This is a genomic window from Robiginitalea rubriflava, from assembly GCF_052540725.1.
The window spans coordinates 369,573-482,771 of record NZ_CP199309.1 but is presented as its reverse complement, the minus strand read 5'-3'; the positions used below and the strand labels follow the sequence as shown (position 1 = coordinate 482,771).

The 113,199-nt window shown below is 46.9% G+C and carries 113 protein-coding genes and 5 tRNA genes (2 of these 118 running past the window's edge); 59 read left to right on the top strand and 59 right to left on the bottom strand.

Annotated elements, in window-relative coordinates; all coding sequences use genetic code 11:
* Both trkA and ACT6NU_RS02180 read left to right on the top strand, forming a co-directional pair.
* Positions 1–648 carry the final stretch of a Trk system potassium transporter TrkA gene (gene trkA, locus ACT6NU_RS02185; protein WP_445382824.1) on the top strand. The gene continues 702 nt to the left of window position 1, outside the view, so 648 of the gene's 1,350 nt are visible here — the last part of the coding sequence; its start codon lies beyond the left edge, outside the window; its stop codon occupies positions 646–648.
* Between the two features lies 1 nt (position 649).
* A complete protein-coding gene (locus ACT6NU_RS02180; RefSeq protein WP_445382823.1) occupies positions 650–2,140 on the top strand; it encodes a TrkH family potassium uptake protein in 1,491 nt (496 codons plus the stop codon).
* 21 nt (positions 2,141–2,161) lie between these two features.
* On the opposite strand, the gene ACT6NU_RS02175 is transcribed toward ACT6NU_RS02180, so the two are convergent.
* Both ACT6NU_RS02175 and ACT6NU_RS02170 read right to left on the bottom strand, forming a co-directional pair.
* On the bottom strand, positions 2,162–3,352 hold the full coding sequence (locus ACT6NU_RS02175) for a pyridoxal phosphate-dependent aminotransferase (RefSeq protein ID WP_445382822.1): 1,191 nt from the start codon (positions 3,350–3,352) through the stop codon (positions 2,162–2,164).
* 13 nt (positions 3,353–3,365) lie between these two features.
* A complete protein-coding gene (locus ACT6NU_RS02170) occupies positions 3,366–4,469 on the bottom strand; it encodes a fatty acid desaturase family protein (protein ID WP_445382821.1) in 1,104 nt (367 codons plus the stop codon).
* Between the two features lie 97 nt (positions 4,470–4,566).
* On the opposite strand from ACT6NU_RS02170, the gene rsmG reads away from it, so the two are divergent.
* Positions 4,567–5,199 carry a 16S rRNA (guanine(527)-N(7))-methyltransferase RsmG gene (gene rsmG / locus ACT6NU_RS02165; RefSeq protein ID WP_445382820.1) on the top strand — a complete coding sequence of 211 codons (633 nt, stop codon included), beginning with the start codon at positions 4,567–4,569 and terminating at the stop codon, positions 5,197–5,199.
* 36 nt (positions 5,200–5,235) lie between these two features.
* Here the strand turns inward: rsmG and pruA are convergent, their stop codons facing one another.
* From pruA to ACT6NU_RS02145, 4 genes are all read right to left on the bottom strand, one after another.
* A complete protein-coding gene (gene pruA, locus ACT6NU_RS02160; protein ID WP_445382819.1) occupies positions 5,236–6,864 on the bottom strand; it encodes an L-glutamate gamma-semialdehyde dehydrogenase in 1,629 nt (542 codons plus the stop codon).
* Positions 6,865–6,950: 86 nt separating this feature from the next.
* Positions 6,951–7,337 carry a Co2+/Mg2+ efflux protein ApaG gene (gene apaG, locus ACT6NU_RS02155; protein ID WP_445382818.1) on the bottom strand — a complete coding sequence of 129 codons (387 nt, stop codon included), beginning with the start codon at positions 7,335–7,337 and terminating at the stop codon, positions 6,951–6,953.
* A gap of 6 nt (positions 7,338–7,343) precedes the next feature.
* A complete protein-coding gene (locus ACT6NU_RS02150) occupies positions 7,344–8,486 on the bottom strand; it encodes a DUF3667 domain-containing protein (protein WP_445382817.1) in 1,143 nt (380 codons plus the stop codon).
* 12 nt (positions 8,487–8,498) lie between these two features.
* Positions 8,499–9,743 carry a type IX secretion system plug protein gene (locus ACT6NU_RS02145; RefSeq protein WP_445382816.1) on the bottom strand — a complete coding sequence of 415 codons (1,245 nt, stop codon included), beginning with the start codon at positions 9,741–9,743 and terminating at the stop codon, positions 8,499–8,501.
* A 152-nt stretch (positions 9,744–9,895) separates the two neighbouring features.
* Here ACT6NU_RS02145 and ACT6NU_RS02140 point away from each other — a divergent pair, with 152 nt between their 5' ends.
* From ACT6NU_RS02140 to ACT6NU_RS02105, 8 genes are all read left to right on the top strand, one after another.
* Positions 9,896–11,248: a Na(+)-translocating NADH-quinone reductase subunit A gene (locus ACT6NU_RS02140; protein ID WP_445382815.1), complete on the top strand. Its 1,353-nt coding sequence runs from the start codon at positions 9,896–9,898 to the stop codon at positions 11,246–11,248.
* 2 nt (positions 11,249–11,250) lie between these two features.
* Positions 11,251–12,528 carry an NADH:ubiquinone reductase (Na(+)-transporting) subunit B gene (locus ACT6NU_RS02135; protein ID WP_445382814.1) on the top strand — a complete coding sequence of 426 codons (1,278 nt, stop codon included), beginning with the start codon at positions 11,251–11,253 and terminating at the stop codon, positions 12,526–12,528.
* A 2-nt stretch (positions 12,529–12,530) separates the two neighbouring features.
* Positions 12,531–13,280: a Na(+)-translocating NADH-quinone reductase subunit C gene (locus ACT6NU_RS02130; protein ID WP_445382813.1), complete on the top strand. Its 750-nt coding sequence runs from the start codon at positions 12,531–12,533 to the stop codon at positions 13,278–13,280.
* 1 nt (position 13,281) lies between these two features.
* Positions 13,282–13,929, top strand: a complete 648-nt coding sequence (locus ACT6NU_RS02125) for an NADH:ubiquinone reductase (Na(+)-transporting) subunit D (RefSeq protein ID WP_445382812.1) — start codon at positions 13,282–13,284, stop codon at positions 13,927–13,929.
* A 28-nt stretch (positions 13,930–13,957) separates the two neighbouring features.
* Complete coding sequence (gene nqrE, locus ACT6NU_RS02120; protein ID WP_445382811.1) at positions 13,958–14,722, top strand: NADH:ubiquinone reductase (Na(+)-transporting) subunit E; 765 nt, start codon at positions 13,958–13,960, stop codon at positions 14,720–14,722.
* Positions 14,719–16,026, top strand: coding sequence for an NADH:ubiquinone reductase (Na(+)-transporting) subunit F (nqrF, locus tag ACT6NU_RS02115; RefSeq protein WP_445382810.1), 1,308 nt, complete (start codon positions 14,719–14,721; stop codon positions 16,024–16,026). Before nqrE ends, nqrF begins: the two co-directional genes overlap by 4 nt.
* 65 nt (positions 16,027–16,091) lie before the next feature.
* The gene (locus tag ACT6NU_RS02110) at positions 16,092–16,448 is read left to right on the top strand and encodes a Na(+)-translocating NADH-quinone reductase subunit F (protein ID WP_445382809.1); all 357 of its coding nucleotides are present in this window, start codon (positions 16,092–16,094) and stop codon (positions 16,446–16,448) included.
* A 16-nt stretch (positions 16,449–16,464) separates the two neighbouring features.
* A complete protein-coding gene (locus tag ACT6NU_RS02105; RefSeq protein WP_445382808.1) occupies positions 16,465–17,463 on the top strand; it encodes an FAD:protein FMN transferase in 999 nt (332 codons plus the stop codon).
* Here ACT6NU_RS02105 and ACT6NU_RS02100 read toward each other — a convergent pair.
* From ACT6NU_RS02100 to ACT6NU_RS02050, 11 genes are all read right to left on the bottom strand, one after another.
* Entirely contained in the window at positions 17,420–18,205 is a 786-nt protein-coding gene (locus ACT6NU_RS02100) for a class I SAM-dependent methyltransferase (RefSeq protein WP_445382807.1), read from the bottom strand. The genes ACT6NU_RS02105 and ACT6NU_RS02100 overlap by 44 nt on opposite strands.
* Before the next feature lie 21 nt (positions 18,206–18,226).
* Entirely contained in the window at positions 18,227–19,042 is an 816-nt protein-coding gene (gene map / locus ACT6NU_RS02095) for a type I methionyl aminopeptidase (RefSeq protein ID WP_445382806.1), read from the bottom strand.
* Positions 19,043–19,098: 56 nt separating this feature from the next.
* A complete protein-coding gene (locus tag ACT6NU_RS02090; RefSeq protein ID WP_445382805.1) occupies positions 19,099–19,647 on the bottom strand; it encodes a thioredoxin family protein in 549 nt (182 codons plus the stop codon).
* A gap of 1 nt (position 19,648) precedes the next feature.
* Complete coding sequence (gene gpmI, locus ACT6NU_RS02085) at positions 19,649–21,166, bottom strand: 2,3-bisphosphoglycerate-independent phosphoglycerate mutase (RefSeq protein ID WP_445382804.1); 1,518 nt, start codon at positions 21,164–21,166, stop codon at positions 19,649–19,651.
* Positions 21,167–21,545: 379 nt separating this feature from the next.
* On the bottom strand, positions 21,546–21,713 hold the full coding sequence (locus ACT6NU_RS02080) for a DUF6747 family protein (RefSeq protein ID WP_445382803.1): 168 nt from the start codon (positions 21,711–21,713) through the stop codon (positions 21,546–21,548).
* 121 nt (positions 21,714–21,834) lie between these two features.
* Positions 21,835–22,596, bottom strand: a complete 762-nt coding sequence (locus ACT6NU_RS02075; RefSeq protein ID WP_445382802.1) for a M48 family metalloprotease — start codon at positions 22,594–22,596, stop codon at positions 21,835–21,837.
* 32 nt (positions 22,597–22,628) lie between these two features.
* Positions 22,629–23,363 carry a M15 family metallopeptidase gene (locus ACT6NU_RS02070; RefSeq protein ID WP_445382801.1) on the bottom strand — a complete coding sequence of 245 codons (735 nt, stop codon included), beginning with the start codon at positions 23,361–23,363 and terminating at the stop codon, positions 22,629–22,631.
* A gap of 87 nt (positions 23,364–23,450) precedes the next feature.
* Positions 23,451–24,632 (bottom strand): gliding motility-associated C-terminal domain-containing protein, encoded by a 1,182-nt coding sequence (locus ACT6NU_RS02065; protein WP_445382800.1) that lies wholly within the window; start codon positions 24,630–24,632, stop codon positions 23,451–23,453.
* A gap of 47 nt (positions 24,633–24,679) precedes the next feature.
* Entirely contained in the window at positions 24,680–26,794 is a 2,115-nt protein-coding gene (locus ACT6NU_RS02060) for a spore surface glycoprotein BclB (RefSeq protein ID WP_445382799.1), read from the bottom strand.
* A 126-nt stretch (positions 26,795–26,920) separates the two neighbouring features.
* Positions 26,921–28,063, bottom strand: a complete 1,143-nt coding sequence (locus ACT6NU_RS02055) for a gliding motility-associated C-terminal domain-containing protein (protein WP_445382798.1) — start codon at positions 28,061–28,063, stop codon at positions 26,921–26,923.
* Between the two features lie 3 nt (positions 28,064–28,066).
* Positions 28,067–33,034 carry a beta strand repeat-containing protein gene (locus ACT6NU_RS02050; RefSeq protein ID WP_445382797.1) on the bottom strand — a complete coding sequence of 1,656 codons (4,968 nt, stop codon included), beginning with the start codon at positions 33,032–33,034 and terminating at the stop codon, positions 28,067–28,069.
* A gap of 341 nt (positions 33,035–33,375) precedes the next feature.
* On the opposite strand from ACT6NU_RS02050, the gene ACT6NU_RS02045 reads away from it, so the two are divergent.
* From ACT6NU_RS02045 to ACT6NU_RS02020, 6 genes are all read left to right on the top strand, one after another.
* Positions 33,376–34,116: a hypothetical protein gene (locus ACT6NU_RS02045; protein WP_445382796.1), complete on the top strand. Its 741-nt coding sequence runs from the start codon at positions 33,376–33,378 to the stop codon at positions 34,114–34,116.
* A 70-nt stretch (positions 34,117–34,186) separates the two neighbouring features.
* Positions 34,187–34,903, top strand: coding sequence for a hypothetical protein (locus ACT6NU_RS02040; protein ID WP_445382795.1), 717 nt, complete (start codon positions 34,187–34,189; stop codon positions 34,901–34,903).
* A 69-nt stretch (positions 34,904–34,972) separates the two neighbouring features.
* Positions 34,973–35,482 (top strand): DUF6702 family protein, encoded by a 510-nt coding sequence (locus ACT6NU_RS02035; RefSeq protein ID WP_445382794.1) that lies wholly within the window; start codon positions 34,973–34,975, stop codon positions 35,480–35,482.
* A 62-nt stretch (positions 35,483–35,544) separates the two neighbouring features.
* Positions 35,545–37,851 carry a M1 family metallopeptidase gene (locus tag ACT6NU_RS02030; RefSeq protein WP_445382793.1) on the top strand — a complete coding sequence of 769 codons (2,307 nt, stop codon included), beginning with the start codon at positions 35,545–35,547 and terminating at the stop codon, positions 37,849–37,851.
* Positions 37,852–37,937: 86 nt separating this feature from the next.
* Complete coding sequence (locus tag ACT6NU_RS02025; protein ID WP_445383820.1) at positions 37,938–38,210, top strand: Sec-independent protein translocase subunit TatA/TatB; 273 nt, start codon at positions 37,938–37,940, stop codon at positions 38,208–38,210.
* A 5-nt stretch (positions 38,211–38,215) separates the two neighbouring features.
* Positions 38,216–38,776 (top strand): phosphatase PAP2 family protein, encoded by a 561-nt coding sequence (locus tag ACT6NU_RS02020; protein WP_445382792.1) that lies wholly within the window; start codon positions 38,216–38,218, stop codon positions 38,774–38,776.
* Here the strand turns inward: ACT6NU_RS02020 and ACT6NU_RS02015 are convergent.
* Positions 38,754–39,395, bottom strand: a complete 642-nt coding sequence (locus ACT6NU_RS02015; protein ID WP_445382791.1) for an O-methyltransferase — start codon at positions 39,393–39,395, stop codon at positions 38,754–38,756. The genes ACT6NU_RS02020 and ACT6NU_RS02015 overlap by 23 nt on opposite strands.
* A gap of 63 nt (positions 39,396–39,458) precedes the next feature.
* On the opposite strand from ACT6NU_RS02015, the gene ACT6NU_RS02010 reads away from it, so the two are divergent.
* The 3 genes from ACT6NU_RS02010 (at position 39,459) to ACT6NU_RS02000 (ending at position 42,457) form a co-directional block, all read left to right on the top strand.
* The gene (locus ACT6NU_RS02010; RefSeq protein ID WP_445382790.1) at positions 39,459–39,920 is read left to right on the top strand and encodes a GNAT family N-acetyltransferase; all 462 of its coding nucleotides are present in this window, start codon (positions 39,459–39,461) and stop codon (positions 39,918–39,920) included.
* Between the two features lie 70 nt (positions 39,921–39,990).
* Positions 39,991–41,271 (top strand): kynureninase, encoded by a 1,281-nt coding sequence (gene kynU / locus ACT6NU_RS02005; RefSeq protein WP_445382789.1) that lies wholly within the window; start codon positions 39,991–39,993, stop codon positions 41,269–41,271.
* A 40-nt stretch (positions 41,272–41,311) separates the two neighbouring features.
* Positions 41,312–42,457 carry an MFS transporter gene (locus ACT6NU_RS02000; RefSeq protein WP_445382788.1) on the top strand — a complete coding sequence of 382 codons (1,146 nt, stop codon included), beginning with the start codon at positions 41,312–41,314 and terminating at the stop codon, positions 42,455–42,457.
* A 10-nt stretch (positions 42,458–42,467) separates the two neighbouring features.
* Here ACT6NU_RS02000 and ACT6NU_RS01995 read toward each other — a convergent pair whose 3' ends face one another.
* Complete coding sequence (locus ACT6NU_RS01995) at positions 42,468–43,154, bottom strand: hypothetical protein (RefSeq protein ID WP_445382787.1); 687 nt, start codon at positions 43,152–43,154, stop codon at positions 42,468–42,470.
* 204 nt (positions 43,155–43,358) lie between these two features.
* Here ACT6NU_RS01995 and ACT6NU_RS01990 point away from each other — a divergent pair, with 204 nt between their 5' ends.
* The gene (locus ACT6NU_RS01990) at positions 43,359–43,907 is read left to right on the top strand and encodes a ClpP family protease (RefSeq protein WP_445382786.1); all 549 of its coding nucleotides are present in this window, start codon (positions 43,359–43,361) and stop codon (positions 43,905–43,907) included.
* Positions 43,908–44,064: 157 nt separating this feature from the next.
* Here the strand turns inward: ACT6NU_RS01990 and ACT6NU_RS01985 are convergent, their stop codons facing one another.
* The 3 genes from ACT6NU_RS01985 to ACT6NU_RS01975 are packed head-to-tail and all read right to left on the bottom strand — an operon-like array spanning position 44,065 to position 47,092.
* The gene (locus ACT6NU_RS01985; RefSeq protein ID WP_445382785.1) at positions 44,065–45,597 is read right to left on the bottom strand and encodes a cryptochrome/photolyase family protein; all 1,533 of its coding nucleotides are present in this window, start codon (positions 45,595–45,597) and stop codon (positions 44,065–44,067) included.
* A gap of 9 nt (positions 45,598–45,606) precedes the next feature.
* Positions 45,607–46,905 carry a DASH family cryptochrome gene (locus ACT6NU_RS01980; protein WP_445382784.1) on the bottom strand — a complete coding sequence of 433 codons (1,299 nt, stop codon included), beginning with the start codon at positions 46,903–46,905 and terminating at the stop codon, positions 45,607–45,609.
* Positions 46,906–46,954: 49 nt separating this feature from the next.
* Entirely contained in the window at positions 46,955–47,092 is a 138-nt protein-coding gene (locus ACT6NU_RS01975) for a DUF2256 domain-containing protein (protein WP_445382783.1), read from the bottom strand.
* A 132-nt stretch (positions 47,093–47,224) separates the two neighbouring features.
* Between ACT6NU_RS01975 and ACT6NU_RS01970 the strand changes: the two genes are divergently transcribed.
* Positions 47,225–48,589, top strand: a complete 1,365-nt coding sequence (locus tag ACT6NU_RS01970; protein ID WP_445382782.1) for an FAD-dependent oxidoreductase — start codon at positions 47,225–47,227, stop codon at positions 48,587–48,589.
* 50 nt (positions 48,590–48,639) lie between these two features.
* Here the strand turns inward: ACT6NU_RS01970 and ACT6NU_RS01965 are convergent, their stop codons facing one another.
* Both ACT6NU_RS01965 and ACT6NU_RS01960 read right to left on the bottom strand, forming a co-directional pair.
* Positions 48,640–49,422, bottom strand: coding sequence for a zinc ribbon domain-containing protein (locus ACT6NU_RS01965; RefSeq protein ID WP_445382781.1), 783 nt, complete (start codon positions 49,420–49,422; stop codon positions 48,640–48,642).
* 2 nt (positions 49,423–49,424) lie between these two features.
* Complete coding sequence (locus ACT6NU_RS01960) at positions 49,425–50,519, bottom strand: Nif3-like dinuclear metal center hexameric protein (RefSeq protein WP_445382780.1); 1,095 nt, start codon at positions 50,517–50,519, stop codon at positions 49,425–49,427.
* Between the two features lie 51 nt (positions 50,520–50,570).
* Between ACT6NU_RS01960 and lpxK the strand changes: the two genes are divergently transcribed.
* Positions 50,571–51,563 (top strand): tetraacyldisaccharide 4'-kinase, encoded by a 993-nt coding sequence (gene lpxK, locus ACT6NU_RS01955; RefSeq protein WP_445382779.1) that lies wholly within the window; start codon positions 50,571–50,573, stop codon positions 51,561–51,563.
* Here the strand turns inward: lpxK and ACT6NU_RS01950 are convergent.
* From ACT6NU_RS01950 to ACT6NU_RS01910, 9 genes are all read right to left on the bottom strand, one after another.
* Positions 51,560–53,776, bottom strand: a complete 2,217-nt coding sequence (locus ACT6NU_RS01950; protein ID WP_445382778.1) for an ATP-binding protein — start codon at positions 53,774–53,776, stop codon at positions 51,560–51,562. The two genes, lpxK and ACT6NU_RS01950, sit on opposite strands and share 4 nt — an antisense overlap.
* Positions 53,773–54,786 (bottom strand): type I glyceraldehyde-3-phosphate dehydrogenase, encoded by a 1,014-nt coding sequence (gap, locus tag ACT6NU_RS01945; protein ID WP_445382777.1) that lies wholly within the window; start codon positions 54,784–54,786, stop codon positions 53,773–53,775. Before gap ends, ACT6NU_RS01950 begins: the two co-directional genes overlap by 4 nt.
* Before the next feature lie 23 nt (positions 54,787–54,809).
* Positions 54,810–55,685, bottom strand: coding sequence for a lipoyl synthase (lipA, locus tag ACT6NU_RS01940; RefSeq protein ID WP_445382776.1), 876 nt, complete (start codon positions 55,683–55,685; stop codon positions 54,810–54,812).
* Positions 55,686–55,756: 71 nt separating this feature from the next.
* On the bottom strand, positions 55,757–56,314 hold the full coding sequence (locus ACT6NU_RS01935; RefSeq protein WP_445382775.1) for an RNA polymerase sigma factor: 558 nt from the start codon (positions 56,312–56,314) through the stop codon (positions 55,757–55,759).
* Between the two features lie 74 nt (positions 56,315–56,388).
* Entirely contained in the window at positions 56,389–56,589 is a 201-nt protein-coding gene (locus tag ACT6NU_RS01930; RefSeq protein ID WP_445382774.1) for a membrane or secreted protein, read from the bottom strand.
* 73 nt (positions 56,590–56,662) lie between these two features.
* Positions 56,663–57,421, bottom strand: a complete 759-nt coding sequence (locus tag ACT6NU_RS01925) for an anti-sigma factor domain-containing protein (protein ID WP_445382773.1) — start codon at positions 57,419–57,421, stop codon at positions 56,663–56,665.
* Positions 57,418–57,984 (bottom strand): RNA polymerase sigma factor, encoded by a 567-nt coding sequence (locus ACT6NU_RS01920; protein WP_445382772.1) that lies wholly within the window; start codon positions 57,982–57,984, stop codon positions 57,418–57,420. Before ACT6NU_RS01920 ends, ACT6NU_RS01925 begins: the two co-directional genes overlap by 4 nt.
* 236 nt (positions 57,985–58,220) lie before the next feature.
* Positions 58,221–59,234 carry a UDP-N-acetylmuramate dehydrogenase gene (gene murB, locus ACT6NU_RS01915; protein ID WP_445382771.1) on the bottom strand — a complete coding sequence of 338 codons (1,014 nt, stop codon included), beginning with the start codon at positions 59,232–59,234 and terminating at the stop codon, positions 58,221–58,223.
* Positions 59,234–60,424 carry a pyridoxal phosphate-dependent aminotransferase gene (locus tag ACT6NU_RS01910; protein ID WP_445382770.1) on the bottom strand — a complete coding sequence of 397 codons (1,191 nt, stop codon included), beginning with the start codon at positions 60,422–60,424 and terminating at the stop codon, positions 59,234–59,236. Before ACT6NU_RS01910 ends, murB begins: the two co-directional genes overlap by 1 nt.
* A gap of 150 nt (positions 60,425–60,574) precedes the next feature.
* On the opposite strand from ACT6NU_RS01910, the gene ACT6NU_RS01905 reads away from it, so the two are divergent.
* On the top strand, positions 60,575–61,924 hold the full coding sequence (locus ACT6NU_RS01905; protein WP_445382769.1) for an aspartyl protease family protein: 1,350 nt from the start codon (positions 60,575–60,577) through the stop codon (positions 61,922–61,924).
* A 47-nt stretch (positions 61,925–61,971) separates the two neighbouring features.
* Here ACT6NU_RS01905 and ACT6NU_RS01900 read toward each other — a convergent pair whose 3' ends face one another.
* Positions 61,972–62,358 carry a DUF1573 domain-containing protein gene (locus ACT6NU_RS01900; protein ID WP_445382768.1) on the bottom strand — a complete coding sequence of 129 codons (387 nt, stop codon included), beginning with the start codon at positions 62,356–62,358 and terminating at the stop codon, positions 61,972–61,974.
* 196 nt (positions 62,359–62,554) lie between these two features.
* On the opposite strand from ACT6NU_RS01900, the gene ACT6NU_RS01895 reads away from it, so the two are divergent.
* From ACT6NU_RS01895 to ACT6NU_RS01875, 5 genes are all read left to right on the top strand, one after another.
* Positions 62,555–65,185 (top strand): valine--tRNA ligase, encoded by a 2,631-nt coding sequence (locus tag ACT6NU_RS01895; protein WP_445382767.1) that lies wholly within the window; start codon positions 62,555–62,557, stop codon positions 65,183–65,185.
* 29 nt (positions 65,186–65,214) lie between these two features.
* Entirely contained in the window at positions 65,215–65,871 is a 657-nt protein-coding gene (locus ACT6NU_RS01890) for a hypothetical protein (protein ID WP_445382766.1), read from the top strand.
* A 323-nt stretch (positions 65,872–66,194) separates the two neighbouring features.
* Positions 66,195–67,472 carry a sensor histidine kinase gene (locus ACT6NU_RS01885; RefSeq protein ID WP_445382765.1) on the top strand — a complete coding sequence of 426 codons (1,278 nt, stop codon included), beginning with the start codon at positions 66,195–66,197 and terminating at the stop codon, positions 67,470–67,472.
* Positions 67,459–68,157 carry a response regulator transcription factor gene (locus ACT6NU_RS01880; RefSeq protein WP_445382764.1) on the top strand — a complete coding sequence of 233 codons (699 nt, stop codon included), beginning with the start codon at positions 67,459–67,461 and terminating at the stop codon, positions 68,155–68,157. The genes ACT6NU_RS01885 and ACT6NU_RS01880 overlap by 14 nt, the downstream gene beginning before the upstream one ends.
* 65 nt (positions 68,158–68,222) lie before the next feature.
* On the top strand, positions 68,223–69,491 hold the full coding sequence (locus ACT6NU_RS01875) for a sterol desaturase family protein (protein WP_445382763.1): 1,269 nt from the start codon (positions 68,223–68,225) through the stop codon (positions 69,489–69,491).
* 39 nt (positions 69,492–69,530) lie between these two features.
* Here the strand turns inward: ACT6NU_RS01875 and ACT6NU_RS01870 are convergent, their stop codons facing one another.
* Genes ACT6NU_RS01870 through rsfS form a run of 6 tightly spaced genes read right to left on the bottom strand, consistent with a single transcriptional unit; the run spans position 69,531 to position 74,291 of the window.
* Positions 69,531–69,797, bottom strand: a complete 267-nt coding sequence (locus tag ACT6NU_RS01870) for an acyl-CoA-binding protein (protein ID WP_445382762.1) — start codon at positions 69,795–69,797, stop codon at positions 69,531–69,533.
* On the bottom strand, positions 69,787–70,455 hold the full coding sequence (locus tag ACT6NU_RS01865; RefSeq protein WP_445382761.1) for a phosphatidylserine decarboxylase family protein: 669 nt from the start codon (positions 70,453–70,455) through the stop codon (positions 69,787–69,789). Before ACT6NU_RS01865 ends, ACT6NU_RS01870 begins: the two co-directional genes overlap by 11 nt.
* A complete protein-coding gene (locus tag ACT6NU_RS01860) occupies positions 70,445–71,248 on the bottom strand; it encodes a phosphatidate cytidylyltransferase (RefSeq protein ID WP_445382760.1) in 804 nt (267 codons plus the stop codon). Before ACT6NU_RS01860 ends, ACT6NU_RS01865 begins: the two co-directional genes overlap by 11 nt.
* Positions 71,249–71,250: 2 nt before the next feature.
* Positions 71,251–71,862, bottom strand: a complete 612-nt coding sequence (locus ACT6NU_RS01855) for an LUD domain-containing protein (RefSeq protein ID WP_445382759.1) — start codon at positions 71,860–71,862, stop codon at positions 71,251–71,253.
* A 46-nt stretch (positions 71,863–71,908) separates the two neighbouring features.
* Positions 71,909–73,912 carry an ATP-dependent zinc metalloprotease FtsH gene (ftsH, locus tag ACT6NU_RS01850; RefSeq protein WP_445382758.1) on the bottom strand — a complete coding sequence of 668 codons (2,004 nt, stop codon included), beginning with the start codon at positions 73,910–73,912 and terminating at the stop codon, positions 71,909–71,911.
* 4 nt (positions 73,913–73,916) lie between these two features.
* Positions 73,917–74,291: a ribosome silencing factor gene (gene rsfS / locus ACT6NU_RS01845; protein ID WP_445382757.1), complete on the bottom strand. Its 375-nt coding sequence runs from the start codon at positions 74,289–74,291 to the stop codon at positions 73,917–73,919.
* Between the two features lie 88 nt (positions 74,292–74,379).
* On the opposite strand from rsfS, the gene ACT6NU_RS01840 reads away from it, so the two are divergent.
* Positions 74,380–75,114 (top strand): biotin--[acetyl-CoA-carboxylase] ligase, encoded by a 735-nt coding sequence (locus ACT6NU_RS01840; protein ID WP_445382756.1) that lies wholly within the window; start codon positions 74,380–74,382, stop codon positions 75,112–75,114.
* Positions 75,115–75,122: 8 nt separating this feature from the next.
* On the opposite strand, the gene ACT6NU_RS01835 is transcribed toward ACT6NU_RS01840, so the two are convergent.
* Entirely contained in the window at positions 75,123–75,518 is a 396-nt protein-coding gene (locus ACT6NU_RS01835; RefSeq protein WP_445382755.1) for an SRPBCC family protein, read from the bottom strand.
* 1 nt (position 75,519) lies between these two features.
* Positions 75,520–76,161: an orotate phosphoribosyltransferase gene (gene pyrE / locus ACT6NU_RS01830; RefSeq protein ID WP_445382754.1), complete on the bottom strand. Its 642-nt coding sequence runs from the start codon at positions 76,159–76,161 to the stop codon at positions 75,520–75,522.
* Between the two features lie 7 nt (positions 76,162–76,168).
* Here pyrE and ACT6NU_RS01825 point away from each other — a divergent pair, with 7 nt between their 5' ends.
* Positions 76,169–76,765: an NUDIX hydrolase gene (locus tag ACT6NU_RS01825; protein ID WP_445382753.1), complete on the top strand. Its 597-nt coding sequence runs from the start codon at positions 76,169–76,171 to the stop codon at positions 76,763–76,765.
* Positions 76,766–76,768: 3 nt separating this feature from the next.
* Here the strand turns inward: ACT6NU_RS01825 and ACT6NU_RS01820 are convergent, their stop codons facing one another.
* The 5 genes from ACT6NU_RS01820 to ACT6NU_RS01800 form a co-directional block, all read right to left on the bottom strand.
* Positions 76,769–78,514, bottom strand: a complete 1,746-nt coding sequence (locus tag ACT6NU_RS01820; RefSeq protein ID WP_445382752.1) for a M14 family metallopeptidase — start codon at positions 78,512–78,514, stop codon at positions 76,769–76,771.
* Positions 78,515–78,565: 51 nt separating this feature from the next.
* On the bottom strand, positions 78,566–78,970 hold the full coding sequence (locus ACT6NU_RS01815) for a response regulator (RefSeq protein ID WP_445382751.1): 405 nt from the start codon (positions 78,968–78,970) through the stop codon (positions 78,566–78,568).
* On the bottom strand, positions 78,957–80,849 hold the full coding sequence (locus tag ACT6NU_RS01810) for a PAS domain-containing sensor histidine kinase (RefSeq protein ID WP_445382750.1): 1,893 nt from the start codon (positions 80,847–80,849) through the stop codon (positions 78,957–78,959). Before ACT6NU_RS01810 ends, ACT6NU_RS01815 begins: the two co-directional genes overlap by 14 nt.
* 141 nt (positions 80,850–80,990) lie before the next feature.
* Positions 80,991–81,443: a pantetheine-phosphate adenylyltransferase gene (gene coaD, locus ACT6NU_RS01805; protein ID WP_445382749.1), complete on the bottom strand. Its 453-nt coding sequence runs from the start codon at positions 81,441–81,443 to the stop codon at positions 80,991–80,993.
* A gap of 27 nt (positions 81,444–81,470) precedes the next feature.
* Entirely contained in the window at positions 81,471–82,454 is a 984-nt protein-coding gene (locus tag ACT6NU_RS01800; RefSeq protein WP_445382748.1) for a D-alanine--D-alanine ligase, read from the bottom strand.
* Between the two features lie 97 nt (positions 82,455–82,551).
* Here ACT6NU_RS01800 and ACT6NU_RS01795 point away from each other — a divergent pair, with 97 nt between their 5' ends.
* The 3 genes from ACT6NU_RS01795 (at position 82,552) to yaaA (ending at position 85,028) form a co-directional block, all read left to right on the top strand.
* Positions 82,552–83,139, top strand: a complete 588-nt coding sequence (locus ACT6NU_RS01795; RefSeq protein ID WP_445382747.1) for a PASTA domain-containing protein — start codon at positions 82,552–82,554, stop codon at positions 83,137–83,139.
* Between the two features lie 2 nt (positions 83,140–83,141).
* Positions 83,142–84,173, top strand: a complete 1,032-nt coding sequence (locus ACT6NU_RS01790) for an RluA family pseudouridine synthase (RefSeq protein ID WP_445382746.1) — start codon at positions 83,142–83,144, stop codon at positions 84,171–84,173.
* A 93-nt stretch (positions 84,174–84,266) separates the two neighbouring features.
* On the top strand, positions 84,267–85,028 hold the full coding sequence (gene yaaA, locus ACT6NU_RS01785; RefSeq protein WP_445382745.1) for a peroxide stress protein YaaA: 762 nt from the start codon (positions 84,267–84,269) through the stop codon (positions 85,026–85,028).
* A gap of 51 nt (positions 85,029–85,079) precedes the next feature.
* On the opposite strand, the gene ACT6NU_RS01780 is transcribed toward yaaA, so the two are convergent.
* Complete coding sequence (locus ACT6NU_RS01780; RefSeq protein WP_445382744.1) at positions 85,080–85,208, bottom strand: 30S ribosomal protein THX; 129 nt, start codon at positions 85,206–85,208, stop codon at positions 85,080–85,082.
* A gap of 107 nt (positions 85,209–85,315) precedes the next feature.
* On the opposite strand from ACT6NU_RS01780, the gene ACT6NU_RS01775 reads away from it, so the two are divergent.
* From ACT6NU_RS01775 to ACT6NU_RS01765, 3 genes are all read left to right on the top strand, one after another.
* A complete protein-coding gene (locus tag ACT6NU_RS01775; RefSeq protein WP_445382743.1) occupies positions 85,316–85,984 on the top strand; it encodes a uracil-DNA glycosylase family protein in 669 nt (222 codons plus the stop codon).
* 147 nt (positions 85,985–86,131) lie between these two features.
* Positions 86,132–88,678, top strand: coding sequence for a phosphoenolpyruvate carboxylase (locus ACT6NU_RS01770; protein WP_445382742.1), 2,547 nt, complete (start codon positions 86,132–86,134; stop codon positions 88,676–88,678).
* 62 nt (positions 88,679–88,740) lie between these two features.
* Positions 88,741–89,181 carry a BLUF domain-containing protein gene (locus ACT6NU_RS01765; protein ID WP_445382741.1) on the top strand — a complete coding sequence of 147 codons (441 nt, stop codon included), beginning with the start codon at positions 88,741–88,743 and terminating at the stop codon, positions 89,179–89,181.
* Between the two features lie 11 nt (positions 89,182–89,192).
* Here the strand turns inward: ACT6NU_RS01765 and ACT6NU_RS01760 are convergent, their stop codons facing one another.
* From ACT6NU_RS01760 to ACT6NU_RS01710, 11 genes are all read right to left on the bottom strand, one after another.
* Positions 89,193–90,689 carry a M20/M25/M40 family metallo-hydrolase gene (locus ACT6NU_RS01760; protein ID WP_445382740.1) on the bottom strand — a complete coding sequence of 499 codons (1,497 nt, stop codon included), beginning with the start codon at positions 90,687–90,689 and terminating at the stop codon, positions 89,193–89,195.
* A gap of 25 nt (positions 90,690–90,714) precedes the next feature.
* Positions 90,715–91,497, bottom strand: a complete 783-nt coding sequence (gene trpA / locus ACT6NU_RS01755) for a tryptophan synthase subunit alpha (RefSeq protein WP_445382739.1) — start codon at positions 91,495–91,497, stop codon at positions 90,715–90,717.
* 15 nt (positions 91,498–91,512) lie between these two features.
* On the bottom strand, positions 91,513–92,700 hold the full coding sequence (gene trpB, locus ACT6NU_RS01750; RefSeq protein WP_445382738.1) for a tryptophan synthase subunit beta: 1,188 nt from the start codon (positions 92,698–92,700) through the stop codon (positions 91,513–91,515).
* 10 nt (positions 92,701–92,710) lie between these two features.
* Positions 92,711–93,370 (bottom strand): phosphoribosylanthranilate isomerase, encoded by a 660-nt coding sequence (locus ACT6NU_RS01745; RefSeq protein ID WP_445382737.1) that lies wholly within the window; start codon positions 93,368–93,370, stop codon positions 92,711–92,713.
* On the bottom strand, positions 93,367–94,152 hold the full coding sequence (gene trpC, locus ACT6NU_RS01740) for an indole-3-glycerol phosphate synthase TrpC (RefSeq protein ID WP_445382736.1): 786 nt from the start codon (positions 94,150–94,152) through the stop codon (positions 93,367–93,369). The genes ACT6NU_RS01745 and trpC overlap by 4 nt, the downstream gene beginning before the upstream one ends.
* Before the next feature lie 3 nt (positions 94,153–94,155).
* On the bottom strand, positions 94,156–95,148 hold the full coding sequence (gene trpD / locus ACT6NU_RS01735; protein ID WP_445382735.1) for an anthranilate phosphoribosyltransferase: 993 nt from the start codon (positions 95,146–95,148) through the stop codon (positions 94,156–94,158).
* A complete protein-coding gene (locus ACT6NU_RS01730) occupies positions 95,145–95,714 on the bottom strand; it encodes an anthranilate synthase component II (protein WP_445382734.1) in 570 nt (189 codons plus the stop codon). The genes trpD and ACT6NU_RS01730 overlap by 4 nt, the downstream gene beginning before the upstream one ends.
* Position 95,715: 1 nt before the next feature.
* On the bottom strand, positions 95,716–97,113 hold the full coding sequence (locus tag ACT6NU_RS01725) for an anthranilate synthase component I family protein (protein WP_445382733.1): 1,398 nt from the start codon (positions 97,111–97,113) through the stop codon (positions 95,716–95,718).
* Between the two features lie 238 nt (positions 97,114–97,351).
* Positions 97,352–97,930 (bottom strand): YceI family protein, encoded by a 579-nt coding sequence (locus tag ACT6NU_RS01720; protein WP_445382732.1) that lies wholly within the window; start codon positions 97,928–97,930, stop codon positions 97,352–97,354.
* 48 nt (positions 97,931–97,978) lie between these two features.
* Positions 97,979–98,635 carry an NAD(P)H-dependent oxidoreductase gene (locus tag ACT6NU_RS01715; RefSeq protein ID WP_445382731.1) on the bottom strand — a complete coding sequence of 219 codons (657 nt, stop codon included), beginning with the start codon at positions 98,633–98,635 and terminating at the stop codon, positions 97,979–97,981.
* A 10-nt stretch (positions 98,636–98,645) separates the two neighbouring features.
* Positions 98,646–99,092 (bottom strand): MarR family winged helix-turn-helix transcriptional regulator, encoded by a 447-nt coding sequence (locus ACT6NU_RS01710; RefSeq protein WP_445383819.1) that lies wholly within the window; start codon positions 99,090–99,092, stop codon positions 98,646–98,648.
* 175 nt (positions 99,093–99,267) lie between these two features.
* Here ACT6NU_RS01710 and ACT6NU_RS01705 point away from each other — a divergent pair, with 175 nt between their 5' ends.
* The 22 genes from ACT6NU_RS01705 to rpoB form a co-directional block, all read left to right on the top strand.
* Positions 99,268–99,576, top strand: coding sequence for a rhodanese-like domain-containing protein (locus tag ACT6NU_RS01705; protein ID WP_445382730.1), 309 nt, complete (start codon positions 99,268–99,270; stop codon positions 99,574–99,576).
* An 84-nt stretch (positions 99,577–99,660) separates the two neighbouring features.
* Complete coding sequence (locus ACT6NU_RS01700; RefSeq protein WP_445382729.1) at positions 99,661–99,888, top strand: PspC domain-containing protein; 228 nt, start codon at positions 99,661–99,663, stop codon at positions 99,886–99,888.
* A gap of 2 nt (positions 99,889–99,890) precedes the next feature.
* The gene (locus ACT6NU_RS01695) at positions 99,891–100,898 is read left to right on the top strand and encodes a potassium channel family protein (protein ID WP_445382728.1); all 1,008 of its coding nucleotides are present in this window, start codon (positions 99,891–99,893) and stop codon (positions 100,896–100,898) included.
* An 81-nt stretch (positions 100,899–100,979) separates the two neighbouring features.
* The gene (locus tag ACT6NU_RS01690) at positions 100,980–103,046 is read left to right on the top strand and encodes an amino acid carrier protein (RefSeq protein ID WP_445382727.1); all 2,067 of its coding nucleotides are present in this window, start codon (positions 100,980–100,982) and stop codon (positions 103,044–103,046) included.
* 28 nt (positions 103,047–103,074) lie between these two features.
* Positions 103,075–103,923 (top strand): helix-hairpin-helix domain-containing protein, encoded by an 849-nt coding sequence (locus tag ACT6NU_RS01685; RefSeq protein WP_445382726.1) that lies wholly within the window; start codon positions 103,075–103,077, stop codon positions 103,921–103,923.
* A 55-nt stretch (positions 103,924–103,978) separates the two neighbouring features.
* Positions 103,979–105,118, top strand: coding sequence for an acyl-CoA dehydrogenase family protein (locus ACT6NU_RS01680; protein WP_445383818.1), 1,140 nt, complete (start codon positions 103,979–103,981; stop codon positions 105,116–105,118).
* A gap of 67 nt (positions 105,119–105,185) precedes the next feature.
* Entirely contained in the window at positions 105,186–105,380 is a 195-nt protein-coding gene (rpsU, locus tag ACT6NU_RS01675) for a 30S ribosomal protein S21 (protein WP_445382725.1), read from the top strand.
* A gap of 86 nt (positions 105,381–105,466) precedes the next feature.
* Positions 105,467–106,357: a tyrosine-type recombinase/integrase gene (locus ACT6NU_RS01670; protein WP_445382724.1), complete on the top strand. Its 891-nt coding sequence runs from the start codon at positions 105,467–105,469 to the stop codon at positions 106,355–106,357.
* Between the two features lie 32 nt (positions 106,358–106,389).
* Positions 106,390–106,707 (top strand): ribosome hibernation-promoting factor, HPF/YfiA family, encoded by a 318-nt coding sequence (gene hpf / locus ACT6NU_RS01665; RefSeq protein WP_445382723.1) that lies wholly within the window; start codon positions 106,390–106,392, stop codon positions 106,705–106,707.
* 86 nt (positions 106,708–106,793) lie between these two features.
* Positions 106,794–106,867 (top strand) — tRNA-Thr (locus ACT6NU_RS01660).
* Between the two features lie 25 nt (positions 106,868–106,892).
* A tRNA-Tyr gene (locus tag ACT6NU_RS01655) sits at positions 106,893–106,975 on the top strand.
* Between the two features lie 386 nt (positions 106,976–107,361).
* A tRNA-Gly gene (locus tag ACT6NU_RS01650) sits at positions 107,362–107,434 on the top strand.
* A gap of 91 nt (positions 107,435–107,525) precedes the next feature.
* A tRNA-Thr gene (locus ACT6NU_RS01645) sits at positions 107,526–107,597 on the top strand.
* A gap of 141 nt (positions 107,598–107,738) precedes the next feature.
* Positions 107,739–108,926: an elongation factor Tu gene (tuf, locus tag ACT6NU_RS01640; protein ID WP_445382722.1), complete on the top strand. Its 1,188-nt coding sequence runs from the start codon at positions 107,739–107,741 to the stop codon at positions 108,924–108,926.
* Positions 108,927–109,001: 75 nt separating this feature from the next.
* Positions 109,002–109,074 (top strand) — tRNA-Trp (locus ACT6NU_RS01635).
* Positions 109,075–109,155: 81 nt separating this feature from the next.
* On the top strand, positions 109,156–109,344 hold the full coding sequence (gene secE / locus ACT6NU_RS01630; RefSeq protein ID WP_445382721.1) for a preprotein translocase subunit SecE: 189 nt from the start codon (positions 109,156–109,158) through the stop codon (positions 109,342–109,344).
* Between the two features lie 9 nt (positions 109,345–109,353).
* Entirely contained in the window at positions 109,354–109,905 is a 552-nt protein-coding gene (gene nusG / locus ACT6NU_RS01625; RefSeq protein WP_445382720.1) for a transcription termination/antitermination protein NusG, read from the top strand.
* A gap of 129 nt (positions 109,906–110,034) precedes the next feature.
* Complete coding sequence (gene rplK, locus ACT6NU_RS01620) at positions 110,035–110,472, top strand: 50S ribosomal protein L11 (RefSeq protein WP_445382719.1); 438 nt, start codon at positions 110,035–110,037, stop codon at positions 110,470–110,472.
* A gap of 21 nt (positions 110,473–110,493) precedes the next feature.
* The gene (gene rplA, locus ACT6NU_RS01615; protein ID WP_445382718.1) at positions 110,494–111,183 is read left to right on the top strand and encodes a 50S ribosomal protein L1; all 690 of its coding nucleotides are present in this window, start codon (positions 110,494–110,496) and stop codon (positions 111,181–111,183) included.
* A gap of 17 nt (positions 111,184–111,200) precedes the next feature.
* Complete coding sequence (gene rplJ / locus ACT6NU_RS01610; protein WP_445382717.1) at positions 111,201–111,716, top strand: 50S ribosomal protein L10; 516 nt, start codon at positions 111,201–111,203, stop codon at positions 111,714–111,716.
* A 56-nt stretch (positions 111,717–111,772) separates the two neighbouring features.
* Complete coding sequence (rplL, locus tag ACT6NU_RS01605) at positions 111,773–112,156, top strand: 50S ribosomal protein L7/L12 (protein WP_445382716.1); 384 nt, start codon at positions 111,773–111,775, stop codon at positions 112,154–112,156.
* Positions 112,157–112,286: 130 nt separating this feature from the next.
* On the top strand, positions 112,287–113,199 hold the 5' end (the start) of the coding sequence (rpoB, locus tag ACT6NU_RS01600) for a DNA-directed RNA polymerase subunit beta (protein ID WP_445382715.1). The gene runs 2,897 nt beyond the window's last position; the window shows 913 of its 3,810 coding nt (coding positions 1–913); it begins with the start codon at positions 112,287–112,289; the stop codon falls past the right edge of the window.

Here is a 113,199-nt window from a genome sequence, read left to right as displayed (position 1 = left end):
GTAATGATTCTCGGGGGGAGCAAGGTTGGAACCAAAGCTGCCCGGGATTTATGCGAAAGCAGGTTCAATGTAAAAATAATTGAAAAGGATAAAAACAAAGCCTTTGAAATTGCAGATCAATTACCCAATGCGCTGGTAATAAACGGGGATTGCCGCAACGTGGAGTTGCTGGAGGAAGAGAGCCTGGAATCTATGGATGCCTTTATTGCGGTTACCGGAAATTCCGAAACCAATATCATGTCCTGTCTGGTGGCTAAGTCCAAGCACATTAAAAAAACAATAGCCCTGGTGGAGAACATGGATTATTTCCAGCTCTCACAGTCCATCGGAATAGATACGCTGATAAATAAAAAACTACTGGCCGCCAATAATATATTCAGGCACATCCGCAAGGGAGAAGTAGTAGCACTTACACGGCTGAATAACCTGAATGCTGAAATCCTCGAATTTGTGGTGAAGGCTACCTCCGAGGTGAATGGAGAATTGATCAGGGAATTGGATTTTCCGAGATCAGCAATTATTGGAGGGGTTATTCGCGATGAGGAGGGCATTATTGCATTGGGGAATTTCAAGATCAGGGAAGGAGACCGCGTAGTGGTTTGTTGCCTGCCATCGGCCATTCCTAAGATTGAAAAATTATTCCTGTAATATGGGACTGAACTCCAGGATTATCTTTCATCTGATGGGGCTGCTGCTGCTCTTCAACGGGGGGTTTATGCTCCTGGCGGCACTGGTAAGCGGAATATACAAAGACGGCGCCACCCTGGGGATTACACTAGCCGCGGTAACCACAATGTTCGTAGGGATCATTGCCATGTTTTTTACCCGTGGCCACAAGAAGGAGGTTAAGCGGAAGGAAGGTTATATCATTGTTACCTTCGGATGGATCATTATGGCGGCTTCGGGCGTATTGCCGTACTTAATTACCGGAGCCATCCCCAATATTACGGATGCTTTCTTCGAAACCATGTCGGGCTATACGACAACCGGCGCTTCCATCCTGAATGATATAGAAGTGATGCCCAAAGGGATTCTGTTCTGGAGGAGCCTCACCCACTGGATAGGGGGGATGGGTATTATTGTGCTGGCGATAGCCATTCTGCCACTGCTGGGGATAGGGGGTATGCAATTATTTGCCGCTGAGGCCCCCGGGCCGGGCGGGGACAAACTACATCCGCGGATAACAGATACCGCTAAAAGGCTTTGGTTTATCTACGTGGGCTATACCCTGGCCGAAACATTGCTGTTAAGGCTGGCAGGAATGTCTTTCTTTGATGCAATAAACCATTCCCTGGCTACCCTTTCCACTGGGGGTTTCTCGACTAAAAATGCCAGTATCGCTTTCTGGAATGACCAGCCGGTGATACAGTATATCATCATTCTGTTTATGTTTTTGGCCGGGACCAACTTCGTACTGAGTTATTTTGCATTTAAGGGCAGGGTTCAGAAAATCTTAAAGGACGAGGAGTTCCGCTATTACTCCTTATTCATTGTCTTACTGACCCTTTTAGCGGCTGTGGTGGTCTATTTTCAGGCCGATGTTGCCGTGTCTGCATACCACCCTCAGGTGCTTGGGGATATGGAGAGTTCCTTCAGGCATGCCCTCTTTCAGATTATCGCCGTAGTTACGACAACCGGATTTGTAACCGCTGATTTTACTGCCTGGACCCCTTTTCTAACCGTCTGTTTTTTCGGTTTGATGTTTGCCGGGGGCTCGGCAGGTTCTACAGCCGGGGGGATTAAGATCATGAGGCACATCCTGATCATCAAAAACGGCTTGCTGGAGTTTAAACGCACCCTGCATCCAAGCGCTATTATCCCTGTGCGTTACAATGATAAAACGGTTACAGAACACATTGTTTACAACATCATTGCCTTTTTCGTGCTCTACATGCTGCTCTTTATAATCGGGGCTCTGGTACTTGGGTTTCTGGGTCTGGATTTTGTTACGGCTATAGGAGGGGCTGCCTCTTCCCTAGGTAACGTGGGCCCGGCTTTTGGAACCCTTAGCCCGCTAAACAACTTCAGCGGTCTTCCGGCTCTGGGAAAATGGTGGTGCGGGTTTCTGATGCTGGCTGGCCGGCTGGAATTATTTACAGTGCTGATACTGATTACCCCTTACTTCTGGAAACGCACCTGAGGCCTTTTGATTATTCTGGCTTCAGGAACTTACCGCTTCGCGGATGCGCGCTATGGCTTCACGAATTTCGGCTTCTGAAGCCGCATAGGAAATACGTATGCAATTCGGATTGCCGAAGGCTTCACCGGTTACGGTCGCCACATTGGCTTCTTCCAATAGATACAGGGCAAAATCGGATGCATTCGTAATGGTTTTGCCCCTGAGCGTCTTCCCAAAGAAATTTGAGATATCCGGAAATACGTAAAATGCTCCTTCGGGTACATTTACCTGAAATCCCTCTATTTCCCTGAGTAATTCCAGGATAATATCCCTCCTCTTGTGGAATTCATCAATCATAAAGCGGATCTTTTCAACCGGGGCTTGCAGGGCAGCTATAGTAGCCCGCTGTCCAATGGCATTGGCCCCGCTGGTAATCTGCCCCTGAAATTTGGTACAGGCCTTGGCGATCCAGCTGGCTGCTCCAATATAGCCAATACGCCACCCGGTCATCGCAAAGGCTTTGGAAACCCCGTTTACCGTAATGGTTCGCTCATACATCCCGGGGATACCTGCAATGCTCACATGCCCTTCCCTGAAATTAATATGCTCGTAAATCTCATCTGATACGATGAAAATATCCGGGAATTCGCGCAGTACGTCAGCCAGGCCCTCCAGTTCTTTTTTACTGTAAACCGAACCGCTGGGGTTGCAGGGGGAGCTGAACCAAAGCATTTTGGTTTTAGGGCCGATGGCCTTCCGCAGTTGTTCGGGTGTCATTTTAAAATCCGTCTCAATACTGGTAGGTACTTCAACCGGTACTCCTTCGGCCAGCTTTACAATGTCACTGTAACTTACCCAGTAGGGTGCCGGTAAAATCACCTCATCCCCTTTGTTGAGCATTACCATGGCAACATTGGCCAGGGATTGTTTCGCCCCGGTTGAGACCACAATTTGATCCAGCCCGTACTGCAGACCATTGTCCCTGCTGAATTTCTTTGATATCGCTTCCTTTAAATCCCCATAACCATCAACAGGGGAATAACTGCTATAATTCTCATCTACAGCTTTTTTGGCAGCTTCTTTTATAAAATCAGGAATATTAAAATCAGGTTCCCCAAGGCTAAGGCCGATAATGTCTTTGCCGGCCTGCCTGAGTTCTCTGGCTTTTGCAGCCATAGCCAGGGTGGCCGAAGTAGACATGTTGTTTATTCGGTCAGACAAATAGTGCTTCATAGGAGTGGAGGCGTTACTGTAATTGCAGGCTGGGTTCTTTCCCCAGCTCCTTCAAATGTTTAAAATGCGAAATTATAGCTTTCCGGGTAGTTTTATACTCATTGTAGGGCAAATTAAACTCCTTTGCCGTTTGTTTCACAATTTTGGAGATTTTTGTGTAGTGAATATGAGAAATATTCGGAAAGATATGATGTTCTACCTGATGGTTCAGCCCACCTGTAAACCAGTTAACGATCCTGTTTTTCGTCCCGAAATTCACAGTGGTAAGTAACTGGTGTATTGCCCAGGTATTTTTCATACTTCCATCCTCCTGGGGCAGGGGGGTCTCGGCATGGTCCACCACATGGGCTAACTGAAAGACAACCGAGAGGATCACCCCGGCAACATAGTGCATAATAAAGAAGCCCAACAAGACTTTCCACCATGCAATATCGAGCACCAGCATGGGGATGACAATCCAGATGGTTATATAGATAAGCTTCGTAATCAGCAGTACGCTCCAGTTTACAACCGGGTTGGGGAATTTCCCATAAGCCAGTTTTCGCTTGGTATAACGGTACATCTGCATAAAATCTGTGGTAATGGCCCAGTTAAAAGTGAGCAGGCCATATAGCAATACGGAATAGTAATGCTGGAATTTGTGGAAGCGATGCCATTTGGCGTGTTTTGAAAAACGAAGTATCCTTCCGGCTTCCAGGTCTTCATCGTGATTGTGAATATTGGTATAGGTATGGTGCAGGACATTGTGCTGCACCTGCCAGTTATAAACATTTCCCGCCAGGATATAAATGGAACTTCCCATGAGTTTGTTGACCCACTTTTTGGACGAATAGGAGCCGTGGTTTCCGTCGTGCATCACATTCATTCCAACACCTGCCATGCCTACCCCCATTAGCATGGTAAGCATCAGATTCGCCCAGTTGGGCATATTCAGGGTGAGGATCAGAAAGTATGGGGCAAGGAAAAGCGCAAACATAACTGCAGTCTTCGCATACAGTTTCCAGTTGCCTGTTTTTTTGAGTTTATTTTCTTTGAAATAGGTATTTACCCGTTTATTCAGGGTTCTGAAAAATTGGGCGGAGTCGGTTCGTGAAAACCGGATAGTTTTGGATTGCATATTGTAAACGTACTGATTATAAAGTAATAACGATTTATTTTCGACTTTAATACCTGAACTAAAATAGTATTTTTGCCGCTAAAGGACAAAGATACGCATGACAGCCCAAACAGTATTCCAATATTTTCCCAATTTATCCGATACCCAAAAAGCCCGCTTTGAAGCTCTGGCTGCATTATATCAGGATTGGAATGCAAAAATAAATGTGGTTTCCCGCAAGGATATCGATGAACTCTACCTGCGCCACGTACTGCATTCCCTTGGAATTGCCAGGGTCATGCGTTTTGAGCCGGGGGCTGCCGTACTGGATGTAGGCACGGGCGGGGGTTTTCCCGGAATCCCCCTGGCCATCCTCTTTCCGCAAACCCATTTTACCCTTGTGGATGCCATCGGAAAAAAAATCCGCGTGGTGGAGGAGGTCATTTCCGGCTTGGGTCTCGAAAATGCAAAAGCCCGGCAAATAAGGGTGGAGCAGCTAGATGATCAATTCGACTTTATTGTGAGCCGCGCCGTGGCGGCTATGCCCACCTTTGTCCGTTGGACTGAGGGTAAAATCAAGGCAAAATCGGTGCATTCGGTGCCCAATGGAATCCTTTACCTCAAGGGAGGTGACCTCAGTGAGGAATTATCAGGCTTCCCTCAGGCAGAGGTTACGGAATTGAGTCGCTTCTTCAAGGAGCCCTTTTTTGAAACCAAAAAAGTAGTTTACCTCCCACAAGCATCCCTATAAATAAAAAGCCCCGGAATTTCCGGGGCTTTTTTTAGCTTATCCTAAAAACGGATACCGGTAATCTTCGGGGCTCACAAAAGTTTCTTTGATCAGCCTCGGAGACACCCAGCGCATCAGGTTCTGGGCAGAGCCAGCTTTGTCATTTGTTCCCGAAGCCCGGGCTCCTCCAAAGGGTTGTTGTCCTACAACCGCCCCGGTGGGCTTGTCATTGATATAGAAGTTACCCGCACAATTTTCAAGTACCCGTGTGGCCTCTTCAATGGCGTAGCGGTCCCTGGAAATAACAGCCCCAGTGAGGGCGTAAATAGAGGTTTGGTCTATCAGCTCCAGGGTGCTGCTCCAGTTCTTGTCTTCATAGACATAAACGGTAACCACTGGCCCGAATAATTCGGTTTCCATGGTTTCGTAATGCGGATCGGTAGTGAGAATTACCGTTGGGTCCACAAAATATCCCTTGCTCTTGTCGTATGACCCCCCTGCAATTATTTCGGCATTGGGATGTTCCTTGGCCCGGTCTATATACGAGGCCAGTTTGTCAAAAGAACCTTCGTGTATTACAGCGGTTACAAAATGGGTCATATCCTCTGGAGAACCTGGTTTTTTAAGGGACTCGATGTCTTTTTTGACCAATTTCAGAATCGCTTCAGCCGTAGATTTGGGAAGATAAACTCTGGATGCAGCGCTGCACTTCTGGCCCTGGAATTCAAAGGCTCCCCTGGTGATAGCAGTTGCTACCTGCTGGGGAACGGCAGAAGGATGGGCAATAATAAAGTCCTTTCCGCCAGTTTCTCCAACTATGCGCGGATAGGTTTTATAGTTGTGGATATTATTTCCTATTTGTTTCCAGAGCGACTGGAAAATCTGAGTCGAACCTGTAAAATGCAGGCCGGAAAAATCGGGGTGTGAAAGCAGCGTATTGGTAATCATAACGGGATCCCCAAAAACCACATTAATTACGCCATCCGGCAGGCCAGCCTCCCGGAATACCTCGATAATTACCTGGGCTGAGAAAATCTGATGGTCGCTGGGTTTCCAGACTACAACATTTCCCATCATGGCAGCACTGGCCGGCAGATTTCCGGCGATGGCTGTAAAATTAAAAGGGGTAATAGCGTATACAAAGCCTTCCAGCGGCCTGTATTCAACCCGGTTCCAGATGCCTTCGGCAGATTCAGGCTGCTCCTGGTATATCTGGGACATGAATTCCACATTAAAGCGCAGGAAATCTATCAGTTCACAGGCTGCATCAATCTCGGCCTGGTGAATGGTTTTGGATTGCGCGATCATGGTGGCTGCATTGATTTTTGCCCGGTAAGGCCCTGCAATCAGGTCGGCTGCTCTGAGAAAAATGGCGGCCCGCTGCTCCCAGGAAAGTGCTGCCCATTTTTTGCGGGCTTCCAGGGCTGTGGAGACGGCCTGATCTACTTCTTTCTGGGAGGCCAGGTGATATTGCCCTACCTGGTGCTGGTGATCGTGTGGAGGTGCAATTTTTCTGGTCTGGTTGGTGCGGATTTCTTTCCCATCTATATACATGGGGATATCTGCATTTCCGTTGAAGTATTCCTTGTATTGTTTCAGTACAGCTTCCCGTTCGGGAGAACCCGGAGCATACTCTTTAACCGGTTCGTTTATCGCCGTTGGGACCTGAAAAAATCCTTTACCCATAATGCGTTTTTTTCTTTGATTAAAAATTCCATCAAAGGTACGAAAAGGGAGTTCCTTTTAAAAGGAAAAGAAGTTTAAAAGCCAGATTAATTCAGGGCAAAGGGCGCACTGAATTTAAAAGTGGGGACGTAAACCCTGAATTTCTCAGTGGAAGAAAAGTTCACCATGTTGTAATGCCCTTTCATTGCCCCTATGGGAGAAGCGAGCAGGCAACCTGAACTGTAGGTGTGAGACTCTCCGGGTTTGATAACCGGTTTTTTCCCAATGACCCCTTCCCCGTCCAGGACCTCAAAATCATTCAGGGAATCGAATATTTTCCAGTGTCGGGAGGTGAGCTGCACCGAGTCTTTGCTCTGGTTTTCAATGGTAATGGTATAGCCGAAAGCAAAGTGCATTTTGTAGTTCTTGAAGAAAGTCCCTTCAAAACTGGTATCTACCGATATTTTAATCCCTTTGGTTACCTGTGTGATCATTTGCTGCTAATAGGTAATGGCACTGCCCACAAAAAATGCTACCCCGGCCATCAAGGCTAAAATAAAAAAAATTGTGTTCAGTATGAGAAACTTTATGATAGTTTTAAAACGACCCTGTTTATAAAAATTCCGCATGGCTTTATACAGGTAAAATCCAAAAACAAGCAGGAAGATCCCCGAGCTGTCAATCTTCAGTAAGAGGTCGATTAAAAAACTAATAATGAGCAAGATAAATAATAGCGACTGATTGTGGAAACTAAAAATAAGATTATCGGTGTAGGTGTAGTTTTTTCTGATATACACCCCCCAGACAAAGACGGTAAACAGGGGAAGGAAGAAAAAAGTTGCAAAGGGAAGCTTCGTCATAAAGTCAGACAAAAATGATCCTGGCCTTTGCAGGGCGCGTTGTACACTTTTGGCCATATCAAAGGCAACACGGTTTTCGTTCTTGTCATCCAACTTGTATTTCTTCGCGGCATCATCGTAGCTAAAGAGGGTGTCTTCATGAATCAGTTTGAAAAAAAGGTTGCTTTTTCCAATAAACCGTTCTGTAAAACCCTTTCCTGATAAACCGCTGAGGTACCCCTTAGGGTCTGCGATCATGGCAGAGTCTTTTTTGCGTTGTGCCTCAACAATAGAATTGGCCAGTTTCTTGGAATCAATCTTTCCTTCCGTCTCGAGGGAATCCATTACTTGTTGAGCGGCATCGGAGAACTGATCTGTGCCTAAACCCCAGGAGAATTCGCTGTCCGGGTCGGAGCTGATTTTACTGTCCAGGTTCACATTGTCCAGATCCCCCAGGTTACCGGCAAATCCGAGTAACAAAAAATAAACAAATGCCAGGCTGAGCAGAAAGCGAAAAGGGTTGGAATAGGATACCCGTTTGCCGGCTATGTAATCCAGCGAAATACGCCCCGGGCGGGTCAATAGCGAAACCAGGGACTTCCAGAGCCGTGAATCATAATCGATCAGGCTGGAGAGAAATTCGTCCAGGAAGTCCTTTATTGTTAATTTCTTGGTACTGTTGGCCTGGGAACAGTTCGGGCAATACTTGTCACTCATGTCCAGGGGATGGCCACAATTAAGACACTCCGTACCCCTGAAACGCAGTTGGTAACGACCCGCGGTTTTGGCTGGTTTGGTCTCCATTGGAGAGATGGATTAGTTGCTGATGTTCCTGGAATTGGTACTCCCGATTCCGATAACGCTGTCGTAAATATCCCCAAAATTCCGGTAATAAACCAAAATGGTGTAGGTGTTTTCCGTGAAATGGAAATTCCCGCAAACTTCATTGAGGGCTACAGGGCCATCTTCCCCTGCGATAACGTATTTAAAATTGTAAAAACCCTGTTTCAGCAGCAGGGCGGCTTCCATATATCCCGTATCCGGATTGTATTCCATCCTATTGAGGTCTTCCAGGGCATAATTGTTGTATTTTCCAAAAATGTAGACCTGATCAAAACCGATTTCATCGGTATAGGGCAGGCTGAAATGCACCCAGGTATACTCCGCTTCCCGGGAGGGATCCCGACCCTGGAGGGTTCTAATTACAAAATCCCCGTTGATATCCGGAAAATAAGTGTACTCCTGGTTGAAGCGCCAGCGGTTGGGAAAGAGATAGTGGTGGTAAAGGTCTTCAAATCCGATGCTGGAAATGGCGGCCGTGGGGGCCCTCAGATCGCTGCTGTCAAAGTTCAGGTATTCGTTACCGCCGAAAAAGGCTGTTTCTTTGTCGTACTTGTATACCAGTTCACTCCCTATGGTAAACTGAGGGGGGATGTTGTACCGGGTTGTGGGCCAGTGATAATTTTGCAGGATGGCAATTTTAACCTCTTTCTTGGGGTTGATTAGCTGAATGCCTGCGGGAATCACGCTGAACTGAACCGACTGCTTTTCCATCAGGTACTCGAAATCCCTTGAGCGACGGACAATGGCGGGAACTTTTACCTGGTCCTGATATACCACAAAGCGCCTTGAAAACTGTAAGACGTTATTGGCATTGTAGATTTCCAGGATATAATTCCCGCTGACCCTGAGGCTTACCTGATTATTAGGGATCGTGAGCTGATAATTGGAGTAGGGCTGCAGGGTAGTGTAGCTGTTTTCGTAGTTGATAATCCTTTGGTTGTCTACTCCTCTCAAATACTGTGATTTGAGTAGCTGTGAGGGTTGCCAGTCATAGTCGCAATGCAGCAGGCGGTAATAGTAATCCTGTTCACTGGCCGATAAATCGTCAAATTCAAGGTATATGGATTCCCCCAATTGGACAATGGGGAACTGGTCCTCAGTGGGGCCTCTGAAAATGATGCTTTTGATGTTTTCGGGTGGATCAACTTCCAGCTGTACCTGAGCCAATGAAGTCAGGCTGCAGAACAGCAGTAAAAAATGTTTAAGATCTGGGCGCATTAAAAGCCTTTTTTCGGGTTAAAGGTAAACAAAAACCATGCCCCTGAAATTCCGACCGGTATAAAGCCTAAAAAAAGGGTTAATAATTATGAAAACGTTGTTAGATGTGCTATTTTTGGGCGGTATTTTTATAACCTAAGGTCTACGATAATATGTCAACTGACATCCGAATAAAAAAAGGATTGAACATCAATCTTGTCGGTGCTGCAGAACCTTCTACTTCCAAAGCTGTTTCCAGCAATGTTTATGCCATTAACATGGACGATTTTCACGGGATCACCCCGAAAATGTTGCTCAAGGAAGGTGGAGAAGTAAAGGCAGGTGAAGCACTTTTTTACAGCAAGGATAACGAAGAAATGCTTTTTGCCTCCCCGGTAAGCGGTGAGCTGATCGAAATAGAACGGGGTGCGCGAAGGCGGATATTAAATGTGAAAATCCTGGCAGACAAGGAGCAGAAATATCTGGAACACAAGCCACTTGATATTCAGAAAGCCGATGATGCAAGCATTCGCGAATACCTGTTAAAGACGGGATGCTGGCCTTTTATCAAGCAACGGCCTTATGATCGCATAGCAGATCCGAAAGCAACTCCAAAGGCTATTTTTGTTTCGGCATATGTTACGGCTCCCCTTGCAGCTGACATCAATTACAGCCTGAAAGGAAAAGAAAAAGAATTACAGGCGGCCATAACGGCCCTCGGGAAACTCAGCCCGGGAAGTTTTCACGTGAGTATGGGCAAAGGAGAAGATTCTCCGTTTTCAGGATTACAGGGTATTGTGGAGCATCGCGTAAGCGGGCCGCACCCTGCAGGTTTGGTCGGGACCCAGATCAATAAGATTGACCCTATCAACAAGGGGGAGGTTGTATGGACGCTGAGCCCGCAAGATCTGGTACTGATAGGGGAAACCTTACTGAGCGGAAAATATAATGCAGAGCGTATTGTCGCCCTGGCAGGTTCCTGCGTGAAGTCTCCTCAGTATTACAAAACAAAAATAGGAGCTGAAATTTCCACCTTCCTTTATGCCAGTGGGGTAAGCAATGAGCATTTCAGGCTGATCAACGGGGACGTGCTTACTGGCCGTAAGACCCGCCCGGAAGGACACCTTGGGTATTACAACAATACCGTTACTGCAATCCCGGAAGGGGATGATTATGAGTTCTTCGGATGGAATAAACCCGTCTTTGACAAGATTTCCACCACTCGTGCCCTTACATTCTCATGGCTGCAGCCCAAAAAGAAATACGACCTGACTACCAATACCAACGGGGAACACCGCGCCTTTGTGGTTACCGGGACATATGAGGAGGTCTTTCCTCTGGATATTTACCCGATGCAATTGCTGAAGGCCTGCATGGTTAAAGACCTGGACGAAATGGAGCAGTTGGGGTTATACGAAGTGATTCCTGAGGATTTTTCCCTCACTGAATTCATATGCATATCCAAACAACCTCACCAGCAAATAATCCGTGAAGGATTGGATTTACTTTATAAAGAAATAGGATAAATATGAGCGATAAGAGACTTACGTTTAAAAAACGCCTGCACATTATCAAGCATCGACTGAGGGGTAAAAAAGTAGCCCCCGCATTCAATGCTTTCCATACGTTTTTGTTTACCCCCGATGAAACAACTCATTCAGGGTCGCATATCCGTGGGGCAGACGATTTGAAACGAACAATGAACACGGTAATTATGGCACTTTTGCCGGTGCTGTTATTTTCTTTTTTCAACACCGGTTACCAGCATTATGCAGCCATAGACGCAGCTAATGGAATGCCAAGGGAACTGGCGCTATGGGAAAATTTCCTTACCTGGGAGAATTTCTGGTTGGGTTTCACACAGGTGATGCCCCTGGTTATTATATCCTACGGAGTCGGGCTTTTGGTTGAATTTATCTTTGCGGTGATCAAGGGTCATGAAGTGGAGGAAGGCTACCTGGTTACAGGGATGTTGGTTCCGCTTATTGTACCGGTTGATACACCACTATGGATGCTGGCCGTTGCCGTGGTATTCGGAGTGGTAATAGGAAAAGAAGTATTCGGCGGTACTGGAATGAATATTCTGAACCCTGCCCTTACCATACGGGCCTTTTTGTTCTTCGCCTATCCTACCTGGATGAGTGGGGATAAGGTCTGGGTACACCAGGCCGTAGAGCGGGCGGGCACCCCGGATGCAATTTCAGGTGAAACTATTCTGGGTTACCTGGCACAAAACAGCAGTTATGACTACAGCGTGTCTGATATGTTCTTTGGCTTTATCCCGGGTTCTGTGGGAGAGACGTCGGCTTTTTTGATTTTGCTGGGCGGTTTGTTCCTGATTTTCAGCAAAATTGCCAGCTGGCGGATTATGGTTAGCGCTGTTTTGGGCGCTCTGGTCATGGGACTGATCTTCAATGGTGTTGTAGACCAGGGATGGATAACAGAGACCAGCCGGTTTTACGGATTAATGAGTTTTGAATTCTGGAAGCACCTCATTGTGGGTGGATTGGCGTTCGGAATTGTATATATGGCAACAGACCCGGTGACCGGATCTCAGACCAACCGCGGGAAATGGATTTATGGATTTTTGATCGGATTTATTTCGGTAATGATCCGGGTTTTCAACCCTGCCTATCCGGAAGGGGTATTCCTGGCCATTCTCCTGATGAACGTCTTTGCACCAACCATTGATCATTACGTGATTCGGGCAAACGTTAAAAAACGACTGAAACGATTAAAAACGGCCACCATCCTGCCAAAAACCACGGATGGTAAGGCTCAGGAACTTAAAGCAGAAACAGTTTAATTATGGCGGTTAATACAGACAAAAATGTCTACACAGTAGTATTTGCAGGCCTGATGGTTGTAGTTGTAGGTTCATTGCTGGCGTACCTGGCATCTGCCCTTAAGGGCAGAATACAGGAAAACGAGCGCTTTGAAAAGCAGCAGAACATCCTTTATGCCATGGGCGTGAACGAGAATGTCGATGAAGGTTCCGTAAATTTTGTCCCTACAGATAGGGTTGAAGAGACCTTCGGACAGTACATCAAGGAGCAAATGGTCATCAGCGGGGATCAGATCACCCAGAACGATGAAGCCTACCTGATCGATATGAAAAAACAGGTTGCTGCCGCCAAGGCAGGTGAAACTCCACAACTCCCCTTGTTTATAGGAGAAAAAGACGGGGAAACCTTTTATATCATTCCGATGTACGGAAAGGGCCTCTGGGATGCTATCTGGGGATTTATTGCCCTGGATGACGAAATGGTGGTACAGGGGGTTTATTTTGACCATAAAGGGGAAACACCCGGCCTAGGAGCCAATATAAAAATGCGATATTTTATGGATGACTTCAAGGGAGAATCCATTCTGGATGGAACGCGCTATGCAGGCATCAATGTGGCCAAAGGAAACAACGACCCGATAAATGAAGATAAGACAGACAATGAAGTGGACGCCCTTGCCGGGGCAACCATTACCGGTAACGGGGTTTCCGCAATGATCTCCCAAAGCGTCAACCTGTATAAGGATTATTTAGAAACCATTAGAACACAATAATATGGCACTGCTTTCCAAGAAAGATGCAAATCTTATTTTAGATCCCCTGGCGGACAACAACCCCATTACCATTCAGGTGCTGGGAATTTGTTCGGCCCTGGCGATTACGGCTGAGTTAAAAGCATCCGTGGTAATGGCCCTTTCGGTAATCTTCGTACTGGGTGCAGGAAATGTGGTTATTTCCCTGATGCGGAATATCATCCCCTCCAAGATCCGGATCATTGTGCAGCTTATAGTGGTAGCTACCCTTGTAATTGTGGTAGACCAGGTCCTCAAGGCATTCGCCTATGAACTGAGCAAAACCCTTGCCGTTTTTGTAGGGTTGATTATTACCAACTGTATCATCATGGGACGCTTTGAAGCTTTTGCGCTGGGTAACGGCCCCTGGAAGTCTTTTCTTGATGGGATCGGAAATGCCCTTGGATACGGGGTTATTCTGATCATAGTAGGATTTTTCCGCGAATTGCTGGGGTCCGGAACGCTTTTCGGCATCCCCGTACTTGGAGATCCTATTGCGAAAACCGGGCTATACGCCACCGGATATGAAAACAACGGCTTTATGATTATCCCTCCGGCTGCCCTGATAGTGGTTGGGATTATTATATGGGTACAGCGGTCGCGAAACCCCGCCCTGATAGAAGAGAACTAAGCGGTCTGAAATCTTATAAAGAGCTATTATGTTAGAACATGTAGAATTATTTTTTAAGTCCATTTTTATAGATAATATGGTCTTTGCCGTATTCCTGGGAATGTGCTCCTACCTGGCGGTTTCCAAGAAGGTTGCAACTGCCGTGGGTCTGGGTGCAGCAGTAATATTCGTATTGGCGGTAACCGTTCCGTTGAACTGGTTGCTGGATCAGTACTTGCTGCAGGAAGGTGCCCTGAGTTGGCTCGGACCAGAGTACGCAGAATACGACCTGAGTTTTCTTTCCTTTATCCTGTTCATTGCAACCATTGCCACCATGGTGCAGCTGGTAGAGATAGTAGTGGAAAAATTCTCGCCATCCCTGTATAACTCCCTGGGGATTTTCCTCCCGCTGATCGCAGTAAACTGTGCAATCCTCGGAGGCTCCCTGTTTATGCAGGCCCGGGAAATCCCTAATCTGGCTCTCGCTTTCAATTACGGCGTTAGTTCGGGAATTGGCTGGTTCCTGGCTATCCTGGCCATTGCAGCCATACGGGAGAAAATCCGGTACTCCAATGTTCCACCTCCGCTTCGCGGTCTGGGAATCACTTTTATTATCACCGGCCTGATGGGGATTGGCTTCCAGAGTTTTGGAGGGATGCTTACAGGCGGAGATGAAGGTGTTGGTGAAGTGGAAGAAACCGTACAAACCGAGCAAAAGGCTCCGGAGGCGGAATTGACAAAAACTAAAGATGATACGGAAACGGCAGAACAAGACGCCGTATCCTATAACGACGTAACAATCAACAAGCAATGATTTTAGCTACAAGCACTGTTGGAACTATAACGATCACCATTATCGCATTTCTGATTCTGTTAATGGCCCTTGTTGCCCTTTTACTTTTTACCAAGGAAAAGCTATCGCCTTCAGGACCAGTGACCATTACCATTAATGGCGAAAAACAACTGGAGGTGGCTTCAGGTAGCTCCCTGCTGTCTACCCTTGGAAACAAAAAGATATTTCTGCCCTCTGCCTGCGGGGGAGGGGGAACCTGTATCCAATGTGAGTGCCACGTACTTGCAGGAGGAGGGGAGGCACTGCCTACTGAAACCCCGCATTTTTCAAAACGGGAACTCACCGAGGGGGCACGCCTGGCCTGCCAGGTAAAGGTTAAGCAGGATATGGAAATCACCATTCCTGAAGAAGTTTTTGGGATCAAGAAATGGGAGGCAACCGTAGTTAGAAACTTTAACGTGGCTTCCTTTATCAAGGAGTTTGTAGTGGAGATCCCGGAAGATATGAACTACAAGGCCGGGGGATATATTCAAATTGAAATCCCGCCCTGTGAAGTGCCTTACAAGGATATCGACATTACGGCCCACCCCGAAGAACACGAAACCCCGGACAAATTCCAGGCAGAGTGGGATAAATTCAATTTATGGCCACTGGTGATGAAGAACCCGGAAACCGTTGAGCGGGCATATTCCATGGCCTCATACCCTGCGGAAGGGAGGGAGATTATGTTGAATGTGCGTATCGCAACACCGCCGTGGGACCGTTCCAAGAACGGCTGGATGGATGTTAACCCCGGGGTTGCCTCGTCTTATATTTTTGCCTGTAAACCAGGCGATAAGGTGACTATATCCGGGCCTTATGGTGAATTCTTTATCAATGAGTCCGAGTCGGAAATGCTCTATGTGGGCGGGGGAGCCGGGATGGCACCTATGCGCTCTCATTTGTACCACTTGTTCAAGACCCTGAAAACCAACAGGAAGGTGACCTATTGGTATGGGGGGCGCTCCAAACGGGAATTATTCTACATAGACCATTTCAAACGTCTGGAAAAGGAATTTCCGAACTTTAAGTTTTACATGGCCCTGTCGGAACCCCTGGAGGAAGACAACTGGAAGGTTAAGGAAAACCTGGATGCTCCTGGGGATGGCTTTGTGGGCTTTATCCACAATTGTGTGATTGATCATTATTTGAATCACCATGAAACTCCTGAAGATATCGAGCTGTATTTCTGCGGACCACCGCTGATGAACAAGGCCGTACAGAAAATGGGAGAAGATTTCGGCATCCCGGATGAGCATATCCGCTTTGACGATTTCGGAGGCTAATCTCTGCAAACCATATAACAAACCGATATTCCTGAATATCGGTTTTTTTTACTATGAATAGTAGCATGAAACCATTGAGCAGTCAGGAATTACACAACCTGGCCATGAATATAGTGGGACGGGAGCTGGAAAGCGACGGTTTTGAATTTATGGCCGTAAACAGTAAACCGGGTAAAAACCCTCAATTCGTTTGCCTGAAAGCAAAGGAATTGCATTTTATTGTGGTCCGGCCGGTTGCCTTTCCGGATGACCCAAGGGATTACGATACCAAATTGCTGAAAAAGGTCAAGGATCACGCCTTAAAATTCGAAGCCAAAACCTATTACGCAGGGGTTCGGCTTTCCAATGCTACAGACCGGAACCTGCCGGTTTATCTCAATGAAGAATACTTAGTGGAATATGAGGGGCTTTTGGAAATATAGTACCGTAATCAGCTGTTTGTGGCTAGGTATTAGCGGGTGTTCACCAGTACCCCTGGCAGAACAAACCTATCAGGGAGCGGCCCTGGGTACTTCCTACGCTGTAAAGCTGTTTTCTGCAGAACTAGCAGATTTGCAGCCCGGGATTGATTCTGTATTCCAGGTGATCAATCAGTCCATGTCTACCTACTGGCCGGATTCGGATATCAGCAGGGTCAACCAAGGGGATACAACAGTGGCGGTAGATGAGCAGTTCAGGGAAGTATTCAATACTTCGAAAACCATATATAGGAAAACCGGGGGTTATTTTGATCCAACCGTTGGTATCCTTGTAGATGCCTGGGGCTTTGGCCCGGGGAGTTCTCTGGAAATGGACAGCATAGTAGTCGATAGCCTGTTGCACTATGTGGGCTTCAACAAGGTGTCCCTCAGGGCAGATAACCGTATTGAGAAGGCTGATCCTGCCATTCGATTTGATTTTAATGCAATAGCAAAAGGATATGCCATTGACCGATTGGCAGTGTTTCTGGATAATAAAGGCATCACAGATTATCTAATAGAGGTGGGCGGTGAATTGCGCAGCCGCGGTATGAACCAGGCCAGGAAACAGCCCTGGACGGTCGGGATTGACGATCCCCAGGTTACGCAGGGCAGGGCTATAAAGCAGATTGTCCGCCTGACCGACCAGTCAATGGCGTCCTCCGGGAATTACAGGAAATTCCGTATCGATTCGGTAAGCGGGCAGAAGTACGTTCATACCATAGATCCGCTTACCGGATACACCCGGAATTCCAATATCCTGGCTACTTCCGTGCTGGCTGCTGAATGCATGGTAGCTGATGCCTATGCCACAGCCTTTATGGCCATGGATTTGAAACGGTCCAAAAAGATTCTGGCTGACAGCCCGGAACTGGAGGGGTATATCATCTACCTGGACCAGGCGGGGAATACCCAGGAGTTTATGACTCCTGGTTTTATGAAGGCTCTTGGCGGGGCTGCTTCCGAACCAGAGGAATAAGCTCTCCTTCTGCGAGGCGGTAGCGCTCAATAAGTTCAGGCTTCAGGCTGCGCCCAAAGTCTGCAGCTTCTACCTTAAATCCGGCAGAACTCAGGATATCGAAATAATCCTGCCCGTATATCCGAACATGGTCGTATTGACCAAAAACCCTTTGCCGTTCTTTTTTATCCGTAATGGAAGCATCTTCAAAGGTTTTTTCCCGTTTCAGGTCCTGAGGCACCTGAAAAATACCCCAACCTCCGGGTTTCATTACCCTGTACAGCTCAGAAAGGGCCTTTTCCTGGTCCGGAATATGTTCCAGTACATGATTGCAAAGGATGACGTCAAAACTATTGTCTTCAAAAGGTAGATTGCAAATATCTGCCTTTACATCAGCCAAAGGAGAATTGAGGTCGGTTGTAATGTAATCCAGGTTTTTCTGTTTTCTGAAACGCTTATAAAAGGCCTGTTCCGGGGCGAAATGCAAAACCCTTAAGGGAGATTCAAAAAAAGAAGTTTCCGATTGCAGGTAGAGCCAGAGCAGCCGGTGTCGTTCCAGGGAAAGGGTGGAGGGCGATAAGACATTTTCCCTTGGGTTCTCATATCCATATGGCAGAAAGGTCCTGAAAGATTTTCCGTCAATGGGATCCTGATAGGTATTTCCCCTGAGCCAAACAGATAGCAGTGGCCTGACCGCGTAACTGAAGCGGATCAGCAATGGCCGGGGAACCCAGCCCAAAATCCATTTAAATAATTTCTTCACAGAAGTATATAAAGAAGGTCCTTATACTGTTTGGTCCTGCCGGTAAGGCTTCTCTTCATCTGATTGGATGCCCAGGGCCTCATATATGTAATCAAAAGTTGAGAGCAGTTGGGGTTTGCCGTCAATCAGCGCGATATCATGTTCAAAATGGGCGCTGGGCTTACCATCTGCCGTTAAAATGGTCCAGCCGTCCTTTAGTTGTTTGATACGCCGGGTCCCCATGTTAATCATGGGTTCAATAGCCACTACCATGCCTTCAACAAATTTTTTCCCACGGCCTCTTTTGCCATAGTTCGGCATTTCAGGCGATTCGTGCAGGTCCTTGCCAAGCCCGTGGCCCACCAATTCCCGTACCACCCCATACCCGTGGCTCTCACAGTAATTTTGTATTGCATAGCCCACATCCCCTACACGGTTGCCTATCTTAAAAGCATCAATGCCTATATAGAGGGATTCTTTGGTAACCTGCAATAGCTTTTTAGTTTCAGATGCCACTTCCCCTATTTCAAAAGTATAGGCGTGGTCTCCGTAGAACCCATTTTTTAAAACACCGCAATCTACAGAGATAATATCTCCTTCCTGAAAAGGTTCATTGGAGGGGATGCCGTGTACTACCTGGGCATTTGGGCTTATATTCAAAGTGTTTGGGAAATCATACATCCCTAAAAAACCGGGTACACCACCATGGTCGCGGATAAAAGTTTCGGCAAGTTTATCCAGGTGCAGGCCGGAGACTCCGGGTTTGATCTCCGCAGCAATCATTCCCAGGGTTTTGGAAACGAGCAGGGCGCTCTCCCGCATCAGTTCAATTTCTTCAGCTGTCTTAACGATTATCATAGTTGGCAAAGATAATCAACATCTTTGGGCTGTACGCACTTCAGCTACAGGAAAGATCAGTCCCAGTCATAAGCGTGGCGATAGGCCTGCCCGCTTAAGATTTTAAGCATATCCGTTTCCATGTCTTCAAGCGGATATTCCACAATTCGGCTGATTTCGGTACCCTCCCTACTAAAAATGATAGTTGGAACATTAGTGATCCCATAACCCTTTTCATAATTCTGGGGAGTAGTTTTGTCGCGTGTCATCATGATAACCCTGACCTTTTCTACGGGATAGTCTGCTTCCTGTAGGATCTTGACGAAGCGGGGTACCTCCCTTTTGCTGTCCTTGCACCAGGTACCCATAAATAAAAGAATGTCCACGTCCTCCAGCAGGGGCTCCAGCGCTTCAACTTTTTCAGGATTGGGCTGGTAATTTTCCAGGTTGGGGACAAACCAGCTCCCGAATGGCCTGGTTAGCAGGGAGTCTATGTTGGCGGTACCTACCAGTATCTGCGAATTCCCATCGGGTTGACGGACAGCAGTGTTTTTGGGCTGGGCTTTGCAATTGAACAGAATAATGCTAAGAAGAAGGATGATGGTGGCGTATAAGCTTCGTACCATATTATATTAAAGGCTTTTGAGTCATTAATTCAGGCTGGGGAATGCCCATTATTTTCAGGATGGTGGGGGCCAGGTCTCCCAGTACCCCCGACTGTATGGCTTTTCTGTCCGGATCTACCAGGATCAATGGGACCGGATTGGTTGTATGGGCGGTATTTGGGCTGCCATCGGGGTTTATCATGGTATCGCAATTCCCGTGATCTGCTATCACCAGCGTACTGTAGCCGTTTTCAAGGCCAGCTTCAATGACGGCTTCGGCACAACTGTCTACTGTTTCACAGGCTTTAATGGCGGCAGACATTACCCCGGTATGACCCACCATATCCGGATTGGCAAAATTCAGGCAAACAAAATCTGCTTCACCTTTTTTCAATTCAGGAATAATGGCATCCTTTATTTCATAGGCACTCATCTCAGGCTTGAGGTCATAGGTGGCCACTTTTGGGGAAGGACACAGGATTCGTTCTTCACCTTCAAAAGGAACTTCACGGCCCCCGTTAAAGAAAAAGGTCACATGCGGATATTTCTCGGTTTCTGCGATACGGATCTGTTTTTTGCCCGCTTTTGAAAGGACTTCACCCAGGGTGTCCCTGATATTTTCCTTGTTGTATACCACCAGGACTCCCTTATAGGAATCGTCATAATTGGTAAGGGTGACATAATGCAGCTTTAAAGGGTGCATATTCTGCTCATGGTGGGCCTGCTGGCTCAATACCTCAGTGAGTTCCCTGCCCCGATCGGTGCGAAAATTAAAAAAGATCACTACATCCCCATCCTTGATAGTGCTTACGGGAGACCCGTCTGCATCCGTCATTACAATTGGTTTGATAAATTCATCCGTAACCTCCTCTGAATAGCTTTTTTCAAGGCTTTTGACAATGTTATTTGAAGGAGAACCCTTTCCATGAACCAGCAGGTCATAAGCTTCTTTTACCCGTTCCCAGCGTTTATCCCTGTCCATGGCGTAGTAACGCCCAACCACAGAGGCCAGTTTTGTACGAGTATTTTTTATAAAATCCTGCAGCTCGGAAACAAATGATTTTCCGCTTTTCGGGTCTACATCCCTGCCATCGGTAAAGGCATGTACAAATGAAGCAGGAACGCCAGCATCCTCGGCAGCACGGATGAGTCCTTTTAAATGATTGATATGTGAATGAACCCCGCCATCACTTAAAAGGCCCAGGAAGTGTACAGCCTTCTGGTTTGCTTTTGCATATTCAAAAGCCTCTTTCAGGACTGGTTCTTTTGCGAGCTCATTCTTTTGCACAGCCAGATTGATCTTGGCCAGGTCCTGATATACTATCCTCCCTGCCCCAAGATTCATATGACCCACTTCCGAATTTCCCATCTGGCCTTCCGGCAATCCAACATTCATCCCATCTGTTTGAAGGGTGGCATTGGGGTATTTTTTATAAAGGGAGTCTACAAAGGGCGTATTAGCTCTGGCTATGGCTGATACCTCAGGGTCCGGGGAAATGCCCCAGCCATCCAGTATCATTAAAATTACTTTTTTATTCATGCTGCACAAGATTTGCAAAACTCAAAAATACTGGTAATTAGAGCGAAAAGCCAGTAATTTGGGATACTTTTTGGAAATTGGGAAACAGGCTGCGGCTAAAACCGTCAATGAAAGTATGGTGACGTTTTGGCTGATAAAGTTTCGTTATTTAAGTGTTAAGGAGGGAACATACAGCCGTCGTAATGGTCTATATTTATGTAAGGTTCGAGTATATTGAATAGGGAGTAAGCCGTTACAGGCGCTCAATATCGTATGTTAAGCCAAAAAAATCTGTGAAATCGGAAGGAGTTTACTCATCAATCAAAAACCCTGGCAAGTCGTCAGGGTTTATTATTGAAGCTTCTTTTATTTATTGGTTTCCGGATAGGAGGTATCCGGATTAAAAATCAAATCCGGTGGCAGCCCTGTATATAAAGGCATATAATGCCATAACAAGCATCAGGGCACAAAAGACGGAATACGCTTTCAGTAAAATCACCAGATAAACCGGCTTGCAATCATCGAAAGCGTGTAAATAGACGTGTTTAAAGTGTAATAGTGTTCCCATATAGTTTCTTTTAATGAATTAAAACAAAGCTATAAGGGTTAAATTGGAGGTAATAATAAGCTTGGGAATGCTGCCAAGATACAAAAAAAATGACAGCAAACTTCTTGGAAGGGTTTAATTGTTAAGAGCGGTATTTGGCAATGGCATCTTTAATCCTCCGGATACGGTTGTCGGGGTCCGGATGGGTACTCTGAAATTCCGGCGGTCGATCCGGGCCGGCGGCTTTTTTAAGAATTTGCATTACCGCTATAAGTTCTTCCGGGGGGTAATTTGCCTGTATCATAAACAAAACCCCCAAATCATCACTCTCCAACTCATCTTCCCTGCCATTCTGCAGCAGGGTATTCTGGCCGTAACTGGCTACCACACTCCCCATATCGGCTCCTACCGAAGCACCCATGGCAACAGTTTTCCAGTAATCCGTTTCTGCAATGCGTTCAGCGGAATGCCGCCCGATTACGTGCCCAATTTCATGTCCGAGCACCCCGGCCAGTTGCGCTTCATTTAATTTCGAAAACAGGGCATAGGTAATAAATACCTGACCTCCGGGCAGTGCAAAAGCGTTAATGGTGCGTTCATCGGCAAGCAAATGGAATTCATACCTATAGGGGGTTTCCCGGGCCACACTGTTCTGTACCAGGCGTTTTCCCACGGCATCCACCACGGCCTGCAAACGCTCATCGGGGTAGAGGCCTCCGTGCTGCCCGGCAATTTCAGGAGCTGCCTGCAGGCCGATGGCGATTTCCTGCTCGGTATCCATATTGATAGTCTGCACCCTGCCCGTAAAAGGGTTTTCTTCCTGGTTGCTGCATCTTTGCACATAGGCAAAGCCAATGATCAATACTCCAATCAGGATGCGGATTTTCCAGCTACCTCTGCGCATATCCTATTAGAAAAATTTATAAAACATATGTGTTATAGAAGTTCAGGATTGATGTCCAGGATATTATCCCGAATGTAGGTTTGGATAAAACCCGTGGTCAGGTGTTCACTTCCCAAAAAATCATCGTTCTTCAGCATTCTGAGAAGATTCAACCGTCGCATTGCGGCCAGCATCGGGACAGACAGCGGGGCGTAACTGTAGTGCCAGGGTTCGTATTTGAAGCCTCTCCGCCTTGGGTTTTCGGTATAAACCAAATAAAAACCATAAGACTCGCTGTGGGTATCCATCCAGTTTTTAAAATCCTCAAAAGGCCCGCCTGCTTCAAATTTGTCCGGGACCAGAACATCTCCCGTACTCGGTTTGGATGCATCAATGAGGTCTACGTCCGTACCCCAATGGTGACGGCTGGTCCCAGGGATGGTTGAATATTCCACGATTTTGTCAATGGCTTCAATGGGGCTTACTGATATATCTTCGGTAAAGGATACGTATTTGCGTTCAAAAATACTTCGCTGCCGTTCATAGCTGCGGTAGCTGCTCACCACCTTTATATCAATGCCATCCTGATAGGCATCTTTTTTCATACGAACAAAGGCATCATGGGCTTCCTTCCTGAGGTTGATTCCTTCCCCGTATAAGTCCAACACGGCTTTTCCTGTTAATTCATCTGTACTGAATTCCTGATCCTGGCTCCATAAGGGCAGTTGCGGCAGGCTCAGGGCCAGGCTGCATAAGCCGGTTCTTTTTACGAACTTTCTTCTATCCATTCCTCTTGTTTTGACTGGCTCCAATAGTTGATAAGCCTTTGCAATACTAAGGTAATAAAAAAAGAGGGCAGGCTTTTATATAGTCGTTTAATTGGTCAGGTAAAAGTATCCCTGGTGTCGTTCCTGTAAATCGTGGAAGGTGATAATGTAGAAATAGATACCGTCTTCCAGTCCGGCATCTTTGTTTACCGAGAGATCAGAATTCGATTTTCCGTCAAAATCATTGTTGTAGCGGTCTTTTTTGTAAACCAGAAGCCCATATCGATTGTAGATCTGAAGCGTGTTATTGGGGGCATCCAAGACCGGTTCTATTACCAGGGTTTCGTTGTTTCCGTCCCCGTTGGGGGAGAGATAGTAATTATCCAGCTCAAAGGTTTTGTATTGCGCCAGGGTATCATCGTTCCCGCCAATGGTCAGAATTTCATACTCGTCTGCCACAAAATAGTCAGAAGTAATGGTACCGTAATCGCGCCCTCCGCTTACCTCCGTATTCCCCAGATTGACCCATTGACGCGTTGTTTTGCTCCAGCCAACTACCTTGAGTTCTGTCAGGAATTCCGCCAGACCGGCTACATTGCTATATACGTCCCAGCTTAATGTAACTTTTGCCGGGATACCTCCTTCTAACCGCCAGAATTCCTTATCGCTGACCCGTAAATGGCCATCCGATGTTTTTGAAGTCTCAAAGCTGCTGTTAAGGCTTTTCGGACTATTGGGGTCTTCTGGGAAATAGGCACATTTAACCTGGGGTTGTATGGCCATGGAAGTGATACTAAGCGGCCGGATGCGACTGGCATCCCCAACCGGAAATGTAAAATCCTGCTTGTTGCGGACTGCTCCGTACCCATCTATTTTGGAGACGCTGCTTTCTCCGGTATAAAAGGAATCATTTGTAAAGGAAAGGAACTGAACACTTATTTCCCTGGAGGTTTGGATGTCCCCGGAAATCAAATTACCGTTATTGATTACCTCCACGGGTACATCAAGGATTAGTCCAGGTTTGGCGTCAAATTCTGCATCGTGCAGGATGGGGATATAATTTCCTGAAATGGTAATCGGACTCGTCTGACTGTAGAAACCAACCAGGTTGTCTTCATTTTCAAACCGGGCATCGTTGATCAGGTCTGAATGAAAGCCCAATTGGCCGGTGGAATGCAGTTTTACATTTCCGTAATTCTGAACCGCTTCCTGGGAGTACAATGCGCTTCCCAACCCCAAAAGTATCAGGGCGATAACTATGTCTGGCTTTATGGGTCTGTTTCTACTCAAAATATTGTTGTCTGTTAGCCTGAAAATTTTGTGCTGATCGAATCAATTTAATCCCTGGATATTTGATGCCAATTGGTTCCGTCACTTTGCAACCAATAGATTTTGCTTTTTTGCAATTTATTCTCTGTGTTTCCATCATCTTTCAAATAGTTGACGTTCAGAAAATTATCTCCATTCGACATATTTTTGAGAATATAAATCCTTCCCTGACAACTGCTTGCTGCAGGTATTGTAATCGTTAGATTTTTTGTATTCATGATCAGCGTAAAATCGTTTACGGTTAAACTGGTGTTTACCGAAGTCGCGCGGATGGGAGAAGAGAATGATCCTGTCACCTGCAGGGTGGAGTTGGGGGTATTATTGCCAATCCCAACACTGCCCCCCGTAAATCCTAAACTCTGATTATTCAGGTTGTAAGTCCTTGTTTCAGGATCCTGTGTCAGGTCATCTGTTGCCAGGTTTTTTTCAGGTCCCATTGGTCCGGCAGGCCCTTGTGGCCCGATAGCGCCATCTGCTCCAGCGGGTCCTACTGGTCCTTGCGGCCCAACGTCCCCCTGGTCCCCTTTGTCGCCTTTGGGTCCAACAGCTCCATCAGCACCGGCGGGTCCTTGTGGACCGACATCTCCCTGATCTCCTTTGTCACCTTTATCTCCTTTGGGTCCTTGCGATCCCTGAGGTCCAACAGATCCATCTGCTCCTGCGGGTCCTACAGGTCCTTGCGGTCCGACATTTCCCTGATCACCTTTAGGTCCTTGCGGCCCCACGTCACCCTGGTCACCTTTGTCTCCTTGGGGTCCTTGCGGTCCAACAGCACCATCAGCTCCGGCAGGTCCCTGCGGTCCGATATCACCCTGATCTCCTTTATCACCTTTTGGCCCTTGAGGTCCTTGTGGCCCCATCGCTCCATCTGCACCGGCGGGTCCGATAGGTCCTTGTGGTCCTACGACTCCCTGGTCACCTTTGTCACCTTGGGGTCCTTGCGGTCCAACAGCACCATCTGCTCCGGCAGGTCCCTGCGGTCCAACGTCTCCCTGATCGCCTTTATCACCTTTAGGCCCTTGTGGACCGACATCTCCCTGATCTCCTTTGTCACCTTTATCTCCTTTGGGTCCTTGCGATCCCTGAGGTCCAACAGCTCCATCTGCTCCTGCGGGTCCTACAGGCCCTTGCGGTCCGATGTCTCCCTGCTCTCCTTTATCACCTTTTGGCCCTTGAGGTCCTTGTGGCCCCATCGCTCCATCTGCACCGGCGGGTCCGATAGGTCCTTGTGGTCCTACGACTCCCTGGTCACCTTTGTCACCTTGGGGTCCTTGCGGTCCAACAGCACCATCAGCTCCTGCTGGTCCCTGCGGTCCAACGTCTCCCTGGTCCCCTTTTGGTCCTTGCGGTCCCATAGCTCCGGCAGGTCCTTGTGGCCCGACATCTCCCTGATCACCTTTTTCACCTTTGTCTCCTTGATCTCCCTTGTCTCCTTTAGGCCCTGCTGGACCTTGCGGTCCCATAGCTCCATCTGCTCCGGCAGGTCCTTGCGGTCCCACGTTACCCTGGTCACCTTTGTCTCCTTTAGGTCCTTGCAGTCCCATAGCTCCATCGGCTCCGGCGGGTCCCTGTGGTCCCACGTCACCTTGATCGCCTTTATCTCCTTTTGGTCCCTGCGGTCCGATATCACCCTGATCTCCTTTATCTCCTTTTGGTCCTGCTGGTCCTGCTGGTCCTTGCGGCCCAACAGCTCCGGCGGGGCCAACGGGTCCTTGCGGTCCTGTAAGGTCTTGAGAGGTAAAAGTCTTTCCGTCCGGATAGATGATGGTAAAGGTTCCGTCATTGTTATCGATAAAACGGAAGTCACCTGCAGTGCCACCCCCTGCGCAGAGGTTGCGCCATTCAGTAGCATCGAAAAAATAAAGGCATTTTGCTTCTGTATTGTACACCAGTGCACCCTGCAAAGGCTGCATGGCATTCATCTCCTGAGTGTTCACCCGGGTAAGGACCAGGGCTTTGTCCTTGCTTTCGAGTTCCAGCAAGGAGTTGAGGTCTATCCGGTCAGGATTGGTGCCGACTTTTAGTTGGGCCTCTGCAGCCACAACCAAAAAAAGGCTGGTAATAAGCAGGAGAAGTTTCTTTGTCGTATTTGGGAGCATGCGGATCAATTCTTTCTTACTCAAAAATACCGCTACTAAAGGGGTTTGATGGGGAAATGTTGTGAACGCAGCTCAGGTTGTGGTGAAATGATAAGACCTGGTAAAATACCGATAAAAGATGTTATTGAACGACTAAAAACAGAAAGGATGTTATCGGTCAAGATACAGGAAACCCTGATATTCCAACCCCAGGTCCAGCATGCGGATCAGGTAAAAATACACCCCTTCGGGAAGTCCTTTTTCCCTGTTGATTATGATACCGTCCACATTGGCGACACCCACAAATTCATTGGTGTAATTATCCATTTCGAACACCTTTAAGCCGTTTCGGTCATAGATCTGCAGGTTATTGTTCGGGGATTGTTCCAGCTCTTCTATATACAGGAAATCGTTGATGCCATCCCCGTCAGGACTCATAAAGAAGTTTGGAATGGTAAGCAATTCCTCGGGCTGGGCCCGGCTGCCAAAGGTGATAATTTCATATTCATCCGGGACAAAGGTTTCGGATATCGCAAAACCATTATTCAGATCCCCGGAAACGGTTGCCGTGCCCAGTTCCAGCCAGCGCCCCCCCTGCTTGCTCCATCCCATCAGCACCACATCCTCCCAGTTGGGGGTGAGGGCCGCAATGTTAGAGGTAGGCGTCCAGGACAGGGTTATGGTACCCGGGCTGCTGCCTTCCAGCCGCCAGAATTCGAAGGTACTCACTGCGCCTACGGTCCTGGGCCTCAGGTCTGTACGAAAGGCGGGGTAGATGCTGGGGTTATTCGGGTCTTCCCGGAAATAGGCACATCTGGAGAGGGAATACACGCTTTCTCCCTGCAGGGTCAGGCCTTTGTATTCAGTGGCATCCCCCACCGGAAAGATTATTTCCTGTTTGTTGATGGCCAGCGCAAAACCGTTCACTTTGGAGTTATTTCCGGCCCCTACCGTAAAGGCATCCTGCAGCAGTCCAAGATACTGGTCGGAAAGGGAACGGGTGGTACGGAAATCCCCGTCAATAAAATTGACGTTATTCTCAACTGTCAGAGCGGTTTCAAGATCCACCCCAAAGATGTTGGCGATCTCCAGGTCGTAGACCATAGGGGAGAGCGAACCGCCCACAAAAAGCGGGATATCCCCATAAAAGCCTACCAGGGACGGATTGGCCGCAAAAGGCCCCTCATTGATAAAATTGGTGTGAAAGCCTACATTGGCCCCGTCGTGCAGCTGCATATTCCCGTAGTGTTGCAGGGCAGGCTGGGCCATTCCAAGCAACCCACTAAAAAACAGTATGTAGACCAGTTTATGCATGAATTAGTTGATTTGCTGCCAGTTGGTACCGTCAGACTGTAACCAAAGTACGGACTGCGCATCGACCTGTGTATCTGCAGCCCCGGTTTCATTAAGGTAAGAGCTTATAGTGGTGGCGCCTATATTTGGATTTTTGATAATGTACATCCTGTTGGTTGCTGTTCCGGCTGCGGGCAAGGTAATCGAATGTCCGCTATTTGCAATTATGATTGTATGGTGTGCATCTGTTAAGGTTAAAACACCGCTGGTAGTGGTAAGGGCAGGTGCCAATGAGCCATTTATTTCCAAGGTGGAATTGGTGTTGGCGGTTTCAGCGGAACGATCATTAATAGAAACTGCCAGGGTACCCCCGGTAGCAAAGCCAATACGATTTTCGCCCAAACGAAACATACCAGTATTTCGTGTGGATTCCTGAGTAAAGCCAAAATTTGGGTCACTTTGTGATCCGAAACCCGAAACAAAACGCAATCTAGCCCTTACGTTCCCGTCAACATCCAATTTTTCTGACGGGGGGCTTACCAAACTAAAAACAGAACCAATTCCAAAATTCTCGCCAATGCCTCCTGTAAAGACCAAATCCCCTCCATTGATATCATAGGTACGATAGGTAGAAATAGTCTGGGTTAATTCCGTATTGGCCAGATTCGTACCGGCAATAGCTGCCAAATCCGTAAGGGCCTCCTGTACATTGGTTTCGTTGGCAAGGTCTCCATCTACATCAAAAGCTGGGTTTAAGCTTACTTCGGTGGCGTCCTGATCATCGGTTCCAAGACTTGCCAGGGGTACAGTCAGTGTTCCCCCGGAATCCGTAATCTCTAAATTCCCAGCATTTATCTGGAAGGCAGTATTTCGTTCATTTGTGGGGTCGTTGTCGGCATCATCCACGGAGAGCGCTGCCAGTTCAGCATCAGTGGCAAAGGTGGCATCCAGGTCTTCAGAGAAGGTACCCCCGGCATCGGTGACCGAAAGGGTAGTCCCGGTCAGGCCAAAGGCGGTGTTTAATTCGTTCGTGGCATCGGCATCGGCATCATCCACGGAGAGGGCTGCCAGTTCTGCATCGGTTGCAAAGGTGGCATCCAGGTCTTCAGAGAAGGTCCCCCCGGCGTCGGTGACCGAAAGGGTAGTCCCGGTCAGGCCAAAGGCGGTGTTTAATTCGTTTGTTGGATTTGCATCGGCATCATCCACGGAGAGGGCTGCCAGTTCAGCATCAGTGGCAAAGGTGGCATCCAGGTCTTCAGAGAAGGTCCCCCCGGCGTCGGTGACCGAAAGGGTAGTCCCGGTCAGGCCAAAGGCGGTGTTTAATTCGTTCGTGGCATCGGCATCGGCATCATCCACGGAGAGCGCTGCCAGTTCTGCATCAGTGGCAAAGGTCGCATCCAGGTCTTCGGAAAAGGTTCCCCCGGCATCGGTGACCGAAAGAGTAGTACCTGCAAGGCCAAAGGCGGTGTTTAATTCGTTTGTAGGACTTGCATCGGCATCATCCACGGAGAGGGCTGCCAGTTCAGCATCAGTGGCAAAGGTGGCATCCAGGTCTTCAGAGAAGGTCCCCCCGGCGTCGGTGACCGAAAGGGTAGTCCCGGTCAGGCCAAAGGCGGTGTTTAATTCGTTCGTGGCATCGGCATCGGCATCATCCACGGAGAGGGCAGCCAGTTCTGCATCGGTAGCAAAGGTCGCATCCAGGTCTTCAGAGAAGGTCCCCCCGGCATCGGTGACCGAAAGGGTAGTACCTGTAAGGCCAAAGGCGGTGTTTAATTCGTTCGTGGCATCGGCATCGGCATCATCCACGGAGAGCGCTGCCAGTTCTGCATCAGTGGCAAAGGTGGCATCCAGGTCTTCGGAAAAGGTTCCCCCGGCATCGGTAACGGAAAGGGTAGTGCCTGCCAGGCCAAAGGCGGTGTTTAATTCGTTCGTGGCATCGGCATCGGCATCATCCACGGAGAGGGCAGCCAGTTCTGCATCGGTAGCAAAGGTCGCATCCAGGTCTTCAGAGAAGGTTCCCCCGGCATCGGTGACCGAAAGGGTAGTACCTGCCAGGCCAAAAGCGGTGTTTAATTCGTTCGTGGCATCCGCATCGGCATCATCCACGGAGAGCGCTGCCAGTTCAGCATCGGTTGCAAAGGTGGCATCCAGGTCTTCAGAGAAGGTACCCCCGGCATCGGTAACGGAAAGGGTAGTGCCTGCCAGGCCAAAGGCGGTGTTTAATTCGTTCGTGGCATCGGCATCGGCATCATCCACGGAGAGCGCTGCCAGTTCAGCATCGGTTGCAAAGGTGGCATCCAGGTCTTCAGAGAAGGTACCCCCGGCATCGGTAACGGAAAGGGTAGTGCCTGCCAGGCCAAAGGCGGTGTTTAATTCGTTCGTGGCATCGGCATCGGCATCATCCACGGAGAGGGCAGCCAGTTCTGCATCAGTGGCAAAGGTCGCATCCAGGTCTTCGGAAAAGGTTCCCCCGGCATCGGTGACCGAAAGAGTAGTACCTGCAAGGCCAAAGGCGGTGTTTAATTCGTTTGTAACATCTCCATCAACCTCCACCAGGGCTCCACTAATAATATACGGATCTCCGGATGTTCCGGTACCGCTTACTCCAATATTGGCCCCGGGAGTAATGATGGTTTCACTCCCATCCACAGAAAGGTCATAATCATTCCCAGTTGGAGTTAATATAACGGAACCATCAGCAGAAGTTAGGGTTTGCAGCTCATTTAGCGGGTCAGGATCATTGTCCACGGCATTGGTTCCGCCTACGGGGATCCAGCTTGCACCGTCCCAAACGAATAATTGCCCATTATCCGTATCTACATAGGTTTCCCCCGTATTAGTTCCGGCCCCAACCGGAGAACCGCTACCTGTTTGTGAAAGCTCATTGGTGGGATCCGGGTCTGCATCATCGGTATTAATCGTTATAATATTTCCCCTTTCAATCTCAATATTCCCGGGCGTCCCATCTGTAATAATTTGTTGATTATCGGAACTTCCACCGGTTACGGCTTCTATAGCCTCCTGAACAGTCGCGGCACCTAACAAAGTAACCGAATCATCGTAAGGAACTTCTGCGGCAACCTGATCGTCGGTTTCGTCAAGGAATAAAGCCCCGTCAGCCCCTGATACTATGTCATTGTTGGCATCTGTGCTGATAAGGGAGGCTGCATTGGCCAAGCTTCCCCCATCCGAACCGGTAAGTAGTAAATTGCCTGCATCTGTACTGGTTATTTCAGCGTTTTGATCAGTCCCATCCTCATTGGTATAAGTGATTTGTCCAGTAGTCAGGTTTTGACTCAGATCCGTAGTGGTTTCTGTGGCGGCAATATCGGCTTGTGTAATGAGGCTTCCGCCGTCCGTTCCGGTACTTAACAGGTTTCCGGCATCTGTACTGGTTATTTCAGCGTTTTGAGCAGTCCCGTCTTCATTGGTATAAGTAATTTGTCCAGTAGTCAGGTTTTGACTGAGATCTGTAGTGGTTTCCGTTGCGGCAATATCGGCCTGAGTGATCAGGCTCCCTCCATCAGTGCCGGTACTTAATAGGTTTCCTGCATCTGTACTGGTAATTTCAGCGTTTTGAGCAGTCCCGTCTTCATTGGTATAAGTAATTTGTCCAGTAGTCAGGTTTTGACTGAGATCTGTAGTGGTTTCCGTTGCGGCAATATCGGCCTGAGTGATCAGGCTCCCTCCATCAGTGCCGGTACTTAACAGGTTTCCTGCATCTGTACTGGTAATTTCTGCGTTTTGAGAAACTCCATCTTCATTGGTGTAGGTAATTTGTCCAGTAGTCAGGTTTTGACTCAGATCCGTAGTGGTTTCTGTGGCGGCAATATCGGCCTGAGTGATCAGGCTCCCTCCATCAGTGCCGGTACTTAACAGGTTTCCTGCATCTGTACTGGTAATTTCTGCGTTTTGAGAAACTCCATCTTCATTGGTGTAGGTAATTTGTCCAGTAGTCAGGTTTTGACTCAGATCCGTGGTGGTTTCTGTGGCGGCAATATCGGCCTTAGTGATCAGGCTCCCTCCATCAGTGCCGGTACTTAGTAGATTTCCGGTGTCAGCACTTGTTACTTCCACTACCTGGGTCGTATTTCCTTCCTGAGTATAAGTAATTCTACCATTTCCTAAATCCTGGCTCAGGTCAGTTATCGTTTCGTTGACTGTAAAACTGGTTCCGTCTGCAAGGCTCAGGGTGGCGATTACATTGCCCGTAACCAGGTTGGTAACGGTGAGGTTATTGGTGTTAATCTGCTGTACATTCCCATCCGGGTCGGTAAAATCATAAGTGCCGTCCCCGTTATCGGTCAGGTTAATGGTAGCGGTCTGGGTCTGCAGGGCTGCAATGGCCGTTTCCAGGGGTTCTGCATCGTAATAAACTCCATTGTCACTGCCCAGTACAATATCGTTTCCGGCGTCTGTACTTACGAGGTCTGCACTGATAAGATAACCGGCATCATTGATAAAATCGGCCAGGGTTACATCAATCAGGTCAATTTTTTCGTCCGTTACGGCATTGTCTGAGAGTTCATCGGTACCGACAGAACTGTCTGCAAGCTTGTCGATGTTGATGGAGTTATTCTGAATATCGATCCCGTTAATACTGAAATCCACTATGTTGTTCCCGGTTATCTGCCCCACTTCAAAATGCAGCGTATCGCCAATCTGGGTCAGTACCATGGTGGTATCCGGGTTTACTACCGGGGCTGTGGAAAAGATCAGAGGAAAGGCATCACAGACATTGATCCATTCTACTCCGTCGTAGTAATGTATACAGGCTTCGTCCGTATTGTAAATAAAGGCTCCGGGCAGTGGGACCAGTGCATTCATTTCGGCAGTGGTAAGCCGGCTGATGACCAGCACCCTATCACGGCTTTCCAACTCCAGCAGGGAGGCGGGGTCAATGGTCTGGGGGTTGTCCCCGATTTTTACCTGGGCCTGCATCAGCGTTCCCAAAAGGAGCATAGACAGAATTAAACAGCTTTTAAGTTTCATACGGCATAGTTTGTTTTGGCCGGGGCCCTGTCAGGGACCCCTCCGGCTGGCAACCGGATTTCTAACAGAAATTTATAATTTCCATTGTAAACAAAAATAAGATTATGGTCTCAAGGTGCCCAGTATTTGTTGTGAATTACCGCCTTTTGTGGTTGAAAACAGTATAATGGCCTGCTGGCACACCAGTTACGGCCCTAAATCCCTATCAATTAGGCAAAACGGCTCTAATCCCAATAACCACCGGCATGTATATTCCAGGATTAACATAAGTTTAAGGGGCAGGTATTTTTTTTTCGGTCGGGATGTTCTTAATTTATGGTATTGTAATATTCCGAACACTAATGAGGAAATTTGTTTTGATAACCGGCCTTTTGTTTGTGTGTTTTCAGCTTTCTGCTCAGGATTCGCGCAAACTGCTCCGGGGGACGGTATTGTATAGGGGCGGGGGTGTTCCCAATGAAAATGTCATTAATTCTACTGCCGAAACGGCTACCATAACCGATGATAAAGGCAATTATGCCATCGAGGTAAAAGCCGGGGATGAGTTGATTTTTATGGCCCTTAATTTTCAACTTGAAATAATAACCATTACAGAGGAAATTATTAAAAATAACCGCCTGGTGGTTGAGGTCAACGAGAAGGTAACCGAGCTGGATGAAGTGGTGGTAAGTCCTGAAAACCAGGAGGCCTTTTTGCAACTCAAAAATGAGGATTTCAAACAATTCGACTACGAAACGGACCAAACCACAGAAGTGGTAAATATTGCTGAAGACCAAACAGTCAGGGGCATGCAGTACGGACTGAATTTTGTCAGCATCTTTAAGTTGTTGGCCAAGGGAATTGCTGGTGATAAAAACCAGTCAGCTGAACCTCTGAAGGTAAGTGAGGTGTTGCGACAGGTATATGATGACAGCTTTTTTGTCCAGGATTTGAGTATTCCCCAGGATCAGATTGACTCCTTCCTGGTCTATTGCGATAAGCAGTTGCCGCCAAGAACCTTGCTCCGTAAAGAGAACGAATTCCAACTGATAGATTTCCTTGTAAGTAACAGTGAGTCCTTCCGCAACAGCCTTCAGGATTAGACCTGCTTTCTGCATTCTGCTTCTGTTTACACTTAGCCTTCAGGGAAAAGTATACGCACAGGATTCCCCCTTGCCGGCCAGACAACTCTCAGGACGGGTCACAGAGCAGGAGGAAGGGATTCCCGATTTGCATATTATCAACCTTACTTCCGGGGATGCGACCATCTCGAATGCCGGTGGTTATTTCTCCATTGAAGTAAGCCATAGGGATACCCTGCTTTTTTCTGCCGTTCAATATAAGCGTAAAACACTGATTATTAAGCAGGAACACCTTGAAGCAGGTTTATTGCTGGTGCCTGTGGAACCCTTCGTAAATGAACTGGATGAAGTAGTGCTGAGGCCTTACAACCTGAGTGGGGATTTGGACAAAGATCTTGAGAACCTGCCTGTAGAGGAGACTATTTCTTCAATATCCCTCGGATTGCCGAATGCCTATGTTAAGGTGAAGACACAAACCGAAAGAAAATTGTATGAAGCGACCACCGGAAGCGGGTTAATCCCCTTAAACCCGATAATCAATGGCATCAGCGGGAGGACGAAAATGCTTAAAAAAAGGCTGGCCCGCGACAGGGCCTATGAAAAAGCCAGGCGTACCTGGCTGCTTTATCCGGATAGCCTCTTATTAAAACAACTTGTAATTCCGGATGACCGCCTGGAAGATTTCAAATATTTTTGCGAGGTGGATCCCAACTTTGAAAACCTGGCCGATAATGGTGATCAGCTTAGGCTGTGGGCTTTTTTCCGGCGGAAAAGCGAAGATTATCGAGAATTCAATGCCCTGGATTAGTTGAGGGAAAAGGAGAGGAAAAGAGGCCTGGCACAGCTTTTGTAAACTCAAATACTGAAAAAATACGTGATGATAACAACCTTAAAAAGTGGATTTTTTGCCCTGCTGGTGACGGTTACCGTCCTGAGCGGCCTGCACAAGTTTTATGTAAGTGTTACCAATGTAGATTACTCTGAAAAGGAACAGGCGATTCAAATGATCAGTCGGGTATTTATAGACGATATGGATGCAGTACTCCTGGAGCGATACGATTTCAGGGCCCGCCTGGCAACTCCAAGGGAATCTGCGCAGTCAAATGACTACATTGAAAAGTACTTTAAGGCTAAATTCAAGCTTACGGTAAATGGCGCAGCAAAAGATTACAAATTCCTGGGTACACGGTATGAAAATGACCTGCTCATTTGCTATATGGAAGTAAGCGGGATTGAAAAAGCCGCCCTGGAATCGGTGGGAATTGAAAATGAAGTTTTGACCGACCTTTTCGAGGAACAAAAGAATCTGGTTCACTTCAACATCCTGGGAAGCAAGAAAAGTGTAGTCCTGATCCGGGGGAATAATAAAGGAATGTTAAACTTCTGAGCAGGAACCCCTGAAAACCGGCTGAAATTTATATTTTAGGCCACCTTAAAAACCAAGTTATAATGATGAAGATAAAGTACGTTTTTGCCGCACTCTTTTTTGTTTCTTCCGCCCTAGTTTTTGCGCAGGAAACCGAGACCAAAAAGGAGCCCGGGCATACCAACCAGAGCAAGTTCCGGCAATTATATCAGGAATTTGCCACCCCCAACACCTATCGTTCTGCTTCCGGAACCCCCGGGCCGGATTACTACCAGCAGCAGGCAGACTACAAAATGGATATTACTCTGGATGACCGCAATGCGCGCATCTATGGAGAGGAAACCATTACCTATTACAATAATTCCCCGGACGTTCTGGAATACCTTTGGGTTCAGCTGGATCAGAATGTAAGGGCTAAAGACTCCAAATCTCCTTTGAGGAATGGCGGAGGAGTTCCCTTGGCCTACCGTACAGGAAGTTTTACTGGAGAATACATGACAGAACCCTTTGATGGTGGTTTCAATATTGAGTACGTTAGAGATGCTTCCGGCAAGCCGATCCCTTATACCATCAACCAGACCATGATGCGGGTGAATATCGCAGAACCCCTGAAAAGCGGGTCTTCGGTTTCCTTTTCTATTAAATGGTGGTACAACATCCCGGATCATACCGTAAACCGGGCTCGTTCTGGTTTCGAGTATTTTCCTAAAGACGGGAACCGGGCCTACGTAATTGCGCAATTCTTTCCCCGGATGGCTGTTTACAGCGACGTAGAAGGCTGGCAAAACCACCAGTTCTGGGGCAGTGGGGAATTTGCCCTTCCCTTCGGGAATTACGATGTTAACATTACAGTGCCTGCCGATCACGTGCTGGATGCAACCGGAGTACTGCAGAACCGCAAGGAGGTTTTTTCAAAGGAAATGATGAAGCGTTATGAGCAGGCTAAGAAATCTTATGACAAACCGGTGATAATCGTTACCCAGGAAGAGGCCGAGGCAGCCGAGAAAGGTTTTTCAGAAAAGACCAAGACCTGGAAATTCCGGGCGGAAAATGTCAGGGACTACGGTTTTGCAACCTCCAGGAAATTTATCTGGGATATGCAGGCAGTAAAAATTGGCGGAAAAGATGTCATGGCCGTTTCACTATATCCAAAAGAAGGGAACCCGCTTTGGGAAGAGTACTCCACCAAGGCTGTTGCCAGCACCTTGAAAACCTACTCATCCCACACTTTTGATTACCCTTACCACAAGGCCATCTCCGTACACGCTAAAAACCAGGGAATGGAATACCCGATGATCTGCTGGAACTACGGGCGCCCAAATGAAGATGGGACCTATTCGGACCGGGTCAAATACGGGATGATCTCTGTAATTATACATGAAGTAGGTCATAATTTCTTTCCCATGATCGTCAATTCGGATGAACGTCAGTGGGGATGGATGGATGAAGGATTGGATACTTTTATGCAATACCTGGCGGAACAGGAATTCGGGGAAACCTTCCCGGAAGCCATCAGCCCGAACGAGAAATACCCTTCCAGAAGGGGAGATCCCTCCAAGATCGTTCCCTACATGGCAGGAGATCAATCTACCATCTCACCGATCATGTCGAACCCTGAAAACGTTTATCAGCTGGGGCCTAATGCCTATGCTAAACCAGCAACGGCCTTGAATATCCTCAGGGAAACCGTTATGGGGCGTGAGTTGTTTGACCACGCATTTAAGACCTATGCGCAGCGCTGGAAATTTAAGCACCCTACCCCGGAGGATTTCTTCCGCACCATGGAGGACGCTTCTGCTGTTGATCTGGATTGGTTCTGGAGGTCCTGGTTCTATACCACCGATTATGTGGATATTGGAGTTAAGGGCGTTAAGAAGTATTACGTTTCAGACAAGCCCACTGCACAGATGCGTGAGTACCTGGCAGCTAATAATATTACTGAGGATCAGTTGCCTCCGCTGGTATATCTGGCAGAAGAAGATAGCGAGGATTTCGATCCAGAACTTAAGGGAAAATCACCCTCAGAGATATCTCAGCCACTCAAGGCCTTTATGATGGATAACATGACCGAGCAGGAACGTGCACAGGTACAGGAGCCCAAGTATTTCTATCAGGTCACTTTTGATAAGCCGGGTGGGATCCCCATGCCGCTTATTGTTGAATATACCTATGCAGACGGCACTACTGAGCAGATTACCTATCCTCCTGAAATCTGGAGGAAAAATGATGATGAGGTAAGCCGCGTAATTTCCTCCCAAAAGGAATTGGTGGGGATTGTTGTAGATCCGAAAGCTGAAACTGCGGATATAGATACTACCAACAACAGCTGGCCGAAGAAGGATCAGCCTTCGGAATTTGAACAGTTTAAGGAGAACATAAAGGGCAAATAAAGCCAACATAAGTAAAAAAAAGTCCCGAAGCTCCTTCGGGACTTTTTATTTGGCGATAGATTCTTATGTATATTTGTGCCATGAGTATGATGTTTTTGTTTATCAGCGGGGCGGAAATATTTTTTATCCTCTTTATAGTGGTGATGGTGTTTGGCGCGGATAAAATCCCGGGTATTGCCAAAGGCCTCGGCAAGGGGATGAGACAACTCAAAGACGCCACCGAAGACATCAAAAGGGAAATACACAAAAGTGCTGAGAAGCAGGGTATAGATACCTCTTTTACCGAAGATATTGAGAAAGACCTGAAGGAAGTCAAAAAGAACCTGGACGACGTAGGGGGTACCATTCGCCGTAAATAGTTGTTATGCTGGAACGCTTGCTTCAATGGGACCGGGAGGCGTTTATCTATCTCAACAGCCTGGGCATAGAAAAATATGACGGTTTCTGGACGGCTGTAACCGATATTACTACCTGGATTCCTTTATTCCTTTTATTTTTTGCATTGCTGCTCTTGAAATATCCGATCCGGGAGGGGCTGGCGATGGTAATTACCTCGGTATTGCTATTGCTTTTTGTACTCTGGTTCACGGATTTTACAAAGGAAATGGTAGCCCGTCTTAGGCCCAATAATGATCAACAGGTAAATACCCTGATACGGATACTGCGCAACCCTGTGAGTTTCAGTTTTTTCTCAGGCCATGCTTCTTCTTCATTCTCGCTCACCACACTGGTGTTTCTGTTTTTGAGGCCTAAGTTTCAGTGGGCCTTCCTGTTTTTTTTATGGCCTTTGCTGTTTGCCTTCAGCCGGATATATGTAGGAGTGCATTATCCGCTGGATATCCTGGTAGGGGCGCTGGTGGGAATACTCCTGGCCATCATGTTCTATAAGGGGTTCGCCCGCCTCAGAGCACTGTACATACAGTAAGCCCATCCCGTATTGGGAGTAAGACCGTACGCACCCTGGGGTCTTGTTGTAAATTCTTATTCAATGACAGCAGGATCTGGGTAGGTTTGTCCTTTTTATCCAGCGGCTCCACAACTTTTCCAGACCACAATACATTGTCCAGTAATATCATCCCCCCTTTGTTCATCTTAGGGTAAACGGCTTCAAAATAGTCCGGGTACTCAGCCTTGTCGGCATCGATAAAGGCCAGGTCAAATTTTTGCTTAAGCTCCGGAATCACGTCCAGGGCTTCCCCAAGATGGCTGGTAATCTGATCGGCGTAGTCACTTTTCTGAAAATACTTCTGTTGTATATCCTGCAGTTCCGGGTTAACGTCAATGGTATGCAGGCTGCCACCGCTTTGCAGTCCTTCGGCAAGGCATAGGGCAGAATAGCCTGTGTAAGTACCAATTTCGAGGATATGCATTGGCTGCACCAGGCGGGAGAGCAGGCTCAGCACCCTTCCCTGATAATGTCCGGTTATCATCCTCGGGCGCAGTACCTTCAGGTGGGTTTCGCGGCTCAGGGCAGCTAATAGAGCTGGTTCCGCTTCGCTATGAGACTCTATATACTGTTCCAGATCGGGAGAGAGAAAATGCATGCCGTTTGTTTTTGCAAAATTACTCAAATCCTTGCTACCTTAGTTTTAGTAAGCCCGTCTGTTATGAAGATAAAAATCCGCCCGGCAACACTTTCGGATCTACCCTCATTACGTGAAATGGAACAGGGAATAATCCGGGATGAGCGTCCCTTTGACCCTACCATCCGCCAGGACCCGGTACACTATTACGACCTGCAGGCCTTAATTACCGACCCGGATTGTCATTTCCTGCTTGCAGAAGCGAACCAAAAAGTCGTCAGTACCGGATATGCGCAAAAGAAAGTTCCCAGGCACTATCTGGATCACCAATTCTATGCCTATTTAGGGTTTATGTACACCGTGCCCGAACATCGCGGCAAAGGGATAAATGGCCTGTTGATTGCCGATTTAAAGAAATGGGCCAGGAAGCAGGGTTTAAAGGAGTTCCGCCTTACCGTATATGAAGGTAATCTTCCCGCCATAAGGGCCTACCAAAAGGTCGGTTTTTCCCGACACCTGATAGAGATGCGTTTGCGGGAGGAGTAAGGCAGGGGTCTTTTTAAAGATCTGGACCTGATATTGAACGCTTCGTTGTATTTTTACGCAAAATGGCTCTATGAATTTTGAAAATACCCTTGAATATGCGCGTAGTCTGGATGCGGCAGACCCCTTGCGCGATTACCGCGAATCTTTTTATTTCCCAAAAGTTAATGGCAAAGAAGTAATTTATTTTACAGGTAATTCCCTGGGGTTGCAACCCAAAAGTGCTGCACAGTATGTAAATGAGGTCATGCAGGATTGGAAAGAACTGGCTGTAGAGGGCCACTTTTATGCCGAGAAACCCTGGTGGGAGTACCATGAATTGCTGGCAGGCCCGCTTTCTGAGATTGTAGGGGCCTCCGCAGAAGAGGTTACCGTTATGAATACACTTACGGTAAACCTGCATCTGCTTATGGTTTCCTTTTACCGGCCTGAAGGGAAACGTTACAAAATACTCTGTGAGGAGAAAGCTTTTCCCTCGGATCAGTATATGCTCAAGAGCCAGTTGGAATTTCACGGCTACGATCCTGATGATGCCCTTATTGAGGTGAGCAAAAAGCCCGGGCAACACCATTGGACCACAGAAGATTTTACAGATGCCATAGAAGCGCATTCAGACGAGATTGCTCTTGTTTTGGTGGGCGGGGTTAACTACTACAACGGGCAGGTGCTCGATATGCAGACCATAACCCGGGTTGGTAAGGATAATGGTTGTATGGTGGGCTGGGACCTGGCCCATGCCGCCGGGAATGTAAGGCTTTCTCTGCATGACTGGGAGGTAGATTTTGCTTCCTGGTGCAGTTATAAATATTTAAACAGCGGCCCTGGCAATGCATCGGGGGTTTTTATTCATAAAAAACACCTGGGTAAAAATGATATCCGGAGATTTGAAGGCTGGTGGGGAAATAAGAAGGAAAGCCGTTTTATGATGAACCCCGAATTCGACCCCATGGAAACCGCGGACGCCTGGCAACTCAGTAACCCGCCTATCCTTTCCCTGGCCCCTTTCCTGGCTTCCTTAAAGCTTTTCGAAGCCGTCGGAATGGAAGCCCTTATTGCAAAGCGTAACCAAATCACTGCCTACCTGGAATTCATCCTTCATGAAATTGACGCGGAAGTAAGCAGTCGTTTTGAGATTATCACCCCGGCATCCAGAGGCTGCCAGCTTTCGGTTTTCCTGCACGGGCAGGGAAGGCCCTTGTTCGATTATCTGATGCAAAACGGAGTGATTACTGATTGGCGGGAACCGAATGTTATCCGGCTGGCCCCGGCTCCTTTTTATTGCTCCTACGAAGATATGTACCGCTTCGGGCAGATTTTAAAACAGGGGATACAATCCCTTGCGAAATCCCAATAAATCTTTGACCAACCTATCTCTATAACAGCAGACCATTCCGTTGAAATCTCTGAGGCTCATTTTATCCAAACCCCGTTATTTTGCTCCGGCCTGGGTCTTTGCCAGCCTGAACATCTGGTTCGGTACCTGGGCCATTTACATTCCAACTGTTAAAGAACGTCTGGAAATTGACAAGGCCAGCCTGGGGATTGCCATTTTTTTCCTCTCCCTAGGGGTTTTTACCATCTTCCCCCTGGCAACCAGAATCATCAACTATTTGGGGGTGGGACGGGCAACCTGGTACGGAGTGGTCAGCAGTAGTTTCTTTGCTTTTTTTCCACTGATCGCTCCCAATTACCTGAGCCTTGTTATAGCCTTGTTCTTTTTTGGTGCTTCCAATGGATTTACGGATATCTCAATGAATACCCTGGTTACGGAAATAGAGAAGGAGGATAGGCAACATTTCATGTCTGCAGCCCATGGATTTTTCAGCCTGGGGGGTGTGCTTGCGGGGATGGGCAGTTTTCTGATTTTGCTGATAGGGAACCCGGCCTGGCACATGCTTGGGGTTATTGTCCTGGTTTTTGGGATTAACTTGTATTTCAGGAATCATTATGTCCAAATAAAAGCTGCCCCGGTGGAAAAAGAGGGTTTTAGTTTGAAATTGTTCAGACCTCTGTTAATCCTGGGAATAGTCTCTTTTATGGTAATGGGGGGTGAAGGCGCTGTGGTAGACTGGTCCGGATTATACCTGCAGGAGATTGCGAATGCCCCGGAATTCCTGATCGGCAGCGGTTTCCTTGCCTTTTCTGTTACCATGACCCTGGGACGATTTATGGGGGATGCAATCAGTGCGCGAATCGGTTCCGTAAAAATTGTGGCCCTGGGAAGCGCCATTGCCGTATTGGGCTATCTGGCGGTCCTCTCTACTGCAATTTATGCGGTTATTGCAGGTTTCGGGCTAATTGGCCTGGGATTTTCCGTAATCATTCCTGAGTTGTTTCGCATTGGCGGCAAGGTAAAAGGGGTAGACTCCTCCCAGGGAATCGCCTTTATCGCTGGGGCGGGCTATTCGGGTTTCCTTACAGCTCCGCCGGTTCTGGGTTACCTGGCGGAAAATTTCAGCCTGAAAACCAGTTTTTGGGTGCTTCTGGTCTGTGCCGCCCTGGTCCTTCTGGCCACTTACACCCTCCACAGGAAAAACTGATCTGCCGGGATTAATTTACCTGAATCCCGGTGAAATAAAGTTTGAAAGAGCCTTCGGCATTAGTATGCATACTGGAGATTTTCAGGCCATTGTAATCGTCATACCCTTCCCAGGTGGTAATCATAGAAGGTTCCTTTTGGTTACCTTTTCTGAAAACCCATTCCCGGACCATTGAGTCTTTGTCCAGATAGAAATCATAGGCGTCGCCGGGGGTATACCCCCCAGGGCCGGTATAAACCACGGTTAGTTTTTCCAGACTATCCCCTGAGATTGGAGCGGGTTGTTTGGATTCCATGGTGTATTCGAAACTATTCTGGTCCCAGACCCATTGATAGGGTGCTAGCAGCCAGTATTTATCATTGATAAACCGGGCATCTGCCCCCATTAGAGTAGAATCTACCTCCGAACGCAGATAGCTTAGGGTGTCCCCATTCATCATCAGGCTTACGCGATTATCTTTTACGTTCCAGATCCAGGAGCGCTCCGAATGCTGATCGCCGCGATCGACATTGAATGTAAATCGGATTTCTGATATATCCTTCCATTTTTCATATCCGTGGGCTTCGGCCAGTTTTTCCAGAATCGGTTGTTCCATATGGGGCTCTGCTACTGGCGGTTGTTCGGTTTCTTTTGGGTTATCCTTGCAGGCAACCACAGCTAAAAGACAGAGAAATAATTGGAGTATACGCTGGTTCATGATCTTTATTTTACGTCAAAGATACCATCTTTTAAAATACGCTGAAGCAGATTTTTAGAAGCCCGGAAAACACCCCCTTTTACAGAATTTACGCGGCTGCCACGGGAGGTCGCGGGAAGGAATTTTAAAGCAGGAGAACTTTACTCTAATGGCACTGCATTTCTTATAATTTGATTATTTTTGACCTTTAACCAAATACGTAGCATGAGCGCAAAAAAAGGAAAAGTACAGGAAGCCATTGATAGTCGGTTACTGGAGGAACGAAAGGTGTTTTTATGGGGAGCGGTAGACGATGATTCCGCCAAGCATGTAATCGACCGTTTGCTGTACCTGGATCTGCAAAATCATAAAGAAATCCAATTGCTGATAAACAGCCCCGGAGGTTATGTTACTTCCGGATTTGCCATATACGATTGCATAAAGGCCCTTAAAAGCCCGGTTTCCACTGTTTGTACAGGTCTGGCAGCATCCATGGGTTCCATCCTGCTTTCCGTTGGAAAAAAGGGGCGCAGATTTATACAGCCGCATGCCCGGGTCATGATCCACCAGCCCAGCGGAGGGGCCAGGGGGCAGGCTTCCAACATAGAAATTCAGGCAAAGGAAATCCTTAAAACCCGTGAGATAGGAGCAAAGATCCTTGCCGAGAATTGTGGCCAGCCCTATGAAAAGATTATGAAGGATTTTAACAGGGATTATTGGATGGACGCTGCAGAATCTGTTGAATACGGTATTGTGGACGGCATCCTGGAGTAAGGTATTCACAAACAAATCAAGAGAAAAGACCTTCTCTGCCGTGGCAGGAGAAGGTCTTCTGATATATATAGACGCCGAAGCGGGAAATACCTATACTTTATTTACGTAAAGGCTGCTTTTTCAGATCTTCACTCAGGTTATCAAAAGGTTAAATGGTTCAGAAACGGTCGGGATTGGCGATAATCTCTGCAGCCCGTTCTTTCAATCCACTGAGTTCTTCTGCCGATTTCTTTTCAAGCAGGCTGTACATCATCCCCATCCTGGGGTTGTCCTTTAAATACGGCTTCTTGTCATCCAGGAAATTCCAGTAAAGCGCATTGAAGGGGCAGGCTTTTTCGCCGGTTTTGACCGTTTTGCTGTAGTGGCAGCCACTGCAGTAATTACCCATTTTATCTATGTAGTTCGCGCTGCTCACATAGGGTTTTGTAGCTACTATACCGCCGTCCGCAAACTGGCTCATCCCCCGGGTATTGGGGAGTTCAACCCATTGTATGGCATCGATATAGATGCCCAGATACCACTTATCTACTTCTTCCGGGGCTACCTGTGCGAGTAAGGCAAAATTCCCGGTTATCATCAGGCGTTGAATATGGTGGGCATAAGCCGTTTCCAGGCTTTGGGAAATGGCGTGCTTCAGGCAATTCATCTTAGTCTTGGCGGTCCAGAAAAAGTCGGGCAGCGGATTCTTGTTTTCCAGCTTGTTAAGCGTTTCGTATTCGGGCATTTCCTTCCAGTAGATGCCACGCATGTATTCGCGCCATCCCAGGATTTGGCGAATAAAACCTTCCACCTGAGAGATGTCAATGGCTTCACTGTTTTCTAGATAGTAAGATTCAACACCTTCCACCACCTCCCGGGGTGCGATAAGCTTGCTGTTCATGGCAAAGGAAAGACGGGAATGAAACAGATACTTTTGTTCGGTGTGCAATGCATCCTGGAAGTCACCGAAATGCACCAGCAAATGCTCGCAAAAATAATCGAGAAGCGACAGCGATTCCTCACGGGTAACCGGCCAGGGGAAATGCTCTGGCTCGAGATTTCCTATGGTTTTGACGCCCGCGTCAGCAATTTCGCCGGCCAAGCTGCTTACGTCCTTATCAAAATCCAATTCCGGCGGGATGGCCGGTTCCCCTTTCCATTTCTTGCGGTTTTGTTGGTCGAAATTCCATTGCCCTCCCAGTGGCTGCTCCCCTTCCATAAGCACCTGATGCTTTTTGCGCATCATGCGATAAAAGGATTCCATCAGGAGTTGTTTCTTGCCTTCAAAAAAAGAGCTCAGCTCCTCCCTTGAGGTATAAAAATGTTCAGTATCAAAGGCTTCTGCAGGAATTTCAAGTTCTTTTACAAGTTCTTTCAGCTGCTTGTCCAGGCGAAATTCATCGGGCAGCAAGTATTCAAAACGTTCTGCTTTAAGTTCCGCAATTGTATTTTTAATCAGGCTATTTAAATCTTCGGCAGATTCCGGGTCTGAAATTTTTATATAATGCACTTTATGCCCCTGCTCTTCAAGGGATTCAGCAAACAAGCGCATAGCCTTGAAAAAGGCAACCACTTTTTGAATATGGTGGGTTACATAATCCGTTTCCTGCCGCATTTCTGCCATCAGGTATACCACTTCTTCATTTGCTGATTGAAACCAGCTGTGCTCTCTGTTGAGCTGATCACCGAGGATAAGACGAAGTGTTTTCATAGGCAAATTTTAGAATAAGGTTTCCTGAAGCCAGGTTCGTCTGAATTTCCCGGATGGGTCATATCGATCTGCCTGCAGCGAAGTATTGAATTTCCGGTCTCTGGGATCGTTTCCAACCCCCGAATTATACATCCAGTTTCCCCAGTTGCTGTGCACATCATAGTCCAGTAATAAACTTTCAAAATAGGATGCCCCGATACGCCAGTCCTGTTCCCATTCCTTGGCCCAGTAGCTGGCTACATTCTGCCGCCCCCGATTGCTCATCCAACCCGTATGGGCCAGTTCCAGCATATTGGCATTTACAAAATCACAGTCGGTACGGCCCTGCGTCCACCTTTGCAGAAGTTCATCGGCCTGCCCCCAGGGGTAGTCACGATTTTTAATGCCCCCTACAAAGAAAATCTTAGGACCGTGTTTCAGGGAAATATATTTGAAATAATCCCTCCAGATGAGTTCAAAGATCAGCCAGTAGGTATCCTGGTTTTTCTTTATTTCCCGCTCATATTTTTTTACTTCCCAATAAATGGTTCGTGCTGAAAGGGAGCCATTTGCCAGCCAGGGGGAGAATTTTGAGCTGTAATCCGTTCCGAGAAGGCCATTACGTGTTTTTTTATAGAAGCTTAGTTTTTTACTCTCCCAGAAATAGTGGTTTAATCGCTCTTTGGCAGCTTTTTCACCGCCCCGGAAGGGAAAAGCAGACCGGGGGTCTGGTTCAAAGGGTTCAAAGCCGAGTTGTTCAGGACTGGGTAAGCCTGTATCTGAATCGATAAGGTTTTCTGCAGATTTGGGAGCCAGCGGTTGTGCAAGTGTCCGGACAGAGGCCTGTTTTTCGCAGGCTTTTCGAAACTGGGTAAATACTTCCGGAATAGTTGAATAAGAAGTGTAGGGAATATCATCCGGGTGAAAAAGGAACTGCTCAAAAGATGTTGTCATCTCAATTCCCGCGGGGACGGCGGCTTCCACCGCCTTGTAAACAGCTACTTCTTCCGTTGTCCATTCAGCCTGGCTGAAAATATGGTTAACCTGCTGTTCCCTGCAGATTTCAGGGATTACTTCTTCCGGTTTCCCCCGGTGAACCAGCAAACTTATATTCAACTCTTTTAAGGCGTCCTTTAATTCTGCAACGGTTTCCAAAAGGAATTTAGCCCTGAATTTTCCGGTTTTCGGAAAGCCGAAATCGGTTTTTGAAAAATGGCGGGGATCAAAACAATAAACGGCCAGGCAATGATCAGCCGACCCCGCCTGGCTCAGACCTGCATTGTCCAGGATTCTCAAATCATTTCGAAACCAATAAAGAGCTGTTTTCATAGTACTATATCGAATCGCGGAAGTCCGTTGGTATCCCGCTTATAAGTCTTTAATCATTTTTGGAACTCCTGCAGCGCTTGCTGCAATATTTGACAGATTCCCAGTCTTTCGCCCATTTTTTACGCCAGCTGAAGGGGCGGTTGCAGACCGGACAAATCTTTTGAGGTAAATGGCTTTTTACATGCATATTGTTTACCAAAAATAAATAAATATTAAACAGAAAACTGTTAGGGATTCCCTAAATGAAGGGATCATGCTATTTAGGGTATCAGGAACATTCAAGTTTTAGTACCTTTAAGATTTTATGGCTAGCCCTAATATGAAACAAAGTTCAAAGAACATTGCAATAGTCGGTTCGGGACTGGTGGGATCTCTGCTTGCCATATATCTGAAAAAAGCAGGCCACCAGGTAACGGTTTTTGATCGCAGACCAGACATACGCAATGTGGTATTTTCAGGACGCTCCATCAATCTGGCTATGAGTAATCGCGGCTGGAAGGCACTTGAAGGGGCAGGGATTGAAGAGGCGATCAGGCAAATCGCCATCCCATTATACCAGCGTGCCCTGCACGTCAAAGACACCCCTTTATATTACCAGAAATACGGGAAACAAGGGGAAGCCATCTGGTCTATTTCCAGGGGGGTGCTCAACCGCAAAATGATTGACCTTGCCGAAGAGGCCGGAGTAGTCTTCCGATTCGAAGAAAAGGTCTGGGATATTGACCTGCCAACTGCACAAATTTATACCGGAGAGACGGAGAAAAGCGAATGGACAGCCTATCAGTTCGATCATGTTTTCGGATGTGACGGGGCCTTTTCCAGGGTGCGCCATAAAATGCAGCGTCGAAGCCGGTTTAATTACTCACAGGAGTTTATAGACTTAGGTTATAAAGAGCTGACCATCCCGCCAAACCCGGATGGTACCCACAAGCTGGACAAGCATTCTTTCCATATCTGGCCCAGGGGAGCCTTTATGTTTATAGCTATGCCCAACCTGGACGGCAGCTTTACCTGTACGCTCTTCCTGCCATTTGAAGGCAATGAATCCTTCGAGAGTATCCGGACCAAGCCTGATGCCAGAAAATTTTTCGCTACCCATTTTCCGAATGTCATGCAGGACATTGAGAACCTGACAGAGGATTTTTTCAAGAATCCCACTTCGGCCCTAGTTACAATAAAATGCTATCCATGGACCTACTGGGACAAAGTGGCTCTGGTAGGCGATTCGGCCCATGCGGTTGTACCCTTTTTCGGACAGGGGATGAATGCAGGTTTTGAGGATATTTCGGAACTCAATAATCTTATGGAAACCCATGGGGATGATTGGGAACAGATTTTTTCAGAATACCAGGAAAAACGAAAACCCAATGCTGATGCCATCGCGGAATTGAGTTACCGTAATTTTATAGAAATGAGCAGTAAAACGGCTAACCCGGAATTCTTATTGCAAAAAAAGATTGAAAAGCATTTTGCTGCGCTTTACCCGGACAAATGGGTCCCTGCTTATTCCAGAGTTACTTTTTCAGACAGGCCTTATACAGAAGCCCTGGAATTAGGAGACCAGCAGGAGCGGATCATGAAAGAAATCATGAAAATGCCTGATCTGGAGGATCGCTGGGATTCTGAGGAAGTTACCCGGCGCATCCTGGACTTACTTTTGGAAAATCCGGTTAAGACCCCATAAAAAAACCACCTCTTCAGAGGTGGTTTCATGTGTTTTATGTAGGTCAGTTATTATTTGATCTTTTCAAATAACTGCTGCATTTTACCTTGTTCTTCTTCTGCCAGTACAGGGTCTACCAGGATTCTGCCACTGTGCTCATCGGTAATAATCTTTTTTCGAGAGGCAATTTCCACCTGAACCTGAGGGGGGATAGTAAAGAAAGAACCACCTGAGGCTCCCCGCTCAATAGGAACCACCGCCAGGCCATTTTTAACGTTGTGGCGAATGCGTTTATAGGCGTTTACCAGTCGTTCTTCAATTTGCTTTTCGAATTCCTCGGATTTCTTCAAAAGGGCTTTTTCCTCTTTTTCGGTTTCTGCCAGGATCGCATCCAGTTCACTTTTTTTATGTTTCAGATGCGTTTCCCGTTCGCTGAGCTTCTCCTTGGTTTCGGTAATAACCTCTTTTTTCTGCTCGATCTGGGCCTTGAATTCCTTGATGTGCTTCTCTGCCAGCTGTATTTCCAGTTCCTGGAATTCAACTTCTTTGGAAAGCGAGTTAAATTCCCGGCTGTTGCGGACATTTTTCTGCTGTTCGCTGTATTTCTTGATCAAAGCCTTCGCATCTTCGATCATATTCTTTTTGGCCGTAATCTCGTAGTTAATGGTTTCGACATCCGTCTTGAGCTTGTCTACGCGGGTTTTAAGTCCCAGCACTTCATCTTCAAGATCCTGAACTTCCAGCGGCAGTTCCCCGCGAACATTGCGGATTTCATCTACGCGGGAGTCAATTAACTGCAGGTCGTACAGGGCCCTTAATTTTTCTTCTACTGTAGCTTCTGTCTTTGATGCCATATTTAAAAATAATTGATGGGATTCGTTTTCGTCTCGGATAAAGAGATGGCAAAATTAGGAATTTTTTTCCGAAGATAATCAACCAAAAGGTTTTTTGTAAACTGCTCAGTTTCATAGTGCCCGATATCGGCCAGCACTATTTTTCCTTCAGCGGTAAAGAAGTCGTGATACTTCAGGTCTGAGGTGACCAGTATATCTGCCCCCGCCGCCAGGGCTGGCCCAATGGCAAAGGCTCCACTGCCACCCAGAACGGCTACTTTCCGGACCGTTCCCGAAAGTAATTGTGAGTGCCTTATGACAGAGACATTCATCTGTTTTTTAAGTAGTTCCAGAAACTTCACTGTTTCCAGGGGCTTTTCAAGCTCGCCCAACATTCCCATGCCCAGGAGTTGATGAGCATTGTCAAGTGTATACAGCTCATAGGCTACTTCTTCATAGGGGTGGTGGTTGAAAAGTGCCTGCAAAACTTCAGTTTGACGATCAGATGAGAAGGTGAGGTCCAGCCTGATCTCATTTTCAAGTTGCGGAATACCAGGTTTGCCCACGGCAGGCCGGGCAGAAGGCCCGGGGGTAAAACTACCCTGACCTGCAGACCGAAAACTGCAATTGGAGTAATTGCCGATATTCCCGGCCCCGGCTTCAAACAAGCCTTCAAGCAGGGAATCGGTATGGGATTCCGGCACATAGGTAACCAGTTTGCGAATCACTCCTTTTTTGGGAATGAGGATACTATTGTTTTTCAGGCCGAGGATCTCGCAGATCTTGCCGTTAACGCCTTCCCTGACATTATCCAGGGCCGTGTGCATACTGTAAATAGCAATATTGTTTTTAATGGCTTTCAGTATAGCCCGTTCAACATAGGTATCCCCCCTGAGTTTTTTAAGGCCCCTGAAAATGATCGGATGGAAACTCACAATCAGGTTGCATTGCTTCTGCACAGCTTCGTCAATAACTGCTTCCAGGGTATCCAGGGTAACCAGTATGCCAGTTACTTCAGTATTATATTGCCCTACCAGCAGGCCAACATTGTCAAAATCCTCAGCATAAGACAATGGTGCGAGTTCTTCCAGCTGATTGGTTACATCTTTAATAGTCATCGGGTCTGTATTTTCAAGCCTCTCAAAGATAAATAAACTATTTTCGCTCTTATGAACTTCATACGAAAATTGGCGCTTCCTGTGTCTTTGATCTATGGCCTGGTGGTTTACCTGCGCAACAAATGTTATGACTGGGGGTGGTTCACTTCGGTTTCTTTTTCCACGCCTGTTTTGTGTGTGGGAAACCTCAGCGTGGGCGGGACCGGGAAAACGCCCATGGTAGAATGGCTGCTCCGCGAAATTGAGGGTAAAAAGAAAGTAGCAGTTCTAAGCAGGGGATACGGACGTAATTCAAAAGGTTTTTTGCTGGCAGCAAAAGACAAAAGTGCCGCTGATCTGGGAGATGAACCAGCCCAGCTATACCAAAAATTCCCTGAAGTAACAATAGCTGTTGACGGCAACCGCAGAAGGGGTATACGAAAACTTCAGGAGCTATTGGCTCCGGACCTGATAATTCTTGATGACGGTTTTCAGCACAGGCGAGTTCAGCCCAGGGGCAGCATCCTGCTTACCACCTATGACAGTCTGTACACAGAGGACTTTTACCTCCCTTCAGGAAGCCTCCGCGACCATAAATCACAGGCATCCCGCGCAGATGTGGTAGTGGTTACCAAATCTCCTGAACAACTCAGCGATGTCAGCCGGGAGCGTATTCGAAAAAGATTAAAGCTGCATTCAGAGCAGTTGCTTTTATTTGCCAGCCTGGCCTATGAGCAGGCCCAGACTCCTGAGGGAAAAAAAATTGAGCTCAGCACTTTAAAAGACACCCCCTTGACCCTGGTAACCGGGATTGCCCGTCCGGAGCCCCTCCTGAACTATCTGAGGTCGGCTGGACTGCAATTTCGGCATATGCGATTTGCAGACCACCACAATTTCAGCCCGGGGGAGATTAAACAACTGCAAAAGCAAAAGTGTGTACTTACCACTGAGAAGGATGCGGTACGGCTCAGGGGACAATTGGATGCAATGATTACAATAGGGGTTAAACACCATTTCACCCCTGGGGAAGAGCTGCTTTTCAAAGACTATTTATCAGCCCTTTAACTCAGGGTTTTTTTCATTTTATGCTCCACGATGTTTTCCCCGATTTTCTGATAAAACAATTCGGGTTTAAAGGGTTTGGTGACTACATCGTTACATCCGGCTGCATAGAAAGTTTCAAGACTGTCATCCAGGGAGATGGCCGTAAGAGCTATTATAGGGGTATCCGGGTCAAACTCCCTTATGGCCGCAGTAGCCTCCACCCCGCTGATCCCCGGCATGTGGATGTCCATTAATATCCCGTCGTACGCATTGGTTTTGGCCAGAGAGATCGCCTCAGTCCCGTTATTCGCGATATCGCAACTGATATTTTTCTTTGCCAGCATTTTCTTGGTAATAACCTGGTTGATCTTGTTGTCTTCAACCACCAGCACATTCAGCCCGTCAAACTCGTATTCCTTTTCGGCAATTTCAAAGGGGATATCATCCACAATATTATCCTTGCATTTGAGCTGCAATTCAAAATAGAAAGAGCTTCCCTTCCCTGGCTCGCTTTCGAGTTTGATCTGGCTGCCAAAAAGCCCTAATAGGCTTTTTACGATGGTAAGCCCCAGGCCGGTTCCTCCGTATTCACGGTTTATTTGAATGGAACCCTGTTCAAAACTGTCGAAAATATGCTCCTGTTGCTCTTTGTCGATACCAATCCCGTCATCCCGTACTTCAAAATACAGGTGGGCTACATCATCTTCCAGTTTAATGAGTTTTGCCAGTACAAGAACTTCTCCCTGTTTGGTGAATTTCAGGGCATTGCCCACCAGGTTCATAAAGATCTGTGATAATTTTAAAGGATCACTCATTAGCGGCCCCGGGATTTGCGTGTCGTAATCCAGGATCAGTTCCGTCTGGTTTTCCTTCGCGGTCTGCTGCAGGGAATTCATTACCTCCGTAAGGACCTTTTTAAGGTTGAATTCCACTTCCATGGGCTCCAGCTTATCCGCATCAATTTTATTGATCTGGAGAATATCGTTGATAAAGTTCAGCAGGTAGTCTCCTGAAAACTTCAGGGCCTTCAGGTGTTCTTTCTGGGCTTCACTTGGGTTTTCTTCCAGCAAGAGGTGCGTCAGGCCCGTAACCGCGTACAGCGGCGTTCGCAATTCATGACTAACCGTTGAAAGGAAATTGGTTTTGGCCTCCATTGCCATAACGGCAGAATCCCTGGCGGCCTGTAATTCCCTGTTTTTAGTTTGGAGCAGGTCGTTGGTCTTCAGTTTTATCTGATTATTGCGGTACAGCGATACGGCCAGTAAGGAGATGATGGTCAGGAAAGCCGAGGTGAGGATAGCGGTTATTTCAGAACGGTTGGCAGATTCACTCAGGCGGAGGATTTGTTCATCCTGCTGCTTGAGCTGTTCTGTCATGAAGTTAATTTGTACACTGTCAGATTTCGAGGTCTCCACCTTCAATTTGGAAACGGTGTACAGAGAATCCCGCAGGCGTTGTATATTTTGAATATGGATTAAGGCCTCCGAATACTGACCGCTGCGCTCATAGAGTTCAGTAAGTAATTCATTTGCCTGTAAAACTTCTTTTGCAAATTCATTAGTCCTGGCTATTTCCAGTGCACTGCGGGCATTATCAATGCTGCTTTGAAGGTCTTCTTCCTCTCGGTTGAGCAGGCTGAGGCCCAGATATGCCTTGGTTTTGAGGTAATCTTTTTCGTAAGGGTCCGTATTGACCAAAAGGGAATTATAGTTGGTCTTGGCCGTATCAAACTTCCCTATAACCCTGTAGATGTCACCCTCCAAAAGAGTGATCAGGTTTAACAGGTTTCTGTCATTGCTTTCCTTTTTGGCCTCCAGCAATTTATTGATGGCCTGGAAATTGTTTCCTTCCAGGAACCGCAACTTCGCTTCAATATATTTGTAAACTGCAATCCCAAAAGGGTATTCCACCTTAGAAAGCATGGGGGTAACCCGTTCCCAGTAAAGCATGGCCGCCTCAATTTTCCCTATTTCCAGGTTTAACAGGGCCAGGTGATGATAGGAATCGATCAGGGCTTTTTCGTCCAGGTTTTCCTCTGCCCAGGAGGATGCTTTGTCCAGGGCTTCCAGGGCCAAAACAATTTTATCCTGGTTCCGGTAAGACCGGGCTGCGGCAATATGGGCGTCAAATTCTGCCCTAATCTGGCCGGATTCCTGGGCATACAAAGAACTGCCGATAAACAGCCCGAACAACAGGAAAATTCCAAAGGCGATATGTCGTCTGCAGCTAATCAAATATATTGTTTATCCAAGATCAGATTTATCGTATCGATTATCCGGCTGCTGTAGCCAGTTTCATTGTCATACCAACCAATCACTTTTACCATCTTTCCGATAACAGAAGTCATCTGAGAATCAAACGTACAGGAATGGCAACTATTGTTTATATCTACAGAAACTATAGGATCTTTCGTATAAATTAAGACGTTTTTTAGCTCATTTTCAGAAAACTTCTTAAAAGTAGCATTAATTTCCTGAATGCTAGTGGGTTTACGCACGTTAACCGTGATGTCGGTCAGGGAACCATTCGGAACGGGGACGCGGATCCCGCAACCCCCTATAACCGGGGCCAGATGCGGAAATATCCGTGTAAGGGCCTTGGCTGCTCCGGTTGTGGTGGGTACAATGGATTGCCCTGCAGCCCTGGCCCGCCTCAGGTCCTTGTGAGGCTGATCATGCAGGCTCTGGTCTGAGGTATATGAATGAATGGTAGTGATATAAGCCTGTTCAATACCGCACAACTGATCCAGTACCATAAGCATTGGCGCTGCATTATTGGTGGTACAGGAGGCATTGCTTATAATGGTTTCGCCGGCGCTGAGCTCCTTTTCATTTACCCCGTAGACAATCATGGGGATATCCTCATCGGCCGGAGGTGCAGACAGGATTACCCGTTTGGCCCCGCCTTTTATATGCCCTTCAAGGGCAGATTTGGTTTTAAACTTCCCGCTGGAATCGACCACCAGGTCTACGCCTGCCGCTGCCCAGGGGATGGTTTCAGGCGTCTCAAAATGGGTAAATTGGGTACGCTGCGGGCCAGCCTGAAGAAAGTCACCCTCCACGGTGATGGGATGGGCCAGTACCCCATGAATACTATCGTATTTCAACAAATGGGCCAGGGTAGGGGTGTCTGCCGGATCGTTGACCATAACCACTTTAATATGGGGCACGTCCAAAAGCAGGCGGTACAGGGTACGGCCTATCCTACCGAAACCGTTGATTCCTACGGCAATGGTTTTTTTCATAAATCAAGGGGGTGATAAGGAGGTTAGTCGATGTGCTTATGGGCCTTGTAGGAAGAACGTACCAGGGCACCACTTTCCACATGGCGAAAGCCCAATTCCAAACCTATTTCGCGATAGGCATCAAATTGTTCCGGGGTCACAAAATCCTTTACAGGAAGATGTTTCTTTGATGGCTGCAGATACTGGCCAATGGTGACGATATCCACATTGGCCTCCCTGAGGTCTTTAAGGGTTTGAACTACTTCTTCCTCTGTTTCCCCTAGGCCGAGCATAATTCCGGATTTAGTCCTTCGGGCGCCTTGTTCCCTCAGGTATTTCAGTACGCCCAGGCTTCTTTCATATTTTGCCTGTATACGAACTTCCCTGGTAAGCCTTCTGACCGTTTCCATATTATGGGAAATAACCTCTGGTGCAACAGCCAGTATTCTGTCCAAATGGGTTTCAATACCCTGAAAGTCAGGAATCAGGGTTTCAAGGGTAGTGTCCGGGTTCATTCTCCTTATGGCTTTAACCGTTTCCGCCCACATGATTGAACCCATATCTTTCAGGTCATCCCGGTCTACCGAGGTTATAACCGCATGCCTGATCCCCATAATTTTTATGGAACGGGCCACTTTTTCAGGTTCTGCCCAGTCAAGGTCTTCAGGCCTGCCGGTTTTTACACCACAAAAGCCGCAAGACCGCGTACAGATATTCCCAAGGATCATAAAGGTAGCGGTGCCTTCCCCCCAGCATTCTCCCATGTTAGGGCAACTCCCTGAGGTACAGATGGTATGCAGGTTATAAGTATCTACCAGTTTTCTAAGTTGGGTGTACTTCTTCCCTGTCGGTAATTTTACCCGAAGCCATTTGGGTTTTCCTTTTGCCGGGCCGGCTTCTTTAACTGCGGTAACGCTCATAGCTCATTTTTACGCAAATATACAAACTAATTCAGGCCTGATAAACTACCGAAAAAATACCTTTGGGATCCTTAAGAAGGGTTCTCGGGCTTTTGCGAGATCATCTGGGCAAGCAACTTTTTGGCTCTCAGTAATTTGACTTTGATGTTATTGACCGGTTCATCAAGGGTTTCCGCTATTTTGGCATAACTGTATTCGTGAAAATAGCGAAGGTTGATAACCTGCTGGTAAGAGGGTTTTAACTCTTTGATATGCTGCAGCAGTGTTTTAAGGTTCTGTTCGATAATGAGTTGGTCTTCAGCGCTGGGGCTATCGTCTAAAACCCGTTTTACAGCTTCTGAAGTATGGTGGTCCGTTTTTTCAAGGACATTTCTTTTGCGCTTGCGCAGCAGGTCTACATGCAGATTTTTGGAAATAGCAACCAGCCAGGTCTTGAAATTGTATTGCGGGTCATAGGTGCCCAGTTTATCAAAAGCCTTTGCAAAGGTCTGAATGGTAATATCCTCTGCGTCGTTTTCGTTCTTTGTCCTTTTAAGCTGAAACCCGTAAACCTCCGGCCAGTACTGATCCAGCAACTGGCTATAGGCTACCTGTCCGCCGGCTTTGGCTTTTTTAATGGTTTCAAGCAATATGTCGTTATCGGAAGGCAATAAATATAACTATGGTGAAAACAATAGCTACCCAAAAAAGGTATTGGCCTTAATCAGGCTGCGGTCTCCTGTCTGCAATCCTGTTCGGAAGGCAATTTTCCACACATACCACAAGCAGCACCGTCCTTGTTCAAATAAGGATTCTGGCTGGCACATGTACCGGAAAATTTCCCGTCCTTTTTTGACCAGATTTTAATGGCTATCCCCGCAAATGCAAGGGCGAGAAGGCCAATGGTGAGCAGTATAAGTTTCATACAGAAATTTTGACAAAGATATAAAAAAAGCCCCTGTTTATAGGGGCCATTTCTTATAAAGGCTTCTGCCGGGTCAATATCGGATATTGGCCACGATATTTTGAACGGTAGGGGTTGAATTCCCCCCTTTTGGCTCAATGGTAATATACCCGAGGGCCTTTTCCGCATACGGAAGCGCCAGTAATTTATCTTTATCGTCTATATTCTTGAGTACGCCAAGGTTCACCATTTCCCCGTTTACTTCTGCCCACATCTGATAGCACTGGTTTTCAGGAAGGTTGGGCAGGTTGCGCACGTTTATGTAAGATAGTTTCTTTACCGGGTTAATATAGGCGATTGCCTTCAGGTCACTGGCTTTTTTATTGCCATTGACCAGGTATTTTCGGGTCTGGGGGTTATTCAGGACAATAAACTGGTTGCGCACGTCTTCCAGTTGCTCGCGCATGTCTGCCTCAAGCGTTCTGATTTTATTATTTACAATGGCATTTTCCTGTTGCAGATTCTGGTTTTGGTTCCAGAAAAAATAAGATGAACCTGCAAAGAAGAGGGCAGCAAAACTCGCGGCTACCGCGTAACGCAGGAACTTTCTGCGCGCACTGCGCTGTGCACGGATTTTATGTAGTATTTTTTCTTTCAGTCCCTCAGGCGTTTTCAGGGCGTGTAATTTTGCATAGGCCTCCAGGTTTTCCTGAAGTTCCATGTAATTTTCCCTGACTTCGGGATACATAGCGATGTACCGCTCTACCTGAAGCGATTCCTCCGTTGTGGTCGTCCCAAGCAAATACCGCTCCAGCAGATCCGAATCGAGAAACAAACGTATTTTATCTTTCATGACAATGGCATTAAAACTGCTATCAGACCCATCGCGGGGCCATAGATTTTTTTGAGTTCCCTTAAACCGATTTTCAGGCGTGACTTGATGGTCCCCAGGGGAATATCGAGTTCGTCACTGGCTTCCTGCTGTGTCATACCCTGAAAAAACAAGGCTTCCAGCACTACCTGATATTTAGGTTCAATACTGCCCAGATGACGCTGAATATCCATCAGCTCTGGCTTAAGGGCATCCTCACCTAGCTTATATACGTTTGAAACATCTATTTGGATTTCCTTATCCGATTTTGTGCTCAGGCTTCTCAATTTGTCGATGGCGGTATTTCTGGTAATCCTGAAGAGCCAGGTAAAGAGCTTGGCTTTGGAGGCATCATAGCTGTCAGATTTTTTCCAAATCTTGATAAAACTTTCCTGAAGAACATCCTGGGCAAGGGCTTCATCCCTCACCACTTTGTAGGCAACACCGTACAGGGTATCCCCGTAGTGTTCATATAGCAGGGATATGGCTTTTTCATTGCCTTCTGCCAGAAGTTCTACAATATGTTTTTCTAGTAGTGTGCTCATCATTTGGGGGGATACCCGGAATATTCCATTCTCCGGCATCCAGAACCTCGGTTTCTACCGTATATAGGGAAACGTAAAGTTAGAAAATAGATTGTTACAACCCGATATTCTCAAGTTTTAATTAGTTAAGTGTGCAGCTGCCAACTGCGCGCTTTGTTTTGGTTAGTTTGGTTTGGTATAACCCCCGGAACTCTTTGAGGCCCGGGGGTTATTTTTTACGGAAAAGGTGAGTTTTTTCAAAGGATGTTTACTTCCGGGACCAAATCAATCCCGTAGTCTTCCCTGACTTTTTGCTGTATTTCTCTGGCAAGCCCGAGTATTTCTGAGCCCCTGGCATTCCCGTAGTTAACCAAAACAAGTGCCTGCCTTGAGTGCACCCCTGCATCCCCCCTGCGGACTCCTTTAAAGCCACATTTTTCAATCAGCCACCCGGCCGGAACTTTTATGAGGTCATCCGGTTGTGCATAACCCGGAAGGTCTGAATATTTATCTTTTAAAGTGGCATATTGGGCTGCGCTTATAACCGGGTTCTTGAAAAAACTACCACTGTTTCCCAGTTTGGCAGGGTCAGGCAGTTTACGCCTGCGAATAGCAATAACGGCATTTGCGATCTTTTCAGGGGTAACCGAATCGGCCGGAACACCCTGTAATTCTGATTCGATATCCCCGTAGGCCGTCCGTAACTGGTGGTTTTTACGGCTCAGGACAAGATCAACGGAAATGATGATGTATTTCCCTTTCAATTCGTTTTTGAATACCGAATCCCTGTAGCCGAACTGACAGGCTTCCCTGTCAAAATACCGGATCTCCCCGGAGCTGATCTCCATGGCCTGGCAGCCCCGGAAAACGTCTTTTAATTCAACCCCGTATGCCCCGATATTCTGTATGGGGGCCGTGCCGGTTTTTCCCGGGATCAGGGCCAGGTTTTCAATTCCGCCGTATCCCTTTTCCAGGGTCCATAAAACCAATTGGTGCCAGTTTTCGCCCGCCATAACACGAATGATCACCAGATCTTCCTGTTCTTCGAGGACTTCCTTTCCCTGCAGGTTTATGTGGATTACATGCGCCTGAAGGTCCTGGGTAAGCAGGATATTACTCCCGCCGCTGAGGACAAATAAGGGAAGGGATTCCTTCTGGGCCAGGAGGTGTTTCAGTTCTTCTGCAGTGCGCGCTGAACTGAATTTTGCAGCCTTCACATCTATACCAAAGGTATTATAAGGTTTCAGGCTAACATGGGTGGCATTCTGCATCAACCGGGGTATTTTGACAATGCTTCTTTCAGGATCTGAACGGCTTTTTTCAAGAGGGACTGCTCCAGGACATAGGCAATCCTGACCTGATTTTTACCCAGGCCTGGAGTGGCATAAAAGCCGGCTGCCGGGGCTACCATAACCGTATATCCGTCTACCTGAAAGTCTTCCAGTAACCACTGTGCAAAATGGTCCGCATCTGCGATGGGCAATTCTACCATGCAATAAAAGGCGCCCTGAGGTTTGGCAACTTTAATTCCGGGGATGCTCTTTAATTCTTCCAGCAGCAGGTCGCGGCGCTCACTGTATTCCCGGATCACATCATCAAAGTACTCCTGCGGAGTATCCAGTGCTGCTTCACTGGCAATTTGTGCGAAGGTGGGGGGTGAGAGCCTCGCCTGTGCAAATTTCAGCGCTGTTTGCATAATGTCCCGGTTGCGGCTGATCATACATCCGATCCGCGCCCCGCACATGCTGTATCTTTTGGAGACTGAATCCACAACTATGGCATGAGCTTGCAGGTCCGGTTCGGCTAGAATGGAATGGTGTTGCATCCCGTCGTAGGCAAATTCCCGGTAAACCTCGTCTGCAATTAGGAACAGGTCATGTTTTTTGACCAGTTTGGCCAGTTTTTGAATTTCTTCCCGCGTATACAGGTAACCTGTAGGGTTCCCGGGATTGCAAAGCAGGATAGCGCGGGTCCTGGGCCCGATATAACTTTCAAAATCTTCAATAGGTGGCAGGGCAAAATTGTCTTCAATACCTGAAACAACAGGTATTACCTTAATTCCCATGGCCGTGGCAAAGCCATTGTAGTTGGCGTAGAAAGGTTCCGGGATAATAATCTCATCTCCCGGGTCTGCAATGGTTGCCATGGTAAAGGAAAGGGCCTCCGACCCTCCAGTCGTTATGATTATTTCGGAGGCATCTACCTCAATCCCGTGTTTTTTGTAGTAGTTCGCCAATTTATTACGGTAGCTCTCCGAGCCTTCACTCCTGCTGTACTCCAGCACCTCCAGGGAGTGATGTTTTACGGCATCCAGGGCATTTTGTGGCGTCTTGATGTCTGGCTGGCCAATATTCAGGTGAATTACCTCTATCCCTTTCGCCCTCGCAGCCTCAGCATAGGGCACCAGTTTTCGGATAGGGGAGGCTGGCATGGCCTGGCCTTTTTTCGATACGATCGGCATGGTGTTGAATTATTAGACAAAAATGAGAAATGATTGCGGACAAAACAACTTAAAACCCTTCGAACTCAGCCTGTCAGCGCCCCCAACAGAATGTTAAAAAAATAAAACCACCCCTGAAATTCCTTAACTTTAAAAGACAGGTGGTTAGTTATGAAGCGTTTAACGATTTTATTTTGCCTTTTAACCCTAGCGTTTTTCTGCTTCCCGGGAAATATATCGGGGCAGGATTACGTGCTTGCCAAGGCCCGGGAGCGAAGTAAAAAATTGCCATTTAAGCTCATTAATAACCTGATGATCGTACCGGTGGAAGTCAATGGGGTAGAGCTTAGTTTTATTCTGGATTCGGGAGTGAGCAAGCCTATTTTATTCAACTTATACGACCAGGACTCCATCGAACTCCGGGATGTAACCCAAATAAGCATTAAAGGTCTTGGGGAAGGGGAACCCATAGAAGCCCTGAGTTCCCTGGGGAATACCTTTAGAATAGGGAACCTTACCAACACAGATCAGCAGCTTTATGTAGTGATGGACAAGGATATGAATTTTTCATCCAGCCTTGGCGTTCCGATACATGGCATTATCGGGTATGATATTTTTAAGGATTACGTGGTGGAAATCAATTATAACCGCACTTTTATCAGATTCCACCATCCGGATTACTACCAGCCAGAAGCCAACAAAAATGCGGTCAGCCTGCCACTGGAGATCGAAAATTTTAAAGCCTATATCAAGGGAGGGGTAGTCTTACAGGGACAGGAGGAAATACCCGTAAAACTGCTGATGGATACAGGCAGCAGCGACGCCATATGGTTGTTCTCCAAAGAAGAGGAAGGCTTATGGGTACCGGAAAAGAATTACGAGGACTATCTCGGAAAGGGACTTAGTGGCAACATTTATGGGAAAAGGACACGTATAGAACAAATCAGGATCGGTGATTTTGTTTTAAAGGATGCCAAGGCCGCTTTCCCCGATATTGAATCATTCCAGGCCCTTTTGAATATAGGAGACCGGGATGGCAGCCTTGGAGGCGAAGTACTCAAGCGATTCAATATGGTAATTGATTATCCGGGCCAGCAGATCACCCTCTCCAGGAATGCACTGTTTAATGAACCTTTCCAGTTTAATCTGGCAGGTATTGAACTCGAACATGCCGGCGTACGCTATGTTGCAGAACGCATAACCAATGTGAGTGGAGTGGTTCGCAAAGATGACAGTGCTTTTGGTAATGTCCAGATTATGCTGGGGGATCAGACACGGGTAAGCCTGGTGCCGGAAATAGTAGTATCTGCAATCCGTGCAGGCAGCCCGGCTGAAGAAGTCGGATTGAGGGAGGGCGATGTAATTCTTGCTGTTGATGGAAAGCCCGTTCACAGGTACCAGCTTCAGGAGGTTATGGGCCTGATTAATTCCAAAAAAGGAAAGCGGGTAAGACTGCTGATTGAACGCTACAACAAGGATTTGATCTTTTCTTTTGTGGTAGACGACCTGTTTAAGGAATAAAAAAAATCCCCGCCGGCCTGGCAGGGATTTCATTCCTTTGATCTATATTATTTTCCGTCGATTTCCTTAACCGTCCCCTTGATCTTCAGGATCTTGGTAGGGGTATCTGCATTGGAAATAACTGTAATTGCTTTTCGGATCGGGCCCGGGCGATTGGTGTCGTATTTCACCTGAATCTCCCCGGTTTGCCCGGGTTGAATAGGCGCCTCCGGTTTCTTAGGAATGGTACAGCCACAGCTTGAACTTACTTTTGTAATTATCAGCGGCATATTGCCGGTGTTGGTAAATTCGAAAACACGTACACCATCGCTTCCCTTGGCGATTTCACCGTAGTCAACGGTTTCTGTTTTAAATTCAATTTTTGCCGTCTTTTCCTGAGCAGAAACGCTCCATGACAGTAGGCCAACAAACAACAGAACGACTATTTTTTTCATTGCTAAAGGTTTTGGGTGAATCTCAAATGTAACTAAAGCGCTAGGAACATCCAAAATTCTTTTGTTATCTACTAACGTTACTTATTTTTGTTTCGTATTACAACAGGGCATAAAAAATGGCTCCGGGCGCAATTTTCGCTTAAGGTCCCGTAATTATTTTTCAGCCAGCTAACAATTTCAAAAACCATACCAAAATATGGATATTCCATCCAAGTACGATCCCAAAAGGGTTGAAAGCCAATGGTATACTTATTGGACAGAACACGGGTACTTCCATTCAGTCCCGGACGAAAGGGAACCGTATACCATCGTCATCCCGCCACCCAATGTTACAGGGGTACTCCATATGGGTCATATGCTTAACAATACCATTCAGGATGTGCTTACCCGAAGGGCGCGGATGCTTGGAAAAAATGCCTGCTGGGTTCCCGGTACGGACCATGCCTCCATTGCCACAGAGGCCAAAGTAGTTGCAAAACTCCGGGAGGAGGGGGTTTCAAAGACAGAAATTGGCAGGGAAGCGTTTTTGGAACACGCCTGGGACTGGACCCATAAATATGGTGGGGTTATCCTCCAACAGCTCAAAAAACTGGGTTGCTCCTGTGACTGGGAGCGCACCAAATTCACTATGGATCCCGATATGGAAGCCTCCGTTATTCGGGTGTTTGTGGATTTGTTCGAAAAAGGGCTGATATACCGGGGTTATCGCATGGTTAACTGGGATCCCGTAGCCCAGACCACCCTTTCCGATGAAGAGGTTAATTATGAGGAAAAACAGGGTTTCCTGTACCACATCGCTTATTCCGTAGAGGGGTCGGACCAGCAATTAATTATCGCTACCACGCGTCCTGAAACCCTGCTGGGAGATACCGCTGTATGTGTGCACCCGGAAGACGAGAGATATACGGCCTTCCATCGAAAACAGGTACGGGTTCCGATTGCCAACCGCCTGGTGCCGGTTATTCCAGACGAATACGTAAGCAGGGAATTTGGTACGGGTTGTCTGAAAATAACCCCTGCCCATGACCAGAACGATTATGTTCTTGGGGAAAAGCACGGCCTGGAAATCATCGATATTTTCAATGCAGATGCAAGCCTGAACCAAAACGGTCTGCAATTTGAAGGAATGGACCGTTTCGAGGCCCGGAAGGCGGTAGTAAAGGAATTGGAGCAGCAGGGAATCTTACTTAAGAAGGAAGCCTATACCAATAGTGTCGGGACCTCGGAACGTACCCATGCCATTATAGAACCCCGCTTGTCAGACCAGTGGTTCCTTAAAATGGAAGCAATGGCCGAACCGGCAATCAAGGCTGTTTTGGAAAGCGGGGACATCAGGCTGGTACCCTCAAAATTTGAAAATACCTATCGGCACTGGATGGAAAATATAAGAGACTGGAATATTTCGCGGCAACTCTGGTGGGGACAGCGAATCCCGGCCTATTATTACGGCTCCGGGAAAGGCGATTTTGTGGTTGCGGAAACTGCCGAACAGGCCCTTGTAAAGGCACGGGAGCAATCCGGCAAGCCCGGGTTGAAGGCAGGCGACCTCAGACAGGACGAGGATGTGCTGGATACCTGGTTTTCTTCCTGGCTCTGGCCTATCAGCGTTTTTGGGGGCATTCTTGAGCCCGACAATCCGGAGGTTTCATATTACTATCCAACCAATGACCTGATCACGGCACCAGATATCCTGTTTTTCTGGGTGGCCCGTATGATTATGTCCGGATATGAATTAAGGGGAGAGAAACCCTTTGAAACGGTATACCTTACCGGACTGGTTCGCGACAAACAACGCCGCAAAATGTCCAAATCCCTGGGGAATTCGCCGGATGCCCTGGAATTGATAGAAAAATTCGGGGCAGATGGGGTACGGGCAGGCCTGCTGTTGAGCTCTGCAGCGGGTAATGATTTGTTATTTGACGAAGCGCTCTGCCAACAGGGCAAGAACTTTGCCAACAAGGTATGGAATGCTTTTAGGCTGGTTAAAGGCTGGGAGGTTGCTACCGATAATCAACCAGAGCACGCCAGGCTGGGGATCCACTGGTATCGCGCTAAATTCAATGCAACCCTGCAGGAAATAGAAGACCATTTCAGCAAATACAGGATATCGGATGCCCTTATGGCTACCTATAAACTGATTTGGGAAGACTTTTGTTCTTGGTTGCTGGAGATCGTGAAACCCGGTTATCAGCAACCCATTGATGCAGTTACGTACGCAGAAGTTATCAGTTTGTTTGAAGATAACCTCCGTATTCTGCATCCCTTTATGCCCTTTTTGTCGGAAGAAGTTTGGCAGCACATTGCGGAGCGCAATCCTGAATCGGCCCTGATTATTTCCTCCTGGCCGGAGGTGAAAGCATTTGACCCGGAACTTTTAAAGGAATTTGAATTCACGAAAGACGTGGTAGCAGGGGTTCGAACTATCCGTAAAGAGAAAAACATCCCATTCAAAGATACCCTTAATATGGACGTTCTGAAGGATACAAATATCGATAGTAAATGGGATCTGATCATTGCCAAACTCGGGAATGTTCAGGGCATTAACTATGTGGACAAGGGCACAGAAGGCGCCATTTCCTTTCGGGTACGCAGTAATGAATACTTTATCCCGCTGCAGGGAAGCCTGGATGTGGAGTCGGAAATTCAGAAATTAAAGGAAGAACTGGACTATACGCAGGGTTTTCTCGCTTCTGTCCGCAAAAAACTTGAAAACGAACGCTTTGTAAACAATGCCCCGGAGCAGGTGGTCGCCCTTGAACGTAAAAAAGCTGCTGATGCCGAGGCAAAAATTGATACCTTGCAAAAAAGCCTGACCAGTTTATTATAAAAGTATAATCTCAATTAGAAATATTTGTTATGAAAAAGTCCCCCTTACTTTTACTGGTTTATTTATTGACCCTGGTTTCCTGTTCCACAGATGGCATGAAAGATGAGGAAGACAGCCCGAGCCCGCTTCCCCCGGAAGCGGAACGCACCTTAATAGCGGATTCCAATTTCGAAACGGCCCTGGTGGAATTAAATCTGGACGATGAGGTGGATGGCTCGGTTCTGACCAGCAGAATCCAGATAGTTACTGACCTGGTTATGGAGGACAAAGGCATTCAGAACCTCAGCGGGATTGCAGATTTTACGGCCCTGGTCAACCTCAATGTCCGTGGCAATCAGCTCAGCCAGCTGAACCTGGCCTCTAATACCCGATTACTTTTTGTCTGGGCCGAAAACAATTCGCTAACCCAAATTACGATCGGAAATGATGCGATAGAAAAAATCGCCCTGTCCGGTAATCAGATCACCCAGATAGATGTAAGTGCTTATGACCGCCTGCAATTACTCACCCTTGCCGATAATGATGTAAACCGAATCAATGTTTCCGGTAGTCCGGACCTGAACACTTTTTCTGTAGAGGGGAATCCGCTCAGTTGTATACAGGTGAGTCAGGAGCAACTGGATGCCATTCCTGCACTATGGACAAAGGATGCGGAGGATGAGTACAGCCTGAACTGCGATATTTAAGCCAAAAGGCGAAAACCTTCACCCTTGCCATTTAACAGGCCCCCGGTAGTATCTTTGCAAATGGCATTGTTATCATGATTTGAGAAGGCTCAGGGAATACCTGAAATAAGCAAAAGTTAGCCCACGGGCTAACTTTTGCATCTTGAATTAACTAAACTTGTATTGGGGATAAACCTATATCTTTAACTTAGAGTGAAGGTAGCAACTTTATCCGTGCGTAAGGGTTATCACCTTATTAATTAATATTAATGAAAGGTTAATTCTGGTAAAGGTTTATTAATGCTGCATTATGCGCTGTTTATGGGTAGTTTAATTGCAACAAATTGAACAAACGGACTATTTATATCGTTTTGTTTGTGATATCCGTTGGTGGTCTGGCATTTGTTCAGTACCAATACCTGCGGATTGGCCTGAGTCTGGCTAAAACCCAATTTGACCAGAACATAGGCCTGGCGGCAAACGATATCAAAAGCGGTCTCTATACCCGTAACCAGCTTTCCTTTTTAGTGGGAAGTGCCATGCAGAAAGACAGTTCATACTTTACCTCCAGCATGGAAAATATCACGGAGGCTTCCCGTTTTTTTCTGGATGATTTTATCAGGGAAAAATTACTCGATCATAAAATTGAGGCAGATTTCAGTTATGCACTAGCCGGCCGGGATACCTCCTTTTACCTTAAATCTCCACGGGAAGAAGGTGCTGATGAAAAAGTCCTTAAATACCCAATTGAATTAGAGGGATATCTGCCCGATCTTATCGGGAAACGCGTTATCCTGCAGTTGCGCTTCAGAGACCTCACGACCTATTTCCTTTTGCAGCTAAACGGGTTGATTTTGCCCGGGCTTCTCTTTATGGCCGGTATCCTGATCACTGTATTCTGGGTTTTGCGCACCTACTACTGGCAACGCAACATCATCACCACCACCAACGATTTTATCAATAACCTCACCCATGAATTACGGACCCCTGTCTTTTCCATCAGTCTGGCCAATAAAATACTGAAGCAGAAATTATCCGGAGACCTGCTTTCCCTTACGGATATTATATCTGATCAAACCGATAAACTCTCAGGACATATAGACAAGGTTCTGGAATTAGGCAGTTTGGAAGAATCCGGAACGGTGATACCCAGTATTCCTTTCGATTTCAAGCCGGTCTTACAGCGGAGTTGCGAGGAATTCGAAAAGCTTTGTAATTTGGAGGGGGTACCTTTTAGTTATGAGTTAAATGGAGAAACCTACCCGGTAAAGGGTTCAGCCTTCCATTTGGAAAGCGCTGTCTTCAACATCCTGGATAATGCCAAAAAGTATTCAGATAAAGGGAAGATACAACTGCAGGCCACTCCCGGAGCGAAACATTTAAGCATTCAAATCACAGATGAGGGGACAGGGATGGCGGCAGATGAATTGGATAAAGTATTGAAGAAATATTATCGTATCGCCAGGGGCGACCGTCATGAGGTTACGGGATATGGATTGGGCCTGAGCTACGTAAAGAATATTATGGACCGGCACCGGGCTAAGATTAAACTTGCAAACAGGGAGCAGGGGGGAACCCTTGTGGAACTGAGATTACCGTTAAACCATTATGGAAAATCCTAAAAACATATTGATAGTTGAGGACGACCGCTCGCTGGGGTATTTGCTCAGGGAATACCTGGGTATGAAGGGTTTTGACGTAACCTGGATACAGAAACCGGTGGAAGCACTTCAGGTGATGCGGACCAGGGCCTTCAACCTCGTAATTCTGGATGTAATGATGCCCGGCATGGACGGCTTTAGTCTGGGAAGGGAAATAAACGCTGAATTTCCTGATTTACCTTTTATTTTCCTGACTGCCAAATCGCTAAAAGTGGATGTCCTCAAAGGATTCTCAGTAGGGGCAACAGACTATTTAAAAAAGCCAATAGATGAGGAGGAACTGGTTGTGAGGATAGAAGCCCTGCTTTCCCGTATCCAAAAGACAGAGAAGTCTGCGCAACCCCAATCCCTGCAGATAGGGGAATACTTCTTCGACATCGAAAAGCAAATGCTCAAAAGGAACGGGGCAGAAACCCGTCTCACCTCCAGGGAAAGTGAGTTATTAAAGTTTCTGGCCATGCGGGAAAACCGGCTTTGTCCGCATTCCGAAATTCTGAAGGCGCTATGGGGGCAGAATGACTATTTTAAGAAAAAAAGCCTGAATGTATTTATTACACATTTGCGCAAGTTCCTCAAAGCAGATCCATCCATCAGCATCGATAATATACACGGCCAGGGGTTTATCCTTAAAATCAGTAAAAGCTGATGCAGCAAAGACAATTTGATCCGGATGCTGCTGTTTTTATATCTTTGAATTGTTTACTGCTATAGATGGAAGCCTACGCCACAGCCCTGTTATACGCGATTCCTTTTTTTATCCTGCTGATGGGGATAGAAATGGCTTACGGTTTGCTTGTGAAAAATATAAAATACACTACCCTGGATACAGTTAGCAGTATCAGTTCAGGGCTCACCAATATTATTAAGGACTCTCTGGGGCTGGCACTTATTATAGTCAGCTATCCCTTTCTGCGGGATCACCTGGCGCTTACAAGTATTGAATCCAGCTGGCTGGTATGGGTGCTGGCCTTTGTCTTCATAGATTTTGCGGGCTATTGGAACCACCGGCTGAGCCATCATATCAATATATTCTGGAACCAGCATGTAATCCATCACAGCAGCGAAAGGTTTAATCTCGCATGTGCGCTGCGGCAGCCCATTTCAAATGTTATCGGCTACTTCCCCCTCTTGCTGATCCCTGCTGCACTGTTGGGAATCCCACAGGAGGTTATTGCCATTCTGGCCCCCATACATTTGTTCGCCCAGTTCTGGTACCATACCCAGCACATTGGCAGGATGGGGTGGTTGGAGTACGTTTTTGTGACTCCTTCCCAGCATCGTGTACACCATGCTATTAACCCAGAATACATCGATAAGAATTTGGGACAGGTTTTATGTATCTGGGACCGGATGTTCGGGACCTTTCAGGAAGAACTAAAGGAGATACCGCCCCAATACGGAGTACTGAAACCTGCAGCCACCTGGAATCCTATCCATATTAACTTTCAGCACCTTTGGGGCTTGATAACAGATGCCTGGCGTACTAACAGTTTTCGGGATAAACTTCGGATATGGTTTATGCCTACAGGCTGGCGCCCCGGTGATGTGGTCGGAAAATACCCCAGGAAAACCATTGTGGATGTTTATAATTTTGAACGTTACAATACCCCGGCTTCAAATGCTTTGAAGGGCTATGCCATTTTCCAGGTTGCCGCTCATCTATGCCAGATTTTGTATATGTTCTACAATTACGGGCAAATAGGATTTAATGGCTTGCTGTTTCTCGGTGCCTTTAATTTTGTCGGAATTTACGGCTACACCAGCCTGATGGATCGGAAAAATTACGCCATGTGGATTGAAGCCATCCGATCGCTTGCAGGAATTGCAATCATTCTCTGGACCGGTGACTGGTTTGGGATTGAAGGATATTGGGGTGGAGGAAGTGAATTGCTGCTCGGATATTTCATAATCTCCCTGCTTGCCGGAATATACTTCACTAAATACGATACGGCTTCCGGCAAGGCCTCTGTAGCCCTGTAAGATTACGGGTCTAAGTATAGCGAGGAAAGGGCGAAGCCTTCAGGGTAATTTTGGAACCTCCTTTTTAACCAGCTCCACATAAGCCCGCATAGCCTCCTCAGGTGAAATGTCCTGAGCCTGTATCAGCGCATTGGCTTTAAAGGCATTAATCAAAGGGGTTTTGCTTCCCGGGTTACTGAAGTTTTGATTGGCGATTTTATAGTAGGCGTATAATTTCAGCAAGAGATCTGCCGGAATGGGGCTGGTATAATTGTTTATTATGGCAACCGCTTTTTCAAACTCCGTATATAAATCGTCAGTCTTCATTTTTTACAGGGGAACTGGCCACGCAGGTTTTTGCCCCTTTTACTTTCTGATTCAATTTAACAGTGACCAGGCTGTTTAAAGGTAAGAACAAATCTACCCGCGAACCAAATTTGATAAACCCGGAATCTTCACCCTGCTGAACACTATCACCTTCTTCTGCGTAGTTTACAATCCTGCGCGCCATAGCCCCTGCGATCTGCCGATAGAGGATCTCACCGAACTTGGGGGTACGGATCACTACAGTTGTCCGCTCGTTTTCCTCACTGGATTTAGGGTGCCAGGCGACCAGGTACTTCCCCGGGTGGTATTTGGAAAAAGTGATGACCCCGCTGGCCGGGTAGCGCGTAACGTGTACATTAATTGGGGACATAAAGATAGATACCTGAATCCGTTTGTCCTTAAAATACTCCGACTCCTCCACCTCTTCAATTGCAACTACTTTCCCGTCTACCGGTGCCAGGATTTCATTGAAATTTTTTGGAGCAACCCGTTTGGGGTTTCGGAAGAATTGCAGGATCAGTATCAAAAATACCAAAGCCAGGATTTGAATCCCGATCTGCAACCAGCCAATTGCTACAAAACGGTCTGCGAGCAGGATTATGGCTGCAGCCAGAAAAAAACTGATTAAAATAATTCGTTGTCCCTCTTTATGAAACATAGCTAAAGATTAATAGCGTCAAATATGCAAATGGCGCGGCAAATACCAGGCTATCCAGGCGGTCCAGCATCCCGCCATGGCCCGGAAGGATCGCCCCGCTGTCTTTTATTCCGGCATCCCTTTTGAATTTGGATTCAATCAAATCCCCAAGGCTTCCCATACTTACTAATACCAGTGCCAGGGCCAGCCACTCTATAGTGGCCAGTACCGGCGTATACTTTCCAAGCAGCGCTGCGCTCAGGAGGGTAAAAACCAACCCGCCCAAAGTTCCTTCAATGGTTTTCTTCGGAGATACCGAAGGAAAAAGTTTGTGCCGCCCCAGCGTTTTACCGACCAGATAGGCAAAAGAATCGTTAACCCATATCATAATAAATATACCCATGATCAGATATTTGGCAAAGGTATCGTCTTTGTAGGGAATCATGGTTAAAAATATGCATCCACCTCCCAGATAGAATAGCCCAATCAGGAATTTCTGAAAAGAATTAAAGGGTTTTTTCTTGTTGGTAAACAGGTACGCTATCAAACTGATATTGACTGCAATGGTGAGGAAGAGCAGTAATTGGATCAGCGCCTGATTCCGCGTAAGATATATAAAAACCCACCAGAGGGTCAGATAGGCCAAAAATACGTAATACCCCCTTAGCCGCACCAGTTGCTTGTATTCGTACAGGCAGGCCAGGCCAAAAACCATGAATAAAAAGTCGAAGGCATCAGAGCTCAGGAAAATTGCAGAAAGCAGCAGAAGTACGTATAATGCACCGGTGAGCAGACGTCTGAGGACTTCTTTCATAATTACAGGTCCTCCAGTAATAAAAGGTAAAGATGTTTGGAGCTGCTGCCGTATGTTAAAAAGTCCTTTGAATTTTCTGTAGTCGGTTGAAAATGCTTCAAGGTGGTGATGTTGGCAGGTATTCGGTCTTTGTATTTCTTTTTAATGGTTTTTAATCCTTCCCCTATAGATTCTACCAGCTGGCTGGTAGTGGCAAAAACGATTATGTTTTCAGGGATCTCGTTTAATTTTTTTTCCAATAGCTGGTTTGAGCTCACCAGGATGGAACCGTTCTGGGCCACCAGGTGTTCGCAGGTAGTAAAGAACACCTCGCTCTTCCCGGTTTTGTCTGTAAAGCTGAGCCCTTCAGATCTAAAGCGATCCTCCAGGGCAGGATTCAGGCTGAAAAATGGCTGGCCTTTCCAGTCGTTTTCCTCTATGATATTCCGAAGGGCGGTCTGGACTTCTCCAAAAGAATCACAATAAATGAATTTCCCCCCGTTTTTTTTGAATTGTATGGTGAATTTCTCGTCAACCGGAATCCGCAGGTCGGGCATGTGAACACCCCGGGTTTGCACCGTTTCTTTTGAGGGCTTCTTTTTGCCCCCGCCGAAAAGAAAATCAAAAAACCCCATTGGATCTGTTAACTGTTATCGGCAAAATGGCGTCCGGGCCTTTTGCTCAATTTTTTTCTTCAACTGTTTTTTCTTCCTCACTAGAATCTTTGTCCGTTTCGGGAATGGACTTTTCCTGCCCCAGTTTGTCAAATTGCTTTTCAAAAGGCCTTTTTCCAAAAATCTTTTCCAGATCTTCTTTAAAAATAACCTCTTTCTCCAGCAACCTTTCTGCCAGTTCCGTCAATTTGTCCTTGTTCTTCCTGAGTACATCTACAGCTCTGGCATACTGCTCTTCAATTATCTTGGAGATTTCCTGATCGATAGTCAGGGCGGTCTCCTCACTGTAGGGTTTGGTAAAGCCGTACTCATTCTGCCCCGAAGAATCGTAATAGGTAATGTTCCCGATTTTGTCATTCAGGCCATATATGGTAACCATGGCGCGAGCCTGTTTGGTTACCTTCTCCAGATCACTAAGTGCTCCGGTGGAGATCTTATCAAAGATAACTTTTTCTGCGGCCCTTCCGCCAAGGGTGGCACACATTTCGTCCTTCATCTGTTCCGGCCGCACTAAAAGGCGCTCCTCCGGAAGGTACCAGGCAGCTCCAAGGGATTGTCCCCTGGGAACAATAGTCACCTTTACCAGTGGGGCGGCGTGCTCCAGCATCCAGCTTACGGTGGCATGCCCGGCCTCGTGGTAGGCAATGGTCTTCTTTTCCTCCGGAGTGATGATTTTATTTTTCTTTTCCAGACCGCCAACAATACGGTCTACCGCGTCCAGAAAGTCTTGTTTGCCCACGGCTTTCTTTTCCTTACGAGCTGCAATCAGGGCAGCCTCATTACAGACATTTGCTATATCTGCTCCGGAAAAACCGGGGGTTTGTCTTGCCAGGAAATCCAGATCCAGTGTTTCGGCCGTTTTAATAGGCCGCAGGTGTACTTCAAAGATTTCCTTTCTTTCGCGGATATCCGGGAGGTCTACATAGATCTGCCGGTCAAAACGACCCGCCCGCATCAGTGCTTTATCCAGCACATCTGCCCGGTTGGTAGCTGCCAGTACAATTACATTGGTGTTTGTGCCGAATCCGTCCATTTCGGTCAGCAACTGGTTCAGCGTATTTTCACGTTCGTCGTTGGATCCTGTAAAGTTGTTTTTCCCCCTGGCCCGGCCAATGGCATCAATTTCATCGATAAAGATGATAGAAGGAGACTTGTCTTTGGCCTGCTTAAAGAGGTCCCTTACCCGGGAAGCTCCAACCCCTACAAACATCTCCACGAAGTCCGAACCGGAAAGGGAGAAAAAGGGTACTTTTGCCTCTCCTGCAACCGCTTTGGCCAGGAGTGTTTTTCCCGTTCCGGGAGGTCCTACCAGCAATGCCCCTTTTGGGATTTTTCCACCAAGTGAGGTGTATTTGTCCGGATTTCTAAGGAACTCCACAATTTCCTCCACTTCTTCCTTGGCACCCTCCAGGCCCGCCACATCTTTAAAGGATGTGCGGGTGTCAGTCTTTTCGTCAAACAGCTTCGCCTTAGACTTGCCGATGTTGAAGATCTGACCGCCGGCGCCTCCGCCAGCACCTCCGGACATGCGCCGCATAAGGTAGATCCAGATACCAATAATCAGCACAAAAGGCAGAATAGTCATCAGCAATTCCAGGAAAACATTGGATTCTGTATCGTAGTCTACGACTGTATCCAGGTTGTTCTCCTGTTTGATTTTCTTTATGTCGTTCTCGAAATTCTGAAGGTCTCCGTAATCCAGGACGTACTGCGGCACGGATCCTGCAGTAATGGAAAAGGGCTGGTCTGCCACGTCCTTATGCACGTCTTTGGTAAGGGCTTCCTCTGTAAGGAAAACCTTGGCCTGCCGGGTGTTGGTGATGATCAGGATCTTGTTTATATCCCCGTTTCTCAGGAACTCCTGAAGTTCCGAGGTAGTGGTTTTATTCGTGGGGGAGAGGCTGTCACTTCCGAAGAACTGAAAACCGATCAGAAAAATAATGATCAGGCCGTAAATCCACCAGGAACTGAAGCGGGGCTTTTTTTGGGGTGTTTTATTTTCTTTTGCCATTTTTTTAATTGAAGTTGCTTTCGACCAGGGTTACTTTGGCGTCTCCCCAAAGGCCCTCTATGTCGTAATAATCACGTACATGCTTCTGAAAGACATGTACCACAACGTTTACATAATCCATTAGTACCCATTCGGCATTATCAGAACCTTCCACATGCCAGGGTTTGTCATTAATAGCTTTGCTAACAGTTTTTTGGATGGAATTTACGATCGCATTTACATGCGTGTTGGAGGTGCCATTGCAAATAATAAAATAATCGCAAACTGTGTTATCAATGGCTCGTAAATCGAGTAGGTTAATGTCTAATCCTTTTACTTCTTCTATTCCATTTAAGATTAAGGCAATTAATTCATCTGCACTTGCTTTCCTTTTCTGCATTCAAAAATATTAGTTTCTACAAAGTTATTATTTTTTTGTTTTTTTAGACACAGTTTTTAACATAAGCTTATTCATTGAACCGGCCTGCATGCATGTGATCAAACTTAGTGCCACGGATTCCACAAATGACTATTTAAAGAATCTTCAATCCGGAACAGCCCTGCCCGATTTTTCAGTGGTTATTGCAGAGCAACAAAGGGCCGGAAGGGGACAAAGGGGTAATATGTGGTTTTCGGAGAAGGGTAAAAACCTGACTTTTAGTATTTTAAAGAAGGATATACGCCTATCCGGGCAGCAGCATTTTTATCTCAATACATGGGTTTCCCTGGCCCTTTTGAAAGTCCTTGAAAAACTTGAAATCCCGCAACTTCGTGTAAAATGGCCCAACGACATTATGTCAGGTGCCCTCAAGATATGTGGGATACTGATAGAAAATGTATGGCAGGGTAGCCAAATAGACCATTCGGTAATCGGAATTGGGTTAAATGTAAATCAGCTGGCCTTTACAGGTCTGCCAGGTGCCGGATCAATGGCCCTGGCCACTGGGAAGCAATTCGATCTCAATGAGGTATTGATGCTGGTGCTGGAGCAATTGCGTAGCGATTTTAAAACTGGAGGGACTCAATTTTACACTATGGCACTGCGGGATTATGAACAAAACCTGTATTACCGGAATTTTCCTGCAAATTTCAAAACGGAGGATGGGAAAATATTTACCGGGAATATTAAGGGGGTGACAACAGATGGAAAACTACATGTAGAAGGCGAAGATGGAAAACAATATGCCTACGGGTTTAAGGAAGTACAATTGCTGCATCAATAAAAAATCCGCTAACCGATTTTACCGAGTTTATCGCTCAGGGTTCCCAGGAAATTAGTGATGGGTCCCTTTATCATCATAGCCATCATGGCATTAAAAGCCCCTTCAAAACTAAGTACCACCTCAGATTCCCCCGGAGAAATCTCGCGAATATCGGCTGTAAGGGTAAAAGGAAGTTTATCGCTTGCGGCTCCCAGGACTATTTTATCATAAGGGGTTGCCTCTTTTCTTTTTAGTTTTATTTCAGGCATTCCTTTCAGGGCAAACCGGAACTGATCTTCATCAATGAGTTCGAAAGTTTCAATGTTTTCCGGCATTAACTGTCGGAAATTACCGAGGTCGGTGAGAAACTCATAGACTTCCTTCTGAGATTTTTGTATTCTGCTGCTGGGAGATTCTAAATGCATATTATTGATTCCAATTTTCAGGATCCGAACGCCATTGGCGCAGGGTATCCAATTGATCTTCTTTAATGTAACCGGTTTCAGAGGCCAGGGCAATGAGGTGTTCATAGTCACTCAGGGTATGAACCTGCAGGTCGCGATCCTTAAAACTATCCTCTGCCACTGTAAAGCCGTAACTAAAAATAGCCAGCATCCCTTTTACCTGCAGTCCCGAATTTTCAAGGGCTTTTATGGCATTCAGGCTGCTCTTTCCTGTACTGATCAGGTCTTCAATCACTACTACTGTCTGCCCGGCCTCAGCCTGGCCCTCAATTTGATTTTGTCTTCCGTGGCTCTTGGGCTCGGGTCGCACATAGGCAAAGGGCAGACCCAGTTGCTCGGCAACCAGGATTCCTATGCCAATGGCCCCTGTGGCCACCCCCACTATTAAATCCGGTTTGCCGTACAGGGTTTCTACCTGCCGGGCAATTTGTTCGCGGATGTAATTGCGGATCATCGGATAGGAAAGCACTATTCTGTTATCGCAATATATTGGGGAATTCCAGCCAGAAGCCCAGGTAAATGGATTTTCTGGTTTTAATTTTATTGCATTAATTTGCAGCAATAGCTCTGCCGTTTTCTGAGCGGTGTCTTTGTCTAAAACCATGCTGTAAATGTATAAAGTTTTTGTGAATGAAAGACCACTGATCCTAACCGATAAATTATCGGACGCGGCAGATGGAGAATACTTCATGATGAATGGTGATGCAGTAAAGTCAGCAGTTGAAGCACTTTCCAAGAAAAAACTGAACCAGGCCTTTATATACCATCCGAACCTGGAGGAAATCCTCAATAAATTTACCAAGAAAATCCCCCTTGTAATAGCGGCAGGGGGGGTGGTAACCAATGATCAGGGTAAGGTGCTGTTTATTTACCGCAACAACAAATGGGATCTGCCCAAGGGAAAGATCAATAAGAAGGAAACCCTGGAGGAGTGCGCTATCCGGGAGGTTGAAGAGGAAACAGGAGTTAAAGGACTGAAGATAGAAAACTTCCTCCGAACGACCTATCACGTCTTCAAGCGGAATGGGAAATTCAAGCTGAAGGAAGTACATTGGTATGCGATGAAGACCAGCTATACTGGCAAACTAAAGGGGCAGAAGAGCGAAGGCATCGAACGCGTAAAATGGAAGGGCCCCAAAAAAATTAGAAAAGCCCTGAAAAATTCCTACATCAACATCCGAATCCTCTTCGAGGTACCGGAATCCTGAATCTTATTCAATCCTGTAAATCGGATACTGCAGATGCGCTTCTTCGTAATAGGGGCTGTTCTCGTAAATCCATTCGAGTTGCCTGTAGCCATTTTCATTGAAACCTGCATCCTCCAAACGCCTGGCTTCAAAGCGCTGCCGGAGCAGGCTGTCACTTTGTAGTAGTTCCAAAGCCACTTCTTCGAATACATAAGGCGAAAATCCTTCTTTGCGCTGCAGGATTGTATCGAAAAAATTCCAGTTGAAAAATGAATCCGCGGCCTGAGGCTCAAGGCATTCCATGAGGTAGCGGACCCCTTCTTGTTCTGTGCTGACCAGCAAGTCTCCGGCCTTCGCCAGCACGGCCAACTGGCTGGATCGAAGCTGTGTATCGTAGTGCGGATAATGTCCTTCGTATGCCCTGGTATATGTTTTATAGGAGTCTATATGATAAACCGTAACCTGCATACTACTGTCTTTTTCAAATTCAGTGTATTTTATTTTGTTCCAGTCAAGCCGTTCCCGAACCGCCTTCCAGGCTTTTGGAAGGAGGTAAGCTGAAGGGATGCGTACGGAATCGGTAGCCCGAAATTGATTGTAGTAGGGAACGCTCCTCTGGTAGGGCCTGTTGCGATCGTATTTGATTCGGTCCTGGCCACTTACCTCGCTTATTAAAGTATCCAGTTCAAACCCTTTGAAATCGAGTTCCCTGTAATCAGTGGAATCTACAGCCCATTTGGTAGGATAAAAACTTCCCGGAGCATAAGGAGCAAGCGACTTTTCCCGTATGTCCTGCAGGCTGTCTTTTTGCTCAGACAACAGCCCGATCAGGCTCTCGATTACGGAATAGGTCCCTTTAACCCGCTGCGCATAGGGTTTTAGCATATGGGTTTCCAGCATTAAGCCCGGGGTATTCCAGAGCGCTACATAGCCAGTAGAATACCTCGGATAATCCATGAATTGGGAAAAGCCCATTTCCGGGGAACGGTTGAACACATTTACATAAGGTGTGATATCCCAACCCTTTTCTTTCAGGTCGTTTTCCAGGCCTCTTAGTAAAACGTTTTCCTGAAAATCACCCAGCGCTCCTCCCAGTTTATTGTGCTGGCTGAAGAGGTGGGTAAGTGTATATGTATAATCTGCCCCGTTGCTTACATGAGTGTCCAGAAACAGATCGGGTTTGACCAGATGGAAAATTTCCGCAAATGTCCTGGCATTTCGGGTATCCATTTTAAGAAAGTCCCGGTTGAGGTCAAAATTCCGGGCATTCCCCCTGAATCCGTAAGATCCCGGGCCATTCTGGTTTGCCCGGCTATTGCTGTTCCGGTTCAGCGCTCCTCCCACGTTGTAAACAGGAATGGTAACCAGGATAATATCTTCGGGTACTTCCAGTGTACCGGCAGCCAGATCCCTGAAAATTTGCATACTGGCGTCTATACCGTCACTTTCTCCCGGATGTATACCGTTCAGGATAAACAAGATTCCCTTTTCCCTGCCCAACCGCTGAAAATTAAAATTCCCTTCGGCATTATAAGTAACCAGGTGCAGTGGTAAATCACTGTCCGTCTCTCCGATGGTCTGTATATTGATTTCGGGAAATTCCCTGGCAAGGGACATATAAAATTCCAGAGCTTCCCTGTAGGTGGCCGTTGTATTGCCATCTCCTTTCTCAAATGGAGTCGGGAACTCCGCTTTTTGTTCCTCCTCGGTTTTGTTGCAGCCAAGCAACAAAATGGAGCCTAACAAACCGATCAACAGTATTTTAGACATGTGGTAACTTCCTTCGCATTTCTGCGGCAAAGTTAGCGCAAAAAAAAAGATTCAGGCTGCCTGTGTTATGGCAAGCATTTCTTCCTTTCGAATGGGTTTATTGCGGAAATCAATGGTGTGATGCGTGCGGGATTTAAAGGATTCCCACTGTTGCCGGTCGTAAGCGTCAATAGAGGAAGTAACGATGTTAATGCGTATTCGGCGGTCTGTGGGAAGGGTAATGAATTCTTCCAGGAATTGCCAGCCGTCCATGATGGGCATATTGATATCCAGAAAGATCACTTCGGGAAGGGCCTCCTTATTGGCAATCATATCCCTCAGGCCATCAATGGCCAGCTTTCCATTCATATAGGTGTGTATGGTTTCACTCAAATCAAATGCCTTTAGCATTTTTTTGATTCCAAAGACAGTAATCGGGTCGTCATCAATTATACAAACTGCATTAATTTTTGTCATCAAAATAAATTTTGAAAGTGGTTCCCTTGCCCACCTCACTGCTGGCGGTAATTTTTCCGTTCATGGCTTCAATCTGATTTTTTGTGATATATAGCCCAATTCCTCTTGCATCTTTGTGTGAGTGAAAGGTCTTGTACATTCCAAAGAGCTTATCCCCGTATTTATCCAGGTCAATCCCCAGGCCATTGTCTTCTATGGCCAGTTCAAGGAAGTTTTTATTTTTTCTGGCAGATAGCCGGATAATCGGATCGCGCTCCGGATGCTTGTATTTTACCGCATTGGTCAGGAAGTTCATCAGGATGCTGTCCAAATAGGCAGGGACAACCCTCACCCGGGTACCTTTAGGAATTTCATTCTTTATACTCGCATTGTGGTTGATCAGATAGGCGGAAAGCGTTTTCTCCAAAGCCTTGACCCTTTCATTCAGGCAGACACTGACCTTTTCAATGTTTACATTGGTGTTAATGGCAACTACCTCGTTGAGGTTATCCAGGGTATCCAGCAGGTTGTCTGATGCTTCTGTAAGCATGTGGATGATGCGGTTCTTCTCTTTGGGATCTTCCTCAGAAACCAGGAAATCCAGTAACATGGAGAAGTTTGCAGTGTGGGAACGCAGATTATGCGATACAATATGAGCGAAATTGATCAGTTTTTTGTTCTGCTGGGAAGTGACGTTAATCAGGTCCCTGAGTTCTGCCTCTTTTTGTTTGAGGTCTGAAATATCAAGACTGATTCCCATTAATCCGTAAACCTCATTATTCTGGTCGTAAAGTGGGATTTTGGAAGTCAGAAAATGAGTGACAGAGCCGTCTTTACGAACGGAAATAGTTTCCTTTCCGAGAATGGAGGCCCCGTTATTCATTACGTATAAATCCTCGTCCCTGGAAAGCTGGGCGATATTATTATCGTACAAATCAAAATCTGATTTTCCAAGCAGCTGGTCTGCGTTGGTGAAACCCATGTAAGAGCACTCTGCCTTGTTTACAAGTATTTTCCGGGACTCCAGATCTTTTATATACAGGTTAAGGGGAAGGTTATCGACAACTGTCCGCAGTAATTTTTCACTTTCCCGGGTTTTGATCTCAGATTCGCTGATGTTGGTCACATCCTGGATGGTTCCTATCAGGCCTATGTATTCCCCGTTTTTATAGAGAGGTTTCCCGGCCGCTATTATCCACTTTTCGTGCCCGCCAGCCGTAACGATCTGTAGTTTTTCGCTCCAGGAAGAACCTGTTTCAATGGCTTTGTACACAATCATTGAGATGGTATTCCTGCTGTAGCCTTCTTTGTAAAATTCTATGGCGCTCTCCAGGCTGGGCTCATAATCTTCAGGCACTTCGTGAATTTGTTTGGTCATGGGGCTCCAGCTGAGCTCATTGTGAAGGGCATTGAATTCCCAGCTGCCTATTCCCGCAATTTCTGACTTGGTATCCAGCAGGATACGCGTTTTATCGTGCTCCAGTTCTTTCTTTATCCGTTGGGTAACATCGTCGGTCTGTATGATGATCCCGCAAATATTTTCCTTATTGTCAAACCAGGGCTCATTGATCCATTCAAACCAGGTTTCATTTTTTTCTGCATCTATATGCCGGTCTATGCCGGTAGTGCCCCTGCGACCCCTCAGGCAGGAATTGAGGACTTCCAGCCACTCTTTGGAGGCATCCGGGAATAAGTCAAGAATAGATACTCCCATAACATCGGATCCTTCAAAACCGAAGGCTTCAATCCAGGAATCCGAAACCAGAACCACTTCTAATTTGGTGTTCAGAAAAACGGTAGGCCTGGGAAGCTGTTTGATCAGATAATTCTGGGATCTTGTATCTGTTCCCTTCAACATATTGTCGTAATTTCCTACCAAAGTAAATGGAATATTCGTCATATTTGAAGGAATGTTGTGTAATCCCGGTTTAACGTGGTGATTCCTGTTTTTTAAGCGGTTGCAGATCGAAATTATATAAAAAAGGAGAAAAATCCTACAAATATCAAAAAGTCTTTTTTGTAGAAAGCAAGGCTGAGGGGTCTAGATTCTAACGGTATCCGGGACCAAACCGGTATAATCTCCCCCGTTCCGAATAACATCCCTGACGATGGAGGAACTGATATAGGATTTTCCTGATGAGGTAAGCAGGAAGACTGTTTCAATTTCTGATAGCTTCCGGTTGGTATGCGCTATGGCTTTTTCAAATTCAAAATCTGCCGGATTTCTCAGGCCCCTCAATATGAATTGAGCATCCACCTTCCTGCAAAAATCTACGGTAAGCCCACTGTAGGTTTTAACCTGTATTCGCCGCTCATCTTTAAAGGCTTCCTTTATAAACCGCATTCGGTCTTCCAGGGAAAACATATAGGACTTTTCGGCATTTTCACCAATGGCAATAACCACTTCATCAAAAAGGGAGATGCCCCTTTGAATAATATCGTAATGGCCCAGGGTGATTGGATCGAAGGATCCCGGAAAGATAGCGCGCTTCATTTGGTCTGTTGTCTTTACAGCCTAAAATTAGGGTTTTTTCCCCAAAGCTTCCTCAATGGCACTCCCGAAGAGTTCCGGCATGGAGATCCCCGCTTCCCTGGCCTGTTGGGGAAGGATACTGGCCCGGGTAAGGCCCGGGGTAGTATTCATTTCCAATAAATGCGGAATACCATCCACCACGATAAATTCGCTACGGCTGTAGCCTTCCATCTTTAATACATCGTAGATAAATTCCGCCATATCGGCAACCTTCCTGTGAACTTCAGCTTTAATTCTGGCCGGGGTTATTTCCTGTGATTTTCCCTCATATTTGGCTGCGTAGTCAAAAAAATCATTTTCGGAAACTATTTCAGTAATTGGGAGAACCGTTGTCTTCCCCTGATAGCGGATCACCCCAACGGAAACCTCCGTTCCCTCCAGCGCTTTTTCTATGAGGACCTGCTGGTCTTCCTTAAAGGCGACCTCCAGGGCCCGCCCGAGTTCTTCTGCCTTCCTGACCAGGCTGATCCCGAAGCTGCTGCCCGCCCTATTGGCCTTTACAAAACAGGGTAAGCCCACTGTGCTGATGATTTCGGCTTCGCGGACCTCCTGTCCCATATCCAGGGAATACGAGGGAGCACATGGAATACCGTATGCTTTCAGTACCCTAAGCAAGTCCCTTTTATTAAAGGTGAGTGCTGCCTGATAATAACCACAAGAGGTATGCGGCATCTCCAGCAGCTCAAAATAAGCCTGCAGCATGCCATCTTCCCCCGGGCTTCCGTGAATAGCATTAAAAACACAATCGAAATGAAGGGTATCACCTGAAAGCACAGCGGAAAAATCATGCCGGTCAATAGGGATCTCGGCCTCCTTATCATCGAGCAGTACCCATTTATCTTTGCTTATCACCACCCGGTAGGGTTCATATCGATTGCGGTCCAGTGATTCATAAACGACCTGTCCGCTTTGCATTGATATGCCATATTCGCTGGAAAACCCTCCCATAACAATGGCTATTTTCTTTTTCATTGGCTGCATTCGGATACGTTAATTCCCCGTTATAGTGGTTACCAAAATAAATAAAAACAAGTGGGTTTCCTATATTTGTGAACTGAATAAATGAGGTATGCGAAACTTCCTTAATTTTTTACGGTCAAAAGTTTTTTTGACCCAACTGGCTTTGGCCCTTGTAGCGGTAGTTATATGCAGCTTTCTGGCACTGCAATGGTTGAAAAGCTCCACGCGCCACGGAGAATTTGTGGTAGTCCCGGATCTTGCCCGTTTATCCGTTCCTGAAATGCGGGAAGTCATTGAGGAGGCTGATTTGCGATACGAGGTGGTGGATTCGGCAAATTTTGACCCCGAATACCCGCGTTTCTCCATTATTGAACAAAACCCGCCTGCAGGAAACAAGGTAAAGACTAACCGGAAGATTTACGTAACCGTAAACCCTTCAGGGTATAAAAAAGTGACTATCCCGGATATCATCCAGGTGACGCAGCGCAATGCCACTTCCATGCTAAGGGCGGTTGGGCTTGACGTGCAGCGGGTAACGTATATAGATGAACTCGGTAAGGATATGGTATACCGCATCCGCTACCAGGGAAAATATATCAACCCGGGAGAAAAATTGCCTAAGACCTCCAAAATTGAATTGATCTGCGGAAATGGGACCATCCCTGACCAGGCCAGGATAAAAGCTGATTCCAACTAGTGATGACGGCTGCCGAACAGGAAGAAAACGGAGAAGACGAGCTGTACGAACATTATAGTTTTACGGCTTCCCCCGGGCAGGAACCCCTGCGGGTAGACAAATACCTCATGAACTTTGTTGAAAATGCCACCCGCAACAAGATACAGCAGGCGGCACGGGCCGGAAATATACGGGTCAATGAACAGGTAGTAAAACAAAATTACCGCGTAAAGGCAGGGGATGTGGTCCGCGTGCTCTTTGAGCATCCACCCTATGAATTCCTTCTGACCCCTGAGAATATCCCCCTTAATATCGTTTATGAAGACGAGGAGCTGTTGGTTGTAAACAAACCGGCCGGAATGGTAGTGCATCCTGGCCACGGGAATTATTCCGGAACGCTGGTTAACGCCCTGGCTTACCATTTTGAATCACTTCCTTTAAATTCAGATAAGCGACCCGGGCTGGTACACCGCATTGATAAGGATACCTCCGGGCTGCTGGTAATTGCAAAAACGGAAGGAGCCATGACATCTCTATCCCGTCAGTTTTTCGATAAGACTACCCAAAGGGAATATCTGGCTTTGGTCTGGGGGAATGTGGAGGATGATTCGGGGCGCATTGAAGGCGCTATAGGCCGCAATCCCAAGAACCGTCTACAAATGCAGGTTTTTCCGGAAGGGGAGCAGGGTAAAGATGCAGTTACACACTACCAGGTTTTGGAGCGATTCGGGTACGTAAGCCTTGTTTCCTGCAGGCTGGAAACCGGCAGGACGCATCAGATCAGGGTCCATATGAAGTATATAGGCCATACCCTGTTCAATGATGCCCGTTACGGCGGAGACAGGATCCTTAAAGGGACTTCCTTTACCAAATACAAACAATTTGTTGAAAATGCCTTCAAATTGCTTCCGAGGCAGGCACTTCACGCGCATACCCTCGGTTTTGAACATCCCGTAACCAAGAAGCAGCTTTTCTTTAAGGCTGAATTGCCGGAAGATATGAATGCCTGTATTGAGAAATGGCGGCATTATGCCAAACACCAGCAGGACTTATAAAGGGAGCTGATAATGTTATAAAAAAGTCTTTTTAAAGGAAGGCAAACTTATATATAGCGGTTAGTACCTTTACCTGATAAATTGAATGAAAAGATGAAAATCGTAATTTCTCCTGCTAAATCTTTGGATTTAGAAACGGCATTGCCCACGCAAGTACACAGCCTTCCCGAATTTCTCGAGCAGGCACAGCGAATAAATAAGGCCTTAAAACCCAAAAAGCCAGGAACCCTTAAAAAGCTGCAAAATATTTCCGAACAGCTTGCGGAACTCAACTGGCAGCGGAACCAGGATTTCAGCCTGCCTTTTAGCCCTGAAAATTCCAGACCAGCTGTTTTTGTATTTAACGGGGATGTTTATCAGGGGCTGGACGCCTACAGCCTGAATGAAGATCAAATTGCAAGTATGCAGGAACGCCTGCGGATCCTCTCCGGCCTCTATGGTGTCCTGAAACCACTGGACCTTATTCAGCCCTATCGGCTGGAGATGGGAACGGATATTAAAATTGGCAGGAAAAAAAACCTTTACGAATTCTGGAAACAGACAATTACCAACAGCCTGAACGAGGAACTGGAAGAAGGGGAATTATTCATCAACCTGGCCAGTAATGAATATTTTAAGGCAGTTGATTCCAAAAAGCTGAAAGTGCCTGTAATCAGTCCTGTATTCAAAGACTGGAGTAAGGATAAATTGCGCGTTATCAGTTTCTTTGCAAAGAAGGCCAGAGGTTCTATGGTCCGCTATATTCTTGATAAGGACGTTAGCAGCCTGGAAGACTTGCTGGCTTTTGACTATGACGGTTATCAATACAGCAAGGAACATACCCTGAAAGCGAATCAGCCCGTTTTTGTGCGATAAGATCAAGGTTCGAATCACCCATAAGGTTTATGCTTGAAATTCCGAATAGGCTCAGGCTTTTCCCTTGGGGCTGATTTTTTCTTCAACCCGGGTTCGCTTTCGAATTTTCCGGGGCCTGCGTGCCCCGTATGACTTATTCTGGATTTTCCCTCTTTTTGTCTTTTTATCTCCTTTTCCCATGGTTTTTCAATTTGTATTTAATACACTTAGGCAGTTCTAATAAATTAATAAAAATAAGGGGCAGGACAAAGTAAATCCCCTATTATTTATGTGCTAAGTGCAATTCCATGTTTCTTCACAAACATCCATACGAGCCCTATCTCTTCGAAGGCGTCCGCAAATTAATTGTAGGAACGCTTCCCCCGCCCCGTTTCAGTATGGGTTTGCTCAAGGATGGGGATGTAGATTTCTGCTACGGCAGCCGGGATGGACAACTATGGAAAATTCTGGACAGATTGTTTGATCTGGATCTACCCTTTGAAACCAGCCAGCGGGCTATAGAGGCCCGAAAAACCTTTTTGCGCAGGCGTAAAATCGGGATTTGCGATGTGGTTGCCCGTGCCCAGCGGGAAAAGATAGATGCCTCGGATGCAGGGATGTCAAATATTGAATTGAGGGATATGCTGGGGTATATCAGGGAGTATCCAACTATAGATACGCTCCTCTTTACGGGGGGAAACAGTAAGAATGGTCCGGAATATTTGTTCCGCAGGATTTTAAAGGAAAAAGGTATAAAACTTGCCCGTATAAGTGATGAAATCCCCAGAATCCACGAATTTGAAATAGCGGATTCTCGGGAAGAGAAAAGAATTATCAGGACGGTATCCCTGACGGCTCCTTCAGGTTCTGCCAACCGCGCGGTGGGCAGCTTGCAGGAATACAAGGCGCGTAAGGAAGAAGACCAGGGATATGATACCCTGCAATTCAGAATGGATCAATACAAACCATTTTTCTAGCCCGGATTGTTGGTTTTGTAGACTTCTTATCATATTTTGTTCGCACTGCCAGACAGCTGTTGGCAGATTCAAACTAATATTGGACCTTTATTCGTCTCAAGTCAGTGGAATACGTGAGCAGGGTTTTTAAAAAAGGGATACTACTATATGAGCCAGGGGCAACGATTAAAAGAATTTCAGAAGTCAGTTAGGAATAAATTCAATGTCTACAACAGCCTGTTCCTGAATTTGCCCTATACCAACATGGAGCATGTTGGGATTTTTGTGCCGCTGTTGTTCAGGCAATGTGAGCATGGCCTCAATTCGGGGAAGAATCCCAAGGAAATATTAGAGACCTTCTTTGACAGTTTGCCGGGCTTTGATACAGAGAAGGAACGCATTGATTTTATGTTCCGCATTATTCAGTATGTGGAACGCCAGGTGGTGCTTTACGACAGTGTGGAAGACGCAGCCTTCCCGAAGCTGCATGCGCATACAGAATCCCTTTCCATAAGGGACTATTTTCAGCTGGCCCGGAAAAATAAACGCTGGGACAGGGTTTCAAAAAAACTGGAAACTTTCAGTGCCCGTATCGTACTGACTGCGCATCCTACCCAGTTTTATACCCCCGCGGTGCTCGATATTATCTCAGAATTGCGAAGCCTGATCCTGGAGAATAAAATTGACGAAATAGACGTAACGCTTCAGCAACTGGGGCTAACCTCTCTGATCAACCGCCGCAAACCCACCCCGCTGGACGAAGCCAAAAACATTATTTACATCCTCAGGTATGTTTATTACGATGCGGTAGGTGAACTTTATGATTATATCAAAGGCAGTTTTGAAAAGGGTAATTACCATAACCCGAATATCATCAAACTGGGCTTCTGGCCAGGCGGAGACCGGGATGGGAACCCCTATGTAACGGCGGCCATTACAAGGGATGTGGCAGACGAGCTGCGGACGACCCTGATGAAGTGCTATTACAATGACCTGAAACTGCTACAAAGGAGAATATCCTTTAACGGGGTACAGGAACTGTTGCAACAATTGCGCAATGAAGTGTACGTTGCCATGTTCGATAAGAAGAAAACCATGGACTACAAGGATATTCTGCAACAACTGGAAGCCGCACGTACAATCCTGAAAGATAACTACCACAGTCTTTACCTTAAGGAGTTGGATCGGTTTATCAATAAGGTTTATCTTTTCAAGACCCATTTTGCAGCATTGGATATCCGGCAGGACCACAGTATCCACCTGAAAACCGTAACCCAAATTCTTATAAAAGCGGGCTTTGTCAAAGAAAGTTTGGAAGAGCTTACAGACGACGAATTAACACGCATCCTGCTTAAAGAAAAGCTTGCCCCGGATCCGGCAGCTTTTGAGGACCAGCTGGTCAGGGATACCCTTGTGAACATCGCCCAGTTAAAAGAAATCCAGCAAATAAACGGGGAGGATGGCTGTAATCGGTATATTATCAGTAATTCAGAAAGCATCTATTCCGTATTGTTTGTACATGCTTTGTTTAGATGGTCCGGTTGGGATGCAGACAGCATCACCTTCGACATTATCCCGCTTTTTGAAACGATGAAGGGGATGGATACTTCGGAAGCTACCATGCAGTCACTCTTTGATCTTCCTGAATATCGCAGACATGTCTCCTTCCGTGGGGAAGTGCAAACCATCATGCTCGGGTTTTCGGACGGTACCAAAGACGGGGGCTATCTGAAAGCCAACTGGTCTATTTTCAAGACCAAGGAACAGCTCTCACAGGTTTGCAGGAGGAATAAGATCAAAGCCATCTTCTTTGATGGCAGGGGAGGCCCACCCGCCAGGGGAGGGGGTAAAACGCATCGCTTTTATGCAGCCCAATCCAAGAAAATAGCAAACCACGAATTACAACTGACAGTACAGGGGCAAACCATAACTTCCACCTTTGGCACCAAGGAGTTGTTTATGCACAATTCGGAACAGTTGCTTACAGCGGGCTTGTCCAATACCATTTTCGGGAAGGAAAATATTATAACAGCCCAGCAGCGGCAGTTAATAGAAAAGCTTTCAAAGATCAGTTTTGATAAGTACGACGCCCTGAAAAAGCATCCCATGTTTATCCCATATCTTGAAAACCGGAGCACCCTCAGGTTTTACACCAATGCTAACATAGGGAGCCGGCCCGGAAAAAGGGGCAATAAGGAAAAACTGGAATTAAGTGACCTGAGGGCTATTTCTTTTGTGGGCTCCTGGAGCCAGCTAAAACAGAATGTACCGGGTTATTTCGGAATCGGAACCGCCTTAAATAGCCTGAAAGATGCTGGCAGGTTGTCAGACTTAAAAAAACTGTACCGGGAAGTTCCCTTTTTCAAGGCCCTGATGCTCAATAGTATGATGTCTTTACGCAAGAGTTATTTTGAGCTGACCCGTTATATGAAAGACGATCCCAAGTACGGGGCATTCTGGAATATTCTGTATGAGGAGTACCGCCTTTCCAAGAGGATGCTTCTACAGATCTCTGGCAGCAAGGAGCTTATGGAAAATGAATCGGTATCCAGGGAATCCATTAAGATCCGGGAAAATATAGTCTTGCCCCTGCTGGTGATCCAGCAATATGCGTTGCAGAAGATCGGGGAGGACACTGAAAACAAGGAAGTGTACGAGAAGATAGTTACGCGTTCACTCTACGGAAATATCAATGCGAGCCGGAATTCGGCCTGATTGAAATAAGTCATGCAAGGCAGCGTTCAAAATAATAGAGTCCTAACTTAAATTGTAAAGGGATGGTGTACCAAATTACTTATCGTTCTTTAGCAAAAACAGATATCCGGGCAGAGGATATAGATGAAATCCTGCGGATTGCTAAAAAGAAGAACAGCCTCAGGGGGATAACGGGCTGTCTGGTCTTTAACCAGGGCTATTTTGTGCAGATCCTTGAAGGTTCGGAAAAGTATGTTAAGGAGGTCTACATCACCATAAAACAGGACCCGCGCCACAGTTTTGTAGAAATACTTTCTGAGGGTGAAATAGAGGAACGTTTGTTCGATAAATGGGATATGGCCTATGTGAATTTATCCGGGGGAATCCAAACCGAGAAAGAGAAGGCCATTGCCACAAGCGTTGCAGAAATAGATGCGCATTCCGGAAAATTCCGGCACACCACAAAAGTGTTCTGGTACAATGTTTATTCCCTCTTCCAGGAAAAGGGTTTCTACCGAAGCTGAGCTGACCGGGCTTAGGGAGCTGAACTGAGGATGGCATACATCGCCCTGATCCCATAAGAAATCTGACCGATCTTCAGGTTCTCATTTGGAGAATGCTGATTGTTATCCGGATTGACCACGGGCAGGATAAAAGCCGGCACCTTTAGGGCATTGATGAAGGGCGCGATGGGCACTGTACCTCCGGTGATTCGGATTTGCACCACCTGATCTTCAAAAGTTGTGCCGAGCGTTTCAACCAGATGCGTCCCGAAGCTATTATCCAGAGATGTGCGGAAGGCATCCGTGACCTCAGACTCGTTTACAGTTACCCATTTCGGATAAGCTGCCCGCATTTCTGCATCCGGGACCTTATCGGTAATCCGGTATCCCAGCCCTTCTATATGCTTTTTAACCAAAGACTTCATCCGGTCGCCTTTGGTTTCCGGTACCAGCCTCAGGTCTAATTCCGCAGTGGCTGTTGCCGGCACAATGGTTCGTGCCTGAGGGCCTGTCCAGGCCGAAGACATACCCCTAACATTCAGTGAGGGATATTGCAGGGCTTCCTGGTAAAAGGCTCCAACCTTGTCCGGCTCACTTATTTGGAGGGTCGAATTAATTTTTGCAGCATCGTCCGGTACGGCCTGCAAAATATTGCGTTCCGAATCGGTCAGTTCAATGCCGTCATAATACCCGGGGATGGTTACCCGGCCGTTTGCATCTTTCATGCTCGCCAGGATCTCAGCCATTTGAAAGGCCGGATTGGGGGCGTAGTTTCCGTAATGACCGCTGTGTTGAGGTCGTATGGGGCCATAGGTGGTAAGGCTCATGGTGGTAATGCCCCTGCACCCATAAACCAGAGTGGGTTTTCCCGAGTAATGCATAGGCCCGTCTCCGATAATCAGGTAGTCTGCTTCCAGCAAATCCTTATAGGTTTCCACGGCCTTGGGCAGCGGCTTGCTGCTGCGCTCCTCCTGTCCGTCAAGAATTACCTTAATGTTAAAAGGAAGCTCCACCTTATTCTTCTGAAGCAGGTCTATGGTGTTGAGGAACATTACAATGGGGCCCTTGTCATCGGAAACAGACCTTCCGAATAACCTCCAGGAGTAATCAATATCCTCGCTCAGTTCGGACAACGGCCTGTTTTCCCAGCTGCCGTCTTCACCGGCAGCTTTTAAAACAACCTTATAAGGGTTCGGCTGGTCCCATTTGGAGGGATCAACAGACTGCCCGTCAAAATGCATATACCACAAGAGGGTGGGCTTCCCGTTTTCCATTGGCAGGGCTGCAAAAAAAAGGGACTCCTCCTCGGTGGGCAAGACGCTGGTATTGAATCCGCGGGCGTTGAACTTTTGGGTGAGCCAGCTGATATTCCGGTTGATATCTGCATGGTCCAGGGCGTCATTGGGTATGGAAATAAAGTCAATTAATTCATCAATGGTATGGCGGACCTGGGCTTTAAGTTGGGCGTTATCCTGTCCGAAAACAGGAAAGGTTGCCAGACATAATAGGAGTAAAAGGGAGTTGCGCATGGGCCTTTATAATTTGTTTTTAAATCTAGCGAATTCTTTTGATAAAATCTGTTATGCCATTAATTCCGGACGCGGCCAGCGATTTGATAAAAGCGGAGCCGATAATCGCGCCTTTGGCGTAGCGCACAGCTGCCTCAAAACTCTCCCTGTCATGTATTCCGAACCCGACAACCTGAGGGTTTTTGAGTTGCATTGCTGCAATCCTTTTAAAATAATCCTCCTTATCCGATCCAAACTGGTCCTGTACCCCTGTGGTGCTGGCAGAACTCACCATATAAATGAAGCCGTCCGAAGCGGCATCAATTTGCCGGATACGCTCCTCGGAGGTCTGGGGCGTAATCAGAAATATCATTTTCAGGCCATAGCGTTCCAGAATGGGCTGGTATTCCCTTTGGTAAATATCAAGGGGCAGGTCCGGGAGGATCAGCCCGTCAATTCCGACTTCCCGGCATTTGCTGCAAAAGGCCTCTACCCCATACTGCAACACCGGGTTAAAATAGCCCATCAGGATCAGGGGGATGTGTATGCTATCCCGAACGTCTTTCAGCTGCTCGAAAAGTTTACTCGTTCCCATTCCATTTTTCAGGGCCTCGGTGGAACTTTGCTGGATGGTGGGGCCGTCTGCCAGCGGATCGCTGAAAGGGAGGCCTATTTCCACCATATCCACCCCGCTTTCCTGTAATTGCTTCAGCACCGGGAGGGTATCCTGTAGTTCAGGGTAGCCGGCCGTAAAATAAATTGACAGGAGTTTACCATCTTTTTGCATGGTGCTGTCAATACGATTCAGGGTTTGGGTTTTTTCACGCATCACAATTGGGATTCCTTAGGTCAGTTTAAAATAGTCAATATAGGTTTGCAGGTCTTTATCACCTCTTCCCGAGAGGTTGATGACCACAACTTCTTCCGGCTTAAAAGGCCGTTTTTCAAGTACTGCAAAGGCGTGTGAGGTTTCTATTGCCGGGATAATTCCCTCCAGTTCGGCAAGCTGCCTTCCGGCCAGCATGGCCTCGTCATCGGTAATGGAGATGAATTCTGCCCTGCCGCTGGTGTATAAATTGGCATGCATGGGGCCAACTCCGGGATAATCCAGCCCTGCAGAGATGGAATAGGGTTCCGTTATCTGTCCATCCTGCGTCTGCATCAGCAGTGTTTTACTGGCATGGATCACTCCTACTTTTCCCAGGGCCGAAGTAGCAGCACTGGCACCGGTGTCTATCCCTTTTCCTGCAGCTTCAACAGCAATAATTCCAACCTCAGGCTGGTCCAGGTAGTGGTAATAGGTTCCGGCAGCATTGCTCCCCCCACCCACGCAGGCAATCAAATAATCGGGTGCCGGCCGGCCCTCGGCTTCCTCCAGCTGCAATTGTATCTCTTCTGATATCACTGCCTGGAATCGAGCTACCATGTCCGGATACGGATGCGGCCCTACAACAGAACCGATAATGTAATGGGTGTCTACCGGGTTGTTGATCCAGTCGCGGATTGCTTCATTAGTGGCATCCTTCAGGGTACGGCTTCCCGAAACAGCAGCGCGCACTTCTGCACCCAGCATTTTCATCCTTGCAACATTCGGGGCCTGCCTGGCTATATCTACCTCCCCCATATAAACCACGCAGGGGAGCCCCATCAGGGCGCAAACGGTGGCTGTGGCAACGCCATGCTGTCCGGCTCCGGTTTCAGCAATGATTCGTTTTTTGCCCAATTTTTTAGCCAGCAGGATTTGCCCGATGGTGTTATTTACTTTATGTGCTCCCGTATGGCAAAGGTCTTCCCGTTTCAGATAAATTTTACACCCAAAGCGTTCCGAGAGGCGTTTGGCGTAATAAAGCGGGGTAGGCCTGCCCACGTAATCGCGGAGCAGATTGCGAAACTCTTCCTGAAAATCTTCTGAATACATGATCTCCAGATAGGAGGTACGCAGTTCCTCCACGTTTGGGTAAAGCATTTCAGGGATATAGGCTCCCCCGAATTCTCCGTAAAAACCGTTTTCATCTACATGATATGATTGCATAGCGTTTTTTTTATTGTTTAAGCTGAGGCGCCAGCGGGCGAATTTCCTCAATAAATTTTTTCAGGGTTTGTACATCCTTTTCGCCTGCCTGTATTTCAAATTTTGAATTCAGGTCAACCGCATGGCAGAACACAGCACTTTCCGTTTTTAGGAATTCCCGGATTTTAGGGATATCACCCGGGCCGATTCCCCCGCTCAGGAAAAAGGGTTTATCAAAAGGATAGCTCTTTAGCAGTTCCCAGTTAAATGCCCTGCCGGTTCCCCCGGGGAGCTTGCCCTTGGTGTCGAACAAAAAGTAATCGCACAGGCTAAGGTAAGGCTCAACATTCCCAAAATCGAAAGTATCACCCACAGAAAAGGCTTTTATTAAAAGTACCTTGCCTGCGTTGCACTCGTTTAATTCTTCCAGCAGCTCACGGCAGTAGGCCGGGCTTTCCGCACCGTGCAGCTGTACTCCATCCAGTTGGTGTTCCTCCATTTTTGCCCGGATATATTCTTTTGGAGCATCTACAAATACCCCAATACGCGGAATAAGCCCGCCAAGTTTTCCAGGCAGGGGATGCTTCAGGTTTCGTGGGCTTTTATCCCAGAAAATAAATCCCAGATAGTCGGGCCCTAATGCAGCCACTGCCTCGGGATTGTATTTCATGCCGCATACTTTTATTTTCATCCGGTCAGGGGTTTTACAAAGGCAGAGAGGGCTGCCCCCGGGTCTTTTTCTTTCATAAAGGATTCTCCCATCAGGAAGCCCTGGTAGCCAAAGGCCTTCAACTCCTGTAGCTGATCGGCTGAACCCAGCCCGCTTTCCGAAATTTTGAGATATGCATCGGGGATAGCCGAAGCCAGATTCCTGCTGGTATCCAGGCTTACTTCAAAAGTCTTAAGATTACGGTTGTTAACCCCTATCATATCCACTCCTGCCTGTAGGGCTGCTTCCAGTTCCAAAGCACCGTGAATTTCCACCAGAACCTCCAGCCCAAGGACCTGTGCTTCAGCGGCCAGGTCTGCTATCTGACCGGGAGACAGCAGGGCGGCAATCAGCAGGATGGCGTCTGCTCCATATGCCCGAGCTTCAGTAAGCTGATAAGAATCTATCATAAATTCCTTCCGTAAAATAGGCAGGCTGGTTGTGGCCCTGGCCAGCAGGAGGTCTTCAAGGGAGCCCCCAAAATATTTACCATCCGTAAGCACAGAAATACCGGCCGCACCGGCTTTTTCATATCCGGAAACCACCTCCTTTACACTGCAATCCTGATTGATCACAGCACGGGAAGGGGAGCGGCGTTTATGCTCTGCTATAATACCAAAACCTTTGTCCTGCAAAGCAGTTTTAAGAGAAACGCTGTCACGCATGAATAATGCAGTTTCCCGCAAGGATTCAAGAGGGACTACTTTCTTTTTTAACCTTACTTCTTCTTTTTTATCCGCCGCAATGCGATCTAATATATTCATGGCTTAGCTGCTGATTTGCTGTAGTTTTTTTAGTGCCTTCAGGGCACTGCCGTTCTCCAGGGATTGCCGGGCTCGTGCCAGGGATTCGGTCAGGGAATCCCCGCTGGCCGTGGCGATGGCCAGGGCTGCATTGGCGCAAACCACATTTTCCTGAGCCCGGTTTCCCCTTCCCTGTAAAACATTCAGAAAAATCTGCGCCGCATCTTCCACGGATTCCCCCCCATAAATTTGCTCTGCTCTGAGGGCCTCAAGGCCCAGGTCTTCAGGGCGCAGCATAGATTCAGACCGGTTGCTGATGATCTTGGCCGGCCCCGTCAGCGAAATCTCATCATAGCCGTCCAGAGCGTGTACAATAGTAAAGTTCTTCCCGGTATTTTGATAGAGGTACCCATATATCCGCGCGAGTTCCAGATTGAATACCCCTACCATCTGATGTTCCGGAAAGGCCGGGTTTACCATGGGGCCAAGCATATTGAAGAAGGTTTTGACCCTTAAATCTCTCCGGATGGGCGCTACGTTTTTCATCGCAGGGTGGAAAAGTGGGGCGTGCATGATGCAAATCCCCGCCTGCTCCATACAGCTGCGCAAAAATGCCTCCTCATTCGAAAATCGAATTCCAAGAAATTCCAGCACGTTGCTGCTGCCACAATTGGAGGAAACTCCGTAATTCCCGTGCTTGGCAACCGGTACTCCTGCCCCGGCAGTCACGAAGGAGGCCAGGGTAGAGATATTAAAGGTGTTTTTTCCATCCCCTCCGGTTCCGCAGAGGTCAATCGGCTTGAATTCGGAAAGGTCTACTGCATGGCAAAGATCCAGCAGGGCGTCGCGAAAGCCCTCCAATTCTTCGGTGGTAATACTACGCATCATATACACCGTCAGGAAGGCAGCGATCTGGCTGGGGTTGTATGAACCCCCTGCAATTTTCACCAATACCTCCCGGGCTTCTTCCCGCCCAAGCAGCTGATGTCCGATCAGTTTATTGAGAATATCTTTCATTGTTTCGAGTTTAACCAGTTTGCAAGCATTTCTTTGCCTCTGGGGGTGAGTACGGATTCCGGGTGAAACTGAACGGCACAGACATCATAGGTTTTATGTCTGAGAGACATAACCTGCCCACTCTGGTCCGAAGAGGTGGCCTGCAGGCAGTCGGGTAAATCCGGGTTTACTACCCATGAATGGTATCTGCCTACCTCTATTTCTTCTGGAAATCCCTCAAAAAGCGGGTCATCCGTTTGCACCCGAATCCTGGTGGCCACCCCGTGATAGACCTCCTTTAAGTTGATGAGGGAACCGCCGAAAACTTCGGCTATGGCTTGTTGCCCGAGGCACACTCCGAAGATGGATTTCTCAGGGGCAAACCGCTCGATAATTTGCTTAAGCAGTCCGGCTTCATCGGGGATCCCCGGTCCCGGGGAGAGGACAATACGTTCAAAAGCAGCCACTTCCTCAAGCGTGAGTTTGTCGTTACGCCAGACCGTAACCTCACAATCCAGGTCTTCCAGGTAGTGAACCAGGTTGTAGGTAAAACTGTCGTAATTGTCTATCACTAATACCTTCTTCATCTTAAACGGATTCGGCTATTTCCAGGGCTTTGTTAAGAGCCCCCAGTTTGTTGTAGGTTTCCTGCAATTCCGCATCCGGATCAGAAGCCGCCACCAGGCCGGCACCGGCCTGGTAGAAAAGCCTGTGGTCTTTACTGAGAAAAGTCCGGATCATTATGGCATGGTTAAAATCCCCGTCAAAGGCCATAAAGCCAATGGCGCCGCCGTAGTAATTCCGGCTGGTTTTTTCATATTTCTCGATCAGTTGCATGGCCATATGCTTGGGGGCCCCGCTCAGGGTCCCGGCCGGAAAGGTATCGGCAACGATCTTCATGGTGGGGATATCTGCTTTTTTCTGCCCGCTAACTTTGGATACCAGATGGATCACATGCGAGAAGTACTGTACCTCCCGGTAGGTCTCCACCTTTACAGTGTTGCCATTGCGGCTTAAATCATTTCGGGCCAAATCTACCAGCATCACGTGCTCGGCATTTTCTTTTTCATCGGCAGCCAGTTCCCTGGCCAATTTGGCATCTTCTTCGTCATTCCCGGTACGCCGGAATGTCCCGGCGATGGGATGGATCTCTGCTTTACCGGCTTTTACGACCAGCTGCGCTTCCGGGGAACTTCCGAAAATTTTAAAATTTCCATAGTCAAAATAGAAAAGGTAGGGCGATGGGTTTATGGATCTAAGGGCCCGATAGACATTAAATTCGTCCCCTTTAAAGCCCTGTTCAAATCGCCTGGAGAGCACCAACTGAAAAACATCCCCGCGGGCACAGTGCTTTTTGGCACGGGCAACCTGCTCCAGAAATTCCGCATCAGTCAGGTTGGAAAGCTGCTCCCCGTCCTTTTTAAAGGTATAAGAGGCAAAGGTCTGAATGGAAAGAATTTGTTCCAGCTCTGCTATGTTATTGCCGTCTCCAAAGGCATGCGAGAACAGGTAGGCCTCATTTTTAAAGTGGTTAATGGCAATGATATTCTGGTATACAGCGTAATAGATATCAGGAATGTGGGATGAATTCTCTTTTTTGCGGATATCGATATCTTCAAAATACCGGACAGCATCATAAGACATATATCCAAACAGCCCATTGTTAATGAATTTAAAATCGTTCTTTTCGGCTTTGAACATCCCGGCAAACCGGTGGATTTCCATAGCCACATCGGTGGTTTCGGTAATCGCATTAATTTCCTTTTTCCCGTCCGGGAACTGCCGATGGATTTCTTCATTTTGAACAGAAATGCTGGCTATCGGATTGCAACAGATATAGGAAAAGGAATTGTCGTTAGCGTGATAGTCACTACTTTCAAGCAACAGGCTGCCCGGGAACTGATCCCTGATCTTAAGGTATACGCTTACCGGGGTAATGGTATCTGCCAGGATTTTCTTGTAATGGGTCTGTAAAGGATACACCATGTAATTTTATTGTTTTCAGATAACTAAAAAAGGCCTGTCGTGATTGACAAGCCTTTATATATATTTTTACATAAAGCGGGGCTCAGATCACGACAATTCGTATTCAGAGTTCCACCACCAGTTTGTATTTGTTATCAATTGCATAAGTGTCAAAGATAGCTATCAATTTTTATTCTGCAAATCGACAGCCTAAAAAAAAAGCGCCGGATTTTCCGGCGCTTTAAATTTTAACCTGTTTCTAGAATTCAAGGTCAACCACCAGGTCAAACTCATCGTAGATAGTCTTGTCACCCAGGTTGTCAAAGAAGCTTCCAGAGCCATAGCGCACATCGTATTGAGCACGGTCTACTTTCATAGTGGCCGTTGCTTTGCTTCCGTATACGGAAACGTCAAAAGTAACAGGCTTGGTGATTCCTTTGATGGTAAGATCTCCGGTAACCTCATAGGAGTTTTTACCGGTAGATTTTACCTCGGTAAAAACCAGCTTTGAAGTAGGGTGGCTGGTTACTCCGAAGAAATCGTCAGATTTCAGGTGGCCTTCCAGTTTGGCTTTTGAATCCCCTTCCAGGTCTGTGGCGATCAGGGAAGTCATATCCACAACAAACTCTCCCCCGGTTAAGGCACCGTCTTCAAACATGAGGGCTCCGGATTTTAATTCCACGACTCCGTTGTGGGAACCGGTAACTTTGTAGGCTTTCCAGGAAACAGTGCTTGTTTCAGCATTTACTTCCTTTTTTTCTACTTCAGCTGGTTCCGTATGGGCCAGGGCTGTTCCGAATACCATCGCCAGGGCAAGGCTTAATACATTTCTTTTCATAGTTGATGATTTTAGTGATTTAAGTTTTAATTAATTATGGGTTAATAATCAGATATGCGTAAATAGTCTTTCTTTTGGAGTCCTGACCTTCTTATAGTGCTGGGTTTCATCTTCTTCAGAACGGTATCCTACTGTAGCTATAACTGCGGTTTGCAGGCCACGGGCACTCAGGCCCAGGATGTCATCCAGTTTGTCCGCTTCAAAACCTTCCATTGGGCAGCTGTCAATTTTCATGGCAGCCGCGGCAGATAAGAGGTTTCCGAGCGCTATATAAGCTTGTCTGGCCGTCCACTGTGCTTTTACCTCCTTGGGCAGCGGATTTAACTTCGATTTCATAAAATCTCCGTAACCATTTAAGTCGGCCTCGGGGATTCCCCTGACCTCAGAAACGTGTGAGAGGTAGTTGTCTACAAGGGAGTCATCAAAGTCACTGCGGCTGGCAAATACAATAACCTGAGAGGCATCGGTTATTTGCGATTGGTTCCAGCAGGCGGGTAGCATTTTTTCCCTTATTTCCGTATCGGAAATAACAAAAACTTCATAAGGCTGCAGGCCATAAGAAGAGGCGCTCAACCGGATAGCGTCCAGTAATTCAGAAAGCTGGGATTCTGTTAGCTTTTTGCTGCTATCAAACTTTTTTGTGGCATAACGCCATCGTAAATCAGACAGATAGGTCTCCGTGATACTTTGAGTTGATGTTTCCATATACTTGGTTTTAAATTTTGTCTAAAAGTGTGTTAAGTGATAACAATTCCTCACTACTTAAATCTTGCATAAGTTCCTGCTCTGCTGCTTCCACAGCCTTATCCATTTTTCTGAGCGCCTGAGAACCGGCTGATGTGATGGAGATTTCCACTTTCCTTCGGTTGCTCGGGCATATATTGCGTTCAACATAGCCTTTGAGGATCAATTTATCCACCAGGCGAGTGGTGTTGCTCATTTTGGACACCATCCGTTCGTTGAGCGTACCGAGGTTTGCGGGAATACCCTGCTGACCTCTCAGTATTCTAAGCACATTGAATTGTTGCAGCGAAACTTCATGCGGCTTCAGGGCATTCACAATTACTTCATTGATCCTGTTATTGATTAACATCAGGTGAATAATAGTCCTCCGCCCGATAGGCAGCTTTTTTTCGGTCTTTATGGCGGCTTCAACATTCATGTCCATACAACATTTGTATATACAAATATAATGTAAATGAATTACTCAGGGTAAATTGGGTATGATAAAATTTTGTTAATTAGTAAGGCAGCCCATTTTCAGGTGCAACAACTTTTAAATAGCCGAAATAGGCCGCCTTTGCATTGAATGTGTATTTTTGTCTAAAAAGTATTATATGGCAGATTTGACTCAGGAAGAGTGGCGGGCTAAACTCGCCGAAGATGAAAAAGCAGTGATCTTAGATGTCAGAACGGAAGAGGAAATTGAGGAAGGAGCCATCCCTGGTGCGATGCACATAGATATTTATATGGGTCAGGGTTTCCTCGATGAGGTTGATAAGCTGGACAGGGAAAAACATTATTACATTTATTGCCGGTCCGGCAACAGGAGCGGGCAGGCCTGTGCCCTCATGAATGCGCGCGGATTTGAAGTCACCTATAACCTTATGGGCGGTTTTAATGAGTGGGACGGGGAAGTGAGCTAAATCCTTCGGGAAAACTCAAGCTTTTCTGTGGTTGCCCGGGGCAAAATGACAACTGCCTGATTAATTGGAAACAGTATGGAGAACATGAATATTTTTTACAGAATACTCTATTACTTCCAGAAAAGGGGATTCGAGGTATCCCGTCGTATTGCCGAGCGATTGGGGATACGGACCAGGGTGGTGCGGACTACCTTTATTTACCTCACTTTCGTAACCCTCGGATTTGGTTTTGCCCTTTACCTGTTTCTTGCCTTCTGGCTTAAGATTAAAGACCTTATATATACAAAAAGAACTTCCGTTTTTGACCTTTAATTATGCTAAAGCTCTTCCGTTCCAAAATTTACCTGGCCATATTCCTGATGGCAATGGTCTTGTTTTTTGGGGTTTTTGGCTATCGGTTTATTTCGGGATTTTCCTGGACGGAAGCCCTGTACATGACCATTATTACTGTAACCACGGTAGGTTTTCAGGAGGTGCGCCCCCTGGGAACACAGGCGCAGCTATTTACCGTTGTCCTGATAATATCCAGTGTTTTTATCTTCGCCTTTGCCATCTCGGTGGTAACCGAATACGTTCTCAGTAAAAACTCCCTCCAACTTTTAAAAAAGAAAAAAGTGAAACAGCGAATCGACAAATTGGAAAACCATGTCATTGTATGTGGCTATGGACGTAACGGAGCCCAGGCCGCCCAGCGGCTCAATGCGTACAAGCGGCCCTTTGTGATCATTGAGCGGGATCGGGAAGTAATTGAAAAATATGAGGATGAAATACTGTTTGTGGAGGGCGATGCCAATGAAGATGAAGTGCTGATGGAAGCTGGCGTGAAACGGGCCAAGTTCCTGATTGCGGCCCTTCCGGATGATGCAGCCAATCTTTTTGTGGTGCTTTCTGCCCGGCAATTAAATAAAAAGCTGTTTATCATTTCCCGCGCCTCCCAGCTCACATCCCTGAAAAAACTGCAACTTGCCGGGGCGGACAAGGTTATTATGCCGGATAAAATCGGAGGGGATCATATGGCGTCCCTGGTAGTGCTGCCAGACCTGATCACCTTTATGGATAAGCTTTCAATGGAAGGGGGGGATACCACCAACCTGGAAGAGGTTGCCATTGAGGATTTTTCAGACCAGGTAGAGTGCAATTCGCTTCGCGACCTGGACCTCAGACGAAAAACGGGCTGTACCATCATCGGCTACATTAAACCCGATGGCACTTACATAATAAATCCGGAGGCGGATATGCCCCTTCAACCTAAAAGTAAGGTTATCGTTTTGGGGCGTCCGGAACAAATCCGCAAGCTCAATGAAATGTTCCATATAGGGTAGGCAGCTACCCTAATATATTTGTTTGGCAAGCTAATTTTTAGGATATTGCCGCACTTTCAACTCAAAAACCATCTAAGTCAAATGAAGTATTTCTATACTGTTTTACTAGCATTTTTTTCTTTAATGGCAGGGGCGCAAGACCTGCAGGTAAAAGAAACCATAAGCAATCCGTCAAATAACATCAATGACGGGGTGATAAAGTTGGAAGTTTCCGGAGGTCGTCCCCCATATACCTTTCGATGGAGCAATCAGCAAACACCATTGAGTTCCAATAAATCTACCGGACTTACCGAAGGAATTGCCTATGATGTTGTAATAATCGATGCCAGAGGTACTTCTGTTACCAAGGAATACACGGTTCCCACAGAAGCCATCACTGAAGTTTTCAACGGGGCAATGACCCCCGCGGTTGGCGCACTGGGTTCGATCCTTTTTTGGGACCCTTTCGATGCAATCGGAATTTACGATCCTGTGGTTTATGCGGATGTCAAAAAAATCGGTATTCCAGGGTGGAGCCCTGAGGTGACTGATAAATTCGTATTGAAACGATGGATCAAGGCTGAAGGGGAAAAGGTAAAAAAAGGAGATGCAATAGCCGTAATCTCAAGACAAAATGGTTCGGATGTTACGGTAAACGCCTCTGTTGCGGGAACCCTGGAGCACCTGGTTACCGAAGGTGGCGTAATTTACAATGCGGATAACCCTGAGGATGTGATTGAGCAGGGGGCTCACTACCTGGCAGATATCGTATACAATGAGCCGGTGGTCATGACCCATCCCAATGGAGACCCGATAACCAAACCCATTCCATTTATCGTGATCTGGCTGGTTCTGGGGGCTACCTTTTTCACCATACGAATGGGTTTTATCAACATTCGGGGATTCCGTCATTCTATATCCCTTGCCAAAGGAAAATACGACGACCCTCAGGCTCCCGGGCAGGTAACGCATTTCCAGGCACTGGCCACTGCCGTATCCGGTACCGTAGGGCTGGGGAATATAGCCGGGGTTGCCGTTGCGGTTTCCCTGGGAGGGGCCGGAGCAACTTTCTGGATGATCGTCTGCGGGCTTTTGGGGATGTCCTCAAAGTTTGTTGAATGTACCCTGGGGGTAAAATACCGGGATATCCTGCCCGACGGAAGGGTTTTCGGAGGGCCAATGAACTACCTGCGATATGGGTTGGAAAAAAGAAATTTAAAAGGCCTGGGGAAAGTGCTGGCAGGACTCTTTGCGGTACTGGCCGTTGGAGCCTCTTTCGGCGGTGGGAACATGTTCCAGGCCAATCAGTCATTTGAGCAGCTCGCCGGGCAATTCTCTGCCCTTGAAGGCAATGGCTTCTGGTTCGGTGTGGTTACAGCCATCCTTGTTGGGGTAGTGATTATAGGGGGAATCCGAAGTATTGCAAAAGTTACCGGCCGGGTAGTGCCTTTAATGGCATCTATTTATGTAATTGCCGCCCTCGCGGTGATTATCATGAACATACAGAACATCGGTCCTGCTTTTTCGGCTATTGTAGATGGGGCCTTTAATCCCGGGGCTATCAAAGGGGGAATCATAGGAGTCCTCGTTGTTGGTTTCCAGCGGGCCGCCTTTTCAAACGAAGCAGGGGTTGGATCTGCAGCTATTGCCCACAGTACGGCCAAGACCAATCATCCGCCATCCGAAGGCTTCGTTGCTTTACTGGAGCCATTTATTGATACCGTGGTAGTTTGTACCCTTACCGCACTTGTATTGATCTTTACCGGCATGCATGAAGTAGAAGGTATGGCAGGAGCACAGCTTACCTCAGATGCATTTGGAAGTGTCTTCTCCTGGTTCCCCTATGTACTGGGAATCGCGGTTTTCCTTTTTGCCTTTTCAACCATGATATCCTGGTCGTATTACGGAATGCGGGCCTGGACTTATTTGTTCGGTAAAAGTACCCGCTCAGAGATGGTGTATAAGATGCTCTTTCTGGTCTTTGTGGTAATTGGAGCTTCCGTTAGCCTGGGTGCGGTCCTGGATTTTTCAGATATGATGATCCTGGCCATGTCCTTCCCGAACATTATAGGATTATACATCATGTCAGGAGAGGTTAAGGAAGACCTCAGAAATTATTTCAGGAAGCTGAAGAATAAGGAACTATTCCAAAAGCAGACTGCAAAGTAACAACAGCAAGCATCCGTAGTTTAGGCGGATGAGGCGATCCAAACCCCACTTCAGCGACAACAATAGGCTAAGAAGTGGGGTTTTTTACCTTTTAATGTTATTGCTATGCCTGCAATTGCTCATTTATCTGTTCAGTCGCAATTTTAATACAGCCCCTGATTCAGTAGTGCGACTGAACGCTGAAGAACAAGCATGGATCGATAGTGTGAAAGTGAGCAGGCAAAAAGGCCGGGATCACAGCCTGTATCCTTTTAATCCTAATTATTTTAATGATTATCGGGGCTATGTGCTGGGCATCAGCCCCAACAGCCTCGATCGCATTTATGCCTATAGACGAGCGGGAGGCTGGTTTACCAGATGGGAGGAATTGCAGGAGGTGGGCCAATTAGCGGATTCCATTTTTGATAGCTATGGGCATTTGTTACAGTTTCCCGAGCCCAGGCCTTCTTCATCAGACAGGCAAATAGTAAAAAAACCTATTATCCGGAATCTGAACCATGCCAGTGCGGAAGACCTTAAAAAGGTTAATGGGATAGGACCGGTGCTCTCCCGCCGCATCCTGAACTTCAGGAAGGCCCTGGGTGGTTTCAGGTCTGGTAGCCAGCTTTACGATGTTTACGGACTGGAGGAAGAAGTGGCGAATCGGGTTTTAAAGCGATTTCAGGTTCCGGATAGCCTCAACCATAAAAAGATATCGCTCAATAAGGCTTCTGCTGAAGAATTGGGGCAAATCCTGTATCTCCGGGGGGAATTGTCCAGGAAGATAACGGACTACAGGACAGAGAACGGGCCTTATAAAAGTCTGGGCGAACTCGAACGCTTCGAAGGGATCACTGAGAAAAATATTGAGAGAATTGCACTATATTTGACCCTTTGAAAGAAAAATTGCTATTGAAAGAATATTTGCTATGATGACGGAAACTACAACTACCATTAATTTCGATCCCCCGGAAACCCAACGGATGGTTGCTGAAGCAGCCCGGGATTTTGCAGAACAGTACATCAGGCCGCACGTGATGGAATGGGATGAAAGCCAGACACTGCCCGTTTCGGTTTTGAAAAAAGCCGGAGAACTCGGTTTTATGGGGGTGCTGGTTCCAACAGAATTGGGTGGCTCCGGAATGGGGTATCATGAATATATTGCGATCATAGAGGAAATTTCCAAAGTTGATCCGGCAATCGGTCTTTCGGTGGCCGCACATAACTCCCTTTGCACCAATCACATCCTCTCTTTCGGGGATGCAGAACAGAAGGCGCGCTGGATCCCGAAACTGGCAAGTGCCGAGTGGATTGGGGCCTGGGGTCTTACAGAACACAACACCGGGTCTGATGCAGGCGGGATGAACACCACAGCCAAAAAGGATGGAGATTCCTGGATATTAAACGGTGCAAAAAACTTTATTACACACGGAAAAAGCGGAGACATTGCCGTGGTCATTGCCCGTACAGGAGAGAAGGGAGACAGCCGGGGTATGACTGCTTTTGTTATCGAAAAAGGTACCCCCGGATTCAGCAGTGGTAAGAAAGAAGATAAACTGGGGATGCGGGCCAGTGAAACAGCCGAACTCGTTTTTGACAATTGCCGGATTCCGGATGCCAACAGGCTGGGCCCGGTTGGAGATGGATTTATCCAATCCATGAAAATCCTGGACGGGGGACGCATTTCGATTGGAGCCCTCTCCCTGGGAATAGCCAAAGGAGCCTATGAGGCTGCCTTAAAATATTCCAAGGAGCGCGTTCAATTTGGCAAACCTATCAGCAGCTTTCAGGGGATTTCCTTTAAACTGGCCGATATGGTAACCGAAATTGAAGCTTCAGAACTGATGGTCCACAAGGCGGCTTTTTACAAGAATGCGGGCCGGCCCGTAACGCAGCTCAGCGCCATGGCCAAGATGTATGCCTCTGAGGTTTGTGTAAGGGTAGCCAATGAAGCCGTTCAAATTCACGGGGGATATGGATATACCAAAGATTTTCCGGTCGAGAAATTCTACAGGGATGCCAAGCTTTGTACGATCGGGGAGGGGACTTCTGAAATACAGAAAGTAGTCATCGCCAAAAATATTTTAAAATAATTACGGGCTTTTAAAGATTGAACGTATATTTGCAACCTGAAATCTTAAAGAAAGGAGGTTGTAGCCCATGTTAATTATACCTGTAAAAGAAGGAGAAAATATAGACAGAGCACTGAAGCGTTTTAAGCGGAAGTTTGATAAAACGGGAACGATGCGCCAGTTGCGCAAGCGGCAGCAGTTTACCAAGCCTTCTGTAGAGCGACGACAGCAAATTCAAAAAGCTCAATATATCCAGCATCTGAGGGATCAGGAAGAAATCTGATACGTGCTGATGTAAAGTAAAACAACCCGATTCGGAATTCCGAATCGGGTTGTTTTTTTTGATACCGGCTTTCGTATCTTTATATTATGTCTTTAGAGCAATTCAGAAAGTACCTTTCCCTGGAAAAGAAATACGCAAGCCATACGGTTACGGCATATCTCAGGGACCTGCAACAATTTGAAGCTTTTTGCTCAGAAGAACACGAAGGGGCAGGGCTGGAAACCCTGCCGTATTCCGTAATCCGCTCCTGGATCATTCAGCTCATGGAAACCGGCCTTTCTAACCGAAGTATCAATCGGAAAGTAGCTTCCCTGAAGTCTTATTACAAATACCTGATGCGTAGCGGGTTAATTGAGAGTAGCCCCCTGGCAGGGCATAAGCCACTGAAGGCTTCAAAAAATGTGGAGGTGCCCTTCTCGGTTCAGGAAATGCAGCAATTACTGGAGCACTGGCCGGCGGAAGACGGTTTTGAAGGCCTGAGGGATAAACTGGTGGTGGAATTGCTCTACACCTCCGGAATGCGGCGGGCCGAATTGATTGGTCTTAAAATTTCAGATCTGGATCTGAGCGAAGGTACCGTGCGCGTTTTGGGGAAACGCAGTAAAGAACGCATCATCCCGCTTGCTCCGAGTATCCTCCCGCTTATCCGCGAATATATAGACATGAGAAATGTCCATTTCGAAGGGAGTGAAATCCCCAATCTTTTCCTTTCCAATTCAGGCAATAAATTATATGAAACTCTTGTTTATAGAATTATAAATAAATATCTTAGTGAGGTGTCGGCCAAGGTGAAAAAAAGCCCCCACATCCTAAGGCATACCTTCGCTACGCATATGTTGAACCAGGGAGCAGACATGAATTCTGTCAAGGAAATTCTCGGGCACTCTTCGCTGGCATCCACCCAGGTATATACACATAACAGTATAGCCGAATTAAAACGCATACACCGTTCCGCACACCCGCGGAATAAAAAGTAGAAGCTGATAGTAACTCTTAAATTTCACGGCTTATGAATGTAATCACCCAATCCGTCAATTTTAATGCAGACGGAAAATTACTTGACTTCGCTCAAAAAAGACTCGACAAGCTGGATTTGTTCTACGACCGAATAATCAAAGCTGAAGTATTCCTCAAGGTAGAAAACACCAGTGCAAAGGAGAACAAAATTGTCGACATTAAACTGCACATTCCAAAGGATGTTTTTGTAGTTAAAAAGCAATGCAAATCCTTCGAAGAGGCAATCGATTCTGCCTGCAGTTCTCTGGAGCGCAAACTGCTGAAAAAGAAAAAGAAGCCCAAGGTTTATACCTCACTAAAATTTTTGTAAAATTGTTTTGATTAAATAAATAATTATCTACATTTGCAGTCCGTTAGAAATAGCGGACTTTTTTATGCGTTAAAAAGGCCCATTAAGCCGATGTAGCTCAGCTGGCTAGAGCACGTGATTTGTAATCTCGGGGTCGTGGGTTCGAGTCCCTCCATCGGCTCGGAAGTTCTTAAAATAAAAGGTTGGGGGAGATACTCAAGCGGCCAACGAGGACAGACTGTAAATCTGTTGGTTTTCACCTTCGCAGGTTCGAATCCTGCTCTCCCCACAAAGATTTTTCTAAGTGGGTGTCAAGAGCTCGCTCTTGTAAGGCCACGGGAAAAATTTTTTGTCCTGGTTCCCAGAACCAGGATCACCGAACGAAGTGAGGTAATCTTTCTGAGTTCGGAGGTTCATTGAAAGAGATCTGAACCAGGACGCCAGCGCACCATCTGGCCCCTCGCTGCAAAACATCCACCGGAGGTTTTGCGGACGCTCGGTCCGGATCACCGAACGAAGAGAGGTAATCCTCTGTAGTTCGGATGTTTATTGAAATAATGATCCGAATCAGGACGCCAGCGCACCATCTGGCCTCTCGCTGCAAAACATCCACCGGAAGTTTTGCGGGAGCTCGGTCCGGAATTTGGAATTTGAAATATTGGAATTTTAAAATTTGCGGGAGTAGCTCAGTTGGTAGAGCGTCAGCCTTCCAAGCTGAATGTCGCCGGTTCGAACCCGGTCTCCCGCTCTAAGACCTTGGGCAAGCGTTTGTTTGCAATTTTATTGCTTAGGGGGTATGCCCCGGGAATCCACAGGATACCGAACCTTGCGCCCAATAAGCCGACGTAGCTCAGGGGTAGAGCGTTTCCTTGGTAAGGAAGAGGTCACGGGTTCAATTCCCGTCGTTGGCTCTAAAAAATTGAAGTCTTCAGCGGGCTTCTAACCCGACGCCTTGTGCAGGCCAGGGTGCTCCGAAAGGAATTGAAACCCGCAGTTGGTTCAGCACTAATAAATTTGTACACTAATATAAACTAAGATTAAATTCATTAACAATGGCTAAGGAAACTTTTGATCGTTCCAAACCGCACTTAAACATAGGTACTATTGGACACGTCGATCACGGTAAAACTACACTTACAGCTGCCATCACCACTGTTTTAGCAAAAGCAGGGTTGTCAGAATTGAGAAGCTTTGATTCCATCGATAACGCTCCTGAGGAGAAAGAAAGAGGTATTACCATTAATACTTCACACGTTGAGTATCAAACAGCAAACAGGCACTACGCTCACGTAGACTGTCCTGGTCACGCGGATTATGTTAAGAACATGGTTACCGGTGCTGCTCAGATGGACGGAGCTATCCTTGTGGTTGCTGCTACCGACGGGCCAATGCCTCAGACTCGTGAGCACATCCTGCTCGGACGTCAGGTAGGTATTCCACGTATCGTTGTTTTCCTGAACAAAGTAGACATGGTTGATGACGAAGAGCTTCTGGAGCTGGTTGAAATGGAAGTACGTGAATTGCTTTCTTTCTATGAGTACGATGGAGATAACTCTCCCGTAATTTCTGGTTCTGCCCTGGGTGCCCTTAACGGGGAGCAGAAATGGGTAGATACTGTTATGGAATTGATGGAGGCAGTAGATTCCTGGATCGAGTTGCCAAAGCGTGACGTAGATAAGGATTTCCTGATGCCTGTAGAAGATGTATTTACCATTACAGGTCGTGGAACGGTTGCCACCGGACGTATTGAAACCGGAGTTGCCAAAACCGGAGACCCTGTAGATATCATCGGGATGGGAGCTGAAAAACTTACTTCCACCATTACAGGTGTTGAGATGTTCCGTAAAATCCTCGACCGAGGAGAAGCCGGAGATAACGTTGGAATCCTGTTGAGAGGTATCGAGAAAAAAGATATTAAGAGGGGAATGGTAATCTGTAAGCCAGGTTCTGTTAAGCCTCACGCCAAATTTGAAGCTGAGGTCTATATCCTCAAAAAAGAAGAAGGCGGGCGTCACACCCCATTCCACAATAACTACCGTCCTCAGTTCTACGTACGTACAACTGATGTAACCGGAACAATCAACCTGCCTAGCGGTGTTGAAATGGTAATGCCTGGGGATAACCTTACCATTACTGTAGACTTACTTCAGCCAATCGCCCTTAGCGTCGGACTTCGTTTTGCGATCCGCGAAGGTGGTAGGACTGTTGGAGCCGGTCAGGTTACCAAGATCTTAGATTAAGCCTCAAAAGGTTTGATCCGGCAGTGAGGGGTCCCGTCCTGATCCATATCGGGAAGTGACCCTTTCACTGTAATTACGGGTGTAGCTCAGTTGGTAGAGCACTGGTCTCCAAAACCAGGTGTCGGGAGTTCGAGTCTCTCCTCCCGTGCTGATGACATGAGAATGTACTATAAGTAGATTTCTCAGGAATAAACAGCGGAATGTTCCGCAGAATAAAAAAGCAGCTAACATGATTTCATATATCAGGGAATCTTATCAGGAATTAAGGAATAACGTAACCCTTCCATCACGGTCAGAGTCATCCAATCTGATGGTTATTGTTGCCGTATTTTCTATCATTTTTGCCCTGGCAACCTGGGGAGTGGATTCTTTGTTTTCAAATGTTATCCAGCTGTATTTTGATGCATTAATAGGTTAAGGCGAGGCTATGTCAGAAGTACTGGAGAAGAAATGGTATGTGGTGCGCGCCGTAAGCGGACAGGAAAACAAAATCAAGGGGTATATCGAAAGTGAAGTGGAACGCCACGGCTTCGGAGACCATCTTGAGGAAGTCCTGGTCCCAACTGAAAAAGTTGTACAGATCCGGAATGGCAAAAAGATCAATAAGGAGCGGGTGTATTTCCCGGGATATATTATGGTCAAGGCCAACCTGGTGGGGGAAATGATCCACATAATCCGGTCCATTACCAATGTTATTGGATTTTTGGGTGAAACCAAAGGCGGTGATCCTGTTCCGCTGAGGAAGTCTGAGGTGAACCGTATGCTTGGAAAAGTAGATGAACTGGCGGTCAATACAGATTCCATTGCAATACCATTTGTACTGGGAGAAACCGTAAAAGTAATCGATGGTCCGTTTAACGGATTTAACGGTACAGTTGAGAAAATCAACGAAGAAAAACGCAAGCTTGAGGTGATGGTGAAGATCTTTGGACGTAAGACCCCTCTTGAGCTGAGTTATATGCAGGTAGAAAAAGTATAAGAAAATAAGTGTTACGCTTAAAAGTGAAGTTGCTTCCAATTAACTCACTTTTACCTTTTCCGATCCCTTCGGGGCCCGGAAAACCATCTGACCGAATGTCGGATTAACAGATGTAATTAAATATAAACAATGGCAAAAGAAGTAAGTAAAGTAGTTAAACTACAAGTTAGGGGAGGTGCTGCGAACCCGTCGCCACCGGTTGGACCCGCTTTAGGTGCTGCCGGCGTTAACATCATGGAGTTCTGTAAGCAGTTTAATGCCAGAACTCAGGACAAGCCTGGAAAGGTATTGCCCGTTGTTATCACCGTGTATAAAGACAAGTCTTTTGACTTTGTCGTAAAGACACCGCCAGCGGCAGTTCAGCTATTGGAAGCGGCTAAAGTTAAAAAGGGGTCCGGGGAGCCAAACCGAGTAAAGACAGGAAGTGTTACCTGGGATCAGATCAAGGCAATCGCAGAAGATAAGATGGCCGATCTGAACGCCTTCACAACCGAGTCGGCCATGAGTATGGTTGCCGGAACCGCCCGTTCAATGGGCCTGAAGGTAGCCGGAAAACGTCCTTTTTAATTTTAGAAAACCACTTTTAAGATGGCAAAACTGACAAAAAAGCAAAAAGAGGCACGCGCCAAGATCGAAAGAGACCGGCTGTACTCCATTGATGAAGCTTCTGCGCTTATAAAGGAAATCACCAAAGTTAAATTCGATGCATCCGTAGACCTGGCGGTCCGTTTGGGAGTAGATCCCCGGAAAGCCAACCAGATGGTACGTGGCGTGGTAACGCTGCCCCACGGAACCGGTAAGGATGTAAAGGTACTGGCATTGGTAACTCCTGACAAGGAAGCAGAGGCGAAGGAGGCAGGAGCCGATTTCGTAGGTCTTGACGAATATCTCGACAAGATCAAAGGAGGCTGGACAGATGTTGATGTAATCATCACTATGCCCAGCGTCATGGGAAAACTGGGGCCATTAGGTCGTATCCTGGGACCCAGGGGGCTTATGCCGAATCCAAAAACCGGAACGGTTACTATGGATGTGGCAAAAGCGGTTTCCGATGTTAAGGCAGGTAAGATTGATTTTAAGGTAGACAAAACCGGAATTGTACATGCAGCAATAGGAAAGGTATCTTTCTCTGCAGACAAAATAGCCGGGAATGCCAAGGAATTGCTCGAAACCCTGGTGAAACTGAAACCAGCTGCGGCCAAGGGGGTATATATGAAGAGCATATATATGTCCAGCACCATGAGTCCTAGTGTTCAACTGGATCCCAAAGCGGTCTGATTTAAAAAACACGTAACATGACCAGAGAAGAAAAAGCAACCGTAATTAAGGATCTGACCACACAGCTGGCAGATAATCCGACCATTTATCTGGCGGATATCTCAGGGCTGGATGCCGGGACGACCTCAGATTTGCGGAGAGCTTGTTTTAAAGCAAATATTAAGCTGGCGGTAGTAAAGAATACACTGCTTGCCAAGGCTATGGAAGCTTCCGAAAAGGAATTCGGGGAATTGCCCGATGTCCTTAAAGGAAATACTTCGCTGATGTTTTCAGAAACAGGGAATGCCCCTGCAAAACTGATCAAGACTTTCAGGAAAAAGTCCGACAGGCCTTTGCTGAAAGGCGCCTATATTGAAGAGGCAGTCTACATTGGCGACGATAAGCTGGATGCGCTTGTTAGCATCAAATCAAAGGAAGAGGTTATTGGGGATATCATTGGCTTACTGCAGTCTCCAGCCAAGAATGTTATTTCCGGATTGAAGTCCGGAGGAGGCAAACTGGCCGGAATCCTGAAGACCTTGTCCGAAAAATAAATGTGTACGCACTAAACTCAAGTATAAATTAAAACAGTTTTTAAAACGATAGTAAAATGGCAGATTTAAAAGAATTCGCAGAACAGTTAGTAAACCTTACCGTAAAGGAGGTTAACGAATTAGCTGATATCTTAAAAGAGGAGTATGGCATTGAGCCAGCTGCTGCAGCTGTTGCAGTAGCCGGAGGTGCTGCTGCCGGTGGAGACGCTGGTGAGGCTGCTGAGGAAAAGACCGAATTTGATGTAATCCTTACCGCTGCTGGAGCTTCCAAGCTTGCAGTTGTAAAATTGGTTAAGGAACTGACCGGTCTGGGGCTGAAAGATGCAAAAGACATCGTAGACAGCGCTCCTAAAGCGATCAAAGAAGCAGTTTCTAAAGATGAAGCTGAAGGTATCAAAAAATCATTGGAAGAAGCAGGAGCAGAAGTTGAGCTTAAATAACAGCGACAACCATATGGTTTAGGTTTAGGTCTTTCCGCCTTTTGGTGGCTAGACCTAAACCCTTTTATACATTGTATATAAAGGTATATACAACCCGCAGGAGTATTCACGATAAAATATTTGTCCATAGATGTTCACAAAACAGACTGAAAGAATAAGCTTTGCATCCGCTAAGAACATACCGGAATACCCGGATTTCTTGGACATTCAGATTAAATCGTTTCAGGATTTTTTCCAGCTTGAAACCAAATCTGACGAAAGGGGCAATGAAGGTTTGTACAACACCTTCATGGAAAACTTTCCAATCACAGATACCCGGAACCAGTTTGTACTGGAATTCCTGGATTACTTTATAGATCCTCCCAGATATTCCATTCAGGAATGTATTGAAAGAGGTCTTACCTACAGCGTGCCCCTGAAGGCGCGATTGAAATTATACTGTACTGATCCGGAGCACGAAGATTTTGAAACCATAGTGCAGGACGTGTACCTAGGTACCATTCCCTACATGACCCCCAGCGGAACTTTTGTGATCAACGGGGCAGAGCGCGTAGTGGTTTCTCAACTTCACCGTTCTCCCGGGGTATTCTTTGGACAATCTTTTCACGCAAACGGGACCAAGCTGTACTCAGCAAGGGTAATCCCATTCAAAGGCTCCTGGATTGAATTTGCTACCGATATCAACAGCGTGATGTACGCCTATATCGACAGGAAAAAGAAATTACCGGTAACCACCCTGTTCCGGGCCATCGGTTTTGAGCGGGACAAGGACATCCTGGAGATTTTTGACCTTTCCGAGGAAATCAAAGTTTCCAAGGCAGGCCTGAAAAAAGTACTGGGACGTAAACTCGCAGCCAGGGTACTGAATACCTGGCATGAAGATTTCGTGGATGAGGACACCGGCGAGGTGGTTTCCATCGAACGGAATGAAATTGTTCTGGATCGTGATACGGTCCTGGAAAAGGAACACATAGACCAAATCATCGAGACGGATGTAAAGACAATCCTGCTGCACAAAGAAAACAATGCGCAGAGCGATTATG

What these genes read in the sequence shown, in the direction of transcription:
- ACT6NU_RS02180 (WP_445382823.1), top strand. Translation starts at nt 650, where the DNA reads ATGGGACTGAACTCCAGGATTATCTTTCATCTGATGGGGCTGCTGCTG.
- ACT6NU_RS02175 (WP_445382822.1), bottom strand. Translation starts at nt 3,352, where the DNA reads ATGAAGCACTATTTGTCTGACCGAATAAACAACATGTCTACTTCGGCC.
- ACT6NU_RS02170 (WP_445382821.1), bottom strand. Translation starts at nt 4,469, where the DNA reads ATGCAATCCAAAACTATCCGGTTTTCACGAACCGACTCCGCCCAATTT.
- rsmG (WP_445382820.1), top strand. Translation starts at nt 4,567, where the DNA reads ATGACAGCCCAAACAGTATTCCAATATTTTCCCAATTTATCCGATACC.
- pruA (WP_445382819.1), bottom strand. Translation starts at nt 6,864, where the DNA reads ATGGGTAAAGGATTTTTTCAGGTCCCAACGGCGATAAACGAACCGGTT.
- apaG (WP_445382818.1), bottom strand. Translation starts at nt 7,337, where the DNA reads ATGATCACACAGGTAACCAAAGGGATTAAAATATCGGTAGATACCAGT.
- ACT6NU_RS02150 (WP_445382817.1), bottom strand. Translation starts at nt 8,486, where the DNA reads ATGGAGACCAAACCAGCCAAAACCGCGGGTCGTTACCAACTGCGTTTC.
- ACT6NU_RS02145 (WP_445382816.1), bottom strand. Translation starts at nt 9,743, where the DNA reads ATGCGCCCAGATCTTAAACATTTTTTACTGCTGTTCTGCAGCCTGACT.
- ACT6NU_RS02140 (WP_445382815.1), top strand. Translation starts at nt 9,896, where the DNA reads ATGTCAACTGACATCCGAATAAAAAAAGGATTGAACATCAATCTTGTC.
- ACT6NU_RS02135 (WP_445382814.1), top strand. Translation starts at nt 11,251, where the DNA reads ATGAGCGATAAGAGACTTACGTTTAAAAAACGCCTGCACATTATCAAG.
- ACT6NU_RS02130 (WP_445382813.1), top strand. Translation starts at nt 12,531, where the DNA reads ATGGCGGTTAATACAGACAAAAATGTCTACACAGTAGTATTTGCAGGC.
- ACT6NU_RS02125 (WP_445382812.1), top strand. Translation starts at nt 13,282, where the DNA reads ATGGCACTGCTTTCCAAGAAAGATGCAAATCTTATTTTAGATCCCCTG.
- nqrE (WP_445382811.1), top strand. Translation starts at nt 13,958, where the DNA reads ATGTTAGAACATGTAGAATTATTTTTTAAGTCCATTTTTATAGATAAT.
- nqrF (WP_445382810.1), top strand. Translation starts at nt 14,719, where the DNA reads ATGATTTTAGCTACAAGCACTGTTGGAACTATAACGATCACCATTATC.
- ACT6NU_RS02110 (WP_445382809.1), top strand. Translation starts at nt 16,092, where the DNA reads ATGAAACCATTGAGCAGTCAGGAATTACACAACCTGGCCATGAATATA.
- map (WP_445382806.1), bottom strand. Translation starts at nt 19,042, where the DNA reads ATGATAATCGTTAAGACAGCTGAAGAAATTGAACTGATGCGGGAGAGC.
- ACT6NU_RS02090 (WP_445382805.1), bottom strand. Translation starts at nt 19,647, where the DNA reads ATGGTACGAAGCTTATACGCCACCATCATCCTTCTTCTTAGCATTATT.
- gpmI (WP_445382804.1), bottom strand. Translation starts at nt 21,166, where the DNA reads ATGAATAAAAAAGTAATTTTAATGATACTGGATGGCTGGGGCATTTCC.
- ACT6NU_RS02080 (WP_445382803.1), bottom strand. Translation starts at nt 21,713, where the DNA reads ATGGGAACACTATTACACTTTAAACACGTCTATTTACACGCTTTCGAT.
- ACT6NU_RS02075 (WP_445382802.1), bottom strand. Translation starts at nt 22,596, where the DNA reads ATGCGCAGAGGTAGCTGGAAAATCCGCATCCTGATTGGAGTATTGATC.
- ACT6NU_RS02070 (WP_445382801.1), bottom strand. Translation starts at nt 23,363, where the DNA reads ATGGATAGAAGAAAGTTCGTAAAAAGAACCGGCTTATGCAGCCTGGCC.
- ACT6NU_RS02055 (WP_445382798.1), bottom strand. Translation starts at nt 28,063, where the DNA reads ATGCATAAACTGGTCTACATACTGTTTTTTAGTGGGTTGCTTGGAATG.
- ACT6NU_RS02050 (WP_445382797.1), bottom strand. Translation starts at nt 33,034, where the DNA reads ATGAAACTTAAAAGCTGTTTAATTCTGTCTATGCTCCTTTTGGGAACG.
- ACT6NU_RS02045 (WP_445382796.1), top strand. Translation starts at nt 33,376, where the DNA reads ATGAGGAAATTTGTTTTGATAACCGGCCTTTTGTTTGTGTGTTTTCAG.
- ACT6NU_RS02035 (WP_445382794.1), top strand. Translation starts at nt 34,973, where the DNA reads ATGATAACAACCTTAAAAAGTGGATTTTTTGCCCTGCTGGTGACGGTT.
- ACT6NU_RS02030 (WP_445382793.1), top strand. Translation starts at nt 35,545, where the DNA reads ATGATGAAGATAAAGTACGTTTTTGCCGCACTCTTTTTTGTTTCTTCC.
- ACT6NU_RS02025 (WP_445383820.1), top strand. Translation starts at nt 37,938, where the DNA reads ATGATGTTTTTGTTTATCAGCGGGGCGGAAATATTTTTTATCCTCTTT.
- ACT6NU_RS02020 (WP_445382792.1), top strand. Translation starts at nt 38,216, where the DNA reads ATGCTGGAACGCTTGCTTCAATGGGACCGGGAGGCGTTTATCTATCTC.
- ACT6NU_RS02015 (WP_445382791.1), bottom strand. Translation starts at nt 39,395, where the DNA reads ATGCATTTTCTCTCTCCCGATCTGGAACAGTATATAGAGTCTCATAGC.
- ACT6NU_RS02010 (WP_445382790.1), top strand. Translation starts at nt 39,459, where the DNA reads ATGAAGATAAAAATCCGCCCGGCAACACTTTCGGATCTACCCTCATTA.
- kynU (WP_445382789.1), top strand. Translation starts at nt 39,991, where the DNA reads ATGAATTTTGAAAATACCCTTGAATATGCGCGTAGTCTGGATGCGGCA.
- ACT6NU_RS01995 (WP_445382787.1), bottom strand. Translation starts at nt 43,154, where the DNA reads ATGAACCAGCGTATACTCCAATTATTTCTCTGTCTTTTAGCTGTGGTT.
- ACT6NU_RS01990 (WP_445382786.1), top strand. Translation starts at nt 43,359, where the DNA reads ATGAGCGCAAAAAAAGGAAAAGTACAGGAAGCCATTGATAGTCGGTTA.
- ACT6NU_RS01985 (WP_445382785.1), bottom strand. Translation starts at nt 45,597, where the DNA reads ATGAAAACACTTCGTCTTATCCTCGGTGATCAGCTCAACAGAGAGCAC.
- ACT6NU_RS01980 (WP_445382784.1), bottom strand. Translation starts at nt 46,905, where the DNA reads ATGAAAACAGCTCTTTATTGGTTTCGAAATGATTTGAGAATCCTGGAC.
- ACT6NU_RS01975 (WP_445382783.1), bottom strand. Translation starts at nt 47,092, where the DNA reads ATGCATGTAAAAAGCCATTTACCTCAAAAGATTTGTCCGGTCTGCAAC.
- ACT6NU_RS01970 (WP_445382782.1), top strand. Translation starts at nt 47,225, where the DNA reads ATGAAACAAAGTTCAAAGAACATTGCAATAGTCGGTTCGGGACTGGTG.
- ACT6NU_RS01965 (WP_445382781.1), bottom strand. Translation starts at nt 49,422, where the DNA reads ATGGCATCAAAGACAGAAGCTACAGTAGAAGAAAAATTAAGGGCCCTG.
- ACT6NU_RS01960 (WP_445382780.1), bottom strand. Translation starts at nt 50,519, where the DNA reads ATGACTATTAAAGATGTAACCAATCAGCTGGAAGAACTCGCACCATTG.
- lpxK (WP_445382779.1), top strand. Translation starts at nt 50,571, where the DNA reads ATGAACTTCATACGAAAATTGGCGCTTCCTGTGTCTTTGATCTATGGC.
- gap (WP_445382777.1), bottom strand. Translation starts at nt 54,786, where the DNA reads ATGAAAAAAACCATTGCCGTAGGAATCAACGGTTTCGGTAGGATAGGC.
- lipA (WP_445382776.1), bottom strand. Translation starts at nt 55,685, where the DNA reads ATGAGCGTTACCGCAGTTAAAGAAGCCGGCCCGGCAAAAGGAAAACCC.
- ACT6NU_RS01930 (WP_445382774.1), bottom strand. Translation starts at nt 56,589, where the DNA reads ATGAAACTTATACTGCTCACCATTGGCCTTCTCGCCCTTGCATTTGCG.
- ACT6NU_RS01925 (WP_445382773.1), bottom strand. Translation starts at nt 57,421, where the DNA reads ATGAAAGATAAAATACGTTTGTTTCTCGATTCGGATCTGCTGGAGCGG.
- ACT6NU_RS01920 (WP_445382772.1), bottom strand. Translation starts at nt 57,984, where the DNA reads ATGAGCACACTACTAGAAAAACATATTGTAGAACTTCTGGCAGAAGGC.
- murB (WP_445382771.1), bottom strand. Translation starts at nt 59,234, where the DNA reads ATGCAGAATGCCACCCATGTTAGCCTGAAACCTTATAATACCTTTGGT.
- ACT6NU_RS01910 (WP_445382770.1), bottom strand. Translation starts at nt 60,424, where the DNA reads ATGCCGATCGTATCGAAAAAAGGCCAGGCCATGCCAGCCTCCCCTATC.
- ACT6NU_RS01905 (WP_445382769.1), top strand. Translation starts at nt 60,575, where the DNA reads ATGAAGCGTTTAACGATTTTATTTTGCCTTTTAACCCTAGCGTTTTTC.
- ACT6NU_RS01900 (WP_445382768.1), bottom strand. Translation starts at nt 62,358, where the DNA reads ATGAAAAAAATAGTCGTTCTGTTGTTTGTTGGCCTACTGTCATGGAGC.
- ACT6NU_RS01895 (WP_445382767.1), top strand. Translation starts at nt 62,555, where the DNA reads ATGGATATTCCATCCAAGTACGATCCCAAAAGGGTTGAAAGCCAATGG.
- ACT6NU_RS01890 (WP_445382766.1), top strand. Translation starts at nt 65,215, where the DNA reads ATGAAAAAGTCCCCCTTACTTTTACTGGTTTATTTATTGACCCTGGTT.
- ACT6NU_RS01880 (WP_445382764.1), top strand. Translation starts at nt 67,459, where the DNA reads ATGGAAAATCCTAAAAACATATTGATAGTTGAGGACGACCGCTCGCTG.
- ACT6NU_RS01875 (WP_445382763.1), top strand. Translation starts at nt 68,223, where the DNA reads ATGGAAGCCTACGCCACAGCCCTGTTATACGCGATTCCTTTTTTTATC.
- ACT6NU_RS01870 (WP_445382762.1), bottom strand. Translation starts at nt 69,797, where the DNA reads ATGAAGACTGACGATTTATATACGGAGTTTGAAAAAGCGGTTGCCATA.
- ACT6NU_RS01865 (WP_445382761.1), bottom strand. Translation starts at nt 70,455, where the DNA reads ATGTTTCATAAAGAGGGACAACGAATTATTTTAATCAGTTTTTTTCTG.
- ACT6NU_RS01860 (WP_445382760.1), bottom strand. Translation starts at nt 71,248, where the DNA reads ATGAAAGAAGTCCTCAGACGTCTGCTCACCGGTGCATTATACGTACTT.
- ACT6NU_RS01855 (WP_445382759.1), bottom strand. Translation starts at nt 71,862, where the DNA reads ATGGGGTTTTTTGATTTTCTTTTCGGCGGGGGCAAAAAGAAGCCCTCA.
- ftsH (WP_445382758.1), bottom strand. Translation starts at nt 73,912, where the DNA reads ATGGCAAAAGAAAATAAAACACCCCAAAAAAAGCCCCGCTTCAGTTCC.
- rsfS (WP_445382757.1), bottom strand. Translation starts at nt 74,291, where the DNA reads ATGCAGAAAAGGAAAGCAAGTGCAGATGAATTAATTGCCTTAATCTTA.
- ACT6NU_RS01840 (WP_445382756.1), top strand. Translation starts at nt 74,380, where the DNA reads ATGCATGTGATCAAACTTAGTGCCACGGATTCCACAAATGACTATTTA.
- ACT6NU_RS01835 (WP_445382755.1), bottom strand. Translation starts at nt 75,518, where the DNA reads ATGCATTTAGAATCTCCCAGCAGCAGAATACAAAAATCTCAGAAGGAA.
- pyrE (WP_445382754.1), bottom strand. Translation starts at nt 76,161, where the DNA reads ATGGTTTTAGACAAAGACACCGCTCAGAAAACGGCAGAGCTATTGCTG.
- ACT6NU_RS01825 (WP_445382753.1), top strand. Translation starts at nt 76,169, where the DNA reads ATGTATAAAGTTTTTGTGAATGAAAGACCACTGATCCTAACCGATAAA.
- ACT6NU_RS01820 (WP_445382752.1), bottom strand. Translation starts at nt 78,514, where the DNA reads ATGTCTAAAATACTGTTGATCGGTTTGTTAGGCTCCATTTTGTTGCTT.
- ACT6NU_RS01815 (WP_445382751.1), bottom strand. Translation starts at nt 78,970, where the DNA reads ATGACAAAAATTAATGCAGTTTGTATAATTGATGACGACCCGATTACT.
- ACT6NU_RS01810 (WP_445382750.1), bottom strand. Translation starts at nt 80,849, where the DNA reads ATGACGAATATTCCATTTACTTTGGTAGGAAATTACGACAATATGTTG.
- coaD (WP_445382749.1), bottom strand. Translation starts at nt 81,443, where the DNA reads ATGAAGCGCGCTATCTTTCCGGGATCCTTCGATCCAATCACCCTGGGC.
- ACT6NU_RS01800 (WP_445382748.1), bottom strand. Translation starts at nt 82,454, where the DNA reads ATGAAAAAGAAAATAGCCATTGTTATGGGAGGGTTTTCCAGCGAATAT.
- ACT6NU_RS01795 (WP_445382747.1), top strand. Translation starts at nt 82,552, where the DNA reads ATGCGAAACTTCCTTAATTTTTTACGGTCAAAAGTTTTTTTGACCCAA.
- ACT6NU_RS01790 (WP_445382746.1), top strand. Translation starts at nt 83,142, where the DNA reads ATGACGGCTGCCGAACAGGAAGAAAACGGAGAAGACGAGCTGTACGAA.
- yaaA (WP_445382745.1), top strand. Translation starts at nt 84,267, where the DNA reads ATGAAAATCGTAATTTCTCCTGCTAAATCTTTGGATTTAGAAACGGCA.
- ACT6NU_RS01780 (WP_445382744.1), bottom strand. Translation starts at nt 85,208, where the DNA reads ATGGGAAAAGGAGATAAAAAGACAAAAAGAGGGAAAATCCAGAATAAG.
- ACT6NU_RS01775 (WP_445382743.1), top strand. Translation starts at nt 85,316, where the DNA reads ATGTTTCTTCACAAACATCCATACGAGCCCTATCTCTTCGAAGGCGTC.
- ACT6NU_RS01770 (WP_445382742.1), top strand. Translation starts at nt 86,132, where the DNA reads ATGAGCCAGGGGCAACGATTAAAAGAATTTCAGAAGTCAGTTAGGAAT.
- ACT6NU_RS01765 (WP_445382741.1), top strand. Translation starts at nt 88,741, where the DNA reads ATGGTGTACCAAATTACTTATCGTTCTTTAGCAAAAACAGATATCCGG.
- ACT6NU_RS01760 (WP_445382740.1), bottom strand. Translation starts at nt 90,689, where the DNA reads ATGCGCAACTCCCTTTTACTCCTATTATGTCTGGCAACCTTTCCTGTT.
- trpA (WP_445382739.1), bottom strand. Translation starts at nt 91,497, where the DNA reads ATGCGTGAAAAAACCCAAACCCTGAATCGTATTGACAGCACCATGCAA.
- trpB (WP_445382738.1), bottom strand. Translation starts at nt 92,700, where the DNA reads ATGCAATCATATCATGTAGATGAAAACGGTTTTTACGGAGAATTCGGG.
- ACT6NU_RS01745 (WP_445382737.1), bottom strand. Translation starts at nt 93,370, where the DNA reads ATGAAAATAAAAGTATGCGGCATGAAATACAATCCCGAGGCAGTGGCT.
- trpC (WP_445382736.1), bottom strand. Translation starts at nt 94,152, where the DNA reads ATGAATATATTAGATCGCATTGCGGCGGATAAAAAAGAAGAAGTAAGG.
- trpD (WP_445382735.1), bottom strand. Translation starts at nt 95,148, where the DNA reads ATGAAAGATATTCTCAATAAACTGATCGGACATCAGCTGCTTGGGCGG.
- ACT6NU_RS01730 (WP_445382734.1), bottom strand. Translation starts at nt 95,714, where the DNA reads ATGAAGAAGGTATTAGTGATAGACAATTACGACAGTTTTACCTACAAC.
- ACT6NU_RS01725 (WP_445382733.1), bottom strand. Translation starts at nt 97,113, where the DNA reads ATGGTGTATCCTTTACAGACCCATTACAAGAAAATCCTGGCAGATACC.
- ACT6NU_RS01720 (WP_445382732.1), bottom strand. Translation starts at nt 97,930, where the DNA reads ATGAAAAGAAATGTATTAAGCCTTGCCCTGGCGATGGTATTCGGAACA.
- ACT6NU_RS01715 (WP_445382731.1), bottom strand. Translation starts at nt 98,635, where the DNA reads ATGGAAACATCAACTCAAAGTATCACGGAGACCTATCTGTCTGATTTA.
- ACT6NU_RS01710 (WP_445383819.1), bottom strand. Translation starts at nt 99,092, where the DNA reads ATGAATGTTGAAGCCGCCATAAAGACCGAAAAAAAGCTGCCTATCGGG.
- ACT6NU_RS01705 (WP_445382730.1), top strand. Translation starts at nt 99,268, where the DNA reads ATGGCAGATTTGACTCAGGAAGAGTGGCGGGCTAAACTCGCCGAAGAT.
- ACT6NU_RS01700 (WP_445382729.1), top strand. Translation starts at nt 99,661, where the DNA reads ATGAATATTTTTTACAGAATACTCTATTACTTCCAGAAAAGGGGATTC.
- ACT6NU_RS01695 (WP_445382728.1), top strand. Translation starts at nt 99,891, where the DNA reads ATGCTAAAGCTCTTCCGTTCCAAAATTTACCTGGCCATATTCCTGATG.
- ACT6NU_RS01690 (WP_445382727.1), top strand. Translation starts at nt 100,980, where the DNA reads ATGAAGTATTTCTATACTGTTTTACTAGCATTTTTTTCTTTAATGGCA.
- ACT6NU_RS01685 (WP_445382726.1), top strand. Translation starts at nt 103,075, where the DNA reads ATGAGGCGATCCAAACCCCACTTCAGCGACAACAATAGGCTAAGAAGT.
- rpsU (WP_445382725.1), top strand. Translation starts at nt 105,186, where the DNA reads ATGTTAATTATACCTGTAAAAGAAGGAGAAAATATAGACAGAGCACTG.
- ACT6NU_RS01670 (WP_445382724.1), top strand. Translation starts at nt 105,467, where the DNA reads ATGTCTTTAGAGCAATTCAGAAAGTACCTTTCCCTGGAAAAGAAATAC.
- hpf (WP_445382723.1), top strand. Translation starts at nt 106,390, where the DNA reads ATGAATGTAATCACCCAATCCGTCAATTTTAATGCAGACGGAAAATTA.
- tuf (WP_445382722.1), top strand. Translation starts at nt 107,739, where the DNA reads ATGGCTAAGGAAACTTTTGATCGTTCCAAACCGCACTTAAACATAGGT.
- secE (WP_445382721.1), top strand. Translation starts at nt 109,156, where the DNA reads ATGATTTCATATATCAGGGAATCTTATCAGGAATTAAGGAATAACGTA.
- nusG (WP_445382720.1), top strand. Translation starts at nt 109,354, where the DNA reads ATGTCAGAAGTACTGGAGAAGAAATGGTATGTGGTGCGCGCCGTAAGC.
- rplK (WP_445382719.1), top strand. Translation starts at nt 110,035, where the DNA reads ATGGCAAAAGAAGTAAGTAAAGTAGTTAAACTACAAGTTAGGGGAGGT.
- rplA (WP_445382718.1), top strand. Translation starts at nt 110,494, where the DNA reads ATGGCAAAACTGACAAAAAAGCAAAAAGAGGCACGCGCCAAGATCGAA.
- rplJ (WP_445382717.1), top strand. Translation starts at nt 111,201, where the DNA reads ATGACCAGAGAAGAAAAAGCAACCGTAATTAAGGATCTGACCACACAG.
- rplL (WP_445382716.1), top strand. Translation starts at nt 111,773, where the DNA reads ATGGCAGATTTAAAAGAATTCGCAGAACAGTTAGTAAACCTTACCGTA.